Genomic DNA, 115,343 nt, shown 5'->3' with positions numbered 1-115,343 from the left:
GACCAGAGTGTGATGCACAAATTTTTACATTCTTATCAGAATAAGCAATGCTTTGTCTGATTTGGTCATAAACACGACCCGTTGAAAAGTTAGCAAATGTTCCTGTAAAAGGAATTTTACCACCTATTGTTAAACCAGCAGCGATACCCATCATATTGGCTTCTGCAATTCCTACTTGGTAGAAACGGTCTGGGTGCTGATTTGCAAATTCATTCATTTTCAATGATCCTGTAAGATCGGCGCAAAGAGCCACTACATTCTCATTTATATTTCCTAGTTCAGTAAGACCAGCTCCAAAACCTGATCTCGTGTCCTTATTTCCTGTGTTTTCGTAAACTTTCATAATGGTGAACAGATTTTGATTAATAATCTCCTAAAGTTTCTGGGTTTTGAGCAAGAGCACTTTCTAATTGCTCATCATTAGGTGCTACTCCATGCCATTTGTGTGATCCCATCATAAAATCTACACCATTACCCATTTCAGTGTGAAGTAGGATGCAAATAGGTTTTCGCTTTCGCGAAAGCGAAATAGCCTCACGTACTCCATTTACCACAGCTTCAATATCATTTCCTTTTTCGATGGTAAGTACTTCCCAACCAAAAGCCTCAAATTTATTTTTCAGATCACCTAGTGATAATACAGCATCGGTAGAGCCATCAATTTGTTGACCATTTACATCGATTGTAGCGATTAAATTGTCTACATGATTTGCACTAGCGTACATGGCAGCTTCCCAAATTTGACCTTCTTGAAGTTCGCCATCACCATGCAAACTGAATACGGTTTTGTCATCGTTATTCAATTTTTTTGCAAGAGCGGCACCTATAGCTACACTCATTCCTTGTCCTAGTGAACCACTAGCAATGCGTATACCTGGTAAACCTTCATGAGTGGTAGGATGTCCTTGTAGGCGAGTGTTTAGTTTTCTAAAAGTATTTAATTCTTCTACAGGGAAATATCCAGCTCTCGCAAGGACACTGTAGTAAACGGGAGATATGTGCCCGTTTGATAAGAAAAATAAATCTTCATTAACTCCATCCATACTAAAATCTGGATTGTGATCCATGATCTCATTATAGAGAGTAACGATAAACTCTGCACAGCCTAGGGATCCACCTGGGTGACCACTATTTACTGCATGAACCTGTCGTACTATGTCGCGGCGTACTTGGGTTACGATGTCTTTTAATTGCTGTATATCAGCCATTTTAATTGTTTAATTTGATGATACTGCAAAAGTACGTTTCTAATCTTCCTTTTTACGAATTTTGCACAGTCAATTATTAATGAGTAGCAAACAATTTAATAGAATCTCGGAAAGTTAAAGACTGGATTATTTTTTAAAACGGTCTTTAACTTAGATGAATTGAATTAACTAGTCGTATAAATCACGTTAAAACCTATCTTTGCCACGCATGAAATTTGACTTATTACATAACGATCCTAACAGCCAGGCTAGGGCTGGTGTAGTTCACACTGACCATGGTGCAATTGAAACGCCCATATTTATGCCTGTAGGAACCCTTGCAACGGTAAAGGGTTTACATCAAAATGAACTTAAAGATGTGGTTAATCCAGATATAATTCTGGCAAATACCTACCACTTGTATTTGCGACCAGGAACTGAAATTCTAGAAAAGGCCGGTGGTGTTCATAAATTTATGAATTGGGATAGACCAGTTCTTACAGATTCTGGTGGTTATCAAGTTTATTCCTTGAGTGCAAATAGAAAAATTAAAGAAGCTGGTGTGAAATTTAAATCACATATCGATGGTTCTTACCACTTCTTTACACCAGAAAGCGCTATGGATATTCAACGTACCATTGGTGCAGACATCATCATGGCATTTGATGAATGTACTCCTTATCCATGCGATTACAATTACGCTCGTCGATCCATGCACATGACCCATCGATGGTTAAAAAGATGTATCGATCATTTTCACAATACTCCTAGTAAATATGGTTATAACCAAACTTTATTTCCTATTGTACAAGGTAGTACGTATAAAGATTTAAGAGCTCAAAGTGCTGAATTTATTGCCAATGCTGATCAACCAGGTAATGCTATAGGTGGTTTGTCAGTAGGTGAACCAGCTGAAGAAATGTATGCTATGACCGAGGTGGTAACAGCTATTCTTCCAAAAGATAAACCGCGTTACCTAATGGGTGTAGGTACTCCTATAAATTTATTGGAAAACGTGGCGCTTGGTGTAGATATGTTTGACTGTGTAATGCCTACTCGTAATGCACGAAATGGTATGATTTTTACAGTCAATGGTACCATGAATGTAAAAAATAAAAAGTGGGCCGATGATTTCTCACCACTAGATGAGCATGGTACTGCTTGGGTAGATCAATATTATAGCAAGGCATACGTAAGACATCTTTTTACCGTTAATGAAATGCTAGGTAAGCAAATATGTACCTTGCACAATCTTACTTTTTATCTATGGCTCATGCGCGAGGCGAGAAAACACATACTTGCTGGTGATTTTAGAACCTGGAAGGATAAAATGGTAAAACAAATGGACAATAGATTATAGTATTGAATATTTTAGATAAATACATATTAAAAAGGTATTTAGGTTCATTTATCCTGCTGTTATCGTTATTCCTACCGATAATGGTTACAGTGCACCTTGCAGAAAAAGTGGGAAAGATACTTAGTAAAAATGCACCACTTGACGAGACCTTGTGGTACCTTCTGGATTTTACTATTTACTTTTCAAATTTTTTATTTCCTTTATTTCTGTTTATTTCTACGATGTTTTTTACATCAAAATTGGCTAACAACACAGAAGTTATTGCATTTTTAAGTTCAGGAGTTTCATTCAATAGATTCCTTAAGCCATACATAATTGGTGCAACGATAGTTTGTACAGGAGCCTTGTTGTTTAGTTCTTTTTTGGTTCCTAATGCCGCTCAAGGATTTAATGAATATCAATACAAGTACTTTAAACGAACAGATAGTCAAAAAACATCTGATGTTTATCGTCAAATCAATGATAATGAGTATATCTATGTGAGTAATTACCAGCCTTCAAGAAAAAAGGGCTACAATTTCACCCTAGAACATTTTGAAGCTGACTCACTTAAATTTAAAATCTCTGCTAGTAGTATTCAGTTTAACGACACTTCCTATACGCTCACAAGTTTTAAAAAACGTATTATTCTTGAAAACAGTGAAAAAATCGAACAATACGGTAAGTACGACACTCTTTTACCTTTTGAAATCGATGAACTTACACCAGTAGAATATGTAGCCGAAACTAAAAATTTCTGGGAACTGAATGAATTTATAAAACAAGAAGAAAAACGAGGTAACGCTAACATGAACTTATACTATGTAGAAAAGTATAAGCGTACCAGCATACCTGTAAGCGCCTTTATTTTTACCCTTATAGCAGTTGCAGTAAGTAGTGTAAAAAAACGTGGAGGAATGGGAATGAATCTTGCCATAGGGTTAGTAATCGCCATGACCTACGTATTTCTAGACAAAGTTTTTGGAACCATTGCAGAGAAAAGCACATTTAATCCGTGGTTTGCAGTGTGGTTTCCAAATATATTTTTTGCAATTGTAGCTATATTTTTATTGCGTAATGCCAGACGATAGAGTAGTTAATTATCTCCATTTACACCTCATTGTTTTTATTTGGGGTTTTACCGCTGTTTTAGGAGCTCTTATAAGTATTGATTCCATTCCTTTGGTTTGGTACCGTATGTTGCTAGCGGTGATTTTTATTTTTATCTATATAAAGATCAAAGGGATCTCGTTGCTAGGTGATGGAGTTAATACGCTTTCGCGAAAGCGTATTCTATCATTCTGCTTGGCAGGTTGCGTAATAGCCTTACACTGGGTTACTTTTTTTGGTGCCATTAAAGTTTCTAATGTGTTCATCTGTTTGGCAATGATGAGTACAGGAGCCTTTTTCACGGCCTTGTTGGAACCTCTATTTACACCTAAAAAATTTGTTGGCTACGAATTAATCTTCGGGATTATAATTATTGGAGCACTATATTACATATTCACGGTAGAAAGTAATTATATAGAAGGGATCTTGCTAGGATTGACAAGTGCACTGTTAAGCGCTGTATTCAGTATTATGAATGTAAGTTGGGCCAAAGTTTATAATCCTACCGTTATTTCTTTTTATGAGCTGGCAAGTGGTGTCGTTCTACTCTCTTTATTTTTCTTGATATTACCAATAGACTTTGTAGCTCCAGTAGCATTGTCTGTTTACGATTGGTTATGGTTGGGAATTCTAGCTTCAGTGTGTACAGCCTATGCCTTTATTGCCAGCGTTAAAGTAATGAAAGTATTAAGTGCTTATACGGTGATGCTTACCATTAACCTAGAACCGGTTTACGGAATATTACTTGCCTATTTTATTTTCAAAGAGCAAGAGCAAATGACACCCGAGTTTTATTTAGGTGCTGTAGTAATCCTACTTGTTATTATAGCAAATGGTATCATAAAGACAAGACTTAAAAAGAAACAAACAAGTAAATAAAACTTCCTCGTGTAGTTTAATATTTGACATCTTTATAAGTGTTTTTAAAAACCGATATAGTCTTGAATTGTCTATTAAAGACTTTTTCAGGGTTTTACAACCGTTCCCAAATCCAAAAAACTCATCGTTATTCACTTTAAGTTTTACTACATTTGTTTTTCGAATTATAAAGTCCAAAAGGATAATGGAATATTTAGATTTTGAATTACCGATTAAGGAACTAGAAGACAAGTACAAGCAAACACTTGAGATAGGAGAAGGAAGTGAGGTTGATGTGACTGATACGGTTAAAAAAATAGAAAAAAAGATTAAGGCCACTCGTAAAGAGATTTACAAAAACCTAAGCCCGTGGCAACGTGTTCAAATATCACGTCACCCTAATCGCCCTTATACACTTGACTATATTAAAGCCATTTGCGGTGATACCTGGTTAGAACTTCATGGAGATCGTAATGTGAAGGATGATAAAGCCATGATTGGTGGTCTGGGTAAAATAGGAGACCAGTCCTATATGTTTATAGGTCAACAAAAGGGTTATAATACTAAAACAAGACAGTACCGCAACTTTGGAATGGCAAATCCTGAAGGTTATAGAAAAGCGTTACGTTTAATGAAAAGTGCCGAGAAATTCGGGATTCCTGTAGTGGCATTAATCGATACTCCAGGTGCTTATCCAGGTCTTGAAGCAGAAGAACGTGGTCAAGGAGAGGCAATTGCACGCAATATCCTTGAAATGACACGACTTAAAGTGCCTATTATCGTAATGATTATAGGAGAAGGAGCAAGTGGTGGAGCACTAGGAATAGGAGTAGGAGATAGAGTTGTGATGCTAGAAAATACGTGGTATTCCGTTATTTCACCAGAAAGTTGTTCATCAATCTTATGGCGCAGTTGGGAATATAAAGAACAAGCTGCCGAGGCTCTTAAACTTACCAGTACCGACATGAAAAAGATGAAGCTTGTAGATGAGGTACTTAAAGAACCTCTAGGTGGTGCACACCGAGATCGTGATGCTATCTTCAAATCGGTGGCAGACTGTATAACGAGACATTATACAGAATTAAAAGAATTAGAATCCAGTAAACTTGTAGAGCAGCGTATGGATAAATATGCTGATATGGGTGTGTATAAAGGATAATTCTTAACTCATAAATATTAGGCGCTTTTATGAAAATAAAGGCGTCTTTTTTTGCGCTTTTTTTCAATAAAGAAGTTATCAACGACAAATAGTAATATAGAAAAATTACAATTTTTTTTGAGCTAGTGTAAACTTCCTATTTAACAAAATTTTTTGTACCTTATTAACAGGTTATTAAATGCTTTTTAAACACGATTGTTAGTTAATGGTGAATAGACTAGCTAGTATAAACCTACTTTAAAAACTACCTTTGAAAACTATGGAAAAAATACAAGTACGTTCTAATAAAATCTCTGGAAACAGTCCGGTTATTGCCCTTGAAAAAGGTAAGATACCACCACAAGCTGTTGATTTAGAGCGTGTTGTGCTGGGTGCGTTGATGATTGATGGTAAAGGTGTAGATGAGGTAATTGACCTGCTTTCACCAGAGGTTTTTTACCAAAAAAGCCATCAACACATCTTTGAAGCGATTGATATTCTTTTCAAAGAAGGTAAACCTATTGACTTATTAACCGTAAGCAGTCAATTACGTAAGCAAGAACGTATTGAAGCAGTTGGAGGTGATCATTATTTGGTGCAATTAAGTCAATTAGTGAGCTCAACAGCGCACATTGAATATCATGCCCGTATTATCCTACAGAAACACATTCAAAGGCAGCTTATTTCGATTTCTTCAGAAATTATTGAAGATGCCTATGAAGAATCTACCGATGTATTTGACTTGCTGGATACTGCCGAATCTAAATTATATGAGGTCACCCAAGGTAATATTAGAAAAAGTACCGAGACCGCAATGGATCTCGTACGACAGGCAAAACAAAAAATAGAAGAAATTGCAAACCGCGATGGATTAAGTGGAATTCCTACAGGATTTACTGATCTTGACAAACTAACCAGTGGTTGGCAACCTAGTGATTTAATTATTATCGCAGCACGTCCAGGTATGGGTAAAACAGCCTTTACTTTAAGTATGGCTCGTAATATTGCGATTGGGTCTAATACTCCTGTAGCTTTCTTTTCTTTAGAGATGAGCTCGGTACAGCTGATTACACGTCTTATTTCTGCCGAAACTGGATTAAGTTCAGAAAAGCTACGTACTGGTAAATTAGAGAGCTATGAATGGGAACAACTTAATGTAAAGGTTAAAGATCTTGAACAAGCTCCTATTTATATTGATGACACTCCATCGTTATCCATTTTTGACCTTAGAGCAAAATGTCGCCGTCTAGCATCACAATACGGTATCAAGCTTATCATGATTGATTACTTGCAATTAATGACCGCACAAACAAACAGTAAAGGTGGTAATCGTGAGCAAGAGATATCAACTATTTCTCGTAATCTTAAAGCCCTTGCCAAAGAACTTAACGTGCCTGTAATTGCATTGTCACAGTTATCTCGTGCGGTTGAATCTCGTGGTGGTACAAAACGACCATTACTTTCAGACCTTAGGGAATCTGGAGCCATCGAGCAAGATGCCGATATCGTTTCTTTCATTTATAGACCCGAGTATTATGGTCTAGAAGAATGGGATGATGATGATCGTGGACCTACCAAAGACCAAGGTGAATTTATTGTAGCAAAACACCGTAATGGTGCTACCGATAGCATACGATTGAAATTCTTAGGTAAATTTGGTAAGTTCGATAACTTGGACGATTTCTTCTCATCGCCACAGGAAATTGGTTCCAAAATGAATGCAGCAAATGACGATACATTTAAATCTGATAATGCAGGAATAAGACCTTCAAATCCAGGAGATGCTTTTGGAATTGATAATGACGATCTAGCTTTTTAGAAATTACAATTCATTTCTCGTATCCTATTTGTATTTTAGTACCAGTTGAGAGATTTCGGCATGGATTATTAAGCTGTGCTCATGCGACAACGATAGAGTTTAGTTTAATTACGCTTTCGCGAAAGCGTACACTAAAAATTCCATCATGACATGACGAGTTCTCCAATCTTAAACTAGAATAGGTTACCATGATTAAAAATTATATAAGTTGTATTCTTTTATGCCTAATTGGGCTGTTTTCTCATGCGCAATATGTTCTGGTTCCCATGGATGCCGATACTCAAAAAGACCATTTAAAAGCCTATGGAACGGCTTATTGGGTACTCGAACAAGGTATAAAAGTTAAATGGTTACTCAATTATAGAGGTGGTTCCTTCTTAATGCCAGAAACTGATGCGATAAAAAAAGAACTTACTATACGTGGGGTAAGTTACGAATCATTAAATGAAGGCGAGACAGCACAAATCCTTGAATTCATTGCTAGCCCGTCGCAAAATATGCAAGAAGTGGTGCTAGAGAAGGCACCGAAAATTGCAGTATATACTCCTACAGGAAAACAACCTTGGGATGATGCGGTTACCATGGTACTTACTTATGCCGAAATTCCATATACCAAGGTCTATGATAAAGAAGTTTTAAATGATGAATTGTTATTGTATGACTGGTTGCACTTGCATCATGAGGATTTTACAGGACAGTATGGTAAATTTTATCGCAGCTTTAGAACTGCGCCGTGGTACATTCAAGAAAAGAAAGAAGCAGAAGAACTGGCTGCAGAGCTGGGATATAACAAAGTAAGTGAGGCAAAACTTGCCGTAGCAAAAAAGATAAGAGATTATGTAATTGGTGGTGGTTTTATGTTTGCCATGTGCAGTGCTACAGATAGCTTTGATATAGCGCTAGCAGCAGAAGATGTTGATATTTGCGAACCTATGTTTGATGGTGATGCTAGTGAACCAGATTACCAGTCAAGGATTGATTTCAATAAAACTTTTGCTTTTACTGATTTTTTACTGGAACGTTCTCCCATGGTTTATGAGTTTAGTAGTATAGATATGACTACTAAACGTAAGGTAGCAAAGGAGTTGGACTACTTTACTTTGATGGATTTTAGCGCCAAATGGGATCCTATTCCTACTATGCTTAATCAGAATCACACTTCGCTAGTAAAAGGATTTATGGGGCAAACTACCAGTTATACAAGAGAAGAAGTAAAAAAGAACGTATTAGTTCTCGCTGAAAATAGATCAAACGGCGAGGCTAAATACTTACACGGAATACGTGGTAAAGGCTTTTTCACTTTTTATGGTGGTCACGATCCAGAAGATTACCAGCATAGGGTAGGAGATCCACCTACAGAATTAAAACTTCACCCTACATCACCTGGCTATCGCTTGATTTTAAACAATATTCTATTTCCTGCTGCTAGAAAACAAAAGCAGAAGACGTGATGTTGTAAATTACTTTATTTTGGGCTACGGATACTTTTTAGACTGTTAAATATTTTTTACATTAAGGTCAATATGAAATCAACCATCATTTCAATCATTTTTTTAACTATTTTGCAAAATACTCTTTTTTCGCAAAATTTTCAGTGTGAGGCAAACTTCCAACCATCTTTGATTAATGCCGATATTGGTGAGCAGGTGGACTTTACAAACACATCTCACCAATCAGATTCTTTTCAGTGGCTTTTTGGACCTGGATCTACTCCTCAAAGTAGCTCATTAGAAAACCCAGTAGTTTCTTTCAATCAAATAGGTACGAGATCTTCTACATTGTCAATAACCTCAAATCGCGGTTGCAGTGACACAATTACTATTGACGGTCCAAATGTTGAGCCTGTTCGCAATTCTATTTCTGATTGTTGGACAATGATTCAAAAAGGCCCTGATTTATATAATGGACAATCTGGTTTTTTTGGTAATGGTAGTTCTTTATTTGAAGTCACTGATATTGAAGAACTTAATGATGGGTTTCTTACTACAGGACACTTTCATGATCACATTATAAATTCAAGATTTGGTATAACTTATAATGAAACTCTTGGTTTGAATGGTAGTTATTTGACAAAGTACGATAAAAACGGCATGCTTAAGTGGTTAGTATTACTTGAAAATGATAATACTACTCAAAGAAGTTCTTTCATTTCAACTGTACAAGACTTAAACGGAGATATTTACATAGCAGGAAATTCGCAAGGTGGTTTTTTCAAGGATAACTATGGAAATACTATTGACTTGACAGTTAATAGAGCGTACACACGTGGGTTTATTATCAAATTAGATTCAAAGGGAAAGTTAATTTGGCACAGAAGAGGAGAAAGTATTTACCCGCAAAAAGTTATAATCGATAATAATAATAATCTAGTGGTAATGGGCGATTTACGTAGTAATGGAAATGCGCCTCATAATTACAACTGGTTTATTAATAATACTACATTAAGTAGCTTTGATGATTTTGGGAGAATTGATATGAATCACTTTTTGTCAAAATTTGATTCCAATGGTAACCTGATTTGGAATGCAAATTTGAAATTGACGGGACCTAATAGCAATCGATTAAAAGATGTTATCATTGATTCTAATAATAATATTTATTTAGCTGGGTATTTTGGAAATGATTTAATTTACTATTCGGCAAACGGTTCTTCACCCAGTGTTACAAATTTTCCTGGTAACCTTACGAAAAGTTTTTTATTAAAATATGATTCAAATGGACAAGTTATTTGGGTGGTTAACACTTTTGTCGAGGATAACAATGATTTTGAAACGGTGCGTGTAAAGGCTTTAGAACTAGATAATAGTGGTAATGTTTATATGACAGGTCAAAACAGATGTATCTACTCTCATCATCGTCATGTATTTGAAAATACCGACGGTACTAGAACATCTGAAAAAGTAGGTGGATATTATCTAGCTAAAATTAACTCGAGCGGTATATGTGAATGGATTGTAGGTGTAGACGACAGTTATTTTGGTTATGGTCATGATTTAATTTCTGATAATAACGAAATTCTCGTTTTAGCTCAGACGTCTGACAATAGGCTAAGCCATCAAAATTTAAATTTTACTAGCACAAATGGGAACAATTTAAATACTACTATAGGTAATGATGACTTAATGGTGATAGCCTATACTGAACAAGGCGTTCTTAAGAGAATGGTGAAAAGTGGAAACAGTAGACAAGATTATTTGGCTGGTGATAGTGTCAAAAGTTTTTTTAAAGACGACGACGATAATTATTACCTAGCAAGAGTTATTGGTCACATGGGCGGGAATTTTACTACCCCTTATCAATTTTTTGGAACAACTATTCTTCAATCAGATTTAATAAGTAGAGACGCAACGATAACAAAATTTAACGAAAATTGTGGAGATATAATTTACAATAGCATTAATCAAAACGTGGTCAATTTACAAGTATGTGATAATATAACCGTAGGTAATAATTATGATGGATTGGTTATAATTGACCTTACATCTCATGAATCTAATATAGTGACAAATAATTCTCAAAATAATTTACAATTTCAATATTTTTTAGATAGTAATTTTACAATTCCGATTAATGATCCATTAAATTATCAAAATACCCTTCCATTAGAGACAATTTATGTTCACGTTACAGATAGTAATAATAGTAGTTTCAATGGTAGCACAACTTTTCAGCTTGAAATAATTGCGTTACCAGTAGTAAATTCACCAGTTAGTCTTTTACAATGTGATGACGATACAGATGGAATCAGTTTATTTAATTTGAATGAAGCTGCTCCGTCTATCACACCAGATTTAATAACTAATACGATCACTTATTTTACCAGCGCTGTAGATGCAGCTGCTAACACTAATGCCATTGTAAACCCGATTAATTATCAGAACAGTACAGCAAGCAGTGATACCATTTATGCACGAGTAAGTAATACAAACGGTTGTTTTGATGTGGCACAGGTTAATTTACAAGTCACTACTACTGCCTTACCAGCAGGATTTAACCGGAGTATATATGAATGTGATGACGGTACTGATTTATACGATGGTGTAGCAAGTTTTGATTTTAGTACAGTTACTACAGACATTATCAATCAGTTCCCGACAGGTCAGGCATTAGACGTTACGTACTACCCATCAGAGAACGATGCGCTGGCCGAGAGTAATGAAATCACGAATATCACAAATTATCAAAACACCACTTCTCCCCAAACCATCTACGTAAGAGTGGAAAGTAGTCTGAATAATGACTGCCTGGCATTAGGACCTTACCTTACTCTTTATACAGAGAATAATCCTTTAGATCCAGGTGTACTTACTATCACTCAATGTGATCAAGGCAATGACGGTGTAGAAACTATTGACACCTCAAATATAGCCGCCCAACTCTTACAAGGACAGACAGGAGTAGGTATAGAATATAGAGATAGTACTGGAAATTTACTTCCTAATCCACTACCTAACCCATTAGTAACAGGCACACAAACTATTAACGTTAGACTATTTAATACCACATCTCAAGATACAGATGGAGCCTGTGAGCTATTCACTACAATTGACATTGTAGTAGACGCAGGAGTAAGCGCATTTTCAGTTCCAGCACAAGAAGTATGTGATACAGATGCTGATGGTCTTTTTGATTTTGACACCAGCTCCATTCAAAGCACTATACTAGGGAATCAAAGTGGCGTACAAATCACCTATGAAGATCAAAATGGTAATGCACTACCGTCACCACTGCCTAATCCATTTACCACAGCTACTCAAGCGGTAACGGCTACCGTAATTAATCCACTGAATCCACAGTGTTTTGAACAGATAACCATAAATTTTGTAGTATATGAAACACCTGTAGCACATCCTGTTCAGGATGATATAGTGTGTGACGATTTTAGTAATGATGGTAGTGAGGTGTTTGATCTTACTGTGTATAACTCTCAGGTTTTATTAGGGCAAAATCCTACTGACTTTTCAATTAGCTATCACAGTAGTTTGTCAAATGCTCAGTCTAATAACAATGCTTTACCATTTAGTTACACTAGTTCAGTAACTAGTGAAACTGTCTTTGTAAGAATAGAGAATAATCTCAATCCAAATTGTTATAACGTAACAGACTTTGAGATAGGTGTCTCTAGACAACCTATTGCTACTATGCCACCACGCATAGAGTTTTGTGATGATACTCTCAATGATGGTGTGGTGAGTCTCAACTTAGGCGATCAAAACACCGCTATACTCAATGGGCAGCTACCTAATGAGAACCGTATCACGTACCACAGCTCGTTAAGTGATGCAGAAAATAATTTGAACGCCTTGCCTAATGCTTATACTACCGTTCAGAATCCAGAGACCGTATTTGTAAGAATAGAAAACGTAGACCATCCAGATTGCGCAGATTTTACTCAATTTGAAATTGAAGTATACGAACAACCTGTTTTAAACATGCCTACTCAGTGGACAATTTGTGAAAACGGTACTGTTGATATACTAGCGCCTACTGGATACGATTCGTATTTATGGTCCACAAATGAGTCCACGTCCACCATTACTGTAGACACACCTGGTAGTTATACACTAGAGGTAGCTAATGATTACGGCACCTTGTTTTGCGAGGACAGTATTCAAATCGAGGTGATAGAGTCCACTATACCTGTCATTACTGATATCGAAGTATCAGACTGGAGTCGTGACAATAACAGTATTACAGTCACCGTCACTGGAACAGGTGATTATGAATATTCTATAGATGGTATCACGTTTCAATCTAGCAATAGCTTTACTAATTTAATCTTTGATGATTATGTGGTTTATGTAAGAGACCGCAACGGTTGTGGTCAGGTAAGTCAAGAGGTCTTTTTACTATTTTATCCTAACTTTTTCACGCCTAACTCAGACGGCTTTAATGACTACTGGCAATTGTACAACGCCTCCATAGAACCTAGTGCAAAAATCTACATCTTTGATAGGTACGGCAAGCTGTTGAAGCAAATATTACCACAAACTGTAGGTTGGGACGGTACTTTTAATGGTAATCCCATGCCATCTAGTGACTATTGGTTCACTGTAGAACGAGCAGACGGCAGAACCCTTTCGGGCCACTTTTCGTTGAAGAGGTAGTGTTGTTACGCTTTCGCGAAAGCGTAATTGCCCGAAAAACACTTCATTCAAATAACGACCAGGAGCAAGTGTAAAGCCACCTGCGATCACTATAGCACCTACATAAAGAAGAATCATTCCTGTTTTGTGACGGCGTATATTTTTCTTTTTTAAAGCATACAAAGAGCTGGGTACCGTCCATAAAGTAAGTGCACTAAAAAGATGGATCCACCCAAAATGATTAAGAAATCTACCACCTACTAATGCTGGCATAAATAAAGAAATCAGTGCTGTAGTTACCATCAAGCTCATATAAATCTTACCCAATAAGCGGTGGATTTTAGTTCCTTTAGATCTTAGTAATAAATAAGCACCTAAAAAAATACAAGGCACTACTGTCATTAGATGTGTGAACATCAAGATGTCGTAGAAGGCTGGTAATTTCATCGTCTAAAGATAAAAGAAAAGCCTGTTTGTAGTGTACAAACAGGCTTTATAACATTAGGTGGTTTTATTTTAACCAATAATACTGTTTAATGTAGCGCTAGGGCGCATTGCTGCTGATTCTTTTGCAGCATCTGGACGATAATATCCTCCAATATCCATAGCAACACCTTGCGCATCAATCAATTCTTTATTGATTACCTCTTCATTATCAGATAATTCTTTAGCTAGTGAACTGAATTGTGCACTTAGTTCTTCATCTTGATTTTGAGAAGCTAATTCTTGGGCCCAATACAGGGCTAGATAAAAATGCGAACCACGGTTATCTAACTCATTAACCTTTCTTGAAGGAGATTTTTTGTTAGTTAAAAACTTCTCTGTTGCGCGATCCAAGGAATCTGCAAGAATCTGAGCTTTTTTATTATCGTATTTCTCAGCTAGATGTTCCAGAGAAACTGCAAGAGCAAGAAACTCGCCTAAAGAGTCCCATCGTAAGTGATTTTCTTTTTCAAACTGCTGCACGTGTTTTGGAGCAGATCCACCAGCACCAGTCTCGAATAATCCACCACCGTTCATTAATGGAACAATAGATAGCATTTTGGCACTTGTGCCCAATTCTAGGATAGGGAATAAGTCTGTGTTGTAATCTCTAAGTACATTACCGGTAACCGAGATGGTGTTTAAACCATCCTTCATTCTAGCTAGCGTGCGTTTTGTAGCTTCAACTGGTGAAGCGATTGAGATGTCCAAGCCTTCTGTGTCATGATCTTTAAGGTATGTATTTACCTTTTTGATAAGTTCAGCATCGTGTGCTCTATTCTCATCTAACCAGAAAATAGCAGGGTCATTAGTTGCTCTGGCTCTCGAAACTGCCAGTTTAACCCAATCTTGAATAGGAGCATCCTTAGTTTGACAAGCTCTCCATATATCACCTTCTTCTACATCGTGTTCTATAATGACAGTACCATTTTCAGAAACTACTTGCACTTTACCGTTTGCTTGTATTTCAAATGTTTTATCGTGTGAACCATATTCTTCGGCTTTTTGAGCCATTAGACCTACATTTGGAACCGTACCCATGGTAGTAGGATCAAATGCACCATGTTCTTTACAAAACTGGATAGTCTCTTGATAGATTCCAGCATATGAACTATCTGGAATCACTGCTTTGGTATCTTGAGTTTCTCCTGCCTTGTTCCACATTTGTCCAGATGTACGTATCATTGCCGGCATTGAGGCATCAATAATTACATCACTAGGTACATGTAAATTAGTGATTCCTTTATCGCTATTTACCATCGCGATATCAGGACGTTGCTCGTATACTTTTTCAATTTCCTTTTCAATAGCAGTTTGAACATCGCCTGGTAATTGATCTAATTTTGATAATAAATCACCAAACCCATTATTTACATCTACACCAGCCTGCTCTAATTCAGTACCAAATTTTTCAAATACCGGAGCAAAGAATGTGCGCACCGCATGGCCAAAAATGATAGGATCAGAAACCTTCATCATCGTTGCTTTCATATGCAGTGAAAAAAGTACGCCTTGACTTTTGGCATCTTCAATTTGTTCCTTCAAGAAAGATAAAAGAGCATTCTTACTCATGTAAGTAGCGTCTAGTATTTCTCCCTTTTGAAGATTTAAACCACTTTTAAGAACTTCAGTTTCTCCATCATTTTTTACTAATTGAATGGAAACCGAAGTAGATTCTTCAAAGGTGTGAGATTTCTCGTTGTGTGCAAAATCACCTGCTGACATAGTTGCAACATGTGATTTTGAATCAGAACTCCATGCACCCATAGAGTGTGGATTGTTCTTTGCGTATTGCTTTACCGGTTTAGGAGCGCGACGATCAGAGTTACCTTCACGTAAAACAGGATTTACTGCACTACCTTTAATCTTATTATAACGTTTTTGAATTTCTTTTTCCTCCTCGGTTTGAGGATCTTCAGGGTAATCAGGTAGGTTATAACCTAGTGCTTGTAATTCTGCAATAGCAGCAGTCAATTGTGGTATTGATGCGCTTATATTAGGTAATTTTATAACGTTGGCGTCTGGTTGCTTTACAAGTTCACCTAGCTGTGCGAGAGCATCTTCTTGTTTTTGATCTTCAGTTAGGTTTTCTGGGAAAGTAGCAATAATTCTTCCAGCTAGAGAAATATCTGCTGTATCAATATCGATACCTGCTGGAGCAATAAATTTTTTAATGATTGGTAAAAAAGAAGCGGTTGCTAGTGCTGGTGCTTCATCCGTTTTTGTATAGATAATTTTAGGTAAATCTGCCATTGTAATTATTCTGTTTTTTAGAGTAATAAACAAGTATTTAAGCTTGTAAAAAAGAATTGCAAATATAAGTAATAGCAGTGATTTCTTATAGTACAATTAACGCATTACTCGTTAACATATTCCTATATTTGAGTTATGAAAAAATATTTTTTCAAAGCACTTGCATCAATTAATAAAAAGCTGTTACCCAGTTTTACTAAAAAGAGATTAGATCTAAGCAAGGCAACCAAATGGCAAATGGCGCTTTTAGGTTATAAGTTATGGGTAACAAAAAACGCACTAGATTAATGTTTTATAAAGGTATAGACCAGCTTAACCGAGTAGTTGAAATAGCAAATTTACCTGAACGTATCGTTTCACTGGTTCCATCTCAAACCGAATTGCTAGTTGATCTAGGATTAGAAGATAGAATTGTGGGCGTTACTAGGTATTGCGTACACCCAGAAAACTTACGCACTGATAAAGTTGTCGTAGGTGGTACTAAAAAAATAGTACTAGAACGTATTTATGAGTTACAGCCAGATTTAATTATCGCAAATAAAGAGGAAAACACCCTAGATATCGTAGCTGCTTGTGATCAAATAGCTCCTACTTATGTGAGTGATATTTTGACATTAGAAAACGCTTACGAGATGATTCATGATATAGGAATCATGACAGGAAGTTCTTTCAAGGCAAAATCCTTAGTTCGTACTATTAAAATGGAATTCAACAAGCTTAAAGTGAATTCAGCAAAAAATGCAGTTTACTTAATTTGGAAGAATCCATACATGGCAACGGGTAATGATACATTTATTCATCATGTTTTAAGACAAGGTGGATTTGAAAATTTATGTAAAGACCTACAACGATATCCAGAGTTTTCACTTGATGAGTTAATAAAATTACAACCAGAATTTATCCTACTTTCTAGTGAACCCTATCCTTTTAAAGAGGAAGATAAACAAGAACTTATTGAAGCATTTACACTAGCACCAGCATCCGACGCTTTAAAACCGAAGGTTATTCCTAAAATTGTACTAGTTGATGGTGAGATGTTCTCGTGGTATGGATCACGTTTAAAACTTGTACCGGAATATTTGAGCAAACTACAAGATCAACTCAACAATTAATTTCAAAGAAAAAAACCTGCTCATGATATGAACAGGTTTTTTTATTAGGTTCTATAAAAGTATTATTTATTGAACTTGTTTTTATAATCAGTAATTGCTTGTTGTACGATCTCCATTGCTTTTTCACGACCTTGGAATTCTTCTACATCAACAGTTTTGTTCTCTAACTTTTTATAATCTTCAAAGAAATTACGCATTTCTTTTTTCCAGTATTCTGGTAATTCGCTTACATCATTAAAGTGAGCAACCGACATGTCATTTGCGGCAACGGCTATAATTTTATCATCCATTTCACCACCATCCATCATTTGCATTACACCGATAACCTTTGCTTCAACCATACACATAGGTACGATTTCAATTTGTGAAAGAACTAGAATATCTAGCGGATCTTGATCGTCACAATAAGTTTGTGGTATAAAACCATAGTTAGTTGGGTAGTACATTGAAGAGTAGATCACACGATCTAAAATCAACATTCCTGTTTCCTTATCTAACTCATATTTTGCGCGAGTATTCTTTGGTATCTCAATAATTCCATTTACAATTTCCGGAGCTTTTTCTCCGTACGACACGTCGTGCCAAGGATGTACTTGCATAATCTTTTGTTTGTTTAAGCGGCTGCAAAAATAATGTTATTTCGCTTTCGCGAAAGCGTAAACGCGACAAACCTTGATATAATATTGTTATTCAATGAAATAATGACCCTATAATAACCCATTCTTAACCTTTATGAGGTGTAAAACCTACGTTAAACCCCAAACAATGTAAGTCCAACTATACAAAACAGACTATTTTTATTGTATGAATTACCAAGAACGATACGGTACCAGATTTGAAATTCACAACCCAAAAGACAAAGATCCCTTTGACAGACTCTTTGATATTTTCAAGGAGTTAATCACTCACACCTCTGGTGATTTTGATGAAGCTATTGAATGGTTGCGTGAATTAGATAAGGAATACCACCTAACCACTGCAGAATATACGATAGACGATTTTATTGAGGATTTAAAACAGCGTGGTTATATACGAGAAGAAATTGATCCATCAAAGGGTCAAGATGGATCAGATGACGGTGATGGATCTGGAAGATTCACTATTACTGCAAAAACAGAACAATTATTACGTAAGCATGCTCTTGAGCAAATTTTTGGTAATATGCGTAAGGGCGCAAGTGGGAACCACAAAACATCAAAATTAGGTACCGGAGATGAGCACAGCGGTGATTTTAGAGCTTATAAATTTGGTGACGACCTAGGTTCTATTTCCATGACAGAGAGTTTGCGCAACGCACAAATTAATCACGGTATAGGAAATTTTAACCTTACTGAAGAAGATCTAGTAGTAGAGGATACACAGTTCAAGGCTCAAATGAGTACGGTATTAATGATAGACATCTCTCACTCCATGATTCTTTATGGAGAAGATCGAATAACACCTGCAAAAAAAGTGGCTATGGCACTGGCCGAATTAATAACTACCAGATACCCAAAAGATACTCTTGATATCATAGTATTTGGTAATGATGCGTGGCCAATTAAAATTGCAGATTTACCTTATCTAAAAGTAGGACCCTATCATACTAATACCGTCGCTGGATTACAGCTTGCACTAGATTTACTGCGACGTAAACGTAATACAAACAAGCAAATATTTATGATCACCGATGGTAAGCCTAGTTGTTTAAGATTGAGTGACGGTAGGTATTATAAGAATTCTAATGGTCTAGATGAATACATAGTTGACAAGTGTTACAACATGGCGGCACAGGCTAGAAGGTTGCATATACCTATAACAACGTTCATGATAGCAAATGATCCCTACTTACAACAGTTTGTAGACGCGTTTACCGAAGCAAATAAAGGTAAAGCCTTTTATACGGGCTTAAAGGGATTAGGTGAGATGATTTTTTCTGACTATGAGCGCAATCGTAAAAAGCGTATGAAATAAGTAGTTTATAATCTTTAATTGTGGTTTACGGTGTAGTCTACATTCTTTTTATATATTTGACTTACCAAAAACTATACAATGAAAAAACTTTTAGTATCCTTTGCAGTATTCTTCTGCGTGAGTATCATAGCAACAGCCCAAGAATTTTCTTACGGTCTATTAGGTGGAGTTAACATCTCAAAAATTAACAATGTAGGTGGTGGTGAATTGGAAGACAACGCGGTTTCTTTTCACGCTGGTTTAAATGGATTGTTCACCTTTGATGATCGCTGGAGTGCTGAAACCAGTATACTTTACAGCAGAGAAGGAGAAACTTTTGAAATAGGTAATACAGAATCAGAGATTAATCTTGATTTTATCAATATACCTTTACACGTACGTTATAGAGTTTGGAACAATCTTACCGTTCATGCAGGACCACAAGTTGGATTTCTTCTTAATGCTACTCAAAGTGTTGCTGGTGGAAATGAAGTAGACATAGATGATGAGGTGACTGTAGATTCTAATCTTTCTGTTTCTTTAGGTCTAGGATACGATTTCCCAGAATTAGGTTTATTCCTTAAAGCAAATTTTGCAGAAGGTGTTACAGACCTGTTTGATAATGAAGAATTCAAAAATGATGAATACACAAGATTAGTTAGATTCTCAGTAGGTTATAGATTTTAATTAATAACATACATTATACTATTAACCTCAACATGAAAATGTTGAGGTTTTTTTATTATAGGTATTTCTATAAACTTAAGGTGGTCGTATACGTCTAGGTAGTTAAAGTGAATTAAATAGTGTTTATCGAGTGAAACCTTAAATTATAGTATCTATTTAAACAAGTTCTATAGCATAATTAAATAGGTGGAGTATTAATAAAAAAAACCTGCTCAATAACGAGCAGGTTTATATATAATCACTTAGTGAAAAATTATTCCTTTTCCTTAAGAGCTGGTCTTGAATCAGCATTTGCTAGTTCCCAAGCTGTAACAAAAATCAACTTAGCACGTTTTTGATAAAGATCATATTCAATTTTATCTGGAGTATCAGTAGCCTTGTGATAATCTTCATGTACGCCATTGAAATAAAATATTACAGGTACATTATTTTTAGCAAAATTGTAGTGGTCACTTCTGTAATAAAAGCGATTAGGATCGTTTTTCCCGTTATACTTATAATCTAATCGAATATCCATGTCATATTTTGCTTTGGCAGCTTCACTCATATCATGTAAATCTTGAGAGAGCATATCACTTCCTATTAAATAAACATAATTAGGATCATCCTTTTGTTGAGGATCTATGCGACCTATCATATCAATATTCAAATTTGCTATGGTATTTTCTAAAGGATAAATAGGATTCTCAGAATAATATCTACTACCATATAAACCTATTTCTTCACCTGTAACATGTAAAAATAGTAAGGAACGTTTAGGACCTTTTCCATCATTTTTTGCTTGTTTAAATGCTTCAGCAATTTCAAGTAAAGCAATAGTACCGCTTCCATCATCATCGGCACCATTAAAAACTTCACCACCTTCCATTCCTACATGATCTAAGTGAGCACTAATAACAAGTACTTCTTCTGGTTTTTCAGAACCTTCTATATACGCCAGTACATTTTCTGAATCGTTTTTAATTTTTCTAAAGTAGGAGGCAGGTACTGTTTGAAAGTAAGCGCCATCATTTAATCCACCGGGAACACCCATTTTTTTATACTGCTCTCTCAAATATTCGACAGCTTTTTTCTGACCAGGCTCACCTGTATAACGACCTTCCATTTCGTCGCTAGCATAAAAATATAATTGCTCTTTTAATTCTTCAACTGTAATTGTATTCGCATATTTCATCACTTCTTCCTTGGAAGACATTGATGAATTAATCATACTTGAATTTTCACTAGAATTTGAACCAGACGCGTCAGCATCGGTACCTTTCATAGTATTACACGATGCAGCGAGGGCAAATCCTGCTGTAGCATATAATATGGTTTTTAAACTTAACATAAAGTGGTATTAATTGTTACTTCTTTTTATCTTCTTTTTTCAGGACTTTATATTCCTCATAACATTCACTAATAGCATCTAGGATTTGTAAATCACTAGCTTCTTCAATGAACTTTTTAGAGTATTGGCAATTACGTAGAATTTCATCAATACTAACCTTATCCATTTGAAGAAGGTTCATCAATGTTTCTCTGTCGTACTTACTTTGTAATATGTTTCTTACCTCGTCTGCTTTCTTTATTTCTCTAAGCTTTTTAAGAGATTTACCTTTCTTACTAAAGGTGTTATATAGAAAATCAGCTGGATTAAAAATAGATCCTAATACTTTGGTTACCGCTCCTGGTTCCTCATCACCTGCTTCATATCCTTTTTCTAGACCACTTATGCTATATCTACGCTTGCTATAAATAGGAGCTTTTTTTGCATCGATCTCTAAATAACCGGTTAATTGAATTTCCTCTACAACCACTTCCTCAAGAGCAATCCCTTTTTCGGTCATAGAAATAGTTACATTTCCAAATTTTATCCAGTCGTTGGTAACAGGTACATTAATAGTTTGAAAACCTAAATAGGAAAAGAAAAGTGTGTCATTTACCTTGGCAGTAATGGAAAACTCTCCAGCTTCATTGGTAACGGTTCCTTTAACTTGATTAAGGTTAACAATATTAACATTTACAAGAGGAGAATTGTCCTTTGCATTAAGAACGACACCGGTAACTTTAGTTTTTTTTGCGATAGTTTTTACTGTATCAACTTTGACTGATGTACTGTCTTGGGCAGTAGTGGTGTTAAAGAAAACTCCAAAACACAAAATTAAAAATAGTAGATGCTTCATTCTATAAGCTAAAATAATTCAATTGAGTTCAATACTCTATAAATTCTCAATATATTAACGGCCGTTAACATCCTCTTCCAAATATGAAATGAGCTTTCTGAAGGCTCGAGCACGGTGGCTTATTTCACCTTTTTCGGTTAGTGACATTTCTGCAAAGGTTTTATCTGCTTCATTAGGTTTAAAAATTGGATCGTATCCAAAACCTTTTTCACCTTTCTTCTCGTCGGTGATAACACCTTCACAAACACCTTCAAATAACAATTGACAGCCTTGTAATGACAAAGCTATGGCAGTAACAAATCTCGCATTTCTATTGCGAGTATTTTCTAACTTGTCTAAGACCAATTGCATATTTGCCTCACTATCACGTTCAGGACCTGCATATCTTGCACTATATACTCCTGGTTCACCATTTAGGGCATCAACTAGTAAACCAGTATCATCTGCAAATACAGGCATCTTGACTCTATTTACAAGATATTCTACTTTCTGAATAGCATTACCAGAAATTGTTTCAGAAGTTTCAGGAATGTCTTCCTCAAAATTAATATCCTTTAAACATACCAGCTCAATATTAGCCGGCATTAAAGCTTGAATTTCTTTTAATTTATTTTGATTGTGGGTAGCAAATAATAATTTCATCACGTTAAGCTTTTTGCAATGGTTTGTAACAATTCTACATGAACCACATGCTTTATATCCGGTCTATGTTTTTCACATTTTGTGCCAAAGAGAGTATCAATACGTTCTTTTTCTCGTTCAATAACTTTATCGTTCACGTATTCATCTTTAGTTCCAGATATATGTATGATTCTATCACAAAAAGTTTCAAAATGTTGGCCATCATTTTCGTTAAGCTCTTGTGGTAAACTACCACTTTGAATAATTAAGGCCTTTACATTGTAAATGTATTGTGACATAAACCTAGTAGCAATTGAAACACCTTGTGAATATCCCATCAAAACAATTCTAGGATCGCCCTTAATATTTTCTTGTGTAATTACCTTATCAAGGTAATTAAGAACATTATCCATTTCTTGCATGGTATTTTCTCTAGTAAGCCAGCTTGCACCTACATGTTTAAAATCAGAGCCTTGATAATACTTTGAAGGAGCCTGAGGAATTATAAAATAGTGATCGTCTTTAGGAAAATTGATAAAATATCTTTTAAAGTATTTTGATAAGTATCCCAATCCATGAAAACATATCCAGATACATTTTGTGGTATCCGTTAATTCGTTTAAAGTATCGTAACTATTGGTATGATTATATAAGACAGTTTTAACCATATATTTATATTGTAGGCTTATTTTTGGGTAAAGATATGGACAAACAAAATATAATAGACCAGTGTAATACCATAAGCCGTAATACACTAATGGAAACACTTGATATTGAGTATGTAGATGTTACAGAAGATACACTAACTGCACGCATGCCGGTTACTCATAAAGTTTATCAACCTGACGGAGTTCTACATGGTGGTGCCAGTGTAGCTTTGGCCGAGTCGGTAGGTAGCGCGGCTAGTTTTCTCTTTCTGGATACCGAAAAATATACTATAAGAGGTCTAGAAATAAGTGCCAATCATACGCGATCCATTAAAGAAGGATATGTTTATGCGACCGCATCTTTTATTCACAAAGGACGAACTACTCAACTATGGCAAATAAGAATAACAGATGATCAAGATAGGTTAATCTCTTTGTGTAAATTAACAACTATTGCTCTTTTAAAACAATAACAGTGAACAGTCCTTTCTTACATCAAGTATCACAACTTTTAGCCCAAGAGTTACCCTTTTTTGTACTTAAAAAAAGTAATGAAAATCGCGTCAATTTATTCTATCAATCTGATCAAGAATGGCATAAAACTACACCTCTTGAAGAAGATTATATTGTATTTGCTCCTTTTTTAAAAGAACAACATAGTGTTTATATACCCGTAGAAAATAGTATAAGTTTTCCTTGGACGCAGCAAAAGGTTGAAAGTACTCTTCCAGAATTTGATAAAGAAGTAAATAAAGATGAGTATGTAATACTTGTTGACAAGGCTATTAATAATTTACAACAAGGAGATTTAAGGAAAGTAGTGCTTTCGCGAAAGCAAACTATTAAAAGTCATTTGTCACAAGTAAAATTACTTGAACGCCTGCTCAATTTGTATCCAACGGCAAACAGCTACTTTTTTTATCATCCTAAAGTAGGTGCCTGGATGGGAGCAACTCCAGAATTATTGTTAAAAATCGAAAACACGACTTTAAAAACCATGTCATTGGCTGGAACAGTAGCTTATGATGGAGTGACCGATATTTATTGGGGAAAAAAAGAGAGAGAAGAACAACAGCTAGTCACTGATTATATAGTTGAACAACTCAAATTGACTGATGCAACAGATATTGAAACATCACAACCTCAAACTGTACAAGCAGGAGCAATTTGCCACCTAAAAACTGATATTGAGGCACAAATTAACCCAAATAATATGTATAAGTATCTTAATGCTTTACATCCTACACCAGCCGTCTGTGGTATGCCTACAAAACAAGCTTTGCAATTTATTAAGGAAAATGAAGGATACGAAAGGTCCTTTTATACAGGCTTTTTAGGAGTGGTGAATAACAACAATAAGAATGCAGAGTTTTTTGTCAATTTAAGATGCATGGAATTGAACGATAAAACGGCTACATTGTACGTAGGTGGCGGCATAACAGCATTAAGTCATGCCCAAGCAGAATATCTAGAAACAGTGAATAAAATGGGTACTATGCTTCGTGTTTTATAAAATACTTCTAAAAGCAGTACGTATTAAACTGGTCTTGAATGAGAAGGATTTTGCATACTGAGCATTTCTTCTAAAAGATAGTATGATACTATAAACTGCTTTTTTACAATAGATTCCCGTTTGATAGAAAAGTACAAAACTGTAAAAAATCAAGTATTTTATAAGGATCATAATTGGGCTGATTTACACTTTAAATATCGATAAATTTTATGGACCTAGCAATTTTTAATTTCCCAAATACTGGATTATTTTTCTGATTTGCCGTTTATTTCGATTAAAGACGTTTTAAGATAGACCAAAAGAGTATCGAGCTTAAGCTTTAATTAAGCGTTAATATCAAGGAAATGTAATTGCCTGCTATTACCTTTGTGGTATATGTTGCCAGAAATAATTCATGCCCAGCAGGTAGTTTTGCTTTTTAAGAAACGACAAATTAAGCATATTGTGATTTCTCCAGGATCACGTAATGCACCTCTTACCATCGGTTTTACTGAGGATAGTTTTTTTACCTGTTATAGTATTGTAGATGAACGTTGTGCAGGACATGTAGCTCTAGGAATGGCACAACAATTAAGAGAACCTGTGGCTCTTTTATGTACAAGTGGTAGTGCTTTACTCAATTACTATCCGGCAGTTACTGAGGCCTATTATAGTGAAATACCTTTAATCGTTTTAAGTGCCGACAGGCCGCCGCATAAAATAGATATAGGAGATGGTCAAACCATAAGGCAAAAACACGTTTACTCCAACCATATTTTATACGATTGCGAGCTTACCATGATTCATGATAAAATACAGGTAGAATCAATCGCAACTAATGAAAGATTACTTAATAAAGCCTTAAACACCACCATAGCTAGGTCTGGTCCAGTTCATATAAACATTCCTTTTGAAGAACCGCTGTATAATAGGGTAGAGAAGTCTACCATTAAAGACGTTAAAACTATTGACATTCTTAAAGAGGAAACATCTATAATTCCAGATGAATTCTATAAACATTGGGATAAAAGTTCTTCAAAATTAATCATACTTTCAACCTTAAATGTTGATGTTCTTACTGAAGCCGATTTAAACAAACTTACATCAGATCCTAGTGTTTTAATCATGAGTGAGGTAGGATCCAATATCCGACATGACAAAGTGGTATGGGGAATAGATACCTTAATAGCTCCTATTGAAAATATAGATGAGGAAATTACTCACCTACAACCCGATATGGTGGTAACTATAGGAGGAATGATTGTAAGTAAAAAAATCAAACAATACTTGCGCAAATTTGAAACCAAAATTCATTATCACGTAGGAAAAAGAAGAGCCTATGATACTTTTTTTAAACTTGCTGGTCATATAAAAGTAAAGCCTTCTACATGGGTTCAATCCTTACAAACTAAAACTGTAAATAGTCAATATCAGGAATACTGGTTGAAAACTTTTAAGAATAGAATTGAAAAAAGGAAATCCTATTTTGAAACTATGCCTTGGTGTGACTTTAAGGTTTATAAATTGTTATTCCAGAATCTTCCTGATAACATACTGCTTCAATTAGGAAATAGTAGTACGGTAAGGTATGCTCAATTATTTCCTATGAATACCTCACATAAAATTTATGCAAATCGTGGAACAAGTGGAATTGATGGAAGCACGAGTACGGCTATAGGGGCAGCAATGGCAAGCGACAGACCCTGCATTTTTATTACCGGTGATCTTAGTTTCTTTTACGATTCAAATGCATTATGGAATAACTACATACCCAAAAACTTTAAAATCATAGTTATCAATAATTCTGGTGGTGGTATTTTTAGAATATTACCAGGCCATAAGGATACTCATGAATTTGATACGTATTTTGAAACCAAACATGATTTAACTGCTATACAGTTGTGCGAGATGTACCATATAGGGTATCACAAAGTAGGTGATGAGGCCGCTTTCGCGAAAGCGTACCAACAATTTCTATCAAAAAATGATAAACCACAATTGTTAGAAATAGTTACTCCAAGTAAAGTGAATGACGAGATTTTATTAAATTATTTTAAATTTTTACGATAACATTTATTTAACTAACTTTAGCCTTTAACTTTTTAACTAACGAACATTATTATGAGTAAATTTGATGAAAGAGTAGAGAAGTACGTTAAAGCTTACAAGGAAAAAGTAGGTGGAAAACTGGACGAGGAACTACTTAGAAAGGTTACTAAGGGATTAGGTCCTTCTATTTATAATAAAGATGCTGAAACCGTAAGCGCAGAAAGTAGTGAAATGCAACGTGTGGTAGACAACTACTTGAAAAAGAAATTAGGTTTATCAGGTGATAACTTAATGGATTCTGTTGAAGCTGTGATTGAAAAGTACGGAAAAAGTGAACGAGCTAAATATCGTGCTATTATTTATTACATGCTTTGTGTACACCACGGTAAGGAGTCAATTTACAACTAAGACTATACTATTATATAATAAAAGCCCATCACACTGTGATGGGCTTTTTCATTATATTATTTTTTAATTTGTTGGACCTCTTCAACGGTGACCATCTTTTCAGTTGGATTCCAGGTGTCAATGATATAATTAAGTACATCGGCAACCTCTTCATCATCTAGACCTTGGTACTGCATTATATTATTATAAGTAACTCCATTTACTACAATTTCTCCCTTTAGACCATATTTAACGGCGTGAATACTTTCTTTACGTTTACCAGTGATCCAGTCACTAGGATTGAGCGGTGGAAATGCTCCTGTAACTCCTTTACCATTAGTCAGGTGACAGGTAACACATAACTCTCTATAAATTTCTTTACCGCGTTGGGCGCTTTTTTCAATCGCTGTAAGTTCTTTCTTAGTCGGTTCTTTTAACTTGATTGTTTGTTTCTTTTCTTTATCTGTTCCACATGAGCACAGTATAAATGCAGTAAATAAACAAGCTAATATGTTTTTCATATCTGAAAATTTAGATTAATCATTAATTAGGTGTTATACGATAAATACCCCTTGATTCCACTGAAATGTATATGTAATTATCTGGACCGATGGAAACATCTCTTACGCGACCAATACCGTCAGCTATTTTTTCTCGTTTGGTTACTTTTCCATCTATGTTGTATAAAAGTTCTAGGTATTGAAACTTTAATGAACCAGCTAGATAACCTCCATTCCAATCTCCATAAGCTTCATTATTAATTATGGCAAATCCACTAGGTGCAATACTAGGTTTCCAGTACCAATCAGGTTGTTGCATTCCTTCTTTTTGAGTCAAGCTTGTAAAAGTAGAACCGTCATAATTGATTCCATAACTAATTACAGGCCACCCATAATTAACTCCTTTAACAATAGTATTAATTTCATCACCGCCACGTGGTCCATGTTCATGATCCATAACTTTACCAGATATAGGATGAGTGGTAAGCCCTTGTGGATTTCTATGACCATAACTGTAAATGGCAGTTTTGGCACCTGATTCATTTACAAATGGATTGTCTTTAGGAATCGATCCGTCGTCCATTATTCTATAAATCTTTCCTCCATCTCTTGTTATATCTTGTGGGTTTCCGTCACGATTACCGCGATCACCAACACTAAAGTATAAATGACCTTCCTTATCCCACGTAAATCTAGAGCCAAAATGTTGTCCGGCTTTTGTATTAGGTACAGCCTTGTACAAGACGTTAAGATCTATAAGTTCATCATTAATTAATTTTGCTCTGGCTATGGTTGTATTCCCACCAGATCCCTGACCTGATGTACTTGCATAACTTAAATATATAAATGGCTGCTCCTTATAATTAGGATGTACAGTTATATCCATCAAACCGCCTTGACCGCGTATATACACCTCTGGGATATTTTTTATTTCATAATTCTTCTTGCCATCAAAGCGAAAAACTTGACCTTGTTTGGTAGTGTATAATAGCTCATTATTTGGCAACCAATCCATTCCCCAAATGATACCATCGTTTTCCAAAACTTGTTTGATCATGTAATCTTTTTGATCATCAATAAGTGGCACATCGGTATCAGGAACCTGATTATTCGAATCTGCGACTGTCACATTTTTATTGATATTATCGCCAGACTGTGCGATTTCCTTTTTAGATGAATCTTTACAGGCAACAGATAATAGTATAGAACAAACTGAAAAATAGTATAGTAATTTCATAAAAGCCGAATTAAAAAATAAAAGTAACTTGTTGTAATGGGGTTAAAGTTAAAATAATAAAAAAATCCCCAAGTTGTTCACTTGAGGATTTTGGGCTAATTCAAATAAATCTCCTACTTATTTAAAGGTGTACCGCCTTTTACGGTTCCAGTTATCAGCATAAGTAGGCAAATTGCTGATTCTGTTATTAGTTTGAGCTTGTGCGTTTAAAAAACTGTTCTGTGTATTTTTCATTTTTCTATTCATTTAATTATCAAACAAGATGCCATTTTCCTGCATCGTTAGATGAGTATTTCTGTGATTTCTTTACTGCCGTTATTTTCGGTTTTTGAGTGAGTAAATTGGATAAACGTTTGGTCAACTTCATAGCATTACTTTCATTTATAATAGTAGACGTATTTAATGTCTGTTTGTTACTATTATAAATGTTATTATCATGTTAAATAAAAAAAGCCTCTTAATAACTAAAAATTAAGAGGCTTTATCGGTTTTTTGGTTGTCGATTTTTATCGATAACGTCTTTTACGATTCCATTCATCAGAATAAGTTTTTGTGTTACTTATACGGTTATTGGTAGCTGCTCCAGCATTTAAGAAACTCGGATTTTTCATAGTATTTAGTTTTAAAAGGTTATAATCAGTTTGGGTTTTAAGACAGTGCCCATTCTTCAAATGTGAAAACACTTGGGTTTGATTCTTTTCTTTTTCTAGAAAGAAGAGGGAAGTCTGTCGTTAAATCAGTTAAGCGGTCTGTAATTCTCATGATCTTTTGTTTTGCGGTTACAATTACATGACGACCAATAAATTAATTTGTTACAGTACTGTGTAATACAAAGTAGTAATTTAACAAAATATACGATGTAAATACTGAAATTATCGATGAAATGAAGTGATGTTCAGTGATTATGACACCAGTTCCCAGATTTTTTCTGAAGAAAGTCTAAAGGAGCCTACAAAATCCCAGTTACATTCGTGTGGTGCTATAACCGAAAGAAAAGTATTTTGTTTTTTGTCACGATATAGGTGGTAGGTTTCTCCGACTATTGGTTCAAAAGAAAATCGTGCGCCGTATACAAGTTGGTTTGCTTCAAATTTTGAAACCATGGCTTCATACTGCGCCTTTAATTGATCAAATTGCGACTTGAATTCGTGGTTAACCTTATTAATATTAGATTGTTTCCATGAAGTGATGTCGGGTGTAGTTATTTTAGGAGCTCCTACACCACTTGCATAGGGAAGTAATGCAGCATTGTACTTTCCCGTTTTTTCATCATAAACTACGCTATCCGGTTTTTTCTCCTTGCTCATGATACAAATTTACAAGCAATCAATATATTTTGTGTAAGATTAACAAGAATTTCTTAAACGAAAATCGAGATAGTTGCAGCTATCTCGATTGAAAACAAAATAAATTCCCCTACAAATTTATTTATGTCTAAATATACTAATTTTCATTGGTGCCGTGATCTCTCATTTTTTAAAGGTATCCTTTTATTTTCTGAATTGAGAGCATGGTCGTTTCAAGCTAGCTGTGTAAATAAATAATATGAGGAAATTTTTATAACCGCTTTCGCGAAAGCGAACCACTCACATATATTAATATTTATAATGAGGAATTGATTATTCAAGATGTAACTTTCTAGTCGCCCATAATACCTATAACAAAACGATTTATGAAATTCATTGATTTTGCTCCAAAAGCTGTATCTAAAACATTTTGGAAAGGTACTACCTATGAAACCTTGGACGATGTAATGCCTAGAGTGGAAGAGTGGTTGCGCAAAAATTATTCATTTGAAATAATTAATGTAGAAACTATAGTACAACAATTTCCTAGAGGTAAAGAGTTGAATTCTAAAGCAAGTTATCACTTGAACCTTCATAGTGGTATCACAATTTCAATGCAAATTATACGAGTTTGGTATAAAGACTAGTTTTATCTTTGCAGTCCTTAATACTACAATTATGAACTGGAAAACTGCAATCGAATTTGAAGATATTACTTACAAAAAGTCCAATGGTGTAGCTCGTATAGCGTTTAATAGACCAGAGGTGCGTAACGCTTTTAGACCTAAAACCGTAAGTGAACTTATAAAAGCATTTTATGACGCTCAAGAAGATCTTTCGATAGGCGTAGTTATATTAACTGGTGAAGGACCATCACCTAAAGACGGTGGTTGGGCGTTTTGTAGTGGTGGTGATCAACGAGCACGTGGAGTAGATGGTTATAAAGATGATGAAGGAACAGGTCGATTGAATATTCTTGAGGTTCAACGTATGATACGTTTTATGCCAAAGGTGGTAATTTGTGCGGTACCTGGTTGGGCTGTAGGCGGTGGTCATAGTTTACATGTAGTTTGTGATATGACACTGGCCAGTAAAGAGCATGCTATTTTTAAACAAACAGATACCGATGTAGCAAGTGTAGACGCTGGTTATGGTAGTGCTTATCTAGCAAAAATGGTAGGTCAGAAAAAGGCTAGAGAAATATTCTTTTTAGGAAAAAATTACAGTGCTCAAGAGGCAATGGATATGGGTATGGTTAATGCTGTCGTACCACATGATGAACTGGAACAGACTGCATACGACTGGGCACAAGAAATTCTCAAGAAATCGCCTACAGCGATAAAAATGGCAAAATTTGCCATGAATGCTACCGATGATGGAATGGTAGGACAGCAAGTTTTTGCAGGCGAGATGACCCGATTAATTTATATGACTGATGAAGCTCGAGAAGGACGCGACGCATTTCTAGAAAAACGAGCACCTCAATGGGGTGATAACAAGTACATCCCTTAATCAAAAACCTTAAGCAGGCTTTTCACAACTTTTTACTACGTCATCAATCGTAAATTGAAGATGTTTAGGTAATAAATTGTCCTTTGGTAGGACACTTAATTGCCTGTCTTCATTTGAGTCAAATACGTGTTTAAGCAAAGGGTTTTCAAAGCCTATTGTTATCGCAATGTCTTTAACCAATTCACTGTGATGTATAAGATCATTACTTCCTAAATGAAAAATACCTCGCCTTCTGCGATTTATGATGTAATGAATTTGTTGAGTAAGCTTTTGAATATAGGTAGCATTGATTACAACGTTTGAAAATACTTCAATGGCCTCTTTTTTCAATAACTGTTCTTTAATAGCCTTAAGTCTAGGACTGTTGTAACCGTAAATCATAGGAATACGGCAAATCACATACTTTTGTGGAGGTAATCTTAAAAGTGCGTTCTCTATTTTTATTTTGAATCTCCCGTAAATACTTTCCGAAAAAGTTTTGTCGTATTCGTAACTGGGAAAATTTGTGAATCTGTCAAAAACATTGGCACTTGATAAAAAAATGAGACGACAATTACTTTTGTTAACATAATTCATCAATTGTTTATGAAGGTACAATTGACTGTTTACATTTCCTCTTACACAGCTTATAATAAATTCTGGATGTAGTGAGTGTAATAGGGTGTCTACCTCTTCTTGCTCCATATCAAACCAATGAAAATGCTGGTTAGATTCATAACCAGCATTTTCAGTTTTATATGTTGCGTGTACATTATAAAATGGAGCAAGTTCTTTATAGAGAGCATTTCCTATAAAACCACTACCTCCTAAAATCAGTATTCTTGAAATAATTCTTATTTTTTGTAGAACGGTAAATTAACTACTGTTGCAGGTATTAACTTTTTACGAACCTGGATGTGTATTTTGCTACCAGGTGTTGCAAAAACTGGCGGTACGTAACCCATTCCTATTCCTTTGCCTAATGTTGGTGACATGGTACCGCTAGTAACCATTCCCAAATCTTGTTGGTTACTATCTTTAATTTCATAACCACCACGTGGTATTGCCCTTTCATCCATTTCAAAGCCTACCAATTTGCGATCTACTCCTTTTTCTTTATGCTCCAATAGCTGTTCGTGGTTTACAAACTCTTTGGTATATTTAGTAACCCAACCTAGTCCTGCTTCATAAGGAGATGTCATTTCACTGATATCATTGCCGTATAAACAATAGCCCATTTCTAACCTTAGAGTATCTCGAGCTGCTAGACCAATAGGTTTAATATTAAAACTAGCACCAGCTTCTAGTACTTTGTTCCATATTTGTTTTACTTCCTTATTCTTGCAGTAGATCTCAAATCCACCAGATCCTGTGTAACCCGTTGCGCTTATGATCACATGATCGATTCCTGCAAAATCTCCTATTTCAAAATGATAAAATTTGATAGCGCTCAAATCAACGCTGGATAAGGCTTGCATTGCTTCAACAGCTTTGGGACCTTGTATGGCTAGTAAAGAATAGTCTTCACTTAAATCACGCATGGTTGCTCCCATGGTGTTGTATTTAGAAATATGATCCCAATCTTTTTGAATGTTTGAGGCATTAACGACGAGCATATATGTTTCGTCTTTAATTCGGTATACAATCATATCATCTACTATACCACCCGTCTCATTAGGTAAATAAGCATATTGTGCACGACCAACAGTTAATTTAGAAGCATCGTTTGATGACACTTTTTGCACCAATTCTAGTGCATTTGGACCTTCAATAAGAAATTCTCCCATATGGGATACGTCAAAAACTCCTACGTGATCTCTCACAGTTTGATGTTCTATATTAACACCTTCATATTGTACAGGCATATTATAACCTGCAAATGGTACCATTTTGGCTCCTAATTCTATATGTGTATTGGTAAGTGCGGTATTTTTCATAAATCCATTATTCTGTAGAACAAATGTAAGAAGTCAACACTGTAATCAATGGTACTTTTTAAAGAATATTAACCCTATTTAAAAGCTGTTACAAAAAGCTTATTTTGCAATTCTAAATTATAAGGTTTTGAAAATATTAAGCGGCGAGCAACTAGCTCAGGCAGATGCTTCTACGATACAAAAACAGCAAATTTCAAGTATTGATTTAATGGAGCGTGTTGCCACTCTTGTCTTTGAACGTTTACATCAACGACTTAATGGAGCTCCTGTTCCTATTAAAGTATTTTGCGGAATAGGTAATAATGGTGGTGATGGTCTAGCAATCGCAAGACATCTCATCCAGCATGGATATCATGTAACCACTTATGTTACCAACTGCAGTAAAAAGCGCAGTAAGGATTTCCTTGTAAACTATGATAGAATTAAGGAGGTTACAAAAGATTGGCCTATTCTATTAAGTTGTAAAGATGACTTTCCAGAAATTGGTCAACAAGACATCGTGATAGATGCGATTTTTGGTACAGGAATAAATAGGCCCATTGATGGTTGGATGGCAGAATTTGTTGAGCACATTAATAATTCAAGAGCCTTTAAAGTAGCTGTTGATATGCCTAGCGGCTTATTTGCAGATCAAGCGCAAAATGATGCGCCTGTTATTCGTGCCAATCATACTTTTACCTTTCAAACTCCTAAACTATCTTTTTTCCTTCCCGAAACAGGAAATTTAGTAGGTACTTATGAAGTGATTAATATTGGACTAGATCCGGAATATATGATGCAGGTACAGCCACTTGCAAACCTTGTAGACAAGGATCTAGCCCAGCGCATGTATAAAAATCGCAACCCTTTTTCTCATAAAGGAGATTACGGTCATGTGCTTGTTATGGCTGGTAGCGAAGGCAAAATGGGAGCGGCAGTTCTTGCTTCTGGGGCAGCAATAAATGCAGGTGCTGGAAAAGTTACGGCTCTTATTCCAGAAGACGGTAATACTATATTACAATGCTCGGTTCCAGAGGTAATGAGCATTTTAAGTTCTGGTGAATCTCACATAACTAATTTTGATCACGAATTACAGAATTATGTTTTATGTGTAGGTCCTGGTCTGGGATTAAAAGATGATACTTTCACCGCTTTCGCGAAAGCGATATCTAAACAAGCATCACCGGTGGTTATTGATGCCGATGGAATCAATTTACTGTCAAGAGATCTAGACCTTTTAAAGAAAATTCCAGAAAGCTCTATTCTCACGCCGCATGATGGAGAACTTAAAGGTTTAATAGGAGAGTGGAAAGGGAGCTATGATAAATTATCAAAGGCTCAAAAATTCTCTATGGAACATAAAGTCATTTTAGTCCTTAAAGGAGCATTCACTTTTACCGTTACACCACAAGGTATGTTTGTTAATGATTCTGGCAATCCAGGTATGGCAACAGCAGGAAGTGGTGATGTATTAAGCGGTGTAATAGCGGCATTTCTTGCACAAAAGTATGATCCAATTACTGCCACATTGTTTGGTGTTTATCTGCATGGAGCTAGTGGTGATCTAGCTGTTCAAACCTATGCACATGAAGGTCTTAAAGCTAGCATTATTAGCAATTTTATAGGACCAGCCATTCTTAATTTATTTAGACAACCACAGCAACAACCACCACAGCAGCAATAAATTATTTAATCAAAACTACAAAACTTAACATCTACCAAGACTTATGAAGCATACAATATCATCTGCTCATATTAATAAAAACAAACTATCCGAGATTGCTTTTCAGGTAACTGAATTAGAACTATCGGAAGATGCCAAGCAACGAATTTTAAAAGGTCGCAAGTACCTCGATGAAAAATATGGCGCCATAGAGGCGCCTACTGCATACGGTATCAATACTGGGTTTGGTTCCTTATGTGACACTCGCATTGAACTACAAGATATAGAGAAGTTACAGAAAAACTTAATCATATCACATGCTTGTGGTGCCGGCAAACCTGTTCCTAAGGAGATTATAAGGATCATGCTTTTTTGTAAAATACAAAGTCTATCGTATGGTCATAGTGGAGTAAGTATAGAAGTTGTTGAAAGGTTGATTTTTTTCTTTAATAATGATTTATTACCCGTTATTTATGAACAAGGTTCATTAGGAGCTAGTGGTGATCTAGCGCCACTCGCGCACATGGCTTTACCGTTGCTAGGTTTAGGGGAAATATATATCGACAATGAAGTGAGAGATGCTAGCGCCTTGAAAAACGATTATGGTGTGAAGCCTTTGAACTTGAAATCTAAAGAAGGTTTGGCCCTTATAAACGGTACTCAATTCATGCTTGCTTATGCTATTTATGGATTATTGAAAGCAGAACAGCTATGGAACTGGTCTCATATCACCGCTTCATTATCAATCGATGGATTTAATTGTTCTTTATCTCCATTTTTACCGCAAAGTCATCTAATTAGGCCACATGCTGGACAATTAGAAAGCGCTCAATTATTACTAGACTTACTAGATGGAAGTGAGATAGCACAGGATGCTAAGGATAATGTACAAGATCCATATAGTTTTAGATGCGTACCACAGGTACATGGTGCTAGCAAGGATACTTTAAACTTTGTTACTAAAACCATTGTTACAGAACTCAATTCAGTTACTGATAATCCTAATGTTTTTCCAGATTCAGATGAAGTGATTTCTGCTGGTAATTTCCATGGTCAACCACTTGCCTTAGCTTTGGATTATATGGCAATCGCTCTTAGTGAAATCGCAAACATAAGTGAGCGACGTATCTTTCAGTTAATGAGTGGTAAAAGAGGACTCTCTTCTTTTCTGGTGCACAACCCAGGCTTGAATAGTGGGATGATGATTATGCAGTATACTGCAGCCAGTATTGTAAGTAAAAATAAATCTCTAGCTAATCCTAGTTCTACTGATAGTATAGTATCCTCAAATGGGCAGGAGGATCATGTGAGCATGGGAGCAAATGCAGCAGTTAAATTATATGAACTTTTAGATAATTGTCAAACTGTTTTGGGAATTGAACTTATCGCTGGAGCAGAATCTCTTTCTTTTAGAAAAAAACAAACCTCTCCATTTCTGAAGAGGATAGTTAATTCTTTACGTGATAATGTGTCTCAACTCGATGAGGATCGTATCATGTATAGCGATATAAAAGCTGCTAGAATATTTCTAGAAGAAACTAAAATTGATTTTTAAACCAATTGATATTTGAGCTCTTTATTTCTTATAGAGTTTTCAATTTGTTTATTGGTCCATATAAGTGCATCCTCTGGGGTAATGAATGATTTAAGCTTTCCTGGCTTAAAAAACTTTGCTTCTAGAGCGATGCTACTCATTCCATAAATTCTATTTTCAACTATTGCCACACTGCATAGATTGTCAAACTTTTTATTTTCTAAATGTATCATTGGGTCTACAGAATAGTTGTTCTCTCTTACACTTATATAACCTATAGGATGATGAACCCCATAATGATAAACGATATTATTTCTTAAAGTCTCGTTCAATTTTTTATCAAAGTGAACTCCTTCGTTGATTGTTCCAATTACAAGATCTGGGTAAAACTCAAAGCGGCCAAAATCTAAATCTACTGTTTTCATATTCCCTATTTTTAATTGATGGAGTAAAAGTATTTTGATACCTAATCATTATTAATTTTGGAAAATCATTTAGCTTACTATTCGATTAAAAACATGTTTTTAGGATTTGAAGTTATTTGTTTTTAACAATTGTGCAATAAATAAAAAAAGGCCACTCTAAAAAAGAGTAGCCTTTTATAGCATATATTAAAAATAACTTATTCCGTCGTACTTGCTTTTTCAATATTAATGACAAGTTCATTGGTTTTTTCATCCAAGTCCATAGATATTGAATCTCCTTCTTGAAGTTGATTATTAACAATTTCCTCTGCAAGAGTATCTTCAATATGTTTTTGAATAGCTCTTTTCAAAGGCCTAGCACCGTACTGTTTGTCAAAACCTTTATCGGCAATATAATCCTTTGCTTTCTCGCTTAGTTTTAATTCGTATCCTAAATCTTTGATACGTGCTAGTAATTTTTCTAGCTCGATATCAATAATTTTATGAATATCCTCTCTTTCTAAAGCGTTAAACACAATTACATCGTCAATTCTGTTTAAGAATTCAGGAGCAAATGTCTTTTTAAGGGCAGCTTGAATAACACTACGCGCATTCTCATCTGCAGCACTCTTACGGGCTGCTGTACCAAATCCTACACCTGATCCAAAATCTTTAAGTTGTCTAGCACCTACATTACTTGTCATAATTATGATGGTGTTTCTAAAATCGATTTTGCGTCCTAAACTATCGGTAATGTAACCATCGTCAAGAACTTGCAATAACATATTAAAAACATCTGGGTGAGCTTTCTCAATTTCATCCAATAGAACCACGCTATATGGTTTTCTACGTACTTTTTCAGTGAGCTGTCCACCTTCTTCATAACCTACATATCCTGGAGGCGCACCTATAAGCCTGCTTATAGCAAATTTCTCCATGTATTCACTCATATCAATTCTGATTAATGAGTTTTCAGAATCAAATAGCTCTTTGGACAAAACTTTAGCAAGTTGTGTTTTACCTACACCAGTTTGCCCTAGGAATATAAAAGATCCAATTGGTTTATTAGGATCTTTTAAACCAGCTCGATTACGTTGAATAGCTTTTACTACCTGTTTTACAGCCTTTTCTTGCCCAATTACTGAACTACCTATAGTCTCATTTAGATTGCTCAATTTCTTCATTTCTTGGGTAGCTATTCTGTTAACCGGAATACCTGTCATCATGCTTACAACTTCAGCCACGTTTTCTTCGGTAACTGTATCCTTATGATTTTTAGAAGCTTCTTCCCAAGCATCTTGAGCGTCTTTAAGCTGTTGTTCTAGCTTTTTCTCATCGTCTCTTAATCGGGCAGCTTGCTCATACTTTTGTTTTTTAACAACATTAGTCTTCTCCTCGCGTACTTCTTCCAGCTTTTGTTCTATTTCGACAATTTGGTCTGGAACTTCGATATTTGTAATATGAATTCTTGAGCCTGCTTCATCTAAAGCGTCTATAGCCTTGTCTGGAAGAAACCTATCGGTCATATATCTATTGGTCAACGTTACACACGCTTCAATAGCCTCAGGCGTATACTCTACATTATGATGATCTTCATATTTCTCTTTAATATTGTTAAGAATAGCTATAGTTTCCTCAACGCTAGTTGGTTCTACCATTACTTTTTGAAAACGTCGTTCAAGAGCGCCATCCTTTTCAATACTATTACGATATTCATCAAGAGTTGTTGCACCTATACATTGTATCTCACCACGTGCTAGCGCTGGTTTAAACATGTTTGAAGCATCTAATGACCCAGCAGCACCACCAGCACCGACGATGGTGTGAATTTCATCAATGAATAATATAATATCATCATTTTTTTCAAGCTCATTCATCACCGCTTTCATACGTTCTTCAAATTGACCTCTGTACTTCGTACCAGCAACTAGACTAGCAAGATCAAGAGTTATCACTCTTTTATCATATAAAATACGTGAAACTTTACGTTGAACGATTCTTAGGGCTAGACCTTCGGCTATTGCACTTTTACCAACTCCAGGTTCACCTATTAATAAAGGATTGTTCTTTTTACGTCTACTCAAAATTTGAGATACACGTTGTATTTCTTCCGTACGACCTACAACAGGATCAAGTTTATCGTCTTCTGCTAGTTTGGTTAAATCACGTCCAAAATTATCTAAAACAGGTGTCTTACTTTTCTTGCTCCCTTTTTTATCGGCATTTCCTGAGAATAAGTTTTCTCCATCATCCTTACCTGCTTCGTTAGAATCATCATCGCTAAAACTTTGTGCGAGTGGTTCATCAGTGTAATTATCATCTTCAGACAATAAGGTTTTAAACTCCTCTTTTACACCATCGTAATCTACTTGCATTTTGTTGAGCAATTTAGTCGTAGGATCGTTTTCATTGCGTAAAATGCACAATAGTAAGTGTGCAGTATTAATAGAGGAACTTTGAAACAGCTTTGCTTCTAAAAAGGTTGTTTTAAGTGCTCTTTCTGCCTGTCTAGTGAGGTGCAAATTCTTTTTTTCATTTGCATTCAATTCCGAACTAGGATTTGCCGGACTCAATATTTCTACTTTTCTACGTAGTAAATCTAAATCGACACTTAAATTTCCTAAAATTTGAATGGCCTTTCCATCTCCATCTCTCAAAAGACCTAACATAAGATGTTCAGTGCCTATAAAATCGTGACCTAACCTTAACGCCTCTTCTTTGCTATAGGCTATCACGTCTTTGACTCTCGGTGAAAAATTATCATCCATATAACTTGCTTCTTTGGCTAAATTTAATGAATTAAATTGTTCAAAAGCCGTACCGTTTTATAAATTACGGTTAATATAAAGTTTAGTGGTTGGGTTCGCTTTCGCGAAAGCGTAATAAAACACCTGATTTGAAACTGTTTAAACGCAAGTAGTCTAACTTTAAAACATGATTTTAGGCATCGTTAATCTAAGTTAAAACTTATAAACAGGATTTCTTAAAATGTGTTAATAAAAAACAGGATAAAGTAGGCCTAAACCCTTATAAATACTAGCTGTTTGCTTATCTTGCTTGTTCATAATTTAAAACACTGATAATTCATGGCAGATGGAGAAAAGTTGATCCCGATTAATATCGAGGATGAAATGAAGTCAGCATACATCGATTACTCGATGTCGGTCATAGTGTCACGTGCACTGCCAGATGTGCGCGATGGGCTAAAACCAGTTCACCGTAGGGTTCTTTATGGAATGTACGAGCTAGGTGTACTATCTAATAGAGCTTACAAAAAAAGTGCAAGAATTGTAGGAGAGGTACTTGGAAAGTACCATCCTCATGGAGATACATCGGTATACGATACAATGGTACGTATGGCTCAAGAATGGTCATTGAGGTATATGATGGTTGATGGTCAGGGTAACTTTGGTAGTGTAGATGGAGATCCACCTGCAGCCATGCGTTATACTGAAGCCAGAATGCGTAAAATAAGTGAGGAAATGCTCGCTGATATCGATAAGGAAACTGTAGATACTCAACTTAATTTTGATGATACGTTAAGCGAGCCTACTGTTCTTCCTACAAAAATACCTAACCTGCTCGTAAATGGAGCTAGCGGTATTGCAGTAGGTATGGCTACTAATATGCCACCTCATAACTTATCTGAAGTGGTAGATGGTACAATTGCCTACATTGAAGATAACGATATTACAGTGGATGAACTCATAAACCATGTAAAAGCACCAGATTTTCCAACAGGTGGAATTATTTACGGTTATGATGGAGTAAAAGAGGCCATGCATACTGGGCGTGGTCGCGTTAAAATAAGAGGTAGAGCACGTATCGAAGAGGTAAAAGGACGTGAGTGTATTATCGTTGATGAGCTGCCATATCAGGTAAATAAAGCTGATATGATTAAGAAAACAGCCGATCTTATCAACGAGAAAAAACTTGAAGGAATCTCCTCCATAAGAGATGAATCCGACCGTAAAGGTATGCGTATCGTATATGTTCTTAAAAGGGATGCTATACCTAATATCGTAATTAATAAATTGTATAAGCATACTGCTTTACAATCAAGTTTTAGTGTGAATAACATTGCTCTTGTAAACGGTAGACCGCAATTACTTAATGTTAAAGAGATGATCCACTATTTTGTGGAGCACAGACATGAAGTAGTAACTCGTAGAACAACGTTTGAATTGCGTAAAGCTGAAGAACGTGCACATATCCTTGAAGGATTAATTATTGCTAGTGATAATATCGATGAGGTTATTGCACTTATACGTTCTAGTAAAAATGGAGAAGAAGCGCGAGAAAAGCTAATTAAACGTTTTGAACTTTCTGAAATTCAAGCTAGAGCTATCGTTGAAATGCGATTGAGACAGCTTACAGGACTAGAACAAGATAAATTACGATCAGAGTATAACGACCTTTTAGAAACCATCGCAGACCTTAAAGATATTCTTGCTAAAAAAGAGCGTAGAATGGCTATTATTAAGGAAGAACTTCTCGAGGTTAAAGAGAAATTTGGTGATGAGCGCCGATCAAAAATCGAGTATGCTGGTGGTGATTTGAGTATCGAAGATATGATACCAGATGAGCAAGTTGTAATCACAATTTCACATGCAGGTTACATTAAGCGTACTAGTTTGAATGAATATAAAATTCAGAATAGAGGTGGAGTAGGACAGAAGGCAAGTACAACGCGTGATGCAGATTTCCTGGAAGATATTTTTATAGGAACAAATCATCAATACATGCTTTTCTTTACTGAAAAAGGTAAGTGTTTCTGGATGAGAGTCTATGAAATACCAGAAGGTAGTCGTACTTCCAAAGGTAGAGCTATACAGAATCTAATTAATATTGAGCAAGACGATAAGGTTAAGGCAGTAATTTGTACTCAAGATCTTAAAGACGAAGACTATATTAATAGTCATTATGTGATAATGGCTACTAAAAAAGGTCAGGTTAAGAAAACTTCTTTAGAACAGTACTCAAGACCTCGTTCAAATGGTATTAATGCAATTACTATTAAGGATGGGGATACCTTGTTAGAAGCAAAACTAACGACTGGAGATAGCCATGTAATGTTAGGATTGAAGAGCGGTAAAGCAATTCGATTTGATGAATCAAAAACTAGACCTATGGGTCGTAGTGCGAGTGGAGTTAGAGGAATAAGACTTGCGCACGACGATGATGAGGTTATAGGAATGGTATCTGTAAATGATATGGATTCTAATATTCTTGTCGTTTCTGAAAAAGGATACGGTAAAAGGTCAAGCCTAGAAGATTATCGAGAAACTAATCGTGGAGGAAAAGGTGTAAAAACAATCTCTGTTACTGAAAAAACAGGAAGTTTAGTGGCTCTTAAAAATGTAACTGACTCTGATGATTTAATGATTATCAATAAGTCTGGTGTTGCGATTAGAATCAATGTCTCTGACCTAAGAGTTATGGGAAGAGCAACACAAGGAGTAAGGCTTATAAACTTAAAAGGTAACGATTCGATTGCTGCAGTTGCAAAAGTTGTTAAAGATGAAAACGACGACGATAGCCTTGAGGCAACGGAAAACGATGGCACAACTGTTGTTACCGATGATAGCGAAGAATAACAAAAATTTTAAAATGAAAAAAATAGTAACTATTATGTTTCTTTTTTGTGCAGTAATTGCCACTGCCCAAAAGAAGCAATTCAAAAAAATAGCAAAGGCAGTAGATAGAAATGACATCGCAACTGCAATGGAAATTTTCAATACTCTAAATGAAAATGAAATAGAAGCTGATTATAAAGATGAATATGCATTTTACAATGCATTCACTCTTTTTACAAATGCACCTGACGATGTTGATCAGCTATTATTAGCTATGGATGAATTGAAAAAAGCTGAAGAGTTAGGATTTGATGATGAGGTTAAATTTAGTTTTGTTGAAAGTTTAGGAAGACAATTGCTAGTTAAAAATGCAAGTAAATTAGCAAATTCAAATCCGCAAAAAGCTCTTTCAATAGTTAAAAAACTAGCTTCCTTTTATCCAGATGATCATTCAATGAAATTTAATGCTGCTAATTTAGCGTACTCCACTGGAGAATTTGATGAGGCTTTATTTTACTATGAAGAATTGTTTAATAATGGTTTCTCAGGAGAGCAAGATATTTTTAAAGCTACTAGGGTAAAGGATGGGAAAGAGGAGATATTTCCTAATAAAGTCTTAGTAGAAGCTGCTATTGCTAAGGGAGAATACAAAAATTTAATAGTTGAGAAATCACCTTCTAATAGAGGAGTAATAGTTAGTAATTTAATCTGGCTTTACAAAAACTCTGGTCAAGATGCCAAAGCAAAAGAGGTTTTTGTAAATGCGTTTGATAGATATCCAAATGATGAATCTTTGAAAATAAACAAGGCAGATATGTATTTAACCTTGGGTATGATGGATGAATATAAAAAAGCTACTGAGGCGCTTGTAGATGAAGTTTCGGACCCAAAAGTTTTTGATAATCTTGGATTAGCCGCCGTTCAAAATAAAAATTATGATGAAGCTATTAAATATTTTAATTTAAGTTTATCTAAGAACCCTGATAATTTTGTTACCTTATATAATTTAGGCGCTATATATTTAGAAAAAGGAAACTTGGATTCTACTTCGTATGATGATCAAGAAAAGTTATACAAAAGCGCAATCGATGTTTTTGAAAAAGCTTTAAAAATCAAGCCGGAAAACGCAAACGTAAAAGGTACTTTATTAAGCTTATACGGAGCACTTGAAATGCAAGATAAAATCGATGCTCTTCAAGGAAAATAAAAAGTTTAAATTTCACGCTTTCGCGAAAGCTTAAAATAAAGATTATTAAAAAAGCCTCTCAATATTATGAGAGGCTTTTTTAATTAGATAATTTTTTTGATTACCCTTAACTTGTGAGTATGCGAATTACTTTCTACATTGAAGATACCACTTTGATCTAAGCGATCTATTCTTATCTTGCCGTGGGCATGGATTATGTAATTATCTTGCATAACGACTCCTACATGAGTTATTAAGCCTTCTTTATTATCAAAAAAGGCTAAATCACCTGGTTCTGATTCCTCTATAAAGCTTAAAGCTTCGCCAATATTTGCTTGCTGTGAAGCGTCTCTAGGAATGGAATGCCCGTTCAATCTATACACTAATTGTGTAAATCCGCTGCAATCGATACCCAATGGATTACGTCCACCCCATAAATATGATGTATTTAAAAAGAGTAAAGAGTTTTCGACTATTTTAGATTTTTCAATTTCTGCAAAATCACGATATTCTCCATTAAACGTGTCTCCTAAAAAAGCAGAAGAGCTTATTTGCGCACCAATACATATTGTAGATAACGATCCATCTTCATGTGTTACATGAGAAATTAAATCAGTACAATATGATTTGGGAAGTTGATGAATGCTATGATAGTCTTCTGACTCAATTTCCCTCAATTGTTTATTATCTATCCAACCTTCATATTTATCATGTGAAAGTCGTATCCTAGACCAACTTTTTCTTGGTTCGATAATTTTGAATATTTCCCCATATAGTACCTGAGATACTAGCTCACTTTTGTCACTAGCTTCAGCTCTTAACGGAGCAATTGAAATTGGGCAAATACCGTATCTCATGTATTATAACATTTCTATAACCATAGCGCTTGCACCGCCGCCGCCGTTGCAAATAGCAGCAGCTCCTAATTTTCCGTCTTCTTGTTTAAGTACACTTAATAATGTAGTTACTATACGAGCACCGCTACAGCCTAATGGATGCCCTAGTGAAACCGCACCACCATACACATTAACGTTCTTATCATTAAGTCCCAATAGCTTCATATTTGCTAATCCAACAACTGAAAAAGCCTCATTGAATTCAAAATAATCTATTTCATCTTGAGAAACACCTGCTTTACTTAAAGCTTTGGGTAAAGCTTTTGCAGGAGCAACTGTAAAATGCTCAGGACTCAGTGCTGCATCTGCATATCCTTTTACGTAAGCAATTGGACTAAGACCTAATTCTTTAGCTTTATCTTCACTCATCAAAAGTAACGCGGCAGCACCATCGTTGATCGTAGAGGCGTTTGCCGCTGTCACAGTACCATCCTTAGTAAATGCAGGGCGTAATGAAGGTATTTTATCCATTTTAACATTAGAGTATTCCTCATCTCTATCAACTACCAAATCATCACCACGGCGCTGTGGGACATGAACTGGAACTACTTCATCACTAAACTTTCCATTTGACCAAGCTTCACTAGATCTGTTATAAGATTGAATTGCAAATTTGTCTTGATCTTCTCTTGTAAAACTATGGTCTATAGCACACTGGTCAGCACATACTCCCATAGCATTTTTATCATAGGCATCAATTAATCCATCTCGCTGCATTCCATCGACTAGAGTGCTAGGGCCAAACTTTGTAGCATTGCGTAAGTGTGTATAATGTGGTATTTGACTCATGTTTTCCATTCCACCTGCAATGACAATATCAGCGTCTCCACAAGCTATTGATTGTGCTGCCATCATTATAGATTTCATTCCACTCGCACAAACTTTATTTACAGTAGTACAAGGAGTGTTTTTTGATATACCTGCTCCTAGTGCTGCTTGTCTAGCAGGTGCTTGACCCGTATTTGCTTGAACAACGTGACCCATAAAAACTTCTTGAACGAGGTTTGGATCAATCCCAGATTTATCTATTGTTCCTTTGATTGCTATGCTACCTAATTGTGTTGCAGGGATGGTTGATAACTTTCCCATAAAGCTACCAATAGGTGTTCTTGCGTAGGATACAATTACTACTTTATTCATGATGTTTATCTTTACCTGCGAAAATACATAAAAACACTGCTTTTTAAAATTGTAAAGTGGTTAATTCAACCTTAAAGTAAAGGATGTCGATTATAAAAAAATATTTTAAAATTGAACATTTGGCCTTATTTGTCATTTTGTTTCTGTCTACGGTTTTAATTGTTCTATTAACTCCGGAAAGTAATAGATTTTCATTGCGATATCAAAACGGTGAACCTTGGTCACAGGATGTTTTATACGCGCCATTTGATTTCCCTGTTTACAAAACGAATGAGGAATTAATTTCAGAAAAAAAACAAGCAATAGAAAGTCAATTTCCGATATATACTTTTAAGAAAGTATCACTTGAAAATAAAAATCTTATTCTTGCGAATAGTGAAAAAGTTATTAGTGAAAATCTGAATAATGATATAAATGAAATAATACTTAACTCTTACGAAACAGGTGTTATTTCTGATACCTTGATCAATCGAACTATCATATTAGTTAAGAATGGTGAGGAAAGTATTATTAATACGGATAAACTTATTAGAAGAACTGAACTAAAAAAGAAAATAAGAAATTTACTTCCTGATTCATTATTTAATGTTTTTAATGTCCCTGAAGAAAATATTTTCTTTGATAAGGAAGAAACGAATAAGAGGATTAATACTGCTATTTCAGATATTTTACCTATTGACTATTGGGTGAAACAAAATAGTAGAATAATAGCTAAAGGTGAAATAGTTCAAGGTGAAAAGTTGAAAGTGCTAGATTCCTTAAATCGAAATTATGTAAAGAATTCAGACGTCAAAGATCGACTGATTAGTAAAATTAGTAAAGGAGCAATAATTTATGTTCTATTACTAGCGTTTTATCTGTATATCAAAAAATTTAATGGAGCACTTTTATTGATTAATAAGAATATTATTTTCATTTTATTCAATACATTATTGTTCATTTGTTTAGGAATATTTTTCTCGTATAGTTATCCTGATTATATATTAATTGTACCTTTTGTAATTTATTCTTTGATTCTTCAATCATTTTTTTCAACAAGATTGGCTTTATTTTGTAGTGTCTTAGTAACACTTGTCATAAGCCTTAATGTTTTAAATCCCCTTATTTTTATAACACAAAAAATATTGATTTCAATTGTAGCCTTAACCTCAAATGCAAAAATTTATAATCGAGCTAATTTATTTGTAGTAGTTGTTAAAATTCTAATTGTATCTACAATTATTTGGATTTCATTTTCATTATTTAGTGATGCGGATTTCACTATTAAATGGGAAAAATTAGGGCAGATAGTAATCAGTAGTATTCTCGTCCTAATGATTTATCCTCTCATATATGCTTATGAAAAAGTTTTTAATATGACGAGTGATATTTCATTACTTGAATTAGGAGATACCAATGCTCCATTGTTAAAAAGATTATCCAACGAAGCGCCAGGAACCTTTCATCATTCTTTGAATGTAGCTAATATAGCAGAATATCTTGCAAGTGAAATCGGAGCAAATTCGATGTTGGTTAGAGTCGGTGCTTTATATCACGATATAGGAAAAATTAGCAATCCGACTCTTTTCATCGAAAATCAAACTAATGGAATTAATCCTCATGATGATCTAGCACCCAAAGAAAGTGCAAGGATAATAATAAACCATATATTACTAGGAGTAGAGTTAGCTAAGGAGTACAATATTCCTGATAGAATAATTGACTTTATAAGAACCCATCATGGAGATTCTCTTGTCAAATATTTTTATCATAAAAACAAAGAGCTCGATCCAAACACAGTTAAAGAGAATTTTAGCTATCCGGGTCCTAAACCATTCAGTAAAGAAACAGCATTATTAATGATAAGTGATAGTATAGAAGCAGCTTCAAAGAGTGTACAACAACCGACTGCACAAAAATTTGATAGACTAGTGGAAACTGTTATAGATGGACATTTAAATAGTGGTCAGTTTGATAATTCTGATTTAACTTTAAAAGAAATTAAAAAGGTCAAACTATTGATAAAAAAGAAGTTAAACAGTATTTATCATGTTAGAATTGAATATCCCGAATAAAAAACGTAAAAATGTTTTGTGAAAACTAATTCTTTGCCGTAGATTTGCAACCGCTTTGAGAAATTGAAGTAAGTTCTTAAATTTTTGGAGAGGTGCCAGAGTGGTAATGGAGCAGATTGCTAATCTGTCAACGCGCAAGCGTTGCCCGGGTTCGAGTCCCGGTCTCTCCGCAGCATTCTCCAATGTTTTTCGGGGTGTAGCGTAGCCCGGTCATCGCGCCTGCTTTGGGAGCAGGAGGTCGCAGGTTCGAATCCTGCCACCCCGACTTAAAGCCTTATCATTATTTGATAAGGCTTTTTTATTTGTCTTATTTAAATTCTTTTAATTACTAATCTCAATAATTCAACTATGCATTTTGTAAATTGCATATGAACTATTGTGCCCATGAAAACTGAATTACACGATTTACGTAAAAACTATCAAAAAAGTGAATTGATAGAATCAGATGTTCCTAATAATCCTTTTTTGTTATTTAAGGATTGGTTTGAAATGGCTAAAGAACATCCAAAAATTGAAGAAGCAAACGCTATGTCTATTGCGACATTAGGTAGTGATGGTTTTCCAAAAAATAGAATTGTATTACTCAAAGAAATTCTTGATAATGGATTTGTTTTTTACACAAACTATGAAAGCGAAAAATCAAAAGCTATTGGAAATTATCAAAAAGGATGTTTACATTTTTTTTGGCCTGCTTTAGAAAAACAAATTATTATAAAGGTTACTATTTCAAAGATATCTAAAGAACATTCTGAGAATTATTTTAAAAAGAGACCTAGAGAAAGTCAGTTAGGTGCTTGGGCTAGTGAACAAAGTTCACAGATAGCATCTAGGGAACAGCTGGAATCCAAACTCAAGACTGTTAGAGAAAGATTTGAAAACACTTCAAAAATTCCAATGCCAGAATTTTGGGGAGGTTTTATTTGTAAACCGTATAGTTTTGAATTTTGGCAGGGAAGGCCAAATAGATTGCACGATAGACTACTTTTTGAACAGGTAAATTCAATTTGGGAAATGAAAAGACTACAACCTTAATGAAAAAATTAACGCTCATCAGGCACGGTAAATCTACTTGGGAATATCAAGTAAGAGATCACGACAGGGTTCTTAAAGAACGTGGTATACAAGATGCACATTTGATAGGTAGCTATTTGAAAAAAAATTCATTTAATTCAGATATTTACATGTCAAGTAGTGCAGCACGTGCACTACAAACTGCAACTCTCGTTTGCGAGTATCTTGATTATAATTTAAACTCTCTTTCAATCAATAGAAGTTTATATACTTTTAGTATGGAAGAACTAGAATCAGTTGTTCTCAATGCAAATGACGACCTTGATCACATCACAATATTCTCTCATAATCATGGAATTACTGAATTTGTAAATCACTTTGGGGATATTTACTTTGATAATATTCCTACTACGGGCTGTGTAACCCTTGAATTTTCAATTAATTCATGGAAAGACTTGAATCCTGGTAAAACGATTTCACATATTTTCCCAAAACAACTTCGTTAATGAATACTTACTACAATCGTGAATTAAGTTGGTTAAAATTCAATGAAAGAGTACTCCAAGAGGCAGAAGACCAATCGGTACCTTTAATTGAAAGACTTAGGTTTTTAGGGATTTTTTCCAATAATTTAGATGAGTTTTTTAGGGTCCGATATGCCACCATTCAAAGAATATATAAGGCAGGAAAAAATGCAACTAAATCGTTAGGAGGAATATCAGCCGGAGATTTATTAGAAGAGATTAATAAAGAGGTTATATCAATCCAGGCGAGAAGTTTTACCGTTTTAGAACAGCTGGAAAACGAATTAAAGCAAAAAAATGTATTAATTGTAGATGAAAAGGAATTGCCAAAGGAACATGAAGGCTTTATAAGAAATTTTTACAATGAAAAAATAAGTACCGCAATTTCAACCATTGTTCTTAAACCGAATCAGCCGCTACCTAGTTTGAGAGATGGTTTGGGATATCTCGCAGTAAGAATGGTTTTAAAAAATGAAACAACGCAGTATGCCATTATTGAAATACCAAAATACTTAAATCGATTTGTTGTTCTTCCTAGATTAGAAAATGATGATAATCAATATGTAATTTTATTGGATGATGTAATTAGACATCGTTTACATTATACATTTGATATGTTTGATTATAAATATATCGAAGCTCATATGATCAAAGTTACTCTTGATGCAGAGCTGGAAATGGATATTGACCTAAAACAAAGCCTTTTAGAGAAAATAAGACGTAGTGTAAAGGATAGAAAAGATGGTGATATAGTACGATTTGTGTATGACAAGGAAATAAATAATAAAACCTTAGAATTTCTTCTAAATAAACTACATCTTGACGACGTAGATTCCATAATTCCTGGTGGTAGGTATCATAACCGTAGGGATTACTTAAAATTCCCAAGTCTAGGTAGAACGGATTTATTGTACGAACAGAAATCGCCTTTACCGGTATTGGACATACCAGCAAGAGGTTCTATTTTTAAGATAATTCAAGAAAAAGACATCTTACAATACACGCCTTATCATACGTTTTCCAATACAATTAGGTTTCTACGAGAGGCTGCACTAGATCCATACGTTACTACCATTAAAATAACTATTTATCGACTTGCAGAAATATCACAGGTAGCCTTTGCATTGATAAATGCTGCTAAGAATGGAAAACAAGTCACAGTATCGATAGAGTTACAAGCGCGATTTGATGAACAGGCAAATATCAATTATGCAGAACTCATGCAAGAGGAAGGAGTTAAACTCATATTTGGAGTTCCTGGGCTTAAAGTACATTGTAAGGCATGTGTAGTAAACAAGGTTATTAAAGGTAAAAACACTAGACTTGGATTCATTTCAACCGGAAACTTTAATGAAGCAACCGCTAGGATTTATACCGATTACACCATTTTTACATCTAACAAGAAAGTTCTCAAAGAGGTAGAACGAGTTTTTGACTTTTTTGAAGTTAATTATAAATTACATAGATATAAACATTTACTTGTTGCACCACATTATTTAAGAAACGGTATTGAACGATTGATTCGTAAAGAGATCGCTTTCGCGAAAGCGGGAAAAAAAGCCTTCATAAGGTGTAAATTAAATTCGATATCCGATTTCAAGATGATTGATTTATTGTACCAGGCGTCAAATGCAGGTGTTGAAATAGAATTAATTGTACGTGGTATTTGTTGTCTGATACCAGGAGTTCCTGGAATGAGTGAAAATATCACAGTCAAAAGTATTGTAGATAGATATTTAGAGCATCCTAGAGCCTACTACTTTCACAATGATGGGAATGATCTATTGTATATCTCAAGTGCAGATTTCATGACTAGAAATCTAGACCATAGAGTAGAGATAGCTTGTCCCATTTATGATAACGAAGTGAAAAGACAAATATTAGAAACTTTAGAGATTTGTTGGAATGACAACGTAAAAGCTAGACTTATTGATGAGAATCAAAATAATAATTATGTAAAACTTTTAGAAGACAAATCTGTAAGATCGCAATACGAAACCTATACTTATCTTAAGAATCAATAATGAGTTTTAAATCTGTTAAATATGGTGCCATTGACATAGGTTCTAATGCAATTAGACTGCTTATCGCAACAGCAAATACTATGACAGGAAATCCACCAAACTTTAAAAAAATAAGTTTGGTAAGGGTACCTATTAGATTAGGTCAAGATGTATTTACTACTGGTGAAATAAGTGAAGTAAATTTCAATCGTATGGTAGACGCCATGAAGGCATACAAACTGCTCATGCAAGTGCATAAGGTTGAAAAGTATAAAGCCTATGCAACGAGTGCCATGAGAGGTGCCCAAAATGGCCAAGAAATCGCAGATTATATTAAAGAGAATTGCGGTATTAAGATCGAAATTATTGATGGATCCCATGAAGCGGCTATAATTGCAATGACCGATTTACATAATGTGATAGACGAAAGAAAGGTTTATTTATATGTCGATGTAGGTGGTGGTAGTACGGAATTTACTCTTTTCGCTTATGGGAAAGAGGTCGTTTCTCGTTCCTTCCAAATAGGTACTGTTAGACTACTTAATGATATGGTAAATAACTCTCTTTGGGCAGAGGCAGAGAATTGGGTAAAAGAAGTTTGTAAGCCATATTCCAAAATTGAATTAATAGGTTCTGGTGGTAATATTAATAACATATTTAAAAGTAGCGGTAAATCTCAAGGAAAACCACTTTCTTACTTTTATCTAGCTAGTTACTATGAAAAGTTACAATCGTATACTTATGAAGAACGTATCTACAGTTTGAATATGAATCAAGATCGTGCAGATGTTATTATACCTGCTTGTAGAATTTATCTAAGAGCAATGAAATGGAGTATGGCCAAAAATATTTATGTACCGAAGATAGGATTGTCCGATGGTATCATTAAATCGATATATAATGCAGATAATCGGATATAATTCTTGGCAGGAATATATTTAAGCAGCATTAAACTATTAAACAGTACTTTTGAATTAAATAATTAGAACACATGAAAAATATTATTTTATCCTTATTTGTGATATTTATTTCTCTGAATGCCTATTCTCAGGTAAACGGTGAAGCTCAGTATGGATTTAGGTTAGGTCTTAATTACTCAAATTTATCGGGTGATATTGAGGATGCCGATTCTAGATTAGGGTTACATGCAAATTTCTTTGCTGTTGTACCATTAAGTGATTCCTTTAGTTTACAGCCTGAAATTGGACTTTCTGCAATAGGTGTTAATGAAGAAGAGCTGCGATTAGAAAACGGAGATAACGTTCAATTTAAAACAAATTGGTTACAAGTAGGTGTTCTTGCCAAAGTAGATTTAGGAGAAAAAATTTATCTATTGTTAGGACCACAAGCAGGAGTAAACGTTACTGAACGTGATAATAATGATTATTATAACTGGGATATTGCTGGTGTAGGTGGAATAGGGTACAACCTAGATGAAAATTGGACTTTGGACTTGAGATATAGTTATGGATTCGCTAACATTTTTGATAGGGAATTTGGTGAAATAGCTGAAGCGAATAACAGATACTTTCAATTAGGTATAGCTTACAAGTTATAAAATCAGTTGTCCTATGATATCAAAAAAGCAGCCGTAGAGCTGCTTTTTTTTTATTTAAAATCGAGATCAAATGTTTTTCTTAGTAATTCTAGCGCAGGATTTTTCTCAGACAATTTTTGATACTTCTCTTGCTCTGTAAATACATATTTTTTGGTTACCTGCTCATCTACTATGATATCAAAATAAATATTGTAATTGTTTAACTCCCTTTTCAAATGTTCCAAAACCGTACCTTGATTTTTTTCAAGATCCTCTTTCATTGATTTGTTAGGAAATTTTAGGCGTATACCTGATTTTTCTATCAATTCAGGATCATCTGCATTGAGAATACTAGCTAAAATACGCTGGCCTTTATTCTCTAAATAATCCACGTATTTATTCCATACTAGATTTAACTCCTCTTGACTAAAGGGTTTTGTAGGTAATTCATCATGTTTAATTACTTTTTGAGCAGCTTTGGCGACGTGCTCATTTTTTACCTGTATCGCTTTGATAGAACTACTACTTACAGTTTCTTTAGTTTTAGAAGACAATCTTGCTCTAGCAGCTTTTAATTGAGCTTCACGATCATAGGTATCCACAAAGTTTTGGGAATTCAAATGAGGTGTCTTCTCTGGTACAGGACTGGTTGATTCTATAGGCTTTTCAGAATTCCTGTAAGTTGATGGCTCTTCAGATATTACTTTTGAAGGTGCTGCTTTCGTAACGTGAGCTGTTTCCTGTTTTTGTTCCTCAGTAGGTTTTACATCATCTATTAGGGTTTCTGTAAACTTTTCAGGACCTACTATGTAGCTATTGGAGTTTTTTTTTTCTCCATCCTGAAGGACAGAGGCTAGTTTCATTATAGCTAGTTCGACATGTAATCGTTGATTTCTACTAGCACGATAGTTAAAATCGGCGTTGTTTGCTATTTCTATAGCCTCACGCAGGAAACCTAAATCTGTATGAGAAGACTGACTTTTATATTTTGCTTTAGTTTTTTCACCTAATTCCAAAAGCTGGATAGTGCGTTCATCTTTACAAACCATGAGGTCCCTAAAATGACTTGCCAGACCACTTATGAAATGATGACCATCAAAACCTTTAGCTAGTATTTCATCATAAGTGACAAGAAGATTAGGGATGTCGCCATCTAGAATCAAATCGGTTACCTTGAAATACGTATCACGATCTAAAACATTTAAATTTTCTGTTACAGCTTGTACAGTAAGATCTTTACCAGAAAAGCTTACCACTCTATCAAAAATCGACAAGGAATCACGCAGTGCACCATCTGCTTTTTGAGCTATTATTTGCAACGCTTCTTCCTCAGCGTTTATACCTTCTTGTTGAGCTATTCTTTTAAGGTGATCTCTCATAGCGCCTACCGTAATCCTTTTAAAATCAAATATTTGACATCTAGATAATATGGTAGGGATAATTTTGTGCTTTTCGGTAGTGGCTAAAATAAAAATAGCATGAGATGGTGGTTCTTCAAGGGTTTTTAAAAACGCATTGAAGGCAGCATTTGATAGCATGTGAACCTCATCTATGATATATACTTTATATTTTCCCACTTGTGGAGGAATACGTACTTGATCGACAATACTACGTATGTGCTCTACACCGTTGTTTGAGGCAGCATCTAATTCAAAAATATTGAAAGCAAAGTCTTCATCTGGACTATAATCTCCACTTTCTTGATTTATTTTTTTGGCAAGAATTCTGGCACATGTAGTTTTTCCTACACCTCTAGGTCCTGTAAATAGTAACGCCTGCGCTAGATGATTGCTTTTTATAGCATTCTCTAGAGTTTGAGTAATTGCCCTTTGACCAACAACATCTTCAAAGGTTTCGGGTCTGTATTTACGTGCGCTTACTATAAACGGTTCCATAGGTCAAAGATATACGTAGAACATTATTTTGCCGTTTATTTTGAGTTTGTTTTTTATTGATTTATCAACAAAAAAATAGGTAATTTTGCTGCGCAGGTCGCCTTATCGTTCCAGTATTTACAGGAAAGGAAAGTCCGGACACCACAGGATAGCATAACGGTTAATGGCCGTCGTTGTTGTTATGCTTTCGCGAAAGCGTAATCGTAATAGCAATAGGACTAGTGCAACAGAAAGTATGTACAGATAATGCTGTAGTGAAACCAGGTAAACTCTATGCGGTGCAATGTCATGTAGGTCAGAGTTTGAGCGTTATCCGCGCGATTTTGATGGGTAGGCAGATAGAGGTAAGTAGTAATACTTATCCCAGATAAATGATAAGGGTCTCAATAATGAGATACAGAATCCGGCTTATAGACCTGCTTTTTTATTCTTCTTCATCTTCATGATAAAAGAAACTAAAAACTGTGCCACCATATCGACGACTATCTTTAAAGTATGAATGAGTACTTAAATCTGAGTGTTTTGAATGCTCTACTATAAGCATTCCATTTGTATCTAGTAATTCTTGCTGAAAGATTAATTCTGGTACTTTAAGAAATTCCTCATCACTGAAACCGTAAGGAGGATCTGCAAAAATGAGATCGTACTTACCTTTATGTTTGCTTAAAAAACTGAACACATCGGCCTTTACAACGTCAATATTTAAGTCGAGATCGGTTGCAGTTTTTTTGATAAAACTGGTACATGCAGCATGTTTATCAACTGCTAGTGAACTACTTGCTCCACGACTACAAAATTCATAACTCATGTTTCCACTACCTGCGAATAGCTCTAATACTCTGGCATCATGTATTTCAATCTGATGTCTTAAAATATTAAATAGAGCTTCCTTAGCCATATCTGTCGTAGGACGAACAGGTAGATTTTTTGGAGCTTGTATTCTTCTTCCCTTATGTATTCCAGAAATTATGCGCATATTAATTCTTTGAGATAATTGATGTTTTCATTTTTTTCCACATGTTGTATATATTTATACAGTACATCAAATAATTCTTCATCAATTTTTTCACCTTTTACGGTTACTACTGTGGTTTCTACATCGCAATTAAACTGTTGTAACGAAAATACGGTATAGTATAGTAAATCTTCTTTGGACTCATAAGGGTAGCTGTTATGAGCAACTAATTTATCGTCTTTATAAACACTTAAGTAAAAATGATTAGGAAGAAGGTTTAAATAAGCATGGTTTTGCCTTTCAATGTTTTCTTCTTTTTTCAATATTTGAGTACTTAAGTGGTAGTAGTTAAGATCGCCGTGTTTTTCAAAAAAGAAGTTATTCAAATTGCTATATGCAATATAAACCGTAGTTAGTTCTTTGAGATTATCATGACTGATTACATCAGTTTCTAATAATTGAGTTGTGTATTTAAGGTAGTCTGCGCTATTTGACGGATCAAAGTAGGCATTGGGAACACAGGTGAAAATAGGGTGGTGGTAATAGATATTTACTTTGGAAAAAGATTTGTTTACAAAATCTTCTTCGTTATAAATTAATTCTATCTCTTGAAAAAGTTCTATAGGATTGTTGGAGTATTTAAAGCTCTTATCGTAACTGTTTTCTACGCGATTACCTATATGAGTAAAAAAAGAAAGTCCATTCTGATGAATCAGAACGGACAACTCTTTTAAAATATTTTCAGACTTATTAGTTATCTGCATACTTTCTAGGCCAGTTACCACTTGTTGTAATTTCATCCAAGCTACCTACATAGATAGTAGATCCATTTACAGCCTCAACAGCTTTTACCTCAAGTTCTGCTTTTACGAGCTTTTCAGGCTGATCAAAAAGTATTTCTTTTTTATCGGCTGTAGCTTTAAATACAGGTATCATTTGGTCTTTATCAGGTACAAGACCTGTTTCCAATTTGATTTTACCTGGAGCATTTTCTATACCATAATCAAGAAGTTTTGCAACGTCAGTATTTTTGAATAATGAATCTTTAACAGATTTAAAGCCTAACGTGTCAATAATAGTAACCTCTTTAGTATATCCACCTGTTTCAGGATCTAATCTAAATTTGATGTTACGTTCTCTATCTACAACAGTACTATCTCGTTTAGTAGTAAGAGCAAATTGAGCAGTATCTACAAATTGTGTAAGGTTATTGATGTTCTCTGCATACTTACCAGTAATAAGTTTGTGAGCTGTTTGAGCTTCTCTTAACTTTATAAGTTTACTAATTACCTTTTTATACCTTTCTTCTTTTACTTTTTCAAATTCTACGGGTTCGGCAATGGATTGATACAGCTTGTATCCAAAGAATCCGCTTAAACCTAAAAGTATAAGAATAAATATAGGGTGTGCTTTCTTAGGAATTTTGTTAATAAATACAGCAAACAGTATCAGAACGACTAAACCTGCTAATACTGATAGTACAAAAGTCAACATATGTTCAAAAGTTTTTACTTGTTTTCAAAGCAAACAAATCTACAATATTTTTTGTCTAGTCCTAACGACTAGTGTGAAATTTGGGTTAAGTTTACCCACAGTTTTTCTACAAACCTTATATGGACGTATCCTCTTTCTATAAAGTATTAAAAGATCAATTTCCCTTTGAGCCTACAAATCAACAAGATATAGCGCTTCATCAGTTAAGTGATTTCATTTTAGATAAAAAAATAAAGACCGTACTTTTTTATTAAAAGGTTACGCAGGTACCGGAAAAACTACTCTTATTAGTGTATTAGTTAAGGCTATTTGGAAAGTAAGAGTAGGAACTGTACTTCTAGCACCTACAGGTAGAGCCGCCAAAGTAATAAGCAATTATTCATCCAGACAGGCAGCCACCATTCATCGAGAAATTTATTATCCAAAAGGTCAAGGTAGCGGCAGTGTAGAGTTTACACTTAAAAAAAATAAACATCGTAATACTTTATTTATAGTAGACGAAGCGTCTATGATACCAGATGTAGTCTCCGAAGGCAAATTATTTGGAGCTACGGGATCATTACTGGACGACCTTATACAATATGTCTACGAGGGAATTAATTGTAAATTACTGATCATTGGAGATACAGCACAATTACCGCCAGTAAAACTAGAAGTAAGTCCAGCTCTTGATGAAAGAATAATTGAACAACGTTATTTAAAAGAAGTCACAAGTATTGAATTAGACGAGGTTAAACGACAAACCGATAAATCTGGTATCTTATTTAATGCTACAGGTATACGTAATCATATAGAGGAACAAGATTATAATTTTAAATTCAACGTACAGCCTTATAATGATATTAAACGATTAATTGATGGACATGAAATCATTGATACTATTAATAGTGCCTATGATATCAACGGTCATGAAGAAACAGCAATAATTGTAAGATCAAATAAACGGGCAAACCTTTATAACCAACAAATAAGATCAAGAATTTTATTCAGGGAAAGCGAGCTAAGTGCCGGCGACTTCCTAATGGTCGTAAAAAATAATTACCATTGGCTCAAACCTACAAGTGATGCTGGATTTATTGCAAATGGTGATATCATAGAAATATTAGAGATATTCTCATTTAAAGAATTATATGGTTTCAAATTTGCTAATGTTAAGGTGCGTATGGTAGATTATCCTGACATGAAACCCTTTGAAACCACGTTGTTACTTGATACATTAACATCAGAATCGCCTAGTTTAACCTATGAGCAAAGCAACAAATTGTATCAAGAGGTAAGGATGGATTATCTTAAATTACCTAAATGGAAGCAGTATAAAGAAATTAAAGCCAATCAGTATTTTAATGCTCTACAAGTAAAATTTTCTTATGCGATTACTTGTCATAAATCTCAAGGAGGACAATGGGAAAATGTGATCGTTGAGCAACCCTATTTACCAGATGGACCTAGCAAGGATTATTTAAGGTGGTTGTACACAGCATGTACAAGAGCCAAAACAAATTTGTATCTTATAGGCTTCAATAAGGATCATTTTATTGAATCATAGTTATGGAAACATTTTTTAGCATTTTCACCAGCGTTTGTTTGGGTATAGGATTGTCTGCCAGTGCAGGATTTAGAGTATTCGTTCCTTTGTTGTTTTTGAGCTTTGCCGGATACATGGGTTGGATACCCTTAAATGAAGATTGGTCCTGGGCAGGTAGTTTAACAGCTGTAATTGTCCTAGCAGTTGCAGCCGTAGTAGAACTTCTTGCCTATTACATACCTTATGTAGATAATCTTTTGGACACTATTTCGGTTCCTCTTGCAACTATAGCAGGTACTGCAGTAATGGTAAGTGTCGTAGGAGATTTGGACCCAGTTTATACGTGGACATTGGCCATTATAGCTGGTGGTGGAACAGCAGCTGCTATATCAAGCACTACAACCGCAGCACGCGCAACAAGCACAGCAGCTACTGGTGGATTAGGTAATCCAGTAGTAAGCACAGCCGAGGCTGGATTAAGCGGTATTCTATCAATTCTCTCCTTACTCGCTCCAGTTGTCGCTGTCATTATTGTAATATTGATCTTTCTCGCCATGAGAAAGTTATATAAAAAATTGTTTAAAAGAAGTTCGCTTTCGCGAAAGCAAACTAACAAAAAACTAACAAATTGAGAACAATAGCCGTAATACCTGCACGCTATGAAGCAAGCAGATTTCCAGGTAAATTAATGAAAGATCTAGGTGGTAAACCTGTAATTATACGCACCATGCAGGCCACTCAACAAACAGGTCTATTTGATGATGTAATGGTTGCAACCGATAGTGAAACCATCTACAAAACTGTTGAGGAGAATGGAGGTAAAGCGGTAATGAGCACCAAAAATCATGAATGCGGTAGTGATCGTATCGCCGAAGCAGTCGAAAACATATCTGCCGATATTGTTATCAACGTTCAAGGAGACGAACCGTTTACTAATAAAGATGATCTAGCCTCATTAATAGAAGTGTTCAAGAATGACCCTTCAAAAAATATATCACTCTCATCTTTAATGCATGAAATTAAAGGTGAGGAAATGATATCTAATCCTAATAATGTAAAAGTTATAGTTGATGAAAATGATCACGCTATTTACTTTTCAAGGTCGCCCATACCTTATCATCGAGATAAATTATTACCAGCTACCTACTACAAGCATATAGGGATTTATGCGTTTAGGAAACAAGCGTTACTTGACTTTTATCGCAGTAAGGCAACACCACTAGAATTGTTAGAAAAACTAGAATGCTTGCGCTATATAGAGCAAGGGAAAAAGATTAAAATGGTGCGCACTCAAAAATCTAGTATTGGAATTGACACACCAGATGATTTAATTGAAGCAAATAAATTGTGGGACTGCTCTAAATAGCGATTCCTACGGGTAACATTTCCTTGTATTTAATTCTATTTTTTCTCACAAATCCAGCAATTTTAGGGTGAGTAGGTACAACTTTTAATTCTTTTTCAAATTTAATGTTGTCAAAAACAGCTGTAAGAAATTCATCCTTGAAAGAAAAGTTCTCTTCTAGAACTTCAGGGATAATTAATTTGGTTAAAAATATTTTGCGATCTTGTTGAGCATACTCAATACGAGCCATTTCTCCATCCACAATACATTCATACTGACGTAAAAACTCATTGTCAGTAATTTCTAAATTTACCTTTGTACTCATTCTCTCTTATTTAAAATCAGAAGAAATTCTGATCGTTTTACTACCTATATTTGATTATATTACTGGTAGGTTAGTAAAGCTTTTTGAATAGTTGAATTACAAATATACTAAAAAACAGACATATACAAGTTAAGGTCTGTGTAATTATTTATAAATCAGATATATAAGTTTCAATGAAGTGTTCGGTATATTTCATGCCAGGAATGGCAGCATCACCTCAAATTTTTGAATACATAAAATTGCCATCAAAACAATTTGATGTTCATCTAATGGAATGGATTCTGCCTGTTAAAAATGAATCTATAAGGAACTATTGTATCAGACTTCTAGATCAAATAAAGCATGAAAATCCTGTTTTAATAGGAGTATCATTTGGTGGTGTGATAGTCCAAGAACTTTCAAAACTGCTACCTGTAAAAAAAATGATTATCATTTCTTCCGTTAAATCTAACAAAGAGTTCCCTAGACGCATGAGGTTAAGTAAAGTTACTCATCTTCACAAGGCGTTACCTACAACTCTCATTAAGCATTTTGGGACTATCGCTTCTTACTCAAAAATATTGGCACCTAAAAAGATAGAAATGTATAATAAATACCTATCTGTAAATGATCCATTATATATGGACTGGGCCTTGAACACAATCATTAACTGGGACCAAGAAAAAGCACCAGATAACTTAATTCATATCCATGGTGATAGTGACCCAGTTTTCCCCATTAAATATATTGAAAACTGTATTACTGTTGAAGGAGGAACACACGTTATGATTATAAATAGATTTAGATGGTTTAATGAGCATTTACCCCAACTTATTTTGGATAATTAACACTATCGATTAACCACTAGTCTGGTTAAAATTATATTTTTAAACAAAATTTTGAAGATGAAGAAACTACTTATAGGTATAGGATTAGGTATGGTTACTGTTATTGGATTAAGCATGATCCAAACAAGCGATAGCGACGAATCGGTAACAATTGAAAAAACACCAACTCTAAAGACGGATAAAAAACTGGTAAATGATTACAACGTTTACAGTTTCAATGTGCCTGAAAACCTAAATTTTGCTGGTGAAACAGTTCCTTTAAATATGCCAGATATTAGAGAACGTGCCGATAGAGAATTCCTTGTAAATACCTACTGGCAGTCTAATGGTATTTTGTTAATTAAACGAGCTCAAAAATATTTTCCAATCATTGAACCCATTTTACGTGAATATAATATTCCCGATGACTTTAAATATCTAGCCGTAATTGAAAGTGGTCTACAACCAGTTACTTCACCTGCTGGCGCCAGCGGCTTTTGGCAAATAATGAAGGCAACAGGAAAGGAGTATGGTCTAGAAGTAAATAGTAATGTCGATGAGCGTTTTCACATTGAAAAAGCAACACGTGTAGCATGTGAATATCTTAAGAATAGTAAAGAGCGCTTTGGAAGTTGGACTCTTGCTGCAGCAGCATATAATGCTGGTAACGCAGGCATTAATCGAGAGTTAGAAAAACAACAAGTGGATAATTATTATGACCTTGCACTTAATCCAGAAACGGGTCGCTATATGTTCAGAATAATGGCCATCAAAGAGATTTTGCAAGCTCCAGAAAAGTTTGGTTTCAATGTTGAACCAGATCATGCGTATGAACTAGTTCCTACAAAGGATGTAACAGTTGATTATGAAATTGAAGATTTGTCCGCTTTCGCGAAAGCGCAAAATATCAACTACAAAATTTTAAAGATTCACAATCCGTGGTTGCGAGAAGGCAAATTGAACAATCAATCTAGAAAAGTGTACCAAATTAAAATTCCTGAAGCAGGCTATTATAACTGATGATTTTAGATTGGGTTTACCGTAATTGGTTTTTTACAGCACTAGTACTTAATTATGTAGTAGCGTTGACAGGTGCCTTTTTTTTAATAAAAAGCAATCAAAACCCACGTAAAACGGTTTCATCCCTTCTCTTTCTTATTGCGCTTCCATTTATTGGTCTTATAATCTATTACTTTTTTGGTTTAGAATATAGGAAGTCTAAAATTTTTAAACGTAAGGACTTAGATGCTAATGTCTTAGTAAAAGAATGGAACGAGCGTTTACAAATCTCAGATCAACGTATTCATGAGCTGGATGATCAAGCCCTAATGGATCGTTTAAAAATGGTTAAGTTGCTCAAACATAACCAAAACGCCTATCTAACTCTGAAAAATGACGTCAAGGTCTTAATTAATGGAAACGCCACTTTTGAATCCATATTTAAGGATATTGATGAAGCCCAAGATCACATTCATCTAGAATATTTTATTTTCAATGACGACAATATTGGGAATGCGTTTATTGATAAGTTAAAAGAGGCTAGAAATCGTGGGGTAGAGGTCAAGCTTATTTATGATTCTGTAGGTAGTGATTTATCACGAGCAGGTAAAAATCGTATGAGAGATGCTGGTATTGATTATCATTCTTTCATGCCAGTGTTGTTTTCAGATTTTACGAGAAAAGCCAATTATAGAAACCATCGTAAAATATGTATCATAGATGGCCATATAGGATATCTAGGAGGAATTAACGTAAGCGATAGTTACGTAAATAAGAAAGGAGATACTGGAAGATTATACTGGAGAGATACTCATTGTCGTATTGAAGGTCATGCAGTAAAATCGTTACAAGTACAGTGGTTGTTAAACTGGTATTTTGTTTGTCAATGTGACAAAGAGGAACTACCACATGAAATACCATCAAGTTATTTTCCCGAAATTGATGAGGTAGAAGATGTCGCTGTTCAAATAGCTGCAAGCGGTCCCGATACTGATTGGGCCAATATAATGGAAGCACTTTTTATTGCGATCAATACCGCGCAACGATGTGTGAGGATTACCACTCCTTACTTTATACCTAATGAATCCATTTTAACCGCTTTAAAAAGTGCTGCAAGATCTGGAATTGAAATAGAAATTCTTGTTCCTAGAAAAGGTGATAGTTGGGCTGCAAGATATGCTAGTAGGTCTTATTTCACCGAAATATTAGAAAGTGGCGTTAAGTTGTACTGGTACACTAAAGGAATGCTACATGCAAAAACTATGGTGGTTGATGATCACTTTGCTACGATAGGAACTTCAAACATGGATTACCGTAGTTTTGATATAAATTTTGAAATCAATGCTTTGATGTATAATGAACGAATAAGTAAAGAATTAAATGATTTATTTGATAAGGATTTACTTGACAGTGAACAAATTATACTAGAAAGGTGGGAAAAAAGAAATAAACTGAACAAATTTAAAGAGTCTTTTTGTAGATTGTGGGCTCCATTATTATAACATGAAACCAAAAGCCAAAATGTCTCTTACAACTATTTTATTATTACTTCTTTTAGGATTACTTGCTGGATTATTGAGCGGTAGCGTGGGCGTAGGCGGTGGTGTTATCATGGTGCCATTAGCTATTTGGTTCTTAGGTTACAATCAACATGATGCACAAGGATTAAGTCTTGCAGTTCTTGCGGTTCCAGTGACCTTTTTAGCAGCTTATAATTATCATAAAGCTGGTGAAGGATTAGACTGGCGATATGCCCTAGTAATTGCAGCAGCCTTTGTAATAGGTGGCTATTTTGGTTCAAAGATAGCAGTCAAAATAGACCAGCAAACTTTAAAAAAAATATTTGGGGTTGTTTTAATAATTGTTGCTATTAAAATGATTTTCTTCTCGCAGGCAAAGCCAGCCGAATAGATATTAAAAGTATCTTAAATGCCAATTCAAGATTTATTTACTTGTATTTTTATATCATCAAAATATTAAAATACATGAAACGTTTATTTTTATTCTTATTGATTTGTGCAACTACAGCTGTTACAGCACAAATACAAACTCCGCAACCTAGTCCTGCGGCAAAGGTCATGCAAAAGGTAGGTCTAACAGATATTACTGTTGAATATTCTAGACCAGCAATGAGAGGTCGTACGATATTTGGAGACTTAGTACCATTTGACAAAATATGGCGCACAGGAGCAAATGCAAATACGACTATCACAGTTGGAGATGATTTTACCTTTGGTGGGACAGATGTTAAAGCAGGAACTTATGCTGTATTTACTAAACCTGGTAAAAAACAATGGGATGTTTACCTGTATAGTAAAACAGACAATTGGGGTGCACCAAGATCTTGGGACGAATCATTAGTCGTGGCAACTGCAACAGTGCCAGTTCAAGAAATGAACTTAACTCAAGAAAGTTTTACAATAGGGATTAATGAATTATCTATGGATAGCGCTCATTTGCAAATTAGTTGGGAAAATTCATTAGTAGCTATTCCAATTACCGTACCTACTAAGAAGAAAACCGAGGAAAGTATCATGAAAGTAATGTCTGGCGAGGCACAACCATCGGTTAATGATTATTATAGTGCAGCCGCTTTTTACTATGAAGCGGGAACGAACCTAGAACAAGCTCTAGAATGGATTACCAAAGCAACAGAAATGAATGATAAGGCTTTCTGGATGTTCACTAGGAAGTCCTTAATAGAAGAGAAGCTGGGTAAAAAGAAAGACGCTATAAAGTCTGCTAAAACAGCCCTAGCCTTAGCAAAGGATCAGAAAAATGCTGATTATGTAAAAATAAATGAAGACAACTTAAAGCGCTGGGGCGCGATGTAAGTTGGATCTTATTAAAAAAAACGCTGTTCAACTGAACAGCGTTTTTTTTTACCGCTTTATAGTTATAACAAGTTTTAATTATAAAACATCGTGTCAAGAGATGGGTAAATCTCGACAAGCGTGATAATTCTAGTAGCTATCATTAAAAGGCAAATTAAAATACTTATAACTAAAGCAGGAATTTTCAAACTTTTCTTAGTAACTGCTAGTGCAAGTGCAATTGGTACAAAACCGTAAACTATGCCTGCGGCAAATTGAATTAAGTAAGTAGTTTTATTAAAATTTAAATTGAGTAAGCTTATAAGAATTAGGTGTATCAACATGAAAATAAGGACACCTATTAAAATATAACTACTTCTAGTGAGGTTAGTTTTTATTTGGTTTACTCTAGATTTAGGTAACGATATTAATTCATTATCCTTAAAAGGATTATGGTCTTCTGGCTGTTCCATTGAGCTTATATTCTATTTAAGTGTGGTTCATTATTATAATCGCCTAATTGAATTAGGAAAGCAAATACAATCGTTAATATTGCACCTAGTGGATTAAGCCATAAGAAAGGTAAAATCTCGATACCTGGTACAAATTCATGTAAAATAGCACAAGTGGCTACAATTACTTGTGACAGGCATGCTGCAATAAAAATAGCCTTACCTTTAATATGTTTTATATACAAAGCAACAAGAAAGATACCTAAGATAGTACCGTAAAAAATGGAGCCTATAAAGTTAACTAGCTGTATTAAATTATCAAATAATGATACAACTGATGCAAATCCTATAGCTGCAATTCCCCAAGCCAGTGTAAACCACTTTGACATACGCACGTAGTGATCATCATCACGTTCTGTTTTACTGAATCGTTTATAAATATCAACAGCAGTGGTGGACGATAAGGCATTTAATTCTGATGCAGTAGAACTCATCGCTGCACTTAGGATAACAGCAAGTAATAATCCTATTAAACCTTTAGGTAAGTGATTGAGGATAAAATGTATAAATACAAAATCTTTGTCATTTGTTTCAATACCTTCATCTGCCTTTTCAATAAGAATTCTTGCTTTACTTCTATTGTATTCTTCCTCGGCGCGCAGTCGGTTTAATTCTACTTTTAAATTGTTATTTTCATAACCATCAGCAAGTATAGCAGCGTATTGCTTTTGAGTTTGTTGCTTTTCTTCTAGTATGGATTTGTGATTATTCTGTAACTTAATGTATTCCTGCTTATACTCGCTTTCTAACACGGCTTGTTCTCCTGCTGGATTGAAGTTTAGTGGTGTAGTATTAAATTGATAGAATACAAAGACCATTACACCTACTAGTAGAATAAAAAATTGCATCGGGACTTTAAGTAAGCCATTGAAAAGCAAACCTATTCTCATTTGTTTTACCGATTTTCCAGATAAATATCGCTGTACTTGAGATTGATCGGTCCCAAAATAACTAAGCATAAGAAAGGTTGCTCCAAATAACGCACTCCACACATTATACCTATCTTGATACGAAAAATCAAAGTCTAGAATTTTCATTTTTTCTGCATCACCAGCCATTTGCAACGCATTGTCAAAGGTTACGTTCTCTGGTAATGCTGTTACAATTAAAACAAAGGCTGTAATCATTCCTGCCATGATAACAATCATTTGTTGCTTTTGAGTAACATTAACCGCTTTGGTACCACCAGAGACTGTGTAAATGATTACTAATATTCCTATTAAAATATTTAGGTATTTCAGTTCCCAACCAAGTACGGAACTTAGGATAATAGCCGGTGCATAAATCGTTATTCCTGCGGCAAGACCACGTTGTATAAGAAATAGTATAGAGGCTAGAGACCTCGTTTGTACATTAAATCTATTCTCTAAAAATTCATAGGCCGTATAAACTTTGAGTTTATGGTAAACAGGAATAAAACTTATACAAATTATCACAACCGCTATCGGTAGACCAAAATAAAACTGAACGAATTCCATTCCTTCTGTATATGCTTGCCCTGGAGTACTTAAAAAAGTGATAGCGCTGGCTTGTGTTGCCATGACTGATAACCCAACAGTCCACCATCGGGCATCACCTCCTTTTAAATATTGTTCACTACTTTGTTTTCCTCTAGTTTTATAAACACCATAAAATACAATAAAGGCTAGAGTAGAGGCTAGAATAAACCAATCAATTGTTCCCATACCTCATACTAATTAAATAGAAAATCACCGCAAAAACAATGTTTGCAGCTATAAGACCTATATATACCTTGCTCCATTTTTTAGAATTTCCTTTCTTCATCTTGCTGTTTAATTGGTTCCTTTTCGATACTTAAACTCAACATGTTTGCAAGCAACTTATAAGCTCCAGAAACTCCTGCAGGTAATTCCCTAAATAAGCTCAAACCTGTGTAAACTATATGTCCATCACCGTATTTACCTACTAGTAAACTTCCTTTGGTCATAGGCTCACCAGCGTCATTCATACCTAGAATAGGTGTAAAATTATCGTTCCATTTTTCAGGAAAATACAAACCTCTTTCTTGAACCCATCCTTCAAAGTCTTCATTCGTAATGCTATTAGGCTGGTTCATGATTCTGTGATCTGGTGCAAGAAAAGTCACAACAGAATTTTCATCTGTTACACGCTTTCGCGAAAGCGTAATATCTAACGGTCCTAGTTCATTATCACCGATACCGCGATTAGTATTGTACTGCATGATGAGTGTTCCACCTGAGGCTACATAAGTGTCAAGGATATCCTTTAACGCCGCCATTTCTTGTTTGTAAACGTTAAAGGCTCTTATTCCAATTACTACGGCATCATAATCTGAAAGATTTGCAGGAACTTCTGAAGGATCAAAAAAGCTTACCTGGCTGCCCATCGCAGCTATTGCTTGACCTACTTGATCACCAGCACCATTAATATATGCGACCGAGTTTGCAAAGTTAGTTATACCTGGTTGTACGAGTTGAACTTCGTTATTACGCACCCATTGTTGATTAGGAATATGTTCATAATTAATGGAAATTACCTCTTGGGTATAGGATTTATCATTTACGGTTAAAATAGCGCTGGCTAATCCTTTACTTGCTTGTGATGGGGCAGTTACAATAAAGTTATATTGTTTTTGATATCCTTTTAAAAGGTCATCAATAGTGATATGCTCTGGCTTTACCTTCCAATCAGTAGGTACACATAATTCAAGTTTCGCATTTCTGAAATTTTTATATGCGTGTACATTAACAGTTATCTTTTGTTTTTGGCTTTGAGTGAAGATAAAAACAGGATTATCGATGGATAAAGATACTTCTGGAGTAATTTTAAGAGGTTCTCTAACCTCACCTCTTACAGGATCAGTTCTTTTATGAATCACGGGTATTTTGAAAGGAATGGCTTGATCCTTAATCCTAATAATTCCTCTTACTAAAAATGGACTATCTAATTCTGGTTTTCCTATTTGTTCTGGATCATTTACTACGTACATACCTACAGTACCTTTTTGTTTAAGATAGTAAGGTGTAGTAGTTTCAAAATAGGAAGGAACCTTCAACTTTCCGGTTAGTTGCTTTGACTCATATTCTGAAAGTATAATATTGTTTTCTTTAATTTCTACTAGGTTGCTAGGGATGAATTCAATTGAAAAATCAATTTTAGACCTATTGGTTATCTCGATAAAAACATCACTTTCATTACCAATAGCAATTTGTTCATTTCTGGTAGATGCCACCATATAAATTCCAAGAATATTATTCAGAATATGATCAATTTCTTTTAATTTAATTGTTTTCCAGTGATCATTTTTAATTTTGGAAATATTTGATCGCAGTTCTAGTAGTGAAGGAATGCTAGCTTCTGGATTTTTAAAATCGTAATTTGAAACCAGGTTTTCATGTAAATCTTTTATCTTTTTTCCTCCCTTGACTCTTGTCCAAGTGGTATTTATTCCTGAAAATAAATCAGATTTATCTGTTGGAAAATCACCATCTATAAACTCTATATATTCCTTTTGTGGCGACCTGTCTCCACTACTACCAAAGCCTTGTGACTTGTGTTCACTTCGACTTAATGCTGCAATTTCATGATTTGACAAACCTTTATAATCATAAAATGGATTTGAGTTTATAGCGAGTAAATTTTTCTTGTCTGCTTGTTCAAAAGCCTCTTGACTACCATAAAACCACCAGCTCGTATTAAAAAACAGTCTGCTAGGTTGCCAAGTTTCGAGTGTTTTTAATTGATTTCCAAAGGCATTTTTATCTCCTGCAGCCTTAAAAGCTTCAACACTAAAAATAGCACTAGTTGTATGATGTCCATGAGTGGTGCCTGGTGTTCTATGATCAAAACGATTGATAATTATATCAGGTCGAAATTGTCTAATAATACGTACAACATCTTCCATAACTTGAGTTTTGTTCCAAATTTCAATCGTCTCATCTGGATGTTTTGAATACCCAAAATCATTTGCTCTGGTAAAAAACTGTTCGCCGCCATCTATGTTTCTTGCCTCAAGTAGTTCTTGAGTTCGGATCATTCCTAGTTGTTCTCTTAATTGTGGGCCAATGAGATTTTGACCACCATCTCCACGTGTAAGAGATAGATAAGCAGTTCTTGCCATTCTCTCGTTGGCTAAATAAGAAATTAGTCTTGTATTTTCGTCATCTGGATGAGCTGCTACGTAAAGTACTGTTCCCAGAAACCCTAATTTTTCAATATCGTGGAAAATTTGGGATGTAGTAACTGGTTTAGGAGTAAGGCGATTTTCTTGTGCAATTATGGGGTATGCAATCAAAATACCGCATACAAAAAGGAGGATCTTTTTCATACGGTGTGAAGATAAAAATTTAAGAGGTAATAATGAATGTAAAAGGCGTGCTTTTGACAATCAAAATAGCGTTATTCTTACTTAGTTAATTACTTGGTTTAGTAATTCCCAAAGTTCATCGTGAAAAACTATAGGTACTAGTTCATTGGCAGGGCTATCTCCCATACGCACAACAACCATATCCAGACTAGGAATAACATCGATAATCTGACCATTTTTTCCTAATGCACAGATCATATCGTCAGGAGCTGATGGAGTTAGTGAGGTAGGAAAAGAATTTGGTGATGAAGGAAAAACGATAGAGTTTTTACCATTAAGCCACCATAAATAGCCATAAGAAGGATTTAGGTTTTGAGAGGTGGATACCATGTCATTAAAATAAGTAGAATCACCCAGTACGGTTGTTGAATCCCATTGACCTTCGTTAAGAGTTAATAGACCAAATCTAGCCGCATCTCTTGCTGTAGAATAATATGTACTTCCATAGCCACCACTTAAAGGTAGCCAGAATCCATTCATCCCAATCTTATTTTCAATAGAGCTATCAGTGTAATTATTTAACGACGTTCCAGTAGCTACTTCTAAAACATCCTTAAGTAGGGTATAAGTTGCATTGTGATAATACCATTGTGAACCAGCATCTGATAAATAGGTCAAACATCCAGGATCAGTACAATCTGAATTTGAGACATTATAATCTATTCCTGTAGTAAACGTTAATTGGTGAAATAAGCTAATTTCATCTTCTTTATCACTAGGCATGGTTGTCCAACCTGGACCTAGATAATCACTTGTTTTATCGGCAATGTTCAGAAATCCTTCTTCTTGAGCAACTCCTACCATGGTTCCTGTAAGAGATTTTGATGCACTTGCCCAGTACCAATTGGAATTTGCCGTGAATGGCTGAGATTGTAGGTCTGTATTCCAATATTGCTCAACTATTATTTTACCGTTCACTAGAACTATAAAAGCTCTTGTTTCATTGTTTTCTAGAAAAGTAAACAGGTCGTTTAATTTTTGATCGTTCCAGTTTAAGGATTGTGTAGATTGAGTTTCCCAATCATTCGAATCAGAAGGAGGAAAATACATTCCAGTTTCTTGAATTTGATCATCAACGTTATTATCATCACTAGAACAAGCTAAAAAAGATAGAAATAGGAGGAAGAATAAATATTTCATGAGAGGTATTTGTCTTTTCTGACTATAAAAAGATGATTAAGTTTAAACTAATTAGAAGAAATTATTTTTTCTTCCTCTTCTTTAAGCTTTTATAATACTCATCTAGTACGCTTTTTCTACCTATGGTGTTTGTGATGATATCCTTTTCCAAATTCCATCCTCTAGCAGGGCTGTATTCACGGCCATACCATATTATTTGAAGATGTAGGTCGTTCCACTTTTCTTCTGGAAATAAGCGTTTAGCATCTTTTTCTGTTTGTACCACATTCTTCCCATTAGATAAGTTCCAACGATACATTAATCTGTGAATATGGGTATCAACAGGAAAAGCTGGTATCCCAAATGCTTGGGAAAGAACTACAGCAGCTGTTTTATGACCTACAGCTGGCAGCTCTTCTAATTCTTCATAGGTTTGTGGTACAAGACCATTATGTTTGTCTATTAAGATTTGCGATAATCCATGAATCCCTTTGGATTTCATAGGAGATAAACCTACTGGTTTAATGATTTCCCTTATTTCATCTACGCTTAATTTTACCATATCATACGGATTATCAGCTCTATCGAATAATAGAGGTGTGATTTGATTAACTCTCACATCTGTACTTTGAGCACTCATTAATACAGCAATTAATAACGTATAAGGATCAGTATGGTCTAAGGGTACAGGAATTTCTGGATACAATTCCTCGAGTTTATTTATGACGAAATTAACTTTGTCTGCCTTGTTCATTGTTGTAATTTAGAGCTTAAACAAAAATACGATTATGACCACTTTAAAAGCCGGAGATAAAGCTCCAGATTTTTCTATACCTAACCAAGACGGAAAGGAAATTTCTTTATCTGATTTTGCAGGAAAAAAGCTTGTCCTATTCTTTTATCCCAAAGCAAGTACTCCTGGATGTACTGCCGAAGCTTGTAATTTACGTGATAACGTAGATCGTTTTCGCGCAAGCGGATACGAAATTTTAGGAGCAAGTGCCGATAGTCAAAAAAGACAATTGAATTTTAAAAATAAACATGAACTTTCTTACGACCTTTTATCTGATGAGGATCATACGCTGTTAAATGCTTATGGTGTTTGGGGTCCTAAAAAATTTATGGGTAAGGAGTATGACGGAATTCACAGAACAACATTTGTAATAAATGAAGAAGGAATTATTGAGGATGTGATATCAAAAGTTAAAACAAAAGATCACACAGCTCAAATATTAGTCGATTAAGTATTGTACAAGGATAAAAAAGCCTCAATTTAAATGAAATTGAGGCTTTTTTTATTTTTATCAAATCAATTCAGTTACACAGGAGCATCTTCATTTTGCTCTTTTGCTGAACTTTCGTGTCCAAAGAAATGTTGATTCTCAATAAGATTTGCAACTCCATTAGGTAGCATTTCTTGCCATCCATCCTCTCCATTTTCAATCATACGTAAAACTTCTCTAGAAAATATATGTCCTATTGAGGCATCATAATCTTCTATGTCTTTAAGTTTTCCGTTGTATTTAAAGAATTTATACAATTCTTTCATTCTAGGATGAACTTTTAGGTTTTCACTGGTAATCATCTCTCCGGTTTCAGTGTCTTTCATTGGATATAGATAGACTCTTAAATCCTTAAAGAATAATTTACCAAATGCTTCTAGAATTCCACCACTTAAATGAGTATAGTATTTGGTGTCAAAAATATCGACCAGATTATTCACTCCCATAACTAGTCCAATTCTAGCTTTGGTATAATTATTAAGATATTCTACTAATCGGTAATATTCTTTGAAGTTTGAAATGAGTACTGTGTGTCCTAGTGAACAAAGCAATTCTGCTCTATGTAAGAAGTCTTCTTCATCAATTTCACCACTAGCTTTAAGATTGGAAAGGGTGATTTCAAATAAAGTTTGCAGCTTTTCTTCAGTTACTGTTCCAGATTGTATAAAGCGTTTTTTTGCAGTTTCATACATATCCATATTTACTTTGGTCACTGGTCGGAAAGAACCTCGTAAACAAAGTACATTTTTCTTATAAAGTATGCGGGCAGCTAGTATGTTATTACCATCTGGTCCAAACACAACAGCCTCCGTCATTCCGTTTTTAATAAGCTGTAAACTCATCAAACGGTTGTCTACATTTTCAAATCTAGGACCAGAGAAATTGATCATATCAATTTCAATTTTATCCATATCAATGTGATCGTATAGGTATTTCAATAATTTTTTAGGCTGATCATATTTATAGAAGGCACCATAAATAAGATTAGTTCCTAATATACCTAAAGTAATTTGTTGTAGTCTAGCATCACGTTCCTTAAACCTTACGTGCAGAATAATCTTTGAATATTCCTCACCAGGCGAAGCTTGAAATTTAATACCTACCCAACCATGACCTAGATATTTTTTGCAAAGTCTATGGTTGCAACTGTATTGGCATAGGTGAAAAACATTTTCTCAGGATGCTTTTCTCTAGATAAACGATCCTCAATAAGCTCTGTTTCGTATTCTAACATACGTTGCAATCTAGCCTCGGTTACGTAACGACCATCATCCTGAATACCATAAACAGCATCAGAGAAGTCTTTATCATAAGCACTCATAGCTTTTGCAATAGTTCCACTAGCGCCACCAGATCTAAAAAAATGGCGAACTGTTTCTTGACCAGCACCTATTTCGGCAAATGTTCCGTAGATGTTTTTGTTAAGATTTATTCTTAAGGCTTTATTCTTTAACGATGGGATGGATTCAAAATCCTGATCTCCAGGTAAACTGCTAGGCATATTAGTACGATTACAAATCTGTTAGTACAAAGGTATGAAACCACAGTAGTACTCAAAAAAATTATCTCTAATTTTAAGCCAAATTATGAAAACGAAAATTACCATATTAGGCTCAGGTACATCACAAGGAATTCCCGTAATAGGAAGCACACATCCAGTATGTTTAAGTGATGACCCTAGAGACAAAAGATTGCGCGTGAGCGCTATGATCGAGACAGAAGGAATAAGATTTATCATTGATGTAGGTCCAGACTTTAGACAACAAATGCTTACCAATAAAGTAACTGAAATTGATGCTGTACTTTTTACTCACGAGCACGCAGATCATACAGCAGGTCTAGATGACCTAAGGCCATTTTACTTCAGGCAAGGTGACCTTGATTGTTATATGACTCATCGTGTACACCTGGCCTTACAACAACGATTTTCCTATATGTTTGAAACCGTCAATAAATATCCTGGTGTAGCTACACTAGATGTTCATGAATTTGATAAAGACGAGTTTGAAGTTAAAGGTATTAGGGTAATTCCTGTTCTTGCAGATCATGGTTACATTCCAGTTCATGGCTTTAGAATTAATGATGTTGCCTATATGACCGATGTAAAAACCATTACCGATAAAGAATTAAAAAAACTGGAAAACTTAGATATTCTTGTAATTAATATGCTTCGTCACGAACCTCATAATACGCATCTTAATTTGGATGAAGCTTTGGAGTTAATTAATAAAATATCACCACAAAGAACCTATTTTACTCACATAAGTCATCATCTTGGTTTTCATGCCGAAGTAGAGCCCACATTACCAGATAATGTGTACCTTGCTTACGATAATTTAGAAATTACGACTTGATCTATGAAAAAGAATCTTTATCTCTATTTATTCATTTTTGCTTCACTTATAGCTCTTATTTTTTATGTAAACGGTAGAAAATATCAAACCCAGCTAGAACAAAAAATAGTGGAACTAAAAAAGGAAGCTGATAAACAAGAAGAAAAGCTAGAAACAGTTCAGGCCCAAATTGCCATAGCCGACTTTATCACGATAAAAGGCAATCCTGAAGCCGAAAATTATTTTCTTAAATACAATCTTACAAGTTCTCAAGTTGAAGCCTTACTTTATGATAAATTACTAGAGCTCAATATTAAAGATGGTGGTAACCCTTTGATCCCATACATTGGAGCCAATCGAGGATTTGCTATTGACCAAATACAAACCCTAAACCATAAATGGATAGCAGCTAATTTTACTGATGGTGATCAATGGGGTGATGTTTTACTTAAATATGAAATTGATCAAGATCAGGAAGTGACTTTTGAAACCATCGAGACAGTTTTATATACCAAAAACCGTGGTTAAAAGATGCGTTTTTCTAACCATTCCTTCATATCGTAAAAATTATCTCTAGAAACCCCATGTCCTATTGGATAATTTTTATAAAGATAATCAGCTTTTAATTCACTCATGAATTTAGGAGCTTCACTGGCCCAATCCAGCGGTATTACTTGATCCATAGTTCCGTGAGAAATAAAATAATTGGTCTTTTTTACGCTTTCGCGAAAGCGTGCCACCACATCATCCTCATTTTCAATAAGCTCTTTATTTAAGTAACCACTCATTGCAACCACATTATTAAACATTCCCAAATGTTTAAAACTTAACGCATAAGACAAAATAGCACCTTGACTAAACCCAAGTAAATTAATGTTATTAGGATCTATAGAATAGGAATTCTTAAGCTCTTCTATAAATGTATCTAACAGTTCCATGCTTGATTTTGCTTGATCGAGATCACTAAATTTTCCTCCTGCTGCATCAAAATTAATGGCGTACCATGCTGCACCATAAGGTGGGATTTCATAAGGAGCTCTGGCACTCACCACAAAGATGTTAGGATCTATTTCGGAAGAAAAGGAAAATAAATCTTCCTCATTACTACCGTATCCATGAAGTAATAGGAGTAAAGGAGCATTTTCTTGAACTGCTGGACGTATTATATGTTTGATGGAGAGAGAAGTATTTGTCATATTATTTTATAAAACTAAACCATTTTTGAAAGTAATCACCAATAAAAGGTAAGGCTATCATTTGATTGCGCAATGCGCTCAATAAGCCTAAAACCGCGACAAGTACAATAAGCGAAATGATAAGCAGTGCAAGCCAGCCCTGTTCTATTATAGGTGTAAAAGCATTAATTAAAATTGCAACTATCCCTATACCAAACATTTGTCGTAAATGAAAGGCAGCAAATTGTTGACCTTTACCATTGTTCAGTAATATGGCAGTTCCTAAAATTGCTATGAACAAGAAGATATGTATAAATAGGCCAAACACACTACAATAGCCTAGTATAGCAAGGCCTTTTCCAGGAGGATTACTCATATATTTTTATTTTTTTCCATTAATTATTCCTAAAACGCGACCACGCGTTTTACATCCTAATAAAGCACAATTCTTTGATGTTGATACTAGGTCGGTGCTAGTTATTGTATCGTTTTCTGAATCTGTGAACATCGTTATTACTGCTTTATGATTCGCTTGTATTCGAGGTCGCTCAATTGGAAAAACATCATAAGCTCCTGTGAGGAGCTTAACACTAGTATAGGTATCAACGACAGCGTTTAATGCTTTAAATGTTACTTCTATAGCCGTAGCACCAGATTTAGCTCGATCAAATTCTAGTTTTTTATGCTCAATATCTAGTGGTATATGATCAGATGTAACCATTTGTACCTTACCTGATTTTACATCTTGGAGTAGTGCTGTTTTTTCTTCTTCATTACGCAGTGGTGGATCTAATTTGAAATTGGCTTCAAAGCCTAATAAACTTTGACTGTCTAGAAGAAGATTATTAATACTTACGCTACATGAAGCAGATAATCCCTGACTGCGTGCTTCATCAATCAAATTTACACTCTCTGATAGACTGACCGTTGGGAAGTGGAGCAATCCACCCGTATAGGATAGAATTTGAAGATCTCGAGCCACTTGAACGGTTTCGGCCATGGCTGGTTTAGACTTTAAACCTAATAAGGCGGTTGTAGAATCTTCATTTACCATACCTTTTCCTGCTAGGTCTGAATTTTCAGGGTATGATTGTATCACAGCATTAAATCCTGTACTGTATTGAAGAGCAACTTTCATCAAGTTGGCATTGGTTATTGATTTTTTAAAGTCATAAAACCCTGCTGCACCAGCTTCTATCATATCATAGAGTTCTGCTAGATGTTCACCTTTTTGAGATAAGGTCAAAGATCCAATAGGTATAAGATCTACTGGCTGATCATTCAAATAGTTTTTCAAGGATTTAATTTGCGATCCTTCTTCTGGATTAGGTTGATTATTAGGGTTAAGTAATACTGTTGTGAAACCACCAATTGAAGCTGCATTTACAAGGTTTTTAAGCGTTTGTCTTTCTTCAAAACCAGGCTCACCAGAACATACACTACTATCTATCCAGCCTATAGAAATGTGTAATCCTTCAACGTTTATGATATGTTCAATTTGTTGATCTTCACTAATATTAGAAGCTATTTTTTTTATAATTCCATCTTCAATAAGAATATCTTGAATTGTGTAATGATGATCAGAATATTCATCAAGAATTTTTGCTTGCTTTATCAGTATCATTTCAAATATTTTAATATCAAGGTTTCAAGTAAAAAGAAAAGTAATGCACCGCATACGAACCATTGCCATAATGATGTTATATTTTCCTCGCTGCTTAATTGACTCATTAAATCTTTGACAGAGCTGTAGGTATCTAAAGATTGTAATTCGTAAAAACTTTGTTTATTTTCTAATCTATCATTATTAAAACTAATATTTCCAACAGCAACACCTGAATAACTTAAGGTATAATTTCCTGCTGATAAGTCAATTCCATCAGTTTGAATTTCTACTTTATTATTAAAAGCCTTTTGTAGAGGAATTACTTCGATTTCTTGATTACTTATAGTAACAATCTCATCCTGTTTTACATTTACAGGAATAGTGATTTTATCCGATTGATTTGTTTTGTAAAACAGTCGAGAAGGTGACAAGCTACTTATTGCAAAATTGTAAAATATGGGAACAATAAGAGGTGAGCTTTTAAAATTTGAATTGGACTCATTTAAGCTAGAAGTAAAAATATAGGTACCGTCGTCCTCGTACAAAAAGGAGGAATTATCCTCATAGGTTAAAATGGAAGGAACAGGTTTTGATGGTAAAATAACTTTTGAAACCGTTGGGTATTGAAAATTTGATACTCTTTTATTAAAAACTCCTTTGAATAAAGGATGCTCAAAATTGATATTTGTAATTTTCTTGTCTGCATTTACCTGCTGGCTTAAAGGAGTAATTCCTAAAAAAGCAGTTGTCATTTCTGAACTAGGAATTATTACCAATTTTCCTCCATTTAATTTAAAGCGTCTCAATGTCGATTCTAATTCACTAGAGAAGTCGTCTAGTTCATTTAATATTATAAGATTTTGATCGGGTATAAGATTATAATTAAGTTGATTTGAATTAACACTTGTTAGATTGAACTCATCACCCTTGTATAGCTTTTTAAGAAAATCATCCTTTTCATTATTAATTGCAAGAATATTGACACGTAGTTTTTCTTGTTCACTTATATACAACGTATTATCAAATTCTAAATCGTTTGACTGTATATTAAGTTGACCTGTTAAAGGTTCACCAAGAGTATAATTGAATTGAGCTATCGCTTTATTGTTTTCAAACTCAATGGATGTTTTTGCAATAAGTTTTCCTTTATGATTTAGAGCTATGGAAATAGCATTCTCAATAGGTGAACTTGAAGATAATAGAACCTTAAGTTCTTTATTTATACCAGTTTCCTTAAAAATAAACGCACTATCAATTGCAATGTTAATTTTATCTGGTGCATTTACCTGAATAATCCTTACAGATGATAATTTTGACGTATCTAATGGTTCTTCATTTAATTTTTGAAAGTCAGAGATTAATATGATCTCCTTTACATTCTTTTTATCACTAAAAAGGCTATTCGCTTTGAGCAAAGCTTGATTTAGATCAAATGGTTTTTTGGAGTAATTAAGGTCTAATAAATTATTTTTTACTTCTTTTAAGGTAACATTCTTGAATTCACTGTCATTTGTAATTAAATTAAAAGATTTTGAGCTAGGAATAGTTTCTATAAGCTGTTGAACACTTTGCTGTAATAAACTACCATTAGCTGCCTCTCTTTGCATAGAAAATGAGTTGTCCAAGTATATAGAGGTTTCTTTTTCCTTAATAGCCGTTTTGCTTCCAGGTATAAATGGTTGTGCAAAAGCAAGGACAATACAAGCAACAGCGCATAGCCTCGTTAATAAGGTAAGCCATTTTTTAATGGTGCGACTTTTTCGGGTCTGAGAAATTAACGGTTTGAGAAAAGCAACATTTGTAAAAGCTACTTTTTTAAACCTTCTTAACTGAAATAAATGAACAAGAATAGGTATTGCTAAAAATAAAAGTGCCCAAAGAAGTGTAGGATTCTTAAATACCATTCATTATAACCTTGGTTCAAAGATAATTCTTTACCTCAAACCAAAATAAATATCTTGTTCTATATTACTTTATTTTTTTATCGAAAAGGTAAATGTAGTTCCTTCATTGACTTTTGATCTACATTTAATAACACCACCCATTTTATCTACTAAAATTTTTACAGTAGAAAGTCCTATACCATGACCTTTTTTACCTGCTCTATCGGCAGTGTTTAGTGTGGTAAATAACTCAAATATTTTATCTTTTTTGTCGTCAGGTATTCCCACGCCATTATCTTCTACACTTATCCAATAAAATTTCGGAGTCTCTTTAGTTTCAACTCTAACTTCAATAAGGTCCTTATCATTGTACTTGATACTATTTCCTATCAAATTGAGTAGAATTTGTCGTAGGGCCGAACTATCACACTTTAACTGCAAATTATTCTCAGGCATTTTAAAGTTAAAATCCTCTCGTTGCCCGATCATATCCTCTATATCCTCAAGCAAGCTATAAATATCAATCTCGTCTTGAGTATTGATAATCAACTGCTCACTTTCATAGTGATTTAATATATTTTCAATGTAATCACTCATTGAAAAAGCAGCCTCCTTCATTCCAGAAAGGTATTGAGAATCCTTATCATTCAACTTGCCATTCAATGAAGCTTTAAGCATATCACTAGTCATAATTATATTAGCCAAAGGCATTTTTAAATCATGCGATACAGTGTGTGCAAAATTTTCAAGCATTTTGTTATTTTCCTGTAATTGTCTTGCTTTTTCTTTTAATTTTAAATTAGCTCGTTTTAATTCAAATTGTCTTTGAGCAAGATCAGCAACCATTAGTAAGTTTTTACGTTGCTCATCGGTAAATTTATGAGGAACATTATCTAAAACACAAATAGTTCCATATGGCAAACCGTTCCCATCTTTTAACGGTACTCCAGCATAAAAAATGAGAGGATCTGCCGCTTTTACAAATGGATGATCTGCAAATTCTGGCTCCTTTCTTGTGTCTTCTATAAGAAATACTTCTTGATTAGAATTGATTGCATGAGAGCAAAAGCTCAGCTCTCTAGGAGAAGAATTAAGTTGTAATCCATGTTGTGATTTAAACCAAACTTCGTCTTTGTCAACAATGCTTATCAAACTTTTAGGTACATCGGTCAGTTTACAAGCTAATTCTGTAAGTTCATCAAAATCCTTTCGTTTGCTAGGATCGATGTGATACGATTTAAGCACCTCTATTCTTGCTTTCTCGTCGGTATGTAGTGGTGCTAGTGCCATTAGGTTGTTTGTTAAAAAAAACTAAGTAAAGATACAACAATAAGTTTCATTAGTTTTCTATTAACAAGAAAAGATAACCAAATATTTTGTTTGTTCTAATCGTAATAAAATTACAATTCTTTAAACACTCCTAATCCAAATAGCGCAAAATCATATTTAATAGGATCTGTTGGGTCAAATTTTCTCAACGTATTTGTGATTTCAATCACTGATTTAGCATCGTTTTGTTTACGAGTCAACAAGTTAAGCTGCCTACTTATATTCCCGGTATGAACGTCTAATGGTAAGTATAAGTCTCTCGCTTGTATTTCGTTCCAAATGCCTAAATCCACACCAGCGTTATCTTTTCTTACCATCCAGCGTAAAAACATTAAAATTCTTTTGGCTGCACTGCCTTTCATAGGGTCGCTCACGTGTTTTTGTGTTCGATTTAAATGTTCAATTTGAAAAAAATCATGTTTAAACAAAGAAATAGCTTCTAGAAGGTTGGTGGAAGATTTTAACGCTTTCGCGAAAGCGAACTCTAAACCACTGTATTCATTTTCAAAACGTTGTAAGGCTCTCAAGAAAGTCTTCAAATCTTCACTATTAAAGGTTCTATGTACAAAATTTGTAATCGATTTTAAATCTGCTTCTTCAAAGTTTTTAATGAAATCTGCCGGAGAATTATCGAGCAGTTGCATCATTTTATTTGCGTTGTTTAAAATAGACTTGCGATTTCCCCAGGCAATAGTAGCAGTTAAAAATCCTGCGATCTCAATGTCTTTTTTATCAGAGAATTGATAGGGTATTTTTATAGGATCAAGTGGTATAAAGTCAGGAACATTATATTGTTCTACTTTTTTATCTAAGAATTCTTTAAGCTCTTTTTTATTCATTTAAAAAACGTCCATCGCTCATGGTTAACTTTCTGTCAGCCAGATTTGCGAGCTCCTGATTATGTGTTACGATAACAAAGGTTTGTTGAAATTCTTCTCGTAAACTTAAAATTAATTGATGTAGATTATCAGCAGTTGATGTATCTAAATTTCCTGTGGGCTCATCGGCAAAAATAACTTCGGGACTATTCATCAATGCACGAGCAACTGCTACACGTTGCTGTTCTCCACCAGATAATTCACCAGGTTTATGATGTAGTCGATCGCTTAATTGTAAGTATTCCAATAATTCTTGAGCTCTTTTCTCGGCGGTTTTTTTGCTTGTTTTTTTGATAAATGCTGGAATACATACATTTTCGATAGCAGTAAATTCGGGTAACAATTGGTGAAATTGAAATATAAAACCTAATTGCTCATTTCTAAATTTACTCAATTGATTGCTAGATAGTTTTAGAATATCGGTGCTATTTATATGTAAAGAGGTGTTCTTATTTTTATCTGGTTGCTCTAGCGTTCCTAAAATATGTAATAAAGTGGTTTTACCAGCTCCAGAACTACCTACAACACTTACAATTTCACCTTTTTCTATAGTAAGATCAACACCCTTGAGTACTTTTAGGTCTCCAAAAGTTTTTTGAATATTTCTTGCTTCAATCATAGTACAACAAATGTAACGCTTTAAGCATTTTTGTTGATCACTTGTAGCGCTTTATTAAAGTCAAGGAAATAAGATAGCCTAACTGATATAGTGTGATTAAAATCTTCTTTTAATAAATTGTCAAAGCTTTCATTGAATCCTAATTGTGCTTGTTGTTCAACATTATTAAGCCTATTACGGTATAAAACGCTTACTTCACTACCTGGAGCAAACCTGTATCTGAAACTTAAATCTAGATTCCAAACATTAAAATCTCTATCTGGATTGTCTTCCTCGTCTAGTCTAAAGGTTGAAGGTGCGGTATCGCCACTTGCCTGTAGTTCTTGTAAGTCTTCGGCAAAATCTGATCGTTGCCAAAAGTTTCTGAATGTTAGATTTAATGCCAATCGATTGCTCAGATTTAAATTACCGGTAAGCGTATTTTCTACGCTGTGGTCATATCGTCTACTAAAAATACTGCGTGTACTGTTACCATCATTTAAAAGTGTAACATAACTTAAACGGCCATCATTTTTAAACCAATTTATCCTATAAACCAGTAAAAATTTATCAGAAAATCTATAACGAGGAGAAATAGAAAAATCGTAACTAAGCTGCTCGTCATTCAAACGCTCATTAATTCCTGCATTGGCATCAATTGCCAGCTTTTTACGATAATCGCTAGAAATAAAACCACCCATAAAAAAACGAGCTGGATAGTTGGTAAACAATCCATCAATTCTACTTTCAAAAAGATCCTTACTTTCTGTAGCGTAGGTGAAATTTGCTCCAAATGCAAAACGCTCTTTAGTAAAGAAAAATGGATTGATATTAAATCTACTACCTGTATGAATTCCTGGGTTATAGGCTCTATTGTGATCTATGTCTAGTTCAATATTCCAATTATTAAAAATACCTTGAGGTAAGAATCTATTATATTCTAACTCAAATGAGAAATTATTATAGTTGTTTCTAAATTGTTGTCCGAGGTCATTTGGATCAAATGTAGTATCAGCAAAATAATGTTCAATTCTAGGTCTCCAATTTCCTGTAATTTTTTGAACAACAGCGCTGGTTGAAAATCCCGTAGAAGTATCGTCGCTTAAAAAACGATTGGTCATGCGTGCACGACCAAAATAACGTACGGTATTTTGATTATTGTTATGAGTTACTTCAATAGCTGTGGCATTAGCATCAGTAAAACTACCATCTCGCAATGTAGATGCATTAGTAAGTGAAACTGCGCTATTATTTCCATAGGTTTGATCAAGAACCAGTACATTGTAGTTCACCAGTGGTTCAGTTCTTACTTCTCTTATATCACCTGAATTAGAATCTTCAATGATAGCATCAGTTGGTCCAGTAACAGCATTAAGTACACCTATACCTAGTCCTTTTGAAGTTCGACCAGAAACTTTTATTGCATTTAATAGATCGGCAGATCTTGGATTTTCTATTACTGTTTCACCTTGTTCAAGTCCCAAATTACCTCTTTGCGTAGGACGTTGTCCTATACGGCGTGAAAAGAAAATATCTCCTTTTCTAAAAAGTTCTGTTCCTTCAATAAAAAATTGTCTGTTTTCTCCAAAAACTTGTTCAAACGGTCCTAAATTCAAAACTACTCTATCAAATGCAGCCTGACCAAAGTCTGGTATTAATGTAGCATCTAGGGTAAAAGCATCATTAATTCCATACTTTATATCCATACCAGCGTTGAAGACAGTTTCTGACTGAAGCTTGTTCCAGTCGCTTTGGGTACTTACAAAAGGGTATAAGTTTAATCGTAATGGTGGATCAATATCTTCAATACCAGTAAGTAACGCGTCGTATTGATTTACGTTTCCTTCAGTAATATTAATAGGATTGTAACTGTAGTCCTCGTTCAAATGCCTAATTCTTCTAAAAATATTGAAACTCCAATCTTGAACATTTACTTCAGGAAACCTTAAGGTGCGGTAAGGTATTTTCATTTCAACATACCAGCCATTATCATCAATACTGGTTTCACTTAAAAAAACAACATTAAAGCTAAAATCTTCTCCACCATTTGTTGATCTAGCATCACCTAGCGCATTGGCACTGGTAGCATAAAATCTAGTTTGATCAATACCGTTATTGTAAGTATTTATCCAAATAGAAAATAAGTCTGCCTGAACATTTATTTGATCTCTCTGGGAAAATTGTCTCAATATTTCCTCAGGATTCTCGTCATACATAAAACCAGCCACATAAACCGCTTCATCGTCATAGGCAATTTTAAATTCGGTACGATAATTTTGTCTTTCAGGCTGTAGATTTACAGGTTCCACCATAACAAAATTAGCTCCGGTAGTCACGCCTTCCCATTGTTTTTCAAACGGTTTACCGTCAATTTTAGGAGCATCATATATACGTGTTGCTCGGTACTTTTTACGAGGAATTTCTAATGTATCTAGGGTTTCTTGTGAGTACGCTTTCGCGAAAGCGGAACTTACAAAAACTATTATAATAGTAAAAAAGAGGTGTTTTTTCATGTCTAATCGCAAAACTAGTCGCAGAATCCATTAATTATTTTAAAGACTTGTTAATATGCAGCTATATATAAGGATTGTGAGTAACTTGCTGTAAAAAAAATGGAGGAAGCGATTTTTGCAGGTGGTTGTTTTTGGTGTACTGAAGCGGTATTCCAAAAATTAAAAGGAGTAGAGAAGGTGGTATCTGGATTTTGTGGCGGTCATATAAAAAATCCACCGTATAGGGAAGTAGTTCAAGGTCGCACAGGCCATGCAGAATCTATACTTGTAAGCTATGACCCAGATACAATTGATTACTTAACGTTATTGAAAATACACATGGCAACTCATGATCCTACAACATTAAACAGACAAGGTTATGATGTAGGTGAACATTACAGGAGCGCTGTATTTTACCTGGATGAAAATCAAAAACAAATCGCCGAAAACTATATAGAACAATTGAATAATGATGGAACTTACCCAGATCCCATAGTGACAAAAGTTGAACCGGCAACCGATTTTTATCCAGCCGAGGATTATCACCAGGATTATTATAAAAACAATAGGGAACAAGGTTACTGTCAAGTCATAATAGATCCCAAAATAAGAAAATTAAAAAACCAATATAGCACCCTACTAGCCGATGAAAATAATTGATGAATTTAAAGAGTTTGCCATTAAAGGCAACATGGTCGATATGGCCGTGGGAATTATAATAGGAACTGCCTTTAATAATGTAGTTCAAACCCTAGTTAAAAAGGTTGCATTGCCACCACTAGCTTATTTGACTGATGGGTTGAATTTCGAGGATAAAAAATACGTGTTAAAAGCTGCAGCTACTAACGGAGCTGGCAAGGAAACTAGTGAAATAGCTATCTACTACGGCGAACTATTTGAAGTGTGTATTGATTTTTTGGTAATTGGTATTACTGTGTTTTTTGTTATTAAAATGTTGAATAAACTTAGAAACAAGTCGCACAACCCTGAAGAAAAACAAGTATCAACTCCTAAAAATATTGAACTTCTTAATGATCTTAAACTTTTGATGAAGGAGCAAAACGAATTGCTAAAGAATAAACAATAAAAAACGGGCCTAGAGCCCGTTTTTTTATTTCTTACTACTTATTTAATTACTTCATCGTCTTCCAGAAGATCAGTTGTTTTCTTTTTCTTAATTGATTTACTGCGCAATTTGAAATTAAGAAACTCAACAAACATGGAAAAGAAAATGGCAAAGTATAAATATCCTTTAGGAATTACTCCACTCTCATTACCAAACACGACAAGATCGGCCATATGAGCACCTTCTGCAATAAGCATAAATCCTATCAGTAATAAAAATGCCAGACCTAGCACTTGAACCGATGGATGCTTGTTTACAAATTTACCTACTGGATGTGCAAACAGAAGCATTATAATTACTGAAAGCACAACGGCAATTATCATAAGAATTAAAGCTCCATCGGGATCGTCACTTAATCCACTAGTCATTCCTACTGCGGTCAGAATACTATCAAATGAGAAAACGATATTAATCATTGTAATCTCAAAGATTACTTTACTTAAAGTATCAGTTCTTTTCTTTTTAAGCTCACGTTGATCGTGTCCTATGTCTTCTACTTTTTCATAAATTTCTTGTGTGGCTTTGTATAAAAGGAAAACACCACCAGCAAATAAAATTAGAGACTGTCCAGTAACGGATCCTGATATCCAGCCATAATCAAAGGTAAACCAGCTACTTTGTAATGAAATAAGAATACTTATTCCAAAAAGTAATACGATACGTAAAGCCATGGCAAGGATTAATCCAATATTGGTTGCCTTTTTACGTTTGTCGTCTGGTAGTTTTTCAGAAGCTAGTGAGATGAAAATGATATTATCAATTCCTAGAACTATTTCAAGAAAGGTTAAGGTTAATAATGCCATCCAGGCATCGGCAGATTGGAAGATCTCAAACATGATGGGTTTTATTTGATTTTAGTTGCTGTTCCTGAATATACTTGTTCACGACCAGATTGTTTAAATTCAAAGGTATAAGAATCTTTTGATGTGTTCAATATTTTAAAAAGATAAGCTCGAGAATCGGCGTTTGAATCTGGATTAATAGGAATTATACGCCATTCACAATCATTTATCCATTCAACGCGAGAACTGTCTATTTCATTTTCAAATTTTTCAATTTGCAAATTTCCGATTCTGGTGAATTCAGTTTTAAATTTTTTTCCACCAGATTCTTGTTCCCAAATGAAGGTACCTTCTTTAAATGATTCACAGTTTACTTGATTTTGATAACAAGCTGAAAAAAGTAAGAGAAGAGGAATGTAATAAATGAGTTTTTTCATAATTCAAAAATACTACCCAGTTATCTTAAAAAAATCTTAGGGTTCGTAACTCTCAAAACTTCCATCAGAAAAAAGCAAAATTACCTTTTGTATATTTTTCCCTAATTTTTGTGAATTGACGTGAGATGGTAAAGGACTTATTTCATTCTTTTCTTCATCCTTTGGAACAGATTGTTCTTTTACTACGTCCTGATCAAAAAGAGAATTATTAATAATAGGAGCAGAGGTTGATTTGATCTCTTTGGAAGCTTTGGCTTTCTGTCCATTCATCAACCAGTATAAATCCACATCGGGAAATTCTTTCATTACGTTTAGGATGAAATCCAAACTAGGTTTGTTTCTTCCAGATAATATATGCGAGATACTGCTACGACCTACATTGATTTTCTCTGCAAAAGTTGAAGCTGTAAGATCATTTTTTTCAATAATCTCTTTAATTCTTTCAGCAATATTTGTCGGGTCACTCATTTGTTACAATTGTAAACAATCTTGTATAAGATTTATATTATACAAATGTAAACAAAAGAAATTAATTATCACATCCTATTAAAATCATAAGCCAAATATTAAATTAAAACTTTAGATAAATATACATAAAAACTAGTAAACAATAATATAAATATATTTAAAATCATTTTAACGAAAAATAGAAGCAATGACACATCAAAAAATGCCTATTAGTTTACAAATGTAAAAGACAATCAGATTTTACCTGTTTACAATTGTGTAATTACATTGTTTACAAATGTAAAGATGTCTGTTTTTACTTATGTAAACTGTTTGATGCTTACTTTTGATATAATCTTTAAAAGCTGTATACATTGTTAACTAGATATTATAAATATGAATTGTTTCAACAAGAACTGGATCGTATTGTGCGTAAAGAATCTTCTCCCTTTTCTTTAAAAACCATTGGATATTCTGTACTTAAAAAACCTATTTATTTACTTCAAGCTGGGTCAGGTTCCATTAAGGTTTTTATGTGGTCTCAAATGCATGGTAATGAATCTACAACCACAAGAGCCTTGTTGGATTTGATAGATCAGGATGATTTTAAACCATTGTTGGATAAAATAGAATTGTATATTATTCCTATTTTGAATCCAGATGGTGCTGAAAATTGGACAAGAGAAAATGCCAATAAAGTTGATTTAAATAGAAATGCTGTTTTAAAGGATCAACCAGAAACCATGATTTTCTTTGAACAACTTGAGCTTATAAAACCCGATATGTGCTTTAATTTACACGGGCAGCGCACCATATTTGGTACAGAAGATGGCAGTAAACCATGTCAATTATCTTTTTTGGCACCTGCCTCGAATGATGAAAAGTCGTTTAATCCAGCTAGGCTAAAAGCTGTAAAAGTTATTAATTCTATTTATTCTCAACTACAACCAGATTTAAATACCGCCATCTGCAGATATTCTGATGATTTTAATGAAAATTGTTTTGGCGATTATTTAACGTCAAGAAATATTCCTACCGTGCTTTTTGAGGCCGGTCATGCCGGATTAGATTATCATAGAGATGAGATAACCAGTATTATTAAGAATGCCATACTTACAGCTTTACAATCACTGTATGAAAAAGAATATGCATCATATAATCAACTAGTTGAATCATATTTGTCTATCCCTCAAATTTCTAAAACCTTTTGTGATATTGTATTACGCTATGAACAAGACGATAAAACAGTATTTACATCCTTAATGTATAAAGAGGTTTTGGAAGAAGGTCAACTAATTCTCTCGCCGCGAGTTAATGATATCAATCCAGAAACGGTGCGCAATGCACATAGGATAATGGATGTGGATGGTCAACTTCCTGAAGATTTGAAGATTGACGAGAATAATATTGTTAAATCTGAAGTTTTAGGTATTAAAAATTTGATAATTATTTAACAAAAACTCCATTTTGAAAGAATATTTGTATTGTTTCTATTAATTTTGCCTGAAAAGAATAACGTTAGACTAATAAAATGGCTAAAATAGACGAAATAGACAAGCAAATCCTTGATGTTTTAATTGAAAACACTAGAACTCCATTTACGGATATAGCAAAAAGATTAAACATATCAGCTGGAACCGTACATGTAAGAGTAAAGAAAATGGAAGAATCGGGTATTATAAAGGGTTCTTCTTTAACTGTTGATTACCATCAGCTAGGTTACACCTTTATCGCTTATATAGGAGTTTATTTGGAAAAAACGAGCCTTACACAATTTGTGTTGAGTAGGATAAAGGAGATTCCTTTTGTTACCGTAGCACATATTACTACAGGAAAATTTAATATTTTCTGTAAAATAAGAGCCAAAGATACTACCCATGCAAAACGTATCATATTTCAACTAGATGACATAGATGGGGTGAGTCGCACTGAAACTATGATAAGTCTAGAGGAAAGTATTAATGATAAAAAGCGTTTGCTACACAAAGTTTTTCAAGATTTATAATTAGATTTTTACTTATTATGCTTTCGCGAAAGCGTAATTAACATAAATTAATGTAAATCAATATATTTTAAGAGTCTGCTAAAGCAATTTTAGCAGGCTCTTAGTGTAAATAACCATGTGCTATTGTCAACTTTGTAACAACTAAAAAAACAAAAAAAAAATGAAGAAAGTTGCAATTTTGGCCACAGATGGCTTTGAAGAAGTAGAATTAACTAGTCCTAAACAAGCTCTTGAAAATGCAGGTGTACAAGTAGACATTGTAAGTCCTAAATCAGGAGAGATTAAAGCATGGGCAGATGGTAATTGGTCTGAGAGTTATAAGGTTGACAAAACTCTATCAGAAATAAATGCGAGTGATTATCATTCACTCATGTTACCTGGTGGTGTTATAAATCCAGATCAGTTGAGAATGAATGAAGACGCTATAAAATTTATTCAGACATTTTTTGAACAAAAGAAACCAGTAAGTGCAATTTGTCATGGTGTACAACCGTTAATTGATGCAGGAGTGGTAAATGGAAGAAAATTGACAAGCTATCCATCATTGCGCAAAGATTTAGAAAATGCAGGGGCAAACTGGGTAGATGAAGAGGTTGTAGTAGATGAAGGATTTACGACCAGTAGAACTCCAGATGATCTTGACGCTTTTAATGACAAATTAGTCGAAGAGGTAATGGAAGGTAAGCATGAAGAGCAACATGCCTAATCACTTTACCTTATTGAAATAAAAAATCCCGCAACTGCGGGATTTTTTTTATGTTTGATTACTATTGATTAAGCATTACTGGCATAACCAGCATGGTTACTTGTTCACCGTCATCCAGTCCGTCTAATGGTGTTAAAATACCTGCTCGATTAGGTAAGCTCATTTCGAGAGATACTTCATCACAGTTTAGATTATTAAGCATTTCTATTAAAAATCTACTGTTGAATCCTATTTGCATATCATCGCCTTGGTAATCACAAGTAAGGCGCTCATCGGCTTTATTTGAGAAATCGAGATCTTCGGCACTTATATTAAGTTCGGCACCAGCCATTTTAAGTCTAATTTGGTGCGTTGTTTTGTTGGAAAATATACTTACACGTCTTACAGAGTTCAAGAATTGAGTTCTTGATATAGTTAAACGATTAGGGTTTTCTTTAGGGATAACAGCTTCGTAATTTGGGTATTTACCATCTATTAATCGACAAATGACTGTAGTATTTTCAAAGCTAAACTGTGCGTTACTGTCATTGTATTCAATATCCACTTCAGATTCATTACCCATTAACATCGACTTTAAAAGATTCAATGGTTTCTTAGGCATTATAAATTCTGCTGTTTGATCAGCTTTTAGATCTTCTCTTCTATAACGTACAAGTTTGTGAGCATCAGTAGCTACAAATGTCAAGCTTTCATTGTTGAATTGAAAGAACACACCACTCATCACAGGTCTCAAATCGTCGTTTCCCGTTGCAAATAATGTTTTGTTTATTGCAGTGGCTAGTGTATCGCCCATAACGACAGTTTTAGAAGGGTCTTCTAATGAAACAGCTTTAGGGAATTCATCGGCGCTAGCACAGGCTATTTCAGACTTTCCTTTGTCATGGCTGATAGTCATTTTTTGATCTTCTGCATGAAAGGTTAAGGGTTGTTCAGGAAAGGTTTTAAGAGTATCTAAAACTAGCTTAGCTGGAAGTGCAGTATTACCATCTTCTCCACTTTCTACTTCTAAATTAGTAATTATGGTAGTTTCCATATCACTAGCTGATACTTTTAGGGTGTTACCAGAAAGCTCAAACAGGAAATTATCTAATATGGGTAGTGTATTATTATTGTTTATAACACCGCCTATTAATTGAAGGTTTTTTTGCAAATAGGAACTAGAAACAATGAATTTCATATTTATTTGTGATTAAATCGTGATAAGATTACTCTTATTTTGTTATATAAATATTAAGGACTATTTAAAATAATGTAATTAATACATTAAATTGCGAACTTAATATAAGAAACAACTAAGTTACAATTAATAACCCAATTATGTTTTCTTAAATTATCAACAAATATCAAAAATCAAATGAAAAAAATCTCCTTTTTACTTTTCATAGCTTGCATATCACAAGTAATGATAGCACAAACACCAGAACAGCGTGCTCAAATTACTAAAGATTATGATAAACAAGCTATTAATCAATTGTATACAGAACTTTTACAAAAAGAGCAGCAAGCGCAACAACGTGTTGAGCAATACCTTGTTGAGCATAATGTAAAGCAAATAGAAACTACTGAAGACGGTAATGTTAGAATGATAACTGATGTTGTTGAGGGAATTCCGGTTTACACGATTACCGAGAATTTCACTGGAGCTCGAGCGATGGGTGCTGAAAAGCTGTATAATGGAGGTTCATTGGGGCTTAATATTGAAGGTCAAGGAATGTTAGCTGGTGTGTGGGATGGTGGATATACACGCCAAACACACGTAGATCTTATTAACAGAGTAACATATGGGGAGCCTAACAAATCTTTAAGCGATCATGCTACACACGTAGGTGGAACGATAATTAGTTCTGGTGATAATAGTATAGCCAGGAGAGGAGTTGCTCCGCAAGGTAGTATTGTATCCTATCGATTTGATTCTGATACAAATGAAATGTTACAACAAGCTTTATCTGGAATGCTAGTTTCTAATCATAGCTATGGTTTAGATTCTTCATCTTCTACACCAATCTCGGTTTATGGTAAATATGACAATTTTGCTAGATCCTTTGATTTGTTATGTTTTCTCAATGAATATTATTTACCGGTAGTAAGCGCTGGTAATGATAGGAATAGTGGACTAAATTTTAATGACAACGGTTATGATTTGTTGACAGATAGATCACTAGCTAAAAACGTTTTGACGGTAGGAGCTGTCAATACAATTGTAACATATAACGGTCCTAGTTCTGTCCAAATGAGTAATTTTAGCACGTGGGGTCCTGCTGATGATGGTCGAATTAAACCAGATATCGTAGCCAAAGGGGTTAGTGTAAATAGCACAACGGCTAACAGCGACACGAGCTACGGAGTTAGACAAGGTACCTCAATGTCTGCGCCTATGGTAACTGGTGGTATTCTTCTATTACAGCAATTGTACAATCAGCAAAACACTTCTTTTATGAAGTCGGCAACTGTTAAGGCTTTAGTTCTGAATACCGCTTTAGAGGCAGGTAATGATCCTGGTCCAGATTATAGATTCGGTTGGGGACATATGAGTGTTGAAAATGCGGCGAATGCTATTCTTAATGCTAATGGAGATTCTGATATCAAAGAATTGAATTTAGCAAATGGAGGAACTTATACCTCTTCTGTAACTTCAAACAATGGTCCTTTAAAAGTAGCTATTTCATGGACAGACGCAGCAGGTACTGAAAATAACGGTCCAGAAGATGACTCGACGCCAGCTCTTGTTTACGATTTAGATTTAAAGTTGACTGATAGTAACGGTAATGATTTCTTTCCTTGGAAATTAGATCCTTCTATTCCTTTTGCTGCAGCCACTAAAGGAATAAACAATGTAGATAATGTTGAAATAGTTGAAATAGATGTACCTAACGGGACTTATACGATAACAGTTAATCATAAAAATAACTTACCTACTAATGGGTTAGATTTTTCAATGGTTATTACTGGAGCCGATACAGGTACTTTATCTTCATCTCAAGTAGCAGGAACAGAATTCCAAATCTATCCAAATCCGGCGACATCATCTATAACAATCTTAGCCTCTTCATTTAATGACAGTAAGAAAGCTGTTGTAGATATGTATGATATGCTAGGGCAGAGAGTTTTTAGTAAAAACTACAACGTAAATGGTTCATTAGATGAAACCATCGATATATCTAATTTAAATAGCGGTATTTATATCGTTAGAGTAAGTAATGGTTCATCTATTACTTCTCAAAAGTTAGTTATAGAATAATGGCTACCCATCTTTTAGGAATAAAAAAAAGCTGACTATCATAGTCAGCTTTTTTATGGTATATATTTTACAGTGAGACCTCAGAATTTGAGAACTCCTGAAGACTATTGATCAATCGTTCTCTAACTATATTCATCATTCTTTTATTTAAGGCACTACTATTTGTGATGTAGGTTTTATATTCTTCAGTTGTAAATTGACCTATAATGATACCTTTTAATGAGTTTCTAAATTTTTGATCTTTATTTACCGCATTTTCAATATAATCAATACGTTTAGGTACATCAAGCCCATAGAATACGTTTTTATGTTTTTTGACATAATTTTTAAAAACAAGTATCAATAGGTCATGTTGTAGTTTAGAAATTGGTCGTAATGTTTTGTTTTGAAAATACTCATCTGCACTCATTCCTTCCGTAATTTTTGCATTGGGTATTTCTGGTCTTAAAGCAACCAAATATGCGTCTCTTGTTTTCATAAGTGTAGTTTTGTTTAAAATTAGACGATAATCTAAATGAATGCTTATAAGTTTTAAGGTTGTTTTCCATTGTTTGTCAACAGCTTCTTTTTTACTCAGGTTAACTGTAAGAATTTTATCTTTACATCTTGTATGAAACAATATATACTGGTTCTATTGCCTCTTCCATTAAGTCGCATTTTTACCTATGAGGTAAGCTCTGATGCCTTTCATTTAGCGCAAATTGGAATACGAGTGGCGGTACCTTTTGGAAAGAATAAAATACAAACCGGTATCGTTGTTGGTTATACTGATGATGTCCCAACGGAATATGAGGTGAAATCTATTGAGTTTTTCTTAGATGAAGAACCTATCATTACGATTGAACAATTAAAATTATGGAAGTGGATTTCCCAGTATTACATGTGTAGTATGGGGCAAGTAATGAAAGCAGCATTACCCAAATCCTTTCTGCTTGAATCTGAAACCACCTTGGTTTTAAAGGAGGATTCTATCTATTCTCAAGAAGATCTTACTGATAATGAGTTTTTAATCGTTGAGGCCCTGGAGAACAAGGCAGTTCTTAAAATAGAAGATATTATGAGCATTACAGAACGTAAAACTGTGATGCCTATCATCAATAATTTGATCGCAAAGGATATTCTAACCTTAAAGGAGGAAGTAAGAGAAAGATATAAGCCTAAGACCGAAAATTTTGTACGACTTCACGAAAATTATGCTAATGATAATGATTTAAGAACCCTTTTAAATACTCTAGAAAGAGCTCCAAAGCAAAAAGATGTTATACTAGCCTTGTTTACGCTTAGGGCTAAATATGGTGACTTTATAAAAAGAAGTGTTTTAATAGAACGCTCACAATCATCTAGTAATACCATCAAAGCCTTATTGGATAAAGAAATTCTTGTACAAGAAGCATTTAGAATTGATAGGGTTAAGTCAAATAAAGAAAAGGGTAGTGAACTAAAAACTTTAAACACAGATCAACAAAAAGCTATAGATAATATTAAGTTAGGATTTGAGAATTCTAAACCCGTTTTATTACACGGTGTAACTTCAAGTGGTAAGACCGAAGTTTATGTACGCCTAATACTTGAAGAATTAGAAAAAGGAAATCAAGTACTTTATTTGCTACCTGAAATCGCTTTAACCACTCAATTAATTTCTAGATTACAAAATTACTTTAAACATAAAGTACTCGTTTATCATTCTAGGTATACTACTAACGAGAGACTAGAAACCTGGAATCATATTCTAGCTTCAAAAGAACCCTACGTGATAATAGGTGCACGTAGTGCTGTATTACTACCATTTTCTAAATTAGGCCTGATCATAGTGGATGAAGAGCATGAATCAAGTTTTAAACAATTTGATCCTGCACCTAGATATAATGCGCGAGATACTGCAATCGTTCTGGGTCAACTTTTTAATTCTAGAATCCTATTAGGAAGCGCTACACCATCATTAGAAAGTTATTATAATGTAAAAAGCTCAAAATATCATTTAGCCGAGTTAAAAAGAAGGTTTAATAATGTTTTAATGCCAGAAATCAATATGGTGGATCTCAAACAGAAACACCGTAAAAAGAAAATGAAAGGACATTTTTCAGACACCTTGATAACGGCCATTCAAGAGTGCTTTGAAAATCAAGAACAAGTAATTTTATTTCAAAATAGGAGAGGATATTCACCCTTTATGGAATGCAATACATGTGGGCATTCTCCTCAATGCCCTAGGTGTGATGTTTCTCTTACTTATCATAAATATAAAGGACAGTTAAGGTGTCATTACTGTGGATTTCATACTGCAGCACCTACTCAATGTGCCTCATGTACGAGTAATGATTTATCAACAAAAGGATTAGGGACAGAACAAGTTGAACAAGAATTTAAAGAATTGTTTCCTAATCATAGTATCTTAAGAATGGATTTAGATACTACTCGAGGAAAAAACAGTTATCAAACCATAATAAATCAAGTAGAAAATCAAGAGGTTGACTGTCTAGTAGGAACACAAATGCTCACTAAGGGATTGGATTTTAGAAATGTAGCGCTAGTTGGTGTTCTTAATGCAGATAGTATGCTTAATTTCCCTGACTTTAGATCTCATGAACGTTGTTTTCAATTACTCACTCAAGTAGCAGGACGCAGTGGTCGTACTAATAAGCGAGGTAAAGTATTAATTCAAAGCTATTCACCAGATCATCAAATTTTACAACAGGTAAGTGTTTATGACTATCATACAATGTACAAACAACAAGTAGAGGATAGGTATCAGTTTAAATATCCGCCGTACTATCGTATGATAAAAATAACTTTTAAAGCCAAAGATATTACTAGAGTGCAAGAGGCTGCTAATTGGTTTCACAAAGGTCTGCAACCTTTAGAAAGTGTAGCTCAATTGTTAGGTCCAGAATTTCCTGCTGTTGCCAGGATAAGAAATCAATATTTGATGAATATTTTTCTCAAGGCCGATAAAAAACACAGTATTGCTTCTATTAAAAATCATATCAATAAAGTCAAATCCAGTTTTGAAACCATAGCTCCATATAGATCAGTGAGGTGTGTGATAGATGTAGACCCTTATTAAAAAATGGAGTTCTATTACGCTTTCGCGAAAGCGTAAACTAAAAAAGCACCTCAAATGAGATGCTTCTTTATCCTAATTGAACCTACTATTTAAAATTGAGACAACGCCTCAACTAATTCTGATTTCCTGTTGCGGGAAAGAGGTAACACATCGGTTCCTAATTCAACCGCTTTGGAATTGAACTTTTCTACTTTTCTAAGATTTATAATGTAAGACTTGTGAATTCTCATAAAATCTTCTTCTGGAAGAAGGTTTTCAAAAGACTTCATTGTCGAGAGTACGACAAGATTATCTTCCTCGGTAATCAACTTTACGTAATCTCCAAGAGCTTGTATGTATCGTAGCTCTTTAAGGTACACTTTACGTTTTTTAAGATTGCTTTTAACAAAGATGAATTCTCCACGATCTTCAATCATTTCGTTTTTCACCTTGTGTGCTAATAGTGCACGTTCTACAGCATATAAAAACCTATCCTTTTTTATTGGTTTCTGTAAGTAATCGATTGCCGCATAATCAAATGCTTTAAAGGCATACTTAGTTTGACCAGTTACAAAAATAATTCCCGGTTTTTCTGCGATATCATCTAATAAATCAAATCCTGTAAGTATGGGCATTTCGATGTCTAAAAATATGAGATCAACGGATTGATTCTCTAGAGCAGATTTAGTCTCGACTGCATTACTAAACTCACCTACTAATCTAAGGTTAGGGTGACCTTCTATTAATTTGACGATTGAAAGTCGTTGGATACTTGAATCATCCACAACAAAACAATTAAGCACTGCGTTACTCATACTTATTACTTTTGATTTCTTGGACAATTCTACACACTTTTCTGATGAAATGCAAAAAAAAGTACATTTTATCGAATAAATTTGATGTTTAAACGAATTGCTTCTTAAAAACTTGACTTCTAAATCATTGTTAATCAGTTGTTAATGATAACATTGTTAATAAAATTTTGTTTAAACTTTTATTTTTAAGCATTTACATAATTATAATCAATTGTTAACTTTTTAAAGCAGGAATAAAAACAAGTTGTATAAATATTATTAAAGGTGTACTTTTGCAGCCGTTTAAATACAATTAATATGAATCAATACGAAACTGTTTTCATTTTGAATCCCGTTTTATCTGAAGATCAGGTAAAGGAAGCAGTAAAGAAATACGAAGATTTCCTTACTAGCCGTGGAGCAAAAATGGTATCAAAAGAAGATTGGGGACTAAAAAAATTAGCTTACCCAATCCAAAACAAGAAAAGTGGATTTTATTCTCTTTTTGAATTCCAAGTTGAAGGTGAGGTAATCAACGATTTTGAAGTTGAATTCCGTCGTGATGAGCGCGTTATGCGTTATCTAACTGTGAAACTTGATAAGTATGCTATCGAGTGGGCAGAGAAAAGAAGAAGTAGAATGTCTAAAAAACAAAAAGCTTAATCATGGCAACATTACAACAACAAGCTAAAGGTAAAAAAGATGGTGACATCCGTTACTTGTCTCCTCTTAATATAGAAACTCAATCTAGAAAAAAATACTGTCGTTTTAAGCGTAGCGGTATTAAATACATAGATTACAAAGATGCTGATTTTTTACTTTCATTTGTAAACGAACAAGGTAAGTTATTACCTAGACGTCTTACAGGAACTTCTTTAAAGTATCAGCGTAAAGTGGCAGTTGCAGTAAAAAGAGCTCGTCACCTTGCATTAATGCCTTACGTAGGAGATTTACTTAAATAATTAATCAGTTTAACAATATGGAACTTATATTAAAGAAAGACGTAGAACATTTAGGTTTTACAGATGACGTAGTGACTGTTAAGCCTGGTTATGGTCGCAATTACCTTATCCCAAATGGACTTGCGGTAATGGCTACAGCTAGTGCAAAGAAGCAATTAGCAGAAACTCTTAAACAAAGAGCTCACAAAGAAGCAAACAATATCAAGAACGCACAATCACAAGCTGATAAATTAAACGCTCTTGAATTGAGTATCCCGGCTAAAACTGGTGATGGTGATAAATTATTCGGTTCTGTAACTACTGCAGATGTTTCAGACTATCTTGCTAAAGAAGGTATAGAAATCGATAAGAAATTCATCTCTATTGCAGGTGGTAGTATCAAAAGATTAGGCCCATACGAGGCAACTGTACGTTTCCACAGAGAAGTACAGTCTAACTTTAGTTTTAACGTAGTTGAAGCAAAGTAATCTTTCAAATTAATAACATAAAAGCCGTTTCAATTTATTGAAACGGCTTTTTTAATAAGTCTTTTTATGAAATACCGTAGACTCACAAAAGAACAGTTGGAAGAAATGCACGAGGAATTTATTAATTTTCTTGCTGCTCAGTCCATTGATAAAAAAGAATGGGATGATATAAAAAATACCCAGCCTCATGTTGCAGAACAAGAGATTGATGTGTTTTCTGATCTAGTTTGGGAAGGTGTATTAAATAAAGCAGAATACCTAGAACACATATCGGCCCAATCAATGAATCTTTTTCACACAGGCGAAAAGGAAATGAGTCTTATATCTATCATTATAGGTAATAAAGAAATTGACATTACCACTACCGAAGGATATAAATGGTTGCAAGATAATTTACTGGATGAATCAGTTAAACTATTCACTGCTACAAAAGCTTACGGAGAATTTCCAAATGAGGATAAATTTAAAATTATTGAATCTGGAGCAGTAATAACCAAAGGACAATTATATCAGTACTTTGAAAATCTCGTTGAATTAGGTAATTAAAGTTTTATACCGAACCTGCTAAGCATTTTCTTTTCAAACCACCAGAAAAATTCAAATTGACCAAAAAGCCATCCCATGGCTACTAATAATATTTGGTAGATAGGAAAAATGATGAGCAGTCTGACAGGCCAGTATATCCATTTGGATAATTGATCTAATCCAATATAATGCAATAATGGACTTGAAAGTCTCGCAGATAAGGATCCTGTAATTGCAAAAACAATAAATATCGCTACCATGCGGTATTTTTTTGTTATACCCCATTTGTCATACAATTTTCCAAAAAAGTACAAGCACAATCTGTAAAACAAATAGGCAAGTATTAAGGTAACACAACAGACAAATACAAATTCATAAATAGCATCTTCAAATATATTTGGTATCAAATTTATAGCTACAAAGTATCCACTAAATAATAATCCAACTACACCTAATACGATATAAATAAGTTGCCAATTTTTCTCTATATCCCAATTGCTTTTTATTCTATTCATGGGAGCAAAGTTAAGGCTTACATCAATTTTTGATTATACTTTTTTTCAAAGAATAGGAAGTAGTTATATAGCAACCAATTTACTTCATACCCATAATCAATTTTACTTTCATAGTCGATTCTCCATACGTACAGGTTAGGATCAAATCTTGTCGGATTAAGAACTCTTAAATTATATTCCCTTACTTTAAATTGATTAGTAATTTCCATTGAGGATTGGGTGTAATATCCTCTTTGTGGTTGTGTACCCAGCCATCCATAAAATCCTGGTTCAATAATTATTATTTCATAGTCCAGGCTATCATTGGCAATACGTATGGTATCGTTAGTAATAACATTTTTATTATTCTTTACGTGATTTGATTCTTTTAAAGCACTACAAGATATAAGAATTGCTATTAGCCCTAGTGTTGTTATAATATTTTTCATGGTAATAATTTTAAACAAAAATGATAGAAACTATATAGCTATTAAAGTACCATTTAGTAAAGACTGCATTTTATTGAGTAAAAAAGCCCTACTTATAAAAGTAGGGCTTAATTATGAGAAATAGTTAGGGATTTATTTTCCAAATAGTCCACCTAGAAGTCCACCTAGACCACCTTTTTTCTTATTGCCACCTAGCACCATTCCGGCCACATCGTCAACAATGCTTCCATCGCCATCACTGTCTAATAAAGTTTCAATAAATGATTGATCATGTGATCCAGATTGTCCCAAAACAGATCCTAGTAAATCACCTATACCATTCGATTGCGTTTGAGAAGTCTGTTTTTGCTTACCTAGCATACCCATTAAAATAGGAGCTGCAATTTTTATAATTTTACTTACCGACTGCATGTCCATCCCACTAGATTGTGATAATGCAGATTCAATTCTAAGTTGTTTAGCACCTAGAACATGTCCCAATATTCCAGCACCGTCATTCTCTAACTCGTCTGGAGAACCTGGACCATCACCAAAAATTCCTCCTAGCATATCGAGAACACCGCCAGAGCTATGTTTAGGATTTTCTAGCGCATTATTTAAAGCAGCTGCCCCTTCAGGAGTACTTGCATTACGTTGCATCGCGCCCAGTATTAAAGGCATAGCCTGTGAAAGTACATTGGCAGTTTTATCTGCTGGTTGTCCTGTTTTTTGAGATGCGCCTTGTATCAAAGTCTGACCTAGGTCAGATTGTAAAAGATCTAAAATTGAAGCCATTGTTTATTAATTTGATTTGTTTTTAAAATTATGATTTATGGTGATAGGAATTCAAAAATATTAATTGTTAAAAAATTAGTAGATTAAAGGTGTAAAAATACGATTAAAAGACTGTTTTTATTGATTCGCTTTCGCGAAAGCGTAAAAATGATTCACCTTTTACTGTTAACTAAAAGTGTAAACTTGATTAAAAATCTATTAGTTATGTAATTCTATCGACTTATTTTTACTGAAATAGAAGAATTAAAATATGGGAACATTTATAATAGAAGGAGGACACCAATTAAAAGGAGACATACAACCGCAAGGAGCCAAAAATGAAGCACTTCAAATTTTATGTGCTGTATTGCTTACTGATGAACCTGTACGTATTGATAATGTTCCTGATATTATTGATGTAAATAAATTAATAGCTCTATTAAATAATCTAGGTGTAAAAGTCACAAAAAACAGTTCAGACTCCTATACCTTTCAAGCCGATGAAATCAATTTAGATTTTCTTCAATCTGAAGATTATAAAATTCAAGGAAGAGGATTAAGAGGTTCCATTATGCTAGTAGGTCCATTGCTCGCTAGATTTGGTAAAGGATACATTCCTAGACCAGGTGGTGATAAGATAGGTAGACGTAGATTAGATACTCATTTTGAGGGTTTTATAAAACTGGGGGCTACTTTTAGATACAATAAAGAAGAATACTTTTATGGGGTTGAGGCCGAAGAGTTGCACGGGACGTATATGTTATTAGATGAGGCATCGGTGACTGGAACTGCAAACATTGTCATGGCAGCCGTACTAGCTAAAGGTGTCACAACTATTTACAACGCGGCTTGCGAGCCTTACTTACAGCAATTATGTAACATGCTTGTGCGCATGGGCGCCAAAATAGATGGGATAGGATCCAATCTATTAAAAATTACGGGAGTTGAAAAATTAGGAGGAACTAAACATCGAATCCTACCTGATATGATAGAAATTGGCAGTTGGATAGGTCTTGCTGCCATGACAAAAAGTGAAATTACTATCAAAAATGTAGCTTATGATGAGCTGGGAATAATTCCAGATACTTTTAGAAAATTAGGTATAACGATAAATAGAGTAGGAGATGATATTCATATTCCTGCCCATGAGAATGGTTATGAAATTCAAAACTATATAGATGGTAGTATCTTAACTATTTCTGATGCTCCATGGCCAGGTTTTACCCCAGATTTATTGAGTATTGTTCTTGTAGTAGCCACGCAAGCTCGCGGTAGTGTTCTTATTCATCAAAAAATGTTTGAAAGTAGACTTTTCTTTACAGACAAATTAATCGACATGGGAGCAAAAATAATTCTTTGCGATCCTCATAGAGCGAGTGTGATAGGTCATGATTTTAAGTCCTCTTTAAAAGCAACAACAATGACAAGTCCAGATATTAGGGCTGGGATATCTTTATTAATCGCCGCACTAAGTGCCAAAGGAACTAGTACTATCCATAACATTGAACAGATTGATCGTGGATATCAAAATATTGACTCTAGACTTAAAGCTATTGGAGCTAAAATTGAACGCGTTGGTTCTCAATTTTAAAACTAATTAACTTTATTAACGTAAAGTGTTGGTGATTAAAAGACTAAAAACCTTACCTTTAAAAAAGGCAAGGTTTTTGGTATTTAATTGTTATGAGAAGATTCCTATTTTTATTGTTATTAGTCGCGGTTCCTTATGTACTAAATGCACAGGAATTACCGGAGTCGACTAATAAAAAAATTAAACCTGTTCCAGAAACGGAATCAGGAGGAAGTTTGTTATTTCCAGAAAATGAGGAGTCTACTGTATTGAAAAGACCTAAAAAGGAACCCAAAATTAATCTGAGACAGGAAACAGACCTTACTAATCCAGGTATTAAATTTAAAGAGAAGACAAAGCTTAAACAGGATGCACCCATGGGACCTGGTTTTGTAAGCGACACCTTTCTAGGGGAAATAAGAACTGGGGAAACCATTATAAAATTGATGTGTAGAGATCATGGTTATCAAGATGGCGATCTAGTACGTATATGGGTAGATGATAAGGTGGTAATTGAGAAGATTTATTTAAAATATGCTTACCAAGGTGTACGAATTCCGCTTAAGCAAGGATTTAATAAAATAGAAATAGAAGCTCTTAATCAAGGTGAGTCAGGTCCTAATACGGCAGAGTTTGTAGTGATGAACGATAAAGGTGAGGTTATTCAAAAAAATGAATGGAATCTTGCTTCTGGTGTTAAAGCTTTGCTTGTTGTTCTAAAAGAATAGTTTCCAGACGATCAGTTACATCAATTACCTTTTGATTTTTAACATCATTTAATTGAAATGGGCCTATTTGTGTGCGTACAAGTCTTAAAACAGGAAAACCTACCTTGCTACACATTTTTCTTACCTGTCTAAACTTTCCTTCGTTTAATGTGATAGAAATCCAACTTGTAGGACCGTGTTTTTCGTCTCTAATATAGGTATGAGTTAAATTGTAATCTGGTTCTTGGCTTAAAGCAGCTTCACATGGATTTGTGGTATAAGGTTTACCGTTTACGGTAATAACTACACCATGTTTTAATTGTTCTATTACGGATTGAGTTATCTTCCCATCTACTTGAGCGTGATAGGTTTTTGACCATAGTTTTGATCTGTTGATAATATCACTTGTTTTGCCACAAGTGGTTAGTAAAAGTAAACCTTCAGTCTTTTCATCTAGTCTACCTATTGCCATTATGTTATTGGGAAACGAGCCCAACTCTTTTAAAAACCTTTTTCTTTTTTGTTTTCCATCATTAGTGAGAAATTGACTCACCATGCGGAACGGTTTATAAACTAAAAAATGTTGAGCATCCATAATAATGTAGATGCACAAAGATATCTGATCTAAGTAAAATTTAGGAATTTGATAGTTTCCTATTTCGAAAAATAGGAAAATAACTTCTAGCTTCTATAGATTTTTTTCTTAGATAGTTTAATTGTCTTGAAAGTCCAAGATTACAAGTATTGTAGCGACTTAATAGTTCTTGTTTTTCCTTTTCCATAACGCAACATTTTACTAGAATAAAAGTAAAATAGTTCTAGCGTAACCCATTAAATTTAATGAGAATAATTAGTTAACTATTTGTAAAATTTACAATTCTAAGAATAGGTTTCACCATGTTGTGAAGCGTCTAGTCCTCTCTTTTCTTGATCTTCTCTCACTCTTAATGGGATTATTTTATTTACTATCCAATATAATATCCAGCTGCCAGCAAACGTAAATATAGAAACGCCTACAAGAGATATCATATGCCATGTAAAAGTAGTTGTCTCTCCATAAATCAGCCCAACTTCTTTGGCAAAAACAGCTGTAAGGATCATTCCTACAACACCACCTACACCATGAGAAGGAAAAACGTCTAGCGTATCATCAAGATTGGTTTTGTTTTTAAATCTAATAGCCCAATTACTTATTAGTGCTGCGATAAATCCTATAAAAATAGACTGACTAAGTGATACAAATCCAGCTGCTGGAGTTATGGCTACTAATCCTACTATAGCTCCAATACAAGCATTTAAAGCACTCATCTTGCGGCCAGAAAATCTGTCATAAAAAACCCAAGTAATCATAGCGGTGGCACTTGCAAGATTTGTATTTGCAAATGATATTACCGTATCCATATTTACACCTAGAGCAGATCCTGCGTTAAAACCAAACCAGCCAAACCATAATAAAGCTGTTCCTAAAATGATGTAAGCCGTGTTAGTAGTCTCGTGTGTAATCTTTTTACGTTTACCTAAGAAAACTGCACCAGCAAGTGCAGCAAATCCAGCGCTCATATGAACGACTGTCCCGCCTGCAAAATCTAGTACACCTAGATTTCTTAACAATCCATCCGGATGCCAAGTCATGTGAGCTAATGGGGTATAGATAAATAAGATGAACAGAACAATATAAAGGATGTAAGATCTAAATCTTATTCTACCAGCAAAACTACCAGTAATAAGAGCAGGAGTGATAATGGCAAATTTTAATTGAAAAAAGGCAAATAACAAAAAGGGAATAGTAGTACCAAAATTTGGATTAGGTGATAGAGTTACATTTTTAAAATTGAAATAAGTCATTGGGTTACCTATTATTCCTCCTATACTATCACCAAAGGCTAGGCTGAATCCAACCATCACCCAAAGAACACTTACAATACCTAAGGCAATAAAACTTTGCAACATCGTGGAAATCACATTTTTCTTGTTAACCATTCCACCGTAGAAAAAAGCTAGTCCAGGGGTCATAAGTAATACAAACGCACTAGCAACTAACATCCATGCAGTATCACCCGTATCAATTTGAGTATTTAATTCTCCTATCTCATAAGGTTCTCCCAAAATAAGTGAGATAATAATAAGTACAAGTAAAACGATAAAGTTCCATTTTTTTCCCATTCTTAAAACGTATTGAATTAAGGTTTTAAAATTAGGAGTACTTCAAATTAGATTAATAGATAATAAAGAAAATTTCAATTCAATTCTATTGGTAAAATTATTAAGTCACTATAAATCAAATACATAATTCAGTGTTGTAGAATTGGATTATAGTAATTAAATAGAAATATCTCAAAAGAAGGAATAAATTATCAAGAATATGATAAAATTAAAACCATCGTTGCTGGAATTGCGTAAAGACTATATCGTTTTCGTTTAATTCTTAAAAAACAGCACATAAAAAAACCGCCTTTAAAAGGCGGTTTTTTTATGTGCATTTATGAAAATTTAAGCTAGTACTTGCTGTACTTTATCTGCAGCTTCTTGGAATTCAACTGCACTCTGTACGTCTAGTCCAGAGTTATCTATCAATTCCTTAGCGATTTCTGCGTTAGTACCTTGCAATCTTACGATGATAGGCACATTGATTTCATCACCCATATTTTTGTAAGCGTCAACAATTCCTTGTGCTACTCTATCACATCTTACAATACCACCAAAGATATTAACTAGGATAGCTTCTACTGCTGGATCTTTAAGAATAATTCTAAAAGCTTCCTCTACACGTTTAGCATCTGCAGTACCACCTACGTCAAGAAAGTTTGCTGGTTCTCCACCAGCCATTTTAATTAAGTCCATGGTAGCCATTGCTAGTCCAGCACCATTTACCATACAACCTACGTTACCATCAAGATCTACATAGTTAAGACCAACTGCTTTAGCTTCTACTTCGGTTGCATTTTCTTCACGAGTGTCTCGCATCTCTGCGATGTCTTTGTGACGATAAAGCGCGTTTTCATCAAGAGAAATTTTACAGTCTACAGCGATTATGCGGTCATCACTTGCTTTTAATACAGGGTTGATTTCAAATAAAGAAGAATCAGAACCTACATAGGCGTTGTAAAGAGCATTGACAAATTTTGTCATTTCTTTGAACGCTTTACCACTTAGACCTAGGTTAAAAGCTATTCTTCTAGCTTGGAAACCTTGTAAACCGTGAGCAGGATCAATAGTTTCAGTAAAAATTAAGTGTGGAGTTTCTTCAGCAACAGTTTCAATGTCCATTCCACCTTCTGTAGAATACATGATCATATTTTTACCAGCTGCACGATCTAATAAAACAGACATGTAAAACTCTTCTGGTTCACTGTCTCCAGGATAGTAAACATCTTCAGCTACAAGGACCTGGTGAACTCTTTTTCCTTCTGGCGGAGTTTGAGGAGTAACTAAGTCCATTCCTATAATTTGACCTGCAATTTCATTAACTTCATCTAAGTTTTTTGCAAGTTTAACTCCACCACCTTTACCGCGACCACCAGCGTGAACTTGTGCTTTAATTACATGCCATCCAGTTCCGGTTTCTTCGGTAAGTGCTTTTGCTGCTTCTACAGCTTCTGCAGCAGTAGTTGCTACTTTACCTCTTTGAACAGTTACACCGTATCCAGCGAGTATTTCTTTTCCTTGATATTCGTGAAGATTCATATATAGAATTTAATGTCAATTAATAATTTGTAGCAAAAATAAGAAATGAGCCTTAGAATTGATAGTATAATTTAGGCCTATTTTATTAAGGTTTTATCAAAGTACTTTGTTATTTGATCTACGCTTTCGCGAAAGCGTAATAAATACATCCCAATTTAAAAGATAAGTTTCTACTCCGTTGTAGTTATAACTTTTTCTACTCTTGCAAAACGATCACAGTTGCGCACCCAAAGTGCGGTGTTTTTTAAATCTTCTCTACCAGAAATATGATAAAAATTACAAGGAATTGTATCTGTATTTGATTTTGAAAAATCAACATTACCATATTTAAGAATAAGCTGGATACTTAAAGTGTCTAATTGTTCACTTTTAAGTAATTCTCTAACTTCTGGGGACAATCTTATAGATTTTTTACCTATATCATTTATCACTCTAGATTCGGGCATCCAAGTGCATTGAGTGCGTTTTCCTGTCCAAAAAAATAGTAGAAAGACCATTCCTATTGCAAATCCACTCATGTACAGTCCCCATCGTCTTATTTTTCTCATAACTTATTTAAAAGATGAGCAAATTTACATCGCTATGTGGTAAGTCATACCATTGTCCAACGGATTTATTTGTAAGAATACCGTGGTATAAATAAACGCTACATTTTAAACCTTTATCGGTTCGTAATGTGTGTTCAATGCCACCATCACCACCGATATTAAGAAGATAAGGTGTAAAGATATTACTTAGGGAGATCGTTGCTGTACGACTATATCTACTAGGTAAATTAGGTACACAATAATGTGTAATATTAAATTTATCATAGGTAGGCGAGGAGTGAGTTGTTAATTCACTGGTTTCAAAACATCCACCCATATCGATACTTGTATCAATGATTACAGCACCCGATTTCATATTTTCCACCATAGGCTGTGATACTACCACAGGTGTACGATCTTCACCACTTAATGCTCCAATAGCAACGTCACATCGACGCAAGGCTTTGGCTAAATATTTAGGTTGAATAGTGGACGTATAGATATGATTACCTACACGATCCTGAATTCTCCTCAAATTGGTAATGGAATTATCAAAAACCTTTATCGTGGCACCTAGACCTTGAGCTGTTCTTGCGGCAAATTCACCTATTACACCAGCTCCTAGAATTACAACGTCAACAGGAGGAACACCTGTAATATTACCAAATAACTGACCGGTTCTATTTGATCCAGTTGCTAGTAGCTCCGAAGCTATCAATACTGATGCAATTCCTGATATCTCCCTAAGCGCATTTACGGCTGTAAATCTTCCCGATTCATCGGTTATGAATTCGTAAGCAAGAGCTGTGATTTTTTTTGAGGCAAGTTTTTTGAAATATGCTTTACTTCTAGTTTTTAATTGAAGACCAGAAAACAAAGTTGCATTAGGCTTTAATAAGTCTATCTCATCTAAAGATGGTGGAGCAACTTTGAGGACCATGGGACAAGAAAAGACTTTATTTTTGTCTGATGTGATTTCTCCACCAGCATTTATGTAATCTTGATCGGTAAAATTACTTCCTAATCCTGCACCTTTTTCTATAATTATTTTATGTCCGTGTGCTGTAATTGCAGCAACAGCATCGGGAGTGAGACAAATCCTTCTTTCAATTTCTTGATTTTCTTTAGGTATACCTATGATTAAATCTCTACTAGTTCTAGTAATTTCTAATCGCTCCTCTTGAGGTATAAGTTGGTCTTTTGTAAAAGGTGTAGAGATATTAGACATATGATAAAAACTATTAGATCCACTTATCGGATGGCTTGTGCATTTCCTCGTCTAATTTAGAACCTTGTTCATCAAGTCTTGCTCTCACGATGTCTCTTGCTGTATAACTTAAAAAGATGGCACCTATAACTACGGGTACCATAAAATATAAGTCTCTTTGATCTACAAACTCAATAGATGGGTCTAATACAGTATATACTTGTATGGCATACATTCCCATAGGTATTAATATGGCATGATACCACCAATGTTTACAGGTTAAAAACCAAATTAAGGTTATTAAAAAAGGAAATAGTTTTTGAAAAAACACCCAAAGTGCAACATAGAGATCTCCTCCAAATGGTTCAGTAAGAGAGTTTACGAAATCTGAATCAACATAATCTTCTGCATCAACAAATTGATAGAAATGAAAAAGATAAGGTAGACTTGCAAGAAAGACGATAATGATATTACCACCTAATACCTTTCTTTTCTTATTGGTAGAGTTGTTGGACATTTATAGGTTTAATGACTAGTTGCTGCAAATTAGTCAAAAAAAGTAATTCAAAAAAAAATCGGTTACTTATTCAGTAACCGATTTTTTTATAAAAGAGTAGATAGTACTATAACCATCTTAAGTTTTCTCTGTTTAATACTTCACCTAGACGCTTCTTCTTGATTTCTTTAGAAGTTTTAGAAGTTTCTTCTTTAGCAGTATCTGGAGTGAACTGTACAGCTGCACCAGCTAATGATACTGTGAATAATGCTAAAAATGCGAAGGCTTGAATCTTTCTTGATTTCATAATGTAGGGTTTTAAATAGTTAGGTTTTCAATTAAGATGATTCAAATGTAGAATCACTTTATCGTGTAACCAAACTCCTACATGATAAAAAAGTTTAACGAAAGTAAAAAATCGTTATATAGTTTATGTGTTGCATATCGATAAAGTACAATTTATCTAAAGTTCAATTAAAATTTTTTAATATATGTTAAACGTTCTAGAGTTAAAATCTACAAAATTAATTGTAACTGTTTTAAAATCAGTTAATAAAGGCTTTGCTACCTGTGGCCATTCTATAAAATGAATACCTATTTTGTCGATATAATCTTCCATTCCTAGATCGAGCAACTCTTCTGTTTGGTTAATTCGGTACAGGTCATAATGAAAAATATCGCCGAATGGGCACTTATATTCGTTTACCAGTGAAAATGTCGGTGAAGATATCTCATCTTTCGATTTAAGTACTTTGCACAATTCTTTTATCAAAGTTGTTTTGCCTGAACCCATTTCTGCTTCAAAACAAATTATAATAGAACGATTAAAAACGGATTGTTCTATATTAAGGTCTCTTAATAGTTTTTTGGCAGCCTGGTTAACGGTATCTAAAGTATATGCGTATTCCATTATCTAGGTTCAAAAGTTGCTACTGGTATTAACATTTCTTCCATAGACACACCACCGTGTTGATATGTATTACGGTAATAACTCACGTAGTGATTGTAATTATTAGGGTAAGCAAAAAATAAATCTCCTTTGGCAAAAATGAAACTACTACTCATGTTGATCTTAGGAAGTTTTATAGTAGCTGGGTCTTGAGCTGCCAGAACATCTTTGTCTTCATATGTTAAACTACGACCTGTTTTGTATCTCAAATTCAAACTCGTATTCTTATCACCAATTACTTTACTAGGTGTTGTCACATTTATCGTACCGTGGTCAGTGGTTAGGATTAGTTTCATACCCAATTGCTGCGCACGTTGTATGATTTCTAGTAAAGGTGAATTTTTGAACCAACTTAAGGTTAAGGAACGGTATGCTTTGTCATTACTAGCTAGTTCTTTTATAACCTCCATTTCAGTTTTAGAATGAGAGAGCATATCGACGAAGTTGTAGACCACAACGGTAAGGTCGTTATCTTTTTGAGATTTAAAATTATCTGCAAGTTTTCTCCCGTTATTTTCGTTGGTGATTTTATGATATTGCCAACTTACATCTAATCTTAATCTTTTTAACTGAGCTTCTAGAAAGTCTGCCTCGTGCATATTTTTACCGCCTTCATCAGTATCATCTTTCCAATATTCTGGATGACGTTTCTTCATATCTTCAGGCATTAAACCACTAAATATGGCATTTCTAGCGTATTGAGTGGCTGTAGGTAAAATGGAGCAGTATGTTTCTTCTTGTTGTTTTTTATAATGATTGTTAACTAGCCCTTCAAAAGCTTTATATTGATCATACCTTAAATTGTCAATAACTACAAATAAAACCTGTTCCTTGTTTTTTAAAGAAGGGACAACCTTTTTCCTAAATAATTGATGACTTAATAAAGGAGCTTCTTCTTCATCTTCAAACCATTCTGGGTAATTACGATCGATAAATTTGCAAAACTGATGATTTGCTTCGGTCTTTTGAGCATTTAATATTTCTCTCATACCACTATCCTCAATATCCTCTAATTCTATTTCCCAATAAAGTAGTTTTTGATAAAGCTTTACCCATTCTTCATAGGAATTGATCATGGATAATTCCATTGATATTTTTTGAAACTCTTTTTGGTAATCACTAGTTGTTTTCTCATTAATCAACCTTGAGTGATCCAGATTCTTTTTTACCGACAGTAATATTTGATTAGGGTTCACAGGTTTGATAAGGTAGTCAGCAATTTTTGCTCCTATTGCTTCTTCCATGATGTATTCCTCTTCACTTTTAGTGATCATGATGACAGGAAGCTGTGATTGTTTTTCTTTTATCTCTGTAAGAGTTTCTAGCCCTGTAAGTCCAGGCATATTTTCATCAAGAAAAACAATATCATAGTTGTCCTCATCAATAGCTTCAATGGCCTCTGTGCCGCTCACGCGAGTATCAACTTTGTAACCTTTACTTTCTAAAAAGAGTATGTGAGGTTTTAATAAATCTACCTCGTCATCTACCCATAATATTTTGATATTATTCATACTAGTATCTTTGCTTTAAAATGCCTGTCGTTTGAAACAACAAAACAAACTTAAAATATTAAACGATCCTATCTATGGATTTATTTCTATTCCTAGTAGAGAGATCTTTCAGTTAATTGAGCATCCTTACTTTCAAAGGTTGCGTAGAATTACACAAATGGGATTAAGTTATCTGGTTTACCCAGGTGCTCATCACACTCGTTTCCATCATGCCTTGGGATGCATGCATCTCATGCAAAAAGCAGTCCAAGTATTACGATCTAAAGGTGTTGTGATTGATGATAAGGAAGAGGATGCTCTTTATAAAACCATTTTATTACATGATATTGGTCATGGACCATTCTCTCATGCTCTTGAATATAAGATCGTTAAAGGTGTTACTCACGAGCAGCTATCTTTAAATTTTATGCAAGCTCTTAACGAGGAGTTTAACGGTAGTTTAACGCTTGCTATTAAAATTTTTAAAGGAGAGTATCATCGACCGTTTATGTTACAATTAATTTCTAGTCAATTAGATATGGATCGACTGGATTACCTTAAACGAGACAGTTTTTATACAGGAGTTGCAGAAGGAAATATAAACAGTACTAGGCTTATCGCGATGCTTAATGTTGTTAATGATGAGCTTGTAGTAGAAGAAAAGGGTATTTATAGCATAGAGCATTTTTTGACTTCGCGCAGGCTTATGTACTGGCAAGTGTATTTACATAAAACAGGGATCGCTGCCGAGCATTTATTACAATCTTTTTTCAAGCGATTAGTTGAATTGTATGAGTCCAAAGTTGCCGTTGCATTACCAGACCGTATCGAGTACTTTATTACTAGAGAAAATTTTGATCAGGCTAGTGCTCATGATTTAAAGATGTTTGCAAGGTTAGATGATACTGATGTTTTTACTGCGCTTAAAATGAATGTCGATCATGAGGACTTTGTGCTCAGGGAATTAAGTAATATGCTTCTTAATAGACAATTACTCAAAGTCAAGTTTAGAGATGCTCCTGTTTCAGAAAAGAAATTGAATAGTAAAATAATTCAACTTCAAAAGCAATATAAATTGTCTGAGGATCAGGCTAGTTATTTCGTTTTTCAAGGAGTGGTTAAGCATACCGCTTTCGCGAAAGCGAACCCTATTAAAATTCTCACCAAAACAGGAAAGGTTAAGGAATTACTTAAAGTAACTAAAGAAGATAGTTTCAAAGCTCTTACCAAAGTTGCTCAAAAACATTACTACTGTCATCCTAAATTAAAGGATAATTCATAGTATTTTTTTGTTTTATTGTGGATAACACAATATGAGTATGTTGTTGCTACGGGATTAATATTACATTAGTTTACTTATTTTTGCCACAATGAAGTTTACAGTCCAACAAATAGCTGACATTCTAGAAGGAATCGTAGATGGAGATGAACAACTAGAATTAAGTAAATTATCCAAGATAGAGGAAGGAGAAAAAGGAAGCTTGTCCTTTTTATCAAATCCTAAATACACTCCTTATATATATAACACACAAGCCAGTGCTGTTATCGTGAATAAAGACTTCCTGCCAGAACAGCCGGTAGACACCACACTCATTAAGGTTGAAGATAGTTATAAGGCTTTTTCAAAATTGCTTGAATATTACCAAATGGCCAAAATGAGTAAAACAGGTATAGAACAACCTAGTTTTATTCATGAAACGGCACAACTAGGTGATGATGTCTATATAGGTGCTTTTGCTTACATAGGTGAGAATGTAAAAATAGGTGATGGAGTAAAGATTTTTCCGCAATCACATATAGGTGACAACGTTACAATAGGTGATCATTCTGTAATTTTCTCGTCGGCTCAAGTATTATCAGATTGTGTAATCGGTAATCGAGTAGTTATCAATTCTGGTTGTGTGATAGGAGCCGATGGTTTTGGTTTTTCACCTAATCCTGATGGTACTTATAGTAAGGTACCACAAACAGGAAATGTAATTATTGAAGATCATGTTGATGTAGGTGCTCTTTCAACTATTGATAGGGCTACTCTAGGTAGTACTATAATAAGGAAAGGAGCCAAGTTGGATAACCAAATTCAAATAGCTCACAATGTAGAGATAGGTGAAAATACGGTTATTGCAGCCCAAACGGGCGTTGCAGGTTCTACCAAGGTAGGTAAAAATTGCAGGATAGGTGGTCAAGTAGGAATAGTAGGGCATATCACAATAGGTGATAATGTCGGTATCCAAGCTCAAAGTGGAGTAGGGAGAAATATAAAATCAAATTCAAATATACAAGGATCGCCAGCCTTTGATTACGGTGATTGGAATCGTTCCTATGTGTATTTCAAAAATTTGCCAAAAATCGAAAAACGCATTACTGACCTAGAAAAACGTTAGTCATTATGACTGTCACAGACATTAATCAAACAACAATCGACCGTGAGGTCACCTTATCTGGTGTAGGATTACATACAGGTAAAGAAGTAACTCTAGTATTTAAACCAGCTCCGGCAGATCATGGTTATGCCTTTCAAAGAGTTGATCTTGAAGGAGAACCAGTTATTGAAGCGCTAGCTGCTTATGTAACTGATACTAAAAGAGGAACAACCCTTGATAAACGAGGAGTGCAAATCAATACTTGTGAGCATGTACTTGCTGCCCTTGTAGGACTGGAAATAGACAATTGTCTTATAGAAATCAATAGTAGTGAACCACCAATTATGGATGGATCCTCTAAGTTTTTTATTGAAGCTCTTGAAAAGGCTGGTATCAAGGAATTAGATGCAAAGCGTCAGGAATTTGTAGTCAAGGAAATCATTTCTTACAAAGATGAGGAAACAGGTAGCGAGATTATTTTGATGCCTTCCGATAAATACCAAGTAACCACAATGGTTGATTTTGGTACTAAAGTATTAGGTACTCAAAATGCTACTCTTGAAAAATTATCAGATTTTAAATCAGAAATATCAGAAGCAAGAACCTTTAGCTTTTTACATGAATTAGAGATGTTGCTGGATCACGGACTTATTCAAGGTGGTGATCTTAATAATGCGATAGTTTATGTAGATAAAGAGATTTCTGAGAAAACTATGAACAGCTTAAAAAAAGCGTTCAACAAGGAAAATATAAGTGTAAAACCTAATGGTATTTTAGATAACCTAGAGTTACATCACCCTAATGAGGCAGCACGGCATAAATTATTAGATGTAATCGGTGATCTTGCTTTAATAGGTTATAGAATACGCGGTAAAGTTATTGCAACAAAACCAGGTCACTTTGTAAACACTCAATTTGCAAAGAAAATGGCCAAGATTATAAAAAAGGATATTCGAGAAAATGTGCCTGATATTGATGTCAATCAAACACCACTTATGGACGTCAATCAAATTATGGCTATGTTACCTCACCGTCCACCATTCTTGTTGGTAGATAAAATTTTCACCTTGACTGATAGTCAGGTAA

Annotated in this window: 106 protein-coding genes, 2 tRNA genes, 1 other RNA gene and 3 pseudogenes (2 of these 112 only partly in view); 57 read left to right on the top strand and 55 right to left on the bottom strand. The window is 34.5% G+C overall.

The genetic code is table 11. From position 1 onward, the window contains the following. Positions 1–343: the 5' end (the start) of a transketolase family protein gene (locus tag BST93_RS11035; protein ID WP_105019204.1), read on the bottom strand. The gene continues 611 nt to the left of window position 1, outside the view; only the first 343 of its 954 coding nucleotides appear in the window; its start codon is at positions 341–343; the stop codon falls past the left edge of the window. A 19-nt stretch (positions 344–362) separates the two neighbouring features. Then, positions 363–1,208 carry a transketolase gene (locus tag BST93_RS11030; RefSeq protein ID WP_042279406.1) on the bottom strand — a complete coding sequence of 282 codons (846 nt, stop codon included), beginning with the start codon at positions 1,206–1,208 and terminating at the stop codon, positions 363–365. Between the two features lie 208 nt (positions 1,209–1,416). Between BST93_RS11030 and tgt the strand changes: the two genes are divergently transcribed. From tgt to BST93_RS10995, 7 genes are all read left to right on the top strand, one after another. Next, on the top strand, positions 1,417–2,547 hold the full coding sequence (gene tgt / locus BST93_RS11025; RefSeq protein WP_042279403.1) for a tRNA guanosine(34) transglycosylase Tgt: 1,131 nt from the start codon (positions 1,417–1,419) through the stop codon (positions 2,545–2,547). A gap of 2 nt (positions 2,548–2,549) precedes the next feature. Then, entirely contained in the window at positions 2,550–3,617 is a 1,068-nt protein-coding gene (locus tag BST93_RS11020; RefSeq protein WP_060524710.1) for an LptF/LptG family permease, read from the top strand. Beyond that, entirely contained in the window at positions 3,604–4,515 is a 912-nt protein-coding gene (locus BST93_RS11015) for a DMT family transporter (protein ID WP_105019203.1), read from the top strand. The genes BST93_RS11020 and BST93_RS11015 overlap by 14 nt, the downstream gene beginning before the upstream one ends. Positions 4,516–4,699: 184 nt before the next feature. Beyond that, the gene (locus BST93_RS11010; protein WP_060524714.1) at positions 4,700–5,653 is read left to right on the top strand and encodes an acetyl-CoA carboxylase carboxyltransferase subunit alpha; all 954 of its coding nucleotides are present in this window, start codon (positions 4,700–4,702) and stop codon (positions 5,651–5,653) included. A 259-nt stretch (positions 5,654–5,912) separates the two neighbouring features. Beyond that, complete coding sequence (dnaB, locus tag BST93_RS11005) at positions 5,913–7,451, top strand: replicative DNA helicase (RefSeq protein WP_042279399.1); 1,539 nt, start codon at positions 5,913–5,915, stop codon at positions 7,449–7,451. Between the two features lie 266 nt (positions 7,452–7,717). Next, entirely contained in the window at positions 7,718–8,902 is a 1,185-nt protein-coding gene (locus tag BST93_RS11000) for an asparagine synthetase B (RefSeq protein ID WP_105019202.1), read from the top strand. A gap of 72 nt (positions 8,903–8,974) precedes the next feature. After that, positions 8,975–13,558, top strand: coding sequence for an FIDD domain-containing protein (locus BST93_RS10995; RefSeq protein WP_105019201.1), 4,584 nt, complete (start codon positions 8,975–8,977; stop codon positions 13,556–13,558). A gap of 99 nt (positions 13,559–13,657) precedes the next feature. Here BST93_RS10995 and BST93_RS10990 read toward each other — a convergent pair. Both BST93_RS10990 and BST93_RS10985 read right to left on the bottom strand, forming a co-directional pair. Further along, positions 13,658–13,954, bottom strand: a pseudogene (locus BST93_RS10990) (DUF2306 domain-containing protein); the annotation flags it as partial. A 99-nt stretch (positions 13,955–14,053) separates the two neighbouring features. After that, the gene (locus tag BST93_RS10985; protein WP_105019288.1) at positions 14,054–16,273 is read right to left on the bottom strand and encodes an NADP-dependent isocitrate dehydrogenase; all 2,220 of its coding nucleotides are present in this window, start codon (positions 16,271–16,273) and stop codon (positions 14,054–14,056) included. 135 nt (positions 16,274–16,408) lie between these two features. Here BST93_RS10985 and BST93_RS10980 point away from each other — a divergent pair, with 135 nt between their 5' ends. Both BST93_RS10980 and BST93_RS10975 read left to right on the top strand, forming a co-directional pair. Continuing rightward, positions 16,409–16,561 carry an SsrA-binding protein gene (locus BST93_RS10980; RefSeq protein WP_105019200.1) on the top strand — a complete coding sequence of 51 codons (153 nt, stop codon included), beginning with the start codon at positions 16,409–16,411 and terminating at the stop codon, positions 16,559–16,561. After that, on the top strand, positions 16,534–17,385 hold the full coding sequence (locus BST93_RS10975; RefSeq protein ID WP_258150526.1) for an ABC transporter substrate-binding protein: 852 nt from the start codon (positions 16,534–16,536) through the stop codon (positions 17,383–17,385). Before BST93_RS10980 ends, BST93_RS10975 begins: the two co-directional genes overlap by 28 nt. Before the next feature lie 62 nt (positions 17,386–17,447). Here BST93_RS10975 and BST93_RS10970 read toward each other — a convergent pair whose 3' ends face one another. Beyond that, positions 17,448–17,984 carry an inorganic diphosphatase gene (locus BST93_RS10970; RefSeq protein ID WP_105019198.1) on the bottom strand — a complete coding sequence of 179 codons (537 nt, stop codon included), beginning with the start codon at positions 17,982–17,984 and terminating at the stop codon, positions 17,448–17,450. Between the two features lie 205 nt (positions 17,985–18,189). On the opposite strand from BST93_RS10970, the gene BST93_RS10965 reads away from it, so the two are divergent. Both BST93_RS10965 and BST93_RS10960 read left to right on the top strand, forming a co-directional pair. Next, on the top strand, positions 18,190–19,338 hold the full coding sequence (locus BST93_RS10965) for a vWA domain-containing protein (protein ID WP_105019197.1): 1,149 nt from the start codon (positions 18,190–18,192) through the stop codon (positions 19,336–19,338). A 78-nt stretch (positions 19,339–19,416) separates the two neighbouring features. Beyond that, positions 19,417–20,004, top strand: coding sequence for a porin family protein (locus BST93_RS10960; protein ID WP_042279393.1), 588 nt, complete (start codon positions 19,417–19,419; stop codon positions 20,002–20,004). A gap of 253 nt (positions 20,005–20,257) precedes the next feature. Here the strand turns inward: BST93_RS10960 and BST93_RS10955 are convergent, their stop codons facing one another. Genes BST93_RS10955 through BST93_RS10940 form a run of 4 tightly spaced genes read right to left on the bottom strand, consistent with a single transcriptional unit; the run spans position 20,258 to position 23,458 of the window. After that, positions 20,258–21,334, bottom strand: a complete 1,077-nt coding sequence (locus tag BST93_RS10955) for a M28 family metallopeptidase (protein WP_373420740.1) — start codon at positions 21,332–21,334, stop codon at positions 20,258–20,260. A gap of 16 nt (positions 21,335–21,350) precedes the next feature. Further along, the gene (locus BST93_RS10950; protein WP_105019196.1) at positions 21,351–22,169 is read right to left on the bottom strand and encodes a carboxypeptidase-like regulatory domain-containing protein; all 819 of its coding nucleotides are present in this window, start codon (positions 22,167–22,169) and stop codon (positions 21,351–21,353) included. A 54-nt stretch (positions 22,170–22,223) separates the two neighbouring features. Further along, positions 22,224–22,811, bottom strand: coding sequence for an RdgB/HAM1 family non-canonical purine NTP pyrophosphatase (gene rdgB, locus BST93_RS10945; protein ID WP_042279390.1), 588 nt, complete (start codon positions 22,809–22,811; stop codon positions 22,224–22,226). Continuing rightward, the gene (locus tag BST93_RS10940) at positions 22,811–23,458 is read right to left on the bottom strand and encodes an alpha/beta hydrolase (RefSeq protein ID WP_105019195.1); all 648 of its coding nucleotides are present in this window, start codon (positions 23,456–23,458) and stop codon (positions 22,811–22,813) included. Before BST93_RS10940 ends, rdgB begins: the two co-directional genes overlap by 1 nt. 35 nt (positions 23,459–23,493) lie before the next feature. Here BST93_RS10940 and BST93_RS10935 point away from each other — a divergent pair, with 35 nt between their 5' ends. The 4 genes from BST93_RS10935 to BST93_RS10920 all read left to right on the top strand — a co-directional run bounded on the left by BST93_RS10935 (position 23,494) and on the right by BST93_RS10920 (position 27,386). Beyond that, positions 23,494–23,910: a hotdog fold thioesterase gene (locus BST93_RS10935; protein ID WP_105019286.1), complete on the top strand. Its 417-nt coding sequence runs from the start codon at positions 23,494–23,496 to the stop codon at positions 23,908–23,910. Between the two features lie 2 nt (positions 23,911–23,912). Beyond that, complete coding sequence (locus tag BST93_RS10930) at positions 23,913–24,950, top strand: isochorismate synthase (protein ID WP_181072613.1); 1,038 nt, start codon at positions 23,913–23,915, stop codon at positions 24,948–24,950. Positions 24,951–25,325: 375 nt separating this feature from the next. Beyond that, the gene (gene menD / locus BST93_RS10925) at positions 25,326–26,999 is read left to right on the top strand and encodes a 2-succinyl-5-enolpyruvyl-6-hydroxy-3-cyclohexene-1-carboxylic-acid synthase (RefSeq protein WP_105019193.1); all 1,674 of its coding nucleotides are present in this window, start codon (positions 25,326–25,328) and stop codon (positions 26,997–26,999) included. Between the two features lie 51 nt (positions 27,000–27,050). After that, the gene (locus BST93_RS10920; RefSeq protein WP_042279379.1) at positions 27,051–27,386 is read left to right on the top strand and encodes a DUF2853 family protein; all 336 of its coding nucleotides are present in this window, start codon (positions 27,051–27,053) and stop codon (positions 27,384–27,386) included. 56 nt (positions 27,387–27,442) lie between these two features. Here the strand turns inward: BST93_RS10920 and BST93_RS10915 are convergent, their stop codons facing one another. The 3 genes from BST93_RS10915 to BST93_RS10905 form a co-directional block, all read right to left on the bottom strand. Next, entirely contained in the window at positions 27,443–27,886 is a 444-nt protein-coding gene (locus BST93_RS10915) for a c-type cytochrome (protein WP_105019192.1), read from the bottom strand. A gap of 22 nt (positions 27,887–27,908) precedes the next feature. Continuing rightward, entirely contained in the window at positions 27,909–29,102 is a 1,194-nt protein-coding gene (locus BST93_RS10910; protein WP_105019191.1) for a PQQ-dependent sugar dehydrogenase, read from the bottom strand. A 902-nt stretch (positions 29,103–30,004) separates the two neighbouring features. Further along, positions 30,005–30,409 (bottom strand): DUF2452 domain-containing protein, encoded by a 405-nt coding sequence (locus BST93_RS10905; protein ID WP_105019190.1) that lies wholly within the window; start codon positions 30,407–30,409, stop codon positions 30,005–30,007. Between the two features lie 365 nt (positions 30,410–30,774). Here BST93_RS10905 and BST93_RS10900 point away from each other — a divergent pair, with 365 nt between their 5' ends. Both BST93_RS10900 and BST93_RS10895 read left to right on the top strand, forming a co-directional pair. Next, positions 30,775–31,035 (top strand): hypothetical protein, encoded by a 261-nt coding sequence (locus tag BST93_RS10900; protein ID WP_042279369.1) that lies wholly within the window; start codon positions 30,775–30,777, stop codon positions 31,033–31,035. A 31-nt stretch (positions 31,036–31,066) separates the two neighbouring features. After that, the gene (locus tag BST93_RS10895) at positions 31,067–31,900 is read left to right on the top strand and encodes a 1,4-dihydroxy-2-naphthoyl-CoA synthase (protein ID WP_105019189.1); all 834 of its coding nucleotides are present in this window, start codon (positions 31,067–31,069) and stop codon (positions 31,898–31,900) included. Positions 31,901–31,909: 9 nt separating this feature from the next. On the opposite strand, the gene BST93_RS10890 is transcribed toward BST93_RS10895, so the two are convergent. After that, complete coding sequence (locus BST93_RS10890; RefSeq protein ID WP_308736873.1) at positions 31,910–32,713, bottom strand: sugar nucleotide-binding protein; 804 nt, start codon at positions 32,711–32,713, stop codon at positions 31,910–31,912. A gap of 20 nt (positions 32,714–32,733) precedes the next feature. Further along, entirely contained in the window at positions 32,734–33,816 is a 1,083-nt protein-coding gene (gene gcvT, locus BST93_RS10885; protein ID WP_105019187.1) for a glycine cleavage system aminomethyltransferase GcvT, read from the bottom strand. A 127-nt stretch (positions 33,817–33,943) separates the two neighbouring features. Between gcvT and BST93_RS10880 the strand changes: the two genes are divergently transcribed. Both BST93_RS10880 and hutH read left to right on the top strand, forming a co-directional pair. Continuing rightward, positions 33,944–35,479 carry an NAD(P)H-hydrate dehydratase gene (locus BST93_RS10880; RefSeq protein ID WP_105019186.1) on the top strand — a complete coding sequence of 512 codons (1,536 nt, stop codon included), beginning with the start codon at positions 33,944–33,946 and terminating at the stop codon, positions 35,477–35,479. Positions 35,480–35,522: 43 nt separating this feature from the next. Next, positions 35,523–37,013 (top strand): histidine ammonia-lyase, encoded by a 1,491-nt coding sequence (hutH, locus tag BST93_RS10875; RefSeq protein WP_105019185.1) that lies wholly within the window; start codon positions 35,523–35,525, stop codon positions 37,011–37,013. Here hutH and BST93_RS10870 read toward each other — a convergent pair. Together BST93_RS10870 and BST93_RS10865 are read right to left on the bottom strand one after the other, a co-directional pair. Further along, positions 37,010–37,417 carry a hypothetical protein gene (locus BST93_RS10870; protein WP_042279359.1) on the bottom strand — a complete coding sequence of 136 codons (408 nt, stop codon included), beginning with the start codon at positions 37,415–37,417 and terminating at the stop codon, positions 37,010–37,012. The genes hutH and BST93_RS10870 overlap by 4 nt on opposite strands. Positions 37,418–37,614: 197 nt before the next feature. Then, positions 37,615–40,164, bottom strand: coding sequence for an ATP-dependent Clp protease ATP-binding subunit (locus BST93_RS10865; RefSeq protein WP_105019184.1), 2,550 nt, complete (start codon positions 40,162–40,164; stop codon positions 37,615–37,617). 318 nt (positions 40,165–40,482) lie between these two features. Here BST93_RS10865 and gyrA point away from each other — a divergent pair, with 318 nt between their 5' ends. After that, a complete protein-coding gene (gyrA, locus tag BST93_RS10860; protein ID WP_105019183.1) occupies positions 40,483–42,993 on the top strand; it encodes a DNA gyrase subunit A in 2,511 nt (836 codons plus the stop codon). A gap of 13 nt (positions 42,994–43,006) precedes the next feature. Continuing rightward, positions 43,007–44,179, top strand: a complete 1,173-nt coding sequence (locus BST93_RS10855; protein WP_181072610.1) for a tetratricopeptide repeat protein — start codon at positions 43,007–43,009, stop codon at positions 44,177–44,179. An 83-nt stretch (positions 44,180–44,262) separates the two neighbouring features. On the opposite strand, the gene BST93_RS10850 is transcribed toward BST93_RS10855, so the two are convergent. Further along, positions 44,263–45,015 (bottom strand): C40 family peptidase, encoded by a 753-nt coding sequence (locus BST93_RS10850; RefSeq protein WP_105019181.1) that lies wholly within the window; start codon positions 45,013–45,015, stop codon positions 44,263–44,265. A 3-nt stretch (positions 45,016–45,018) separates the two neighbouring features. Then, the gene (locus tag BST93_RS10845) at positions 45,019–46,194 is read right to left on the bottom strand and encodes an acetyl-CoA C-acyltransferase (protein WP_105019180.1); all 1,176 of its coding nucleotides are present in this window, start codon (positions 46,192–46,194) and stop codon (positions 45,019–45,021) included. Positions 46,195–46,277: 83 nt separating this feature from the next. On the opposite strand from BST93_RS10845, the gene BST93_RS10840 reads away from it, so the two are divergent. The 8 genes from BST93_RS10840 (at position 46,278) to BST93_RS10805 (ending at position 53,344) form a co-directional block, all read left to right on the top strand. Next, positions 46,278–48,248, top strand: coding sequence for an HD family phosphohydrolase (locus BST93_RS10840; protein WP_105019179.1), 1,971 nt, complete (start codon positions 46,278–46,280; stop codon positions 48,246–48,248). Positions 48,249–48,334: 86 nt separating this feature from the next. Then, a tRNA-Ser gene (locus BST93_RS10835) sits at positions 48,335–48,418 on the top strand. Between the two features lie 20 nt (positions 48,419–48,438). Then, positions 48,439–48,513 (top strand) — tRNA-Pro (locus tag BST93_RS10830). A 119-nt stretch (positions 48,514–48,632) separates the two neighbouring features. Beyond that, the gene (gene pdxH, locus BST93_RS10825) at positions 48,633–49,280 is read left to right on the top strand and encodes a pyridoxamine 5'-phosphate oxidase (RefSeq protein WP_105019178.1); all 648 of its coding nucleotides are present in this window, start codon (positions 48,633–48,635) and stop codon (positions 49,278–49,280) included. Then, on the top strand, positions 49,280–49,765 hold the full coding sequence (locus BST93_RS10820) for a SixA phosphatase family protein (RefSeq protein WP_105019285.1): 486 nt from the start codon (positions 49,280–49,282) through the stop codon (positions 49,763–49,765). The genes pdxH and BST93_RS10820 overlap by 1 nt, the downstream gene beginning before the upstream one ends. Then, positions 49,765–51,807, top strand: a complete 2,043-nt coding sequence (gene ppk1, locus BST93_RS10815; protein WP_060524835.1) for a polyphosphate kinase 1 — start codon at positions 49,765–49,767, stop codon at positions 51,805–51,807. Before BST93_RS10820 ends, ppk1 begins: the two co-directional genes overlap by 1 nt. After that, the gene (locus BST93_RS10810; RefSeq protein WP_181072608.1) at positions 51,807–52,706 is read left to right on the top strand and encodes a Ppx/GppA phosphatase family protein; all 900 of its coding nucleotides are present in this window, start codon (positions 51,807–51,809) and stop codon (positions 52,704–52,706) included. The genes ppk1 and BST93_RS10810 overlap by 1 nt, the downstream gene beginning before the upstream one ends. A gap of 71 nt (positions 52,707–52,777) precedes the next feature. Beyond that, positions 52,778–53,344: a porin family protein gene (locus tag BST93_RS10805; RefSeq protein ID WP_105019176.1), complete on the top strand. Its 567-nt coding sequence runs from the start codon at positions 52,778–52,780 to the stop codon at positions 53,342–53,344. 50 nt (positions 53,345–53,394) lie between these two features. Here BST93_RS10805 and BST93_RS10800 read toward each other — a convergent pair whose 3' ends face one another. After that, positions 53,395–55,218: a DNA polymerase III subunit gamma/tau gene (locus BST93_RS10800; RefSeq protein ID WP_105019175.1), complete on the bottom strand. Its 1,824-nt coding sequence runs from the start codon at positions 55,216–55,218 to the stop codon at positions 53,395–53,397. A gap of 89 nt (positions 55,219–55,307) precedes the next feature. On the opposite strand from BST93_RS10800, the gene rnpB reads away from it, so the two are divergent. Next, an RNA gene (gene rnpB, locus BST93_RS10795) (RNase P RNA component class A) lies at positions 55,308–55,645 on the top strand. Here rnpB and rsmD read toward each other — a convergent pair. Genes rsmD through BST93_RS10780 form a run of 3 tightly spaced genes read right to left on the bottom strand, consistent with a single transcriptional unit; the run spans position 55,643 to position 57,667 of the window. Next, positions 55,643–56,194, bottom strand: coding sequence for a 16S rRNA (guanine(966)-N(2))-methyltransferase RsmD (gene rsmD, locus BST93_RS10790; RefSeq protein ID WP_105019174.1), 552 nt, complete (start codon positions 56,192–56,194; stop codon positions 55,643–55,645). The two genes, rnpB and rsmD, sit on opposite strands and share 3 nt — an antisense overlap. Continuing rightward, positions 56,185–56,973 (bottom strand): DUF3822 family protein, encoded by a 789-nt coding sequence (locus BST93_RS10785; protein WP_105019173.1) that lies wholly within the window; start codon positions 56,971–56,973, stop codon positions 56,185–56,187. Before BST93_RS10785 ends, rsmD begins: the two co-directional genes overlap by 10 nt. Beyond that, complete coding sequence (locus BST93_RS10780; protein ID WP_240919391.1) at positions 56,924–57,667, bottom strand: hypothetical protein; 744 nt, start codon at positions 57,665–57,667, stop codon at positions 56,924–56,926. The genes BST93_RS10785 and BST93_RS10780 overlap by 50 nt, the downstream gene beginning before the upstream one ends. A gap of 119 nt (positions 57,668–57,786) precedes the next feature. Between BST93_RS10780 and BST93_RS10775 the strand changes: the two are divergent. The 3 genes and pseudogenes from BST93_RS10775 to kdsB all read left to right on the top strand — a co-directional run bounded on the left by BST93_RS10775 (position 57,787) and on the right by kdsB (position 60,558). After that, positions 57,787–59,213: pseudogene (locus BST93_RS10775) on the top strand (ATP-dependent DNA helicase). 2 nt (positions 59,214–59,215) lie between these two features. Then, the gene (locus BST93_RS10770; RefSeq protein WP_105019172.1) at positions 59,216–59,824 is read left to right on the top strand and encodes a DUF4126 domain-containing protein; all 609 of its coding nucleotides are present in this window, start codon (positions 59,216–59,218) and stop codon (positions 59,822–59,824) included. After that, on the top strand, positions 59,821–60,558 hold the full coding sequence (gene kdsB, locus BST93_RS10765; protein ID WP_105019171.1) for a 3-deoxy-manno-octulosonate cytidylyltransferase: 738 nt from the start codon (positions 59,821–59,823) through the stop codon (positions 60,556–60,558). The genes BST93_RS10770 and kdsB overlap by 4 nt, the downstream gene beginning before the upstream one ends. On the opposite strand, the gene BST93_RS10760 is transcribed toward kdsB, so the two are convergent. After that, on the bottom strand, positions 60,551–60,862 hold the full coding sequence (locus tag BST93_RS10760) for a GNAT family N-acetyltransferase (protein ID WP_042279325.1): 312 nt from the start codon (positions 60,860–60,862) through the stop codon (positions 60,551–60,553). The two genes, kdsB and BST93_RS10760, sit on opposite strands and share 8 nt — an antisense overlap. Positions 60,863–61,035: 173 nt before the next feature. Between BST93_RS10760 and BST93_RS10755 the strand changes: the two genes are divergently transcribed. The 5 genes from BST93_RS10755 (at position 61,036) to BST93_RS10735 (ending at position 65,501) form a co-directional block, all read left to right on the top strand. Continuing rightward, positions 61,036–61,689: an alpha/beta fold hydrolase gene (locus BST93_RS10755; protein WP_258150525.1), complete on the top strand. Its 654-nt coding sequence runs from the start codon at positions 61,036–61,038 to the stop codon at positions 61,687–61,689. A 57-nt stretch (positions 61,690–61,746) separates the two neighbouring features. Continuing rightward, positions 61,747–62,688: a lytic transglycosylase domain-containing protein gene (locus tag BST93_RS10750; protein WP_105019170.1), complete on the top strand. Its 942-nt coding sequence runs from the start codon at positions 61,747–61,749 to the stop codon at positions 62,686–62,688. Further along, complete coding sequence (gene cls, locus BST93_RS10745; protein ID WP_308736872.1) at positions 62,688–64,169, top strand: cardiolipin synthase; 1,482 nt, start codon at positions 62,688–62,690, stop codon at positions 64,167–64,169. The genes BST93_RS10750 and cls overlap by 1 nt, the downstream gene beginning before the upstream one ends. A 19-nt stretch (positions 64,170–64,188) precedes the next feature. Next, the gene (locus tag BST93_RS10740) at positions 64,189–64,578 is read left to right on the top strand and encodes a sulfite exporter TauE/SafE family protein (RefSeq protein WP_060525115.1); all 390 of its coding nucleotides are present in this window, start codon (positions 64,189–64,191) and stop codon (positions 64,576–64,578) included. Positions 64,579–64,652: 74 nt separating this feature from the next. Continuing rightward, on the top strand, positions 64,653–65,501 hold the full coding sequence (locus tag BST93_RS10735) for a DUF2911 domain-containing protein (protein WP_105019169.1): 849 nt from the start codon (positions 64,653–64,655) through the stop codon (positions 65,499–65,501). 74 nt (positions 65,502–65,575) lie between these two features. Here the strand turns inward: BST93_RS10735 and BST93_RS10730 are convergent, their stop codons facing one another. The 5 genes from BST93_RS10730 to BST93_RS10710 all read right to left on the bottom strand — a co-directional run bounded on the left by BST93_RS10730 (position 65,576) and on the right by BST93_RS10710 (position 72,213). Then, positions 65,576–65,953: a hypothetical protein gene (locus BST93_RS10730; RefSeq protein WP_105019168.1), complete on the bottom strand. Its 378-nt coding sequence runs from the start codon at positions 65,951–65,953 to the stop codon at positions 65,576–65,578. A 5-nt stretch (positions 65,954–65,958) separates the two neighbouring features. Continuing rightward, positions 65,959–67,677, bottom strand: coding sequence for a sodium:solute symporter family protein (locus BST93_RS10725; protein ID WP_105019167.1), 1,719 nt, complete (start codon positions 67,675–67,677; stop codon positions 65,959–65,961). Positions 67,678–67,757: 80 nt separating this feature from the next. Next, positions 67,758–70,301 (bottom strand): PIG-L family deacetylase, encoded by a 2,544-nt coding sequence (locus BST93_RS10720; RefSeq protein WP_105019166.1) that lies wholly within the window; start codon positions 70,299–70,301, stop codon positions 67,758–67,760. A gap of 81 nt (positions 70,302–70,382) precedes the next feature. Beyond that, positions 70,383–71,480, bottom strand: coding sequence for a serine hydrolase domain-containing protein (locus BST93_RS10715; protein WP_105019165.1), 1,098 nt, complete (start codon positions 71,478–71,480; stop codon positions 70,383–70,385). 61 nt (positions 71,481–71,541) lie between these two features. After that, on the bottom strand, positions 71,542–72,213 hold the full coding sequence (locus BST93_RS10710; RefSeq protein WP_042279314.1) for an endonuclease III domain-containing protein: 672 nt from the start codon (positions 72,211–72,213) through the stop codon (positions 71,542–71,544). 34 nt (positions 72,214–72,247) lie between these two features. Here BST93_RS10710 and bcp point away from each other — a divergent pair, with 34 nt between their 5' ends. After that, positions 72,248–72,703, top strand: coding sequence for a thioredoxin-dependent thiol peroxidase (bcp, locus tag BST93_RS10705; protein ID WP_042279312.1), 456 nt, complete (start codon positions 72,248–72,250; stop codon positions 72,701–72,703). Positions 72,704–72,777: 74 nt separating this feature from the next. Here bcp and BST93_RS10700 read toward each other — a convergent pair. Continuing rightward, positions 72,778–74,243, bottom strand: a pseudogene (locus BST93_RS10700) (TonB-dependent receptor). Positions 74,244–74,328: 85 nt separating this feature from the next. Here BST93_RS10700 and BST93_RS10695 point away from each other — a divergent pair. Both BST93_RS10695 and BST93_RS10690 read left to right on the top strand, forming a co-directional pair. Beyond that, positions 74,329–75,096, top strand: a complete 768-nt coding sequence (locus BST93_RS10695) for an MBL fold metallo-hydrolase (RefSeq protein WP_105019164.1) — start codon at positions 74,329–74,331, stop codon at positions 75,094–75,096. 3 nt (positions 75,097–75,099) lie between these two features. Further along, positions 75,100–75,603, top strand: coding sequence for a hypothetical protein (locus tag BST93_RS10690; protein ID WP_042279305.1), 504 nt, complete (start codon positions 75,100–75,102; stop codon positions 75,601–75,603). On the opposite strand, the gene BST93_RS10685 is transcribed toward BST93_RS10690, so the two are convergent. The 8 genes from BST93_RS10685 to BST93_RS10650 form a co-directional block, all read right to left on the bottom strand. Continuing rightward, the gene (locus BST93_RS10685) at positions 75,600–76,271 is read right to left on the bottom strand and encodes an alpha/beta hydrolase (RefSeq protein WP_105019163.1); all 672 of its coding nucleotides are present in this window, start codon (positions 76,269–76,271) and stop codon (positions 75,600–75,602) included. The genes BST93_RS10690 and BST93_RS10685 overlap by 4 nt on opposite strands. 1 nt (position 76,272) lies before the next feature. Beyond that, the gene (locus BST93_RS10680; protein ID WP_060524860.1) at positions 76,273–76,626 is read right to left on the bottom strand and encodes a hypothetical protein; all 354 of its coding nucleotides are present in this window, start codon (positions 76,624–76,626) and stop codon (positions 76,273–76,275) included. A gap of 6 nt (positions 76,627–76,632) precedes the next feature. Beyond that, positions 76,633–77,874: a dihydroorotase gene (locus tag BST93_RS10675; RefSeq protein WP_105019162.1), complete on the bottom strand. Its 1,242-nt coding sequence runs from the start codon at positions 77,872–77,874 to the stop codon at positions 76,633–76,635. Next, a complete protein-coding gene (locus BST93_RS10670) occupies positions 77,871–79,760 on the bottom strand; it encodes a BatA domain-containing protein (RefSeq protein WP_105019161.1) in 1,890 nt (629 codons plus the stop codon). Before BST93_RS10670 ends, BST93_RS10675 begins: the two co-directional genes overlap by 4 nt. A gap of 69 nt (positions 79,761–79,829) precedes the next feature. Beyond that, entirely contained in the window at positions 79,830–81,029 is a 1,200-nt protein-coding gene (locus BST93_RS10665; RefSeq protein ID WP_105019160.1) for a sensor histidine kinase, read from the bottom strand. A 110-nt stretch (positions 81,030–81,139) separates the two neighbouring features. Continuing rightward, complete coding sequence (locus tag BST93_RS10660) at positions 81,140–81,907, bottom strand: TIGR02757 family protein (protein ID WP_105019159.1); 768 nt, start codon at positions 81,905–81,907, stop codon at positions 81,140–81,142. Beyond that, on the bottom strand, positions 81,900–82,565 hold the full coding sequence (locus BST93_RS10655) for an ABC transporter ATP-binding protein (protein ID WP_105019158.1): 666 nt from the start codon (positions 82,563–82,565) through the stop codon (positions 81,900–81,902). The genes BST93_RS10660 and BST93_RS10655 overlap by 8 nt, the downstream gene beginning before the upstream one ends. Before the next feature lie 20 nt (positions 82,566–82,585). Next, complete coding sequence (locus tag BST93_RS10650; RefSeq protein WP_105019157.1) at positions 82,586–85,057, bottom strand: DUF5916 domain-containing protein; 2,472 nt, start codon at positions 85,055–85,057, stop codon at positions 82,586–82,588. A gap of 99 nt (positions 85,058–85,156) precedes the next feature. On the opposite strand from BST93_RS10650, the gene msrA reads away from it, so the two are divergent. Continuing rightward, positions 85,157–85,696, top strand: coding sequence for a peptide-methionine (S)-S-oxide reductase MsrA (gene msrA, locus BST93_RS10645; RefSeq protein ID WP_105019156.1), 540 nt, complete (start codon positions 85,157–85,159; stop codon positions 85,694–85,696). Next, a complete protein-coding gene (gene mscL, locus BST93_RS10640; RefSeq protein ID WP_060524872.1) occupies positions 85,683–86,123 on the top strand; it encodes a large conductance mechanosensitive channel protein MscL in 441 nt (146 codons plus the stop codon). The genes msrA and mscL overlap by 14 nt, the downstream gene beginning before the upstream one ends. A 38-nt stretch (positions 86,124–86,161) precedes the next feature. Here mscL and BST93_RS10635 read toward each other — a convergent pair whose 3' ends face one another. The 3 genes from BST93_RS10635 to BST93_RS10625 are packed head-to-tail and all read right to left on the bottom strand — an operon-like array spanning position 86,162 to position 87,849. After that, complete coding sequence (locus BST93_RS10635) at positions 86,162–86,998, bottom strand: TerC family protein (RefSeq protein ID WP_105019155.1); 837 nt, start codon at positions 86,996–86,998, stop codon at positions 86,162–86,164. Between the two features lie 8 nt (positions 86,999–87,006). Next, positions 87,007–87,381, bottom strand: a complete 375-nt coding sequence (locus tag BST93_RS10630) for a DNA topoisomerase IV (RefSeq protein WP_105019154.1) — start codon at positions 87,379–87,381, stop codon at positions 87,007–87,009. A 36-nt stretch (positions 87,382–87,417) separates the two neighbouring features. Next, a complete protein-coding gene (locus BST93_RS10625) occupies positions 87,418–87,849 on the bottom strand; it encodes a helix-turn-helix domain-containing protein (protein WP_105019153.1) in 432 nt (143 codons plus the stop codon). 353 nt (positions 87,850–88,202) lie between these two features. On the opposite strand from BST93_RS10625, the gene BST93_RS10620 reads away from it, so the two are divergent. The 3 genes from BST93_RS10620 (at position 88,203) to BST93_RS10610 (ending at position 90,539) form a co-directional block, all read left to right on the top strand. After that, complete coding sequence (locus BST93_RS10620; RefSeq protein ID WP_181072606.1) at positions 88,203–89,282, top strand: M14 family zinc carboxypeptidase; 1,080 nt, start codon at positions 88,203–88,205, stop codon at positions 89,280–89,282. A gap of 77 nt (positions 89,283–89,359) precedes the next feature. Continuing rightward, on the top strand, positions 89,360–89,833 hold the full coding sequence (locus BST93_RS10615; protein ID WP_042279275.1) for an Lrp/AsnC family transcriptional regulator: 474 nt from the start codon (positions 89,360–89,362) through the stop codon (positions 89,831–89,833). Between the two features lie 160 nt (positions 89,834–89,993). After that, positions 89,994–90,539, top strand: a complete 546-nt coding sequence (locus BST93_RS10610) for a type 1 glutamine amidotransferase domain-containing protein (protein WP_105019151.1) — start codon at positions 89,994–89,996, stop codon at positions 90,537–90,539. 61 nt (positions 90,540–90,600) lie between these two features. On the opposite strand, the gene dnaN is transcribed toward BST93_RS10610, so the two are convergent. Continuing rightward, positions 90,601–91,716, bottom strand: a complete 1,116-nt coding sequence (gene dnaN, locus BST93_RS10605) for a DNA polymerase III subunit beta (RefSeq protein WP_060524879.1) — start codon at positions 91,714–91,716, stop codon at positions 90,601–90,603. 177 nt (positions 91,717–91,893) lie between these two features. Between dnaN and BST93_RS10600 the strand changes: the two genes are divergently transcribed. Further along, positions 91,894–93,777 (top strand): S8 family serine peptidase, encoded by a 1,884-nt coding sequence (locus BST93_RS10600; protein WP_105019150.1) that lies wholly within the window; start codon positions 91,894–91,896, stop codon positions 93,775–93,777. A 67-nt stretch (positions 93,778–93,844) separates the two neighbouring features. On the opposite strand, the gene BST93_RS10595 is transcribed toward BST93_RS10600, so the two are convergent. After that, positions 93,845–94,255 (bottom strand): hypothetical protein, encoded by a 411-nt coding sequence (locus tag BST93_RS10595; protein WP_042279269.1) that lies wholly within the window; start codon positions 94,253–94,255, stop codon positions 93,845–93,847. A gap of 132 nt (positions 94,256–94,387) precedes the next feature. Between BST93_RS10595 and priA the strand changes: the two genes are divergently transcribed. After that, positions 94,388–96,841 (top strand): replication restart helicase PriA, encoded by a 2,454-nt coding sequence (gene priA / locus BST93_RS10590; RefSeq protein WP_105019149.1) that lies wholly within the window; start codon positions 94,388–94,390, stop codon positions 96,839–96,841. Positions 96,842–96,930: 89 nt separating this feature from the next. On the opposite strand, the gene BST93_RS10585 is transcribed toward priA, so the two are convergent. Continuing rightward, positions 96,931–97,635 (bottom strand): LytR/AlgR family response regulator transcription factor, encoded by a 705-nt coding sequence (locus tag BST93_RS10585; protein ID WP_042279474.1) that lies wholly within the window; start codon positions 97,633–97,635, stop codon positions 96,931–96,933. Between the two features lie 297 nt (positions 97,636–97,932). Between BST93_RS10585 and rpsF the strand changes: the two genes are divergently transcribed. From rpsF to BST93_RS10565, 4 genes are all read left to right on the top strand, one after another. After that, the gene (gene rpsF, locus BST93_RS10580) at positions 97,933–98,277 is read left to right on the top strand and encodes a 30S ribosomal protein S6 (RefSeq protein ID WP_042279266.1); all 345 of its coding nucleotides are present in this window, start codon (positions 97,933–97,935) and stop codon (positions 98,275–98,277) included. 2 nt (positions 98,278–98,279) lie between these two features. Further along, positions 98,280–98,576: a 30S ribosomal protein S18 gene (gene rpsR, locus BST93_RS10575; RefSeq protein ID WP_042279264.1), complete on the top strand. Its 297-nt coding sequence runs from the start codon at positions 98,280–98,282 to the stop codon at positions 98,574–98,576. A gap of 17 nt (positions 98,577–98,593) precedes the next feature. Further along, complete coding sequence (gene rplI / locus BST93_RS10570) at positions 98,594–99,043, top strand: 50S ribosomal protein L9 (RefSeq protein WP_042279262.1); 450 nt, start codon at positions 98,594–98,596, stop codon at positions 99,041–99,043. 66 nt (positions 99,044–99,109) lie between these two features. Further along, positions 99,110–99,589, top strand: coding sequence for a DUF6495 family protein (locus BST93_RS10565; RefSeq protein WP_042279260.1), 480 nt, complete (start codon positions 99,110–99,112; stop codon positions 99,587–99,589). Here BST93_RS10565 and BST93_RS10560 read toward each other — a convergent pair. From BST93_RS10560 to BST93_RS10550, 3 genes are all read right to left on the bottom strand, one after another. Continuing rightward, a complete protein-coding gene (locus tag BST93_RS10560) occupies positions 99,586–100,083 on the bottom strand; it encodes a DUF6787 family protein (protein ID WP_105019148.1) in 498 nt (165 codons plus the stop codon). The genes BST93_RS10565 and BST93_RS10560 overlap by 4 nt on opposite strands. 17 nt (positions 100,084–100,100) lie before the next feature. Continuing rightward, the gene (locus BST93_RS10555) at positions 100,101–100,511 is read right to left on the bottom strand and encodes a DUF6146 family protein (protein WP_105019147.1); all 411 of its coding nucleotides are present in this window, start codon (positions 100,509–100,511) and stop codon (positions 100,101–100,103) included. A gap of 132 nt (positions 100,512–100,643) precedes the next feature. Then, on the bottom strand, positions 100,644–101,285 hold the full coding sequence (locus BST93_RS10550; protein WP_105019146.1) for a DUF937 domain-containing protein: 642 nt from the start codon (positions 101,283–101,285) through the stop codon (positions 100,644–100,646). A gap of 250 nt (positions 101,286–101,535) precedes the next feature. On the opposite strand from BST93_RS10550, the gene murA reads away from it, so the two are divergent. Beyond that, positions 101,536–102,855 carry a UDP-N-acetylglucosamine 1-carboxyvinyltransferase gene (gene murA / locus BST93_RS10545; protein WP_105019145.1) on the top strand — a complete coding sequence of 440 codons (1,320 nt, stop codon included), beginning with the start codon at positions 101,536–101,538 and terminating at the stop codon, positions 102,853–102,855. Between the two features lie 92 nt (positions 102,856–102,947). Further along, the gene (locus tag BST93_RS10540; protein ID WP_052510373.1) at positions 102,948–103,562 is read left to right on the top strand and encodes a hypothetical protein; all 615 of its coding nucleotides are present in this window, start codon (positions 102,948–102,950) and stop codon (positions 103,560–103,562) included. Here the strand turns inward: BST93_RS10540 and BST93_RS10535 are convergent. From BST93_RS10535 to porX, 9 genes are all read right to left on the bottom strand, one after another. After that, positions 103,531–104,136: a pseudouridine synthase gene (locus BST93_RS10535; protein WP_105019144.1), complete on the bottom strand. Its 606-nt coding sequence runs from the start codon at positions 104,134–104,136 to the stop codon at positions 103,531–103,533. The genes BST93_RS10540 and BST93_RS10535 overlap by 32 nt on opposite strands. 284 nt (positions 104,137–104,420) lie before the next feature. After that, positions 104,421–105,704, bottom strand: a complete 1,284-nt coding sequence (locus BST93_RS10530; protein ID WP_105019143.1) for an ammonium transporter — start codon at positions 105,702–105,704, stop codon at positions 104,421–104,423. A gap of 327 nt (positions 105,705–106,031) precedes the next feature. Further along, positions 106,032–107,225 carry an ADP-forming succinate--CoA ligase subunit beta gene (gene sucC, locus BST93_RS10525; RefSeq protein ID WP_060522378.1) on the bottom strand — a complete coding sequence of 398 codons (1,194 nt, stop codon included), beginning with the start codon at positions 107,223–107,225 and terminating at the stop codon, positions 106,032–106,034. 170 nt (positions 107,226–107,395) lie between these two features. After that, positions 107,396–107,773, bottom strand: a complete 378-nt coding sequence (locus BST93_RS10520; protein ID WP_105019142.1) for a hypothetical protein — start codon at positions 107,771–107,773, stop codon at positions 107,396–107,398. Between the two features lie 7 nt (positions 107,774–107,780). Next, positions 107,781–108,980 carry an alanine dehydrogenase gene (locus BST93_RS10515; RefSeq protein ID WP_105019141.1) on the bottom strand — a complete coding sequence of 400 codons (1,200 nt, stop codon included), beginning with the start codon at positions 108,978–108,980 and terminating at the stop codon, positions 107,781–107,783. A gap of 13 nt (positions 108,981–108,993) precedes the next feature. Beyond that, positions 108,994–109,476 (bottom strand): hypothetical protein, encoded by a 483-nt coding sequence (locus tag BST93_RS10510; protein WP_042279246.1) that lies wholly within the window; start codon positions 109,474–109,476, stop codon positions 108,994–108,996. 106 nt (positions 109,477–109,582) lie between these two features. Next, positions 109,583–109,762 carry a hypothetical protein gene (locus BST93_RS10505; RefSeq protein WP_042279245.1) on the bottom strand — a complete coding sequence of 60 codons (180 nt, stop codon included), beginning with the start codon at positions 109,760–109,762 and terminating at the stop codon, positions 109,583–109,585. Positions 109,763–109,939: 177 nt separating this feature from the next. Then, the gene (gene tsaE, locus BST93_RS10500) at positions 109,940–110,365 is read right to left on the bottom strand and encodes a tRNA (adenosine(37)-N6)-threonylcarbamoyltransferase complex ATPase subunit type 1 TsaE (RefSeq protein ID WP_105019140.1); all 426 of its coding nucleotides are present in this window, start codon (positions 110,363–110,365) and stop codon (positions 109,940–109,942) included. Beyond that, positions 110,365–111,915 carry a T9SS response regulator signal transducer PorX gene (gene porX, locus BST93_RS10495; RefSeq protein WP_105019139.1) on the bottom strand — a complete coding sequence of 517 codons (1,551 nt, stop codon included), beginning with the start codon at positions 111,913–111,915 and terminating at the stop codon, positions 110,365–110,367. Before porX ends, tsaE begins: the two co-directional genes overlap by 1 nt. Before the next feature lie 31 nt (positions 111,916–111,946). On the opposite strand from porX, the gene BST93_RS10490 reads away from it, so the two are divergent. The 3 genes from BST93_RS10490 to BST93_RS10480 all read left to right on the top strand — a co-directional run. Next, positions 111,947–113,176, top strand: coding sequence for an HD domain-containing protein (locus BST93_RS10490; protein WP_105019138.1), 1,230 nt, complete (start codon positions 111,947–111,949; stop codon positions 113,174–113,176). A gap of 88 nt (positions 113,177–113,264) precedes the next feature. Continuing rightward, positions 113,265–114,278 carry a UDP-3-O-(3-hydroxymyristoyl)glucosamine N-acyltransferase gene (gene lpxD, locus BST93_RS10485; RefSeq protein WP_105019137.1) on the top strand — a complete coding sequence of 338 codons (1,014 nt, stop codon included), beginning with the start codon at positions 113,265–113,267 and terminating at the stop codon, positions 114,276–114,278. A gap of 5 nt (positions 114,279–114,283) precedes the next feature. Further along, positions 114,284–115,343, top strand: partial view of a bifunctional UDP-3-O-[3-hydroxymyristoyl] N-acetylglucosamine deacetylase/3-hydroxyacyl-ACP dehydratase gene (locus tag BST93_RS10480; RefSeq protein ID WP_042279234.1) — the 5' portion only. Its footprint extends 341 nt past the window's final position; the window shows 1,060 of its 1,401 coding nt (coding positions 1–1,060); the start codon lies at positions 114,284–114,286; its stop codon lies beyond the right edge, outside the window.

This window comes from Nonlabens tegetincola (genome assembly GCF_002954355.1).
In the GTDB taxonomy this organism is placed as follows: domain Bacteria; phylum Bacteroidota; class Bacteroidia; order Flavobacteriales; family Flavobacteriaceae; genus Nonlabens; species Nonlabens tegetincola.
The sequence above is the reverse complement of the archived record's forward strand: the minus strand, read 5'-3'. Positions and strand labels throughout refer to the sequence as shown.

Bases quoted from the DNA above. Each gene is read 5' to 3' on its own strand.
- BST93_RS10530 (WP_105019143.1), bottom strand. From the start codon at position 105,704: ATGGGAAAAAAATGGAACTTTATCGTTTTACTTGTACTTATTATTATC.
- BST93_RS10915 (WP_105019192.1), bottom strand. From the start codon at position 27,886: ATGAAAAACATATTAGCTTGTTTATTTACTGCATTTATACTGTGCTCA.
- BST93_RS10555 (WP_105019147.1), bottom strand. From the start codon at position 100,511: ATGAAAAATATTATAACAACACTAGGGCTAATAGCAATTCTTATATCT.
- BST93_RS11000 (WP_105019202.1), top strand. From the start codon at position 7,718: ATGGATGCCGATACTCAAAAAGACCATTTAAAAGCCTATGGAACGGCT.
- BST93_RS10975 (WP_258150526.1), top strand. From the start codon at position 16,534: ATGGGTAACAAAAAACGCACTAGATTAATGTTTTATAAAGGTATAGAC.
- BST93_RS10560 (WP_105019148.1), bottom strand. From the start codon at position 100,083: ATGAATAGAATAAAAAGCAATTGGGATATAGAGAAAAATTGGCAACTT.
- gyrA (WP_105019183.1), top strand. From the start codon at position 40,483: ATGGCAGATGGAGAAAAGTTGATCCCGATTAATATCGAGGATGAAATG.
- BST93_RS10690 (WP_042279305.1), top strand. From the start codon at position 75,100: ATGAAAAAGAATCTTTATCTCTATTTATTCATTTTTGCTTCACTTATA.
- BST93_RS10725 (WP_105019167.1), bottom strand. From the start codon at position 67,677: ATGGGAACAATTGATTGGTTTATTCTAGCCTCTACTCTAGCCTTTATT.
- BST93_RS10780 (WP_240919391.1), bottom strand. From the start codon at position 57,667: ATGTTGACTTTTGTACTATCAGTATTAGCAGGTTTAGTCGTTCTGATA.
- BST93_RS10760 (WP_042279325.1), bottom strand. From the start codon at position 60,862: ATGAGTACAAAGGTAAATTTAGAAATTACTGACAATGAGTTTTTACGT.
- BST93_RS11010 (WP_060524714.1), top strand. From the start codon at position 4,700: ATGGAATATTTAGATTTTGAATTACCGATTAAGGAACTAGAAGACAAG.
- cls (WP_308736872.1), top strand. From the start codon at position 62,688: ATGATTTTAGATTGGGTTTACCGTAATTGGTTTTTTACAGCACTAGTA.
- BST93_RS10730 (WP_105019168.1), bottom strand. From the start codon at position 65,953: ATGGAACAGCCAGAAGACCATAATCCTTTTAAGGATAATGAATTAATA.
- BST93_RS10615 (WP_042279275.1), top strand. From the start codon at position 89,360: ATGGCTAAAATAGACGAAATAGACAAGCAAATCCTTGATGTTTTAATT.
- BST93_RS10960 (WP_042279393.1), top strand. From the start codon at position 19,417: ATGAAAAAACTTTTAGTATCCTTTGCAGTATTCTTCTGCGTGAGTATC.
- BST93_RS10670 (WP_105019161.1), bottom strand. From the start codon at position 79,760: ATGGTATTTAAGAATCCTACACTTCTTTGGGCACTTTTATTTTTAGCA.
- BST93_RS10675 (WP_105019162.1), bottom strand. From the start codon at position 77,874: ATGATACTGATAAAGCAAGCAAAAATTCTTGATGAATATTCTGATCAT.
- ppk1 (WP_060524835.1), top strand. From the start codon at position 49,765: ATGAATACTTACTACAATCGTGAATTAAGTTGGTTAAAATTCAATGAA.
- BST93_RS10710 (WP_042279314.1), bottom strand. From the start codon at position 72,213: ATGAACAAGGCAGACAAAGTTAATTTCGTCATAAATAAACTCGAGGAA.
- rsmD (WP_105019174.1), bottom strand. From the start codon at position 56,194: ATGCGCATAATTTCTGGAATACATAAGGGAAGAAGAATACAAGCTCCA.
- BST93_RS10955 (WP_373420740.1), bottom strand. From the start codon at position 21,334: ATGTTAAGTTTAAAAACCATATTATATGCTACAGCAGGATTTGCCCTC.
- mscL (WP_060524872.1), top strand. From the start codon at position 85,683: ATGAAAATAATTGATGAATTTAAAGAGTTTGCCATTAAAGGCAACATG.
- rpsF (WP_042279266.1), top strand. From the start codon at position 97,933: ATGAATCAATACGAAACTGTTTTCATTTTGAATCCCGTTTTATCTGAA.
- hutH (WP_105019185.1), top strand. From the start codon at position 35,523: ATGAAGCATACAATATCATCTGCTCATATTAATAAAAACAAACTATCC.
- pdxH (WP_105019178.1), top strand. From the start codon at position 48,633: ATGAAAACTGAATTACACGATTTACGTAAAAACTATCAAAAAAGTGAA.
- BST93_RS10740 (WP_060525115.1), top strand. From the start codon at position 64,189: ATGTCTCTTACAACTATTTTATTATTACTTCTTTTAGGATTACTTGCT.
- dnaB (WP_042279399.1), top strand. From the start codon at position 5,913: ATGGAAAAAATACAAGTACGTTCTAATAAAATCTCTGGAAACAGTCCG.
- lpxD (WP_105019137.1), top strand. From the start codon at position 113,265: ATGAAGTTTACAGTCCAACAAATAGCTGACATTCTAGAAGGAATCGTA.
- BST93_RS10565 (WP_042279260.1), top strand. From the start codon at position 99,110: ATGAAATACCGTAGACTCACAAAAGAACAGTTGGAAGAAATGCACGAG.
- porX (WP_105019139.1), bottom strand. From the start codon at position 111,915: ATGAATAATATCAAAATATTATGGGTAGATGACGAGGTAGATTTATTA.
- BST93_RS10695 (WP_105019164.1), top strand. From the start codon at position 74,329: ATGAAAACGAAAATTACCATATTAGGCTCAGGTACATCACAAGGAATT.
- BST93_RS10685 (WP_105019163.1), bottom strand. From the start codon at position 76,271: ATGACAAATACTTCTCTCTCCATCAAACATATAATACGTCCAGCAGTT.
- rpsR (WP_042279264.1), top strand. From the start codon at position 98,280: ATGGCAACATTACAACAACAAGCTAAAGGTAAAAAAGATGGTGACATC.
- BST93_RS10680 (WP_060524860.1), bottom strand. From the start codon at position 76,626: ATGAGTAATCCTCCTGGAAAAGGCCTTGCTATACTAGGCTATTGTAGT.
- BST93_RS10630 (WP_105019154.1), bottom strand. From the start codon at position 87,381: ATGAAAAAACTCATTTATTACATTCCTCTTCTCTTACTTTTTTCAGCT.
- BST93_RS10985 (WP_105019288.1), bottom strand. From the start codon at position 16,273: ATGGCAGATTTACCTAAAATTATCTATACAAAAACGGATGAAGCACCA.
- BST93_RS10840 (WP_105019179.1), top strand. From the start codon at position 46,278: ATGTCGATTATAAAAAAATATTTTAAAATTGAACATTTGGCCTTATTT.
- BST93_RS10535 (WP_105019144.1), bottom strand. From the start codon at position 104,136: ATGGATGCTCAACATTTTTTAGTTTATAAACCGTTCCGCATGGTGAGT.
- BST93_RS10895 (WP_105019189.1), top strand. From the start codon at position 31,067: ATGAACTGGAAAACTGCAATCGAATTTGAAGATATTACTTACAAAAAG.
- BST93_RS10515 (WP_105019141.1), bottom strand. From the start codon at position 108,980: ATGTCTAATATCTCTACACCTTTTACAAAAGACCAACTTATACCTCAA.
- priA (WP_105019149.1), top strand. From the start codon at position 94,388: ATGAAACAATATATACTGGTTCTATTGCCTCTTCCATTAAGTCGCATT.
- BST93_RS10910 (WP_105019191.1), bottom strand. From the start codon at position 29,102: ATGAAATTACTATACTATTTTTCAGTTTGTTCTATACTATTATCTGTT.
- BST93_RS10850 (WP_105019181.1), bottom strand. From the start codon at position 45,015: ATGAGATACGGTATTTGCCCAATTTCAATTGCTCCGTTAAGAGCTGAA.
- sucC (WP_060522378.1), bottom strand. From the start codon at position 107,225: ATGAATCTTCACGAATATCAAGGAAAAGAAATACTCGCTGGATACGGT.
- rplI (WP_042279262.1), top strand. From the start codon at position 98,594: ATGGAACTTATATTAAAGAAAGACGTAGAACATTTAGGTTTTACAGAT.
- BST93_RS11030 (WP_042279406.1), bottom strand. From the start codon at position 1,208: ATGGCTGATATACAGCAATTAAAAGACATCGTAACCCAAGTACGCCGC.
- BST93_RS10520 (WP_105019142.1), bottom strand. From the start codon at position 107,773: ATGAGAAAAATAAGACGATGGGGACTGTACATGAGTGGATTTGCAATA.
- BST93_RS10750 (WP_105019170.1), top strand. From the start codon at position 61,747: ATGAAGAAACTACTTATAGGTATAGGATTAGGTATGGTTACTGTTATT.
- BST93_RS10635 (WP_105019155.1), bottom strand. From the start codon at position 86,998: ATGTTTGAGATCTTCCAATCTGCCGATGCCTGGATGGCATTATTAACC.
- BST93_RS10665 (WP_105019160.1), bottom strand. From the start codon at position 81,029: ATGGCACTAGCACCACTACATACCGACGAGAAAGCAAGAATAGAGGTG.
- BST93_RS10625 (WP_105019153.1), bottom strand. From the start codon at position 87,849: ATGAGTGACCCGACAAATATTGCTGAAAGAATTAAAGAGATTATTGAA.
- BST93_RS10510 (WP_042279246.1), bottom strand. From the start codon at position 109,476: ATGTCCAACAACTCTACCAATAAGAAAAGAAAGGTATTAGGTGGTAAT.
- BST93_RS10865 (WP_105019184.1), bottom strand. From the start codon at position 40,164: ATGGATGATAATTTTTCACCGAGAGTCAAAGACGTGATAGCCTATAGC.
- BST93_RS10800 (WP_105019175.1), bottom strand. From the start codon at position 55,218: ATGGAACCGTTTATAGTAAGCGCACGTAAATACAGACCCGAAACCTTT.
- BST93_RS10970 (WP_105019198.1), bottom strand. From the start codon at position 17,984: ATGCAAGTACATCCTTGGCACGACGTGTCGTACGGAGAAAAAGCTCCG.
- BST93_RS10980 (WP_105019200.1), top strand. From the start codon at position 16,409: ATGAAAAAATATTTTTTCAAAGCACTTGCATCAATTAATAAAAAGCTG.
- menD (WP_105019193.1), top strand. From the start codon at position 25,326: ATGTTGCCAGAAATAATTCATGCCCAGCAGGTAGTTTTGCTTTTTAAG.
- tgt (WP_042279403.1), top strand. From the start codon at position 1,417: ATGAAATTTGACTTATTACATAACGATCCTAACAGCCAGGCTAGGGCT.
- BST93_RS10505 (WP_042279245.1), bottom strand. From the start codon at position 109,762: ATGAAATCAAGAAAGATTCAAGCCTTCGCATTTTTAGCATTATTCACA.
- BST93_RS10905 (WP_105019190.1), bottom strand. From the start codon at position 30,409: ATGAGCAAGGAGAAAAAACCGGATAGCGTAGTTTATGATGAAAAAACG.
- BST93_RS10820 (WP_105019285.1), top strand. From the start codon at position 49,280: ATGAAAAAATTAACGCTCATCAGGCACGGTAAATCTACTTGGGAATAT.
- BST93_RS10600 (WP_105019150.1), top strand. From the start codon at position 91,894: ATGAAAAAAATCTCCTTTTTACTTTTCATAGCTTGCATATCACAAGTA.
- BST93_RS10870 (WP_042279359.1), bottom strand. From the start codon at position 37,417: ATGAAAACAGTAGATTTAGATTTTGGCCGCTTTGAGTTTTACCCAGAT.
- BST93_RS10735 (WP_105019169.1), top strand. From the start codon at position 64,653: ATGAAACGTTTATTTTTATTCTTATTGATTTGTGCAACTACAGCTGTT.
- msrA (WP_105019156.1), top strand. From the start codon at position 85,157: ATGGAGGAAGCGATTTTTGCAGGTGGTTGTTTTTGGTGTACTGAAGCG.
- murA (WP_105019145.1), top strand. From the start codon at position 101,536: ATGGGAACATTTATAATAGAAGGAGGACACCAATTAAAAGGAGACATA.
- BST93_RS10585 (WP_042279474.1), bottom strand. From the start codon at position 97,635: ATGAGTAACGCAGTGCTTAATTGTTTTGTTGTGGATGATTCAAGTATC.
- tsaE (WP_105019140.1), bottom strand. From the start codon at position 110,365: ATGGAATACGCATATACTTTAGATACCGTTAACCAGGCTGCCAAAAAA.
- BST93_RS10810 (WP_181072608.1), top strand. From the start codon at position 51,807: ATGAGTTTTAAATCTGTTAAATATGGTGCCATTGACATAGGTTCTAAT.
- BST93_RS10595 (WP_042279269.1), bottom strand. From the start codon at position 94,255: ATGAAAACAAGAGACGCATATTTGGTTGCTTTAAGACCAGAAATACCC.
- BST93_RS10950 (WP_105019196.1), bottom strand. From the start codon at position 22,169: ATGAAGCATCTACTATTTTTAATTTTGTGTTTTGGAGTTTTCTTTAAC.
- BST93_RS10715 (WP_105019165.1), bottom strand. From the start codon at position 71,480: ATGAAATATTTATTCTTCCTCCTATTTCTATCTTTTTTAGCTTGTTCT.
- rdgB (WP_042279390.1), bottom strand. From the start codon at position 22,811: ATGAAATTATTATTTGCTACCCACAATCAAAATAAATTAAAAGAAATT.
- bcp (WP_042279312.1), top strand. From the start codon at position 72,248: ATGACCACTTTAAAAGCCGGAGATAAAGCTCCAGATTTTTCTATACCT.
- BST93_RS10655 (WP_105019158.1), bottom strand. From the start codon at position 82,565: ATGATTGAAGCAAGAAATATTCAAAAAACTTTTGGAGACCTAAAAGTA.
- BST93_RS10995 (WP_105019201.1), top strand. From the start codon at position 8,975: ATGAAATCAACCATCATTTCAATCATTTTTTTAACTATTTTGCAAAAT.
- BST93_RS10650 (WP_105019157.1), bottom strand. From the start codon at position 85,057: ATGAAAAAACACCTCTTTTTTACTATTATAATAGTTTTTGTAAGTTCC.
- BST93_RS10940 (WP_105019195.1), bottom strand. From the start codon at position 23,458: ATGGTTAAAACTGTCTTATATAATCATACCAATAGTTACGATACTTTA.
- BST93_RS10805 (WP_105019176.1), top strand. From the start codon at position 52,778: ATGAAAAATATTATTTTATCCTTATTTGTGATATTTATTTCTCTGAAT.
- gcvT (WP_105019187.1), bottom strand. From the start codon at position 33,816: ATGAAAAATACCGCACTTACCAATACACATATAGAATTAGGAGCCAAA.
- BST93_RS10900 (WP_042279369.1), top strand. From the start codon at position 30,775: ATGAAATTCATTGATTTTGCTCCAAAAGCTGTATCTAAAACATTTTGG.
- BST93_RS10660 (WP_105019159.1), bottom strand. From the start codon at position 81,907: ATGAATAAAAAAGAGCTTAAAGAATTCTTAGATAAAAAAGTAGAACAA.
- BST93_RS10610 (WP_105019151.1), top strand. From the start codon at position 89,994: ATGAAGAAAGTTGCAATTTTGGCCACAGATGGCTTTGAAGAAGTAGAA.
- dnaN (WP_060524879.1), bottom strand. From the start codon at position 91,716: ATGAAATTCATTGTTTCTAGTTCCTATTTGCAAAAAAACCTTCAATTA.
- BST93_RS10720 (WP_105019166.1), bottom strand. From the start codon at position 70,301: ATGAAAAAGATCCTCCTTTTTGTATGCGGTATTTTGATTGCATACCCC.
- BST93_RS10785 (WP_105019173.1), bottom strand. From the start codon at position 56,973: ATGAAATTACAACAAGTGGTAACTGGCCTAGAAAGTATGCAGATAACT.
- BST93_RS10935 (WP_105019286.1), top strand. From the start codon at position 23,494: ATGGACAAACAAAATATAATAGACCAGTGTAATACCATAAGCCGTAAT.
- BST93_RS11015 (WP_105019203.1), top strand. From the start codon at position 3,604: ATGCCAGACGATAGAGTAGTTAATTATCTCCATTTACACCTCATTGTT.
- BST93_RS10845 (WP_105019180.1), bottom strand. From the start codon at position 46,194: ATGAATAAAGTAGTAATTGTATCCTACGCAAGAACACCTATTGGTAGC.
- BST93_RS10920 (WP_042279379.1), top strand. From the start codon at position 27,051: ATGAGTAAATTTGATGAAAGAGTAGAGAAGTACGTTAAAGCTTACAAG.
- BST93_RS10965 (WP_105019197.1), top strand. From the start codon at position 18,190: ATGAATTACCAAGAACGATACGGTACCAGATTTGAAATTCACAACCCA.
- BST93_RS10540 (WP_052510373.1), top strand. From the start codon at position 102,948: ATGAGAAGATTCCTATTTTTATTGTTATTAGTCGCGGTTCCTTATGTA.
- BST93_RS10550 (WP_105019146.1), bottom strand. From the start codon at position 101,285: ATGGCTTCAATTTTAGATCTTTTACAATCTGACCTAGGTCAGACTTTG.
- BST93_RS10770 (WP_105019172.1), top strand. From the start codon at position 59,216: ATGGAAACATTTTTTAGCATTTTCACCAGCGTTTGTTTGGGTATAGGA.
- BST93_RS10855 (WP_181072610.1), top strand. From the start codon at position 43,007: ATGAAAAAAATAGTAACTATTATGTTTCTTTTTTGTGCAGTAATTGCC.
- BST93_RS10755 (WP_258150525.1), top strand. From the start codon at position 61,036: ATGAAGTGTTCGGTATATTTCATGCCAGGAATGGCAGCATCACCTCAA.